The sequence below is a fragment of the Aureimonas sp. Leaf454 genome, assembly GCF_001424685.1.
In the GTDB taxonomy this organism is placed as follows: domain Bacteria; phylum Pseudomonadota; class Alphaproteobacteria; order Rhizobiales; family Rhizobiaceae; genus Plantimonas.
Window position 1 is genome coordinate 625360 of record NZ_LMQT01000001.1, and the last position, 113037, is coordinate 738396.

A 113037-nucleotide genomic window follows, 5' to 3' on the forward strand; every position below is an offset into this window, starting at 1 on the left:
TCGCGCACGAGGCAATCCTCCAGCCGGTTCGACGCGGCGCCGAGATCGAGCAGCGTCTCGGTCAGGCGGAGCGAGAACGGAGAGCGCGTGGCAAGGAGCGCGCATGTCTCGGCGCCGAAGGATTCGGAGGGATGGCCCGGCCCGATCTTTGCGAGCACGGCCGCGGCAGCGGCCGCGCCGCCGGCGGTGAAGGCGACGCGGATCGTCTCGGCCTGCGCGGCGAAGAGGCCGGGCGCGGGCTCGGTCGCGAAGGACGCGATGACGGAACGGACGTCGGCGTTCGAGGCGGGAACCGACAGCGCCGCGAGCGCGGCGGCGAGTTCGCCAAGCCGCGCTGCGGGAACCTGCGCGTCGGCAAGGCCCGCCGCGATGACATCGGCGGGCCCCACGGTGTTTCCGGTCAAGGCGAGGTAACGGCCGAGACCGCCGGGGGAACGCGGCAGGCGGAACGTCGCGCCGACATCGGGCAGGAAGCCGATCCCCACCTCGGGCATGGCGAAGCGCGTGCGCTCGGTGACGACACGGTGCGCGACATGCATCGAGAGACCCGCGCCGCCGCCCATCACGATCCCGTCCATCAGCGCGACGACCGGCTTGTCGGCATGGGCGAGGTCGGCGATGAACGCGTATTCCTCGCGCCAGAAGGCCTCGGCCTCGCCACTGGCGGACCGTCCGCTCGCATGGACCGCGCGGATGTCGCCTCCGGCGCAGAACCCGCGCGGTCCCGCCCCTTCGAGGGAGACGACACCCACGTCGGGATCGCCGAGAAACCCGTCGAAGGCCGCCTGGAGTTCCCGGATCATCCGAAGGTTCAAAGCGTTCAGCGCCTGCGGCCGGTCGAGGACGAGGCGTCCCAGCCCGCCTTCCCTGCGCCGGATTACCGTCTCGTCCGCGTTCATCCTGCCCCCCAGCGCCCGCTCCTCCTCCGGAGCCGCACCCTCGCAGTTCACCGAATGCGCAGGCTTCGTCAACCGTCGGAGGTCTGTCCGCTGTCACGGATGAGAAGCGATCCGACCGACCGAGGCGGCTTCCGTCCCGCATGCTTCGAACGGCGACGTGATCTGTCGTCAACCCTACGATCCCCCTTGCGCCCCCTCCAAATCCCCTGTAAATCGATTTTCAGTAAATCGATTTACAGCGTTGGGAGGCGCCGTCGACGTGAGCAAGGACCGCATCTCGATCAAGGACGTGTCCGCGCTCGCCGGGGTTTCCGCCGCGACCGTCTCGAACGTCTTCAGCGGTCGCAAGCCCGTCAACCGCGACCTGCAGGAGCGCGTCCGCAAGGCCGCCAGCCAGCTCGGATACCTGCCGGACCGCGCCGCCTCCCAACTCCGCTCCGGCCGCACCAACGTCGTCGCCGTGCTCGTTCCCGACCTCACCGACACGTTCTTCGCCACCATCGTCACGCGGTTCGAGGCCCTGGCGCAGGCCGACGGCTACGACGTCATCGTGGCGAGTTCGCGCGATACGCCGGCCATCGAGGCCTCCCGCCTCGAAGCACTGCTCGCCTTCCGTCCGGCGGGCATGATCGCGGTGCCCTGCTCCAACGAGGTTCCCGAAGCCCTGGCCGCCGAAGCCCAGCGCATGCCGGTCGTCCTCGTCGACCGCGTCGCCCTGCCCTGCACCGTCGCCGATACCGTGACCATCGACAACCGCGATGCCGGCGCGGTCGCGGCGCGTCACCTCGTCGAGCACGGCCATCGCGACATCGTCCTCGCCGCCTCGCGGATGAGCATGTCCCCGATCGAGGAGCGTGTGCAGTCGGCCGCCGACCACATCCTGCGCGAAACGGGGCGACATGCGACGATTCTCGAACTCGGCACCAATGTCGACGAAGGCACGGCCATCTTCGCGCGCTGGCTGGAGCGGCACGACGTGCCGGATGCCGTGCTCGCCTCGACCAACGTCACGACGCTGAGCGTCCTGTCCACCTTCGCCGCCTTCCGGATCGCCATTCCCGACCGCGTCTCGATGATCGCCTTCGACGACGATGCCTGGATGCGCGCCCGCAACACCGGACTGACGGCCATCCGCCAGCCGGTCGAGGAGATCGCCGAAGCCGCCTGGGACCGCCTGCGCCTGCGCATGCGGGAGGGAGTCTCGACGCCGCCGGTCTCCATCGTGATGAATGCCGGTCTCGTCGTGCGCTCCTCCGTCGGCCAGCGCATCCCCGAGACCGCCGCTCTTGCGCTTCGAGCGTCTCCGCGTCCCGCGCCGGCATCCGCCGCGGCGGACGAGCCGCTGCACTGACGAGATCCACCAGATTCGCCGACATGTCCGGGAGAACGAGACATGAGCGGACGAAGCCCGGCCCAACCCAGCGGCCGAACCAGAACCGAAACGGGAGGACTTCCAATGATCCGCACGAACGCCATCAGGACCGGACTCGCGACGCTCGCGATCTCCCTTCTCGCCGGCACCGCGGCGCACGCCCAGGCCGCCGACCTCGAGGGCACCGTCGCCTTCCTGATGCCCGATCAGGGCTCCACGCGCTACGAGCAGCACGACTTCCCCGGCTTCAAGGCCGAGATGGAGAAGCTCTGCCCCAAATGCACGGTGATCTACCAGAACGCCGATGCCGACGCCTCGCAGCAGCAGCAGCAGTTCAACTCGGTCATCTCGCAAGGGGCCAAGGTCGTCGTGCTCGATCCGGTCGATTCCACGGCGGCGGCCTCCCTGGTGAAGCTCGCGGAAAGCCAGGACGTCAAGGTGATCGCCTATGACCGACCGATCCCGACGACGCCGGCGGCCTATTACGTGTCCTTCGACAACATGGCGATCGGCAAGTCGATCACGGATTCGCTCGTCGCCCATCTCAAGGCCAAGGGCGTGCCGACCACCGAGGGCGGCGTTCTCCAGATCAACGGATCGCCGACCGACGCGGCCGCGGGCCTCATCCGCGACGGCATCCATGCCGGACTGAAGGACAGCGGCTACAAGACGCTCGCCGAATACGACACGCCGGAATGGGCGCCGCCGAAGGCGCAGGAATGGGCGAGCGGCCAGGTCACGCGCTTCGGCGCCGACATCAAGGGCGTCGTCGCGGCGAACGACGGCACGGCCGGCGGCGCGATCGCGGCCTTCAAGGCGGCCGGCATCGATCCCGTCCCGCCCGTGACGGGCAACGACGCCACGATCGCCGGCCTCCAGCTGGTCATTTCCGGCGACCAGTACAACACGATCTCCAAGCCGAGCGAGATCGTCGCCGCCGCCGCCGCCAAGGTCGCCGTCCAGCTCCTCGCCGGCCAGACCCCGGAGCCCAAGACCACGCTCTACGACACCCCGTCCGAGCTCTTCGTCCCGATGGTGATCACGGCCGAGAACCTCAAGGCCGAGATCATCGACAAGAAGATCGCGACCGCCGCCGAACTCTGCACCGGCCGCTACGCGGAGGGCTGCAAGACGCTCGGCATCGAGTGAGCCGAGAACCCCGGCGGTCCGAGGGCCGCCGGGGTTCCTCTTGCGGACGCGGCGACGGTCTCATGGCCCGCCGGCAGCGCCGCACCGCGTCCTCGCTGACCGAGCGTGCCCCCACCCGCGCCGACGCATTCCATCCCCTTCGAAAGGCCCGCCCGCCATGTCCCAGGCATCTCCTCCACGGCCGCCCCGCGGCGAGCTCGTGCTCGGCCTCAACGGCATCTCGAAGAATTTCGGCGCCGTTTCCGCGCTGACCGACATCGACCTGGAGCTTCACGCGGGCGAGGTCGTCGCCCTCGTCGGCGACAACGGCGCGGGCAAGTCGACGCTCGTGAAGGTTCTGGCCGGCGTCCACCAGCAAACGTCGGGAACCATGACCTTTCAGGGCCGGCCCGTCACGCTGACGAGCCCGGGCGCGGCGCTCGAGCTCGGCATCGCGACGGTCTTCCAGGACCTCGCCCTCTGCGAGAATCTCGACGTCGTCGCCAACATCTTCCTCGGCCAGGAGATCAGCCCCTATCATCTCGACGAGACCGCGATGGAGGTCCGCGCCTGGACGCTTCTCAACGAGCTCGCCGCGCGCATTCCGGACGTGCGCGACGTCGTCGCCTCCCTGTCCGGCGGACAGCGCCAGACGGTCGCCATCGCGCGCTCGCTGCTTCTCAATCCGAAGGTCATCATGCTCGACGAGCCGACCGCCGCGCTCGGCGTCGCACAGACGGCGGAGGTCCTGAACCTCATCGAGCGCGTGCGGGCCAAGGGCCTCGCCGTCCTGATGATCAGCCACAACATGGAGGACGTTCGCGCCGTCGCCGACCGCATCGTCGTCCTCAGGCTGGGACGCAACAACGGCGTCTTCACGCCGGACGCCTCCAACGAGGCGCTGATCGGCGCCATCACCGGCGCGACGGACAACGCGGTGTCGCGCCGCGCCGAACGGCGGCAGGCTGCGGCCGTCCTGCACAACGAAGGAGCAAGGGCATGAGCGACGGTTCCAAGGCTCCCGCCCTCCTCGACCGCAGCGATAGCCGCGTCGCGCACGCCTCGGGCGTCTCGGGCACGCTGAAGGCCTTCTTCGAGCGTGTGCGCTCGGGCGACGTCGGCTCGCTGCCCGTCGTCGTCGGCCTCATCCTCATCTGGACCGTCTTCACCGTCCTCAATCCGGTCTTCCTGTCGGCGAACAACCTCGTCAACCTGCTCTTCGACTGCTCGACCATCGGCGTCATCGCGCTCGGGATCGTCTGCGTCCTGATGCTCGGCGAGATCGACCTGTCCGTCGGCTCGATGAGCGGTGTCGGCTCCGCGCTGGTCGGCGTCCTCTGGGTGAACGAAGGCGTTCCGCTCGTCATCGCCATCGCCGGCGCCTTGCTGCTCGGCGCGATCGTCGGCTTCCTCTATGCGACGCTCCGCACGCGCCTCGGCATGCCGAGCTTCGTCTCGACCCTGTCCGGCCTCCTCGCGTTGCTCGGCCTCCAGCTCTACATGCTCGGCAACACCGGTTCGATCAACCTGCCTTACGGCTCCTTCGCGGTCGACTTCGGACAGCTGATGATCATGCCGGACGCGGTCTCGCTCGCGCTCGCCGTCGTTCCCGGGATCGTCGTCCTCGTCATGGGCCTGCGCACCCGGGCGCGGCGCCAGGCCGCCAACCTTTCCGCCGGCTCGCTTCCCGGCCTCGCGCTGAAGGCGGCGATCCTTACAGCGGGCCTCGTCGCGATCGTCCTCTACCTCAATTCCGGACGCGGCGTGCCGTGGATGTTCGGCCTCTTCGTCCTCCTCGTCATCGTCATGAACTACGCCTTCACGCGCACCCGTTGGGGTCGCTCCATGACCGCCGTCGGCGGCAATGCGGAAGCCGCGCGGCGCGCCGGCATCAACGTCGCCGGCATCTACGCCTCGGCCTTCGTGCTCTGCTCGATGTTCGCCGCGCTCGGCGGCGTCCTCTCCTCGGCCCGCCTCGCCTCCGCTAGCCAGCAGGCCGGCACGGGCGACGTGAACCTCAACGCCATCGCCGCCGCCGTCATTGGGGGCACCAGCCTCTTCGGCGGGCGCGGCAGCGCCTGGTCGGCGCTTCTCGGCATCATCGTGATCCAGTCGATCGCGAGCGGCCTGACGCTCCTGAACCTGTCGTCCTCGCTTCGCTACATGATCACCGGCGGCGTGCTCGCCATCGCCGTCATCGTGGACAGCTTGGCGCGCCAGTCCCGCGTCTCCCACGGCCGCGCCTGACCCGCGCCACCCTCCCCGCGCGGGATCCGCCCGCGCGCCCCTTTCCGCTGCGCCGATCCCGGGCGATCGCACCGGCGCGCATCGATCATCTCCGAGGAGACCGACCATGAAACAGGATCTGACGGGCAAGGTCGCCGCCATCACCGGCGGCGCCTCCGGCATCGGCCTCGCCTGCGCCAAGGCGCTGGTCGACGCGAAGGCCCGCGTCTTTCTCGTCGACCGGTCCGAAGAGCGGCTTGCCGCCGCCGCCGCCGAGCTCGGCGAACTCGCGACGCCCCTCGTCGTCGACGTGCTCGACCCCCAGAGCGTCGATCGCATGATGCCCGCCATCCTCCAATCGGCCGGCCGGCTCGACATCTTCCACGCCAATGCCGGGGCCTATGTCGGCGGCGAGGTCATCGAGGGCGATCCCAACGCCTGGGACCGGATGCTGAACCTCAACATCAACGCCGTCTTCCGTACGATTCATGCGGTCCTGCCGCACATGGCGGAGCGAAAGTCCGGCGACATCATCGTCACCAGCTCGATCGCAGGGCTCGTGCCCGTCGTCTGGGAGCCGATCTACACGTCCTCCAAATTCGCGATCCAGGCCTTCGTCCACACGCTGCGCCGTCAGGTCATCAAACACGGCATCCGCGTCGGGGCCGTCGCGCCGGGACCGGTCGTGACCGCCCTCATCGCCGATTGGCCGCAGGCCAAGCTCGACGACGCCAAGGCGAACGGCAGCCTGATGGAGGCCGAGGAGGTCGCCGACGCCGTGATCTTCATGCTGACGCGCCCGCCCGGCGTCACCATCCGCGACATGGTGATTCTCCCGACGAGCGTGGACCTGTAAGACCGACGCGAGACGCTCCCCGGCTTCGGCGGCGCCAGCCGCGTCGCCGAAGCCGCCGGCGGGCACCGACCAGAACGGGATATCCTTCATGAGCGACCATTTCATCGGCATCGACGTTGGCACCGGCAGCGCGCGGGCCGGGCTCTTCGACGCGGCGGGACGGCTCGCCGCCGCCGCCAAGCGCCCGATCCGGATGTGGCGCGAGGCGGGCGACATCGTCGAGCAGTCCTCCGAGGACATCTGGCAGGCGATCTCGGCCTGCGTTCGCGAGGTCGTGGAGACCGGCGGCGTCGCGTCCTCCGACATCCGCGGCCTCGGCTTCGACGCGACCTGCTCGCTGGTCGTGCTCGATCCCGACGGCCGGCCGCTCGCCGTCGGGCCGAGCGGCGATCCCGCCCGCAACGTCGTCGTCTGGATGGACCACCGCGCGATGGACCAGACCGCCCGGATCAACGCCACGGGCCACGGCGTCCTCGACTATGTCGGCGGCACGATCTCGCCGGAGATGGAAACGCCGAAACTGCTCTGGCTGAAGGAGAACCTGCCGGAGACCTTCGCGAAGGCCGGCCACTTCTTCGACCTCGCGGATTTCCTGACCTTTCGCGCGACCGGGGCGCTGGAACGCTCGGTCTGCACGGTCACCTGCAAATGGACCTATCTCGCCCACGAGAACCGCTGGGACCGCGGCTATTTCGAGACGATCGGCCTCGGCGACCTCGCCGCGAACGACTTCGCCCGCATCGGTTCGCGCATCGTCGATATCGCGACCCCGCTCGGACGAGGATTGACCGACGAGGCCGCGCGCGATCTCGGCCTGTCCCCCGGCATACCCGTCGGCGCCTCGCTGATCGACGCCCATGCCGGCGGCGTCGGAACGCTCGGCTCGGCGACGGCCTCGGGCGAGCCCGGCGATCCCGCCACCGAACTCGCGCTGATCATGGGCACCTCGCTCTGCTCGATGGCGCTGACGCGCGAGCCGGTCTTCGTCGACGGAGTCTGGGGCCCCTATTTCGGCGCGATGATGCCGGGCTACTGGCTTCTGGAAGGCGGGCAGTCCGCCTATGGCGCGGCGCTCGACCATCTCCTCGCCTCGCACCCGGCTCACGCCGCAACGCTCGCGGCGGCCTCGGGCGCGGGCGTCACCATCTTCGACCGCCTCGAGGCCAACGCCATCCGCATCGCCGGCTCGATCGAGGCCGCGGCCCGGCTGAGTGCGAACCTCCACGTCGTGCCCGAACTGCTCGGCAACCGCGCGCCGGAAGCCGACCCCCACGCGACGGGCGTCGTCGCGGGCCTGACGCTGGCGGCGGACGAGGACGACCTCACGCGCCTCTTCGTCGCGACGCTCTGCGGCCTCTGCTACGGCACGCGCCAGATCATCGAGGCCAACCGCGAGAAGGGCGTGTCCTTCGAGACGATCGTCGTGTCCGGCGGCGCCGCGCGCTCCGAACTCCTGCGCCGCATCCTCGCCGATGCGACGGGGCTGAAGGTCGTGCTGCCCCAGACGGCGGAGCCGGTTCTCCTCGGGGCGGCGATGCTGGGAGCCGTCGCCTCCGGCGCGCAGCCCAGCCTCGCCACGGCCGCCGCCGCCATGTGCCATCGCGGCGCGACGGTGGACCCGAACGGCGGGGAAGCGGGCTTCCACGCGGCGAAATACCGGGCCTTCCGGATCCTCCAGGAGAGCGAGCGGACGATCCGGGCGCTCTTCGCCGGGACCCTCTGACCGGCTTCAGTTCGTCGCAAGGCCATGCGAAGACCGTCGTCCGGCCGGCAACGCCGCCGACCGGACGAGAGGGCTTCTTCCGCCATGACGCCGACCATCACGCTCGATGCCCCCCTGTCCGCCGCCGGCATCGCCGCCGTCGCGGACGGCGCGGACCTCGTTCTGTCGGCAGCGGCCCGCGAGCGGATCGTCCGGGCGCGCTTCATCGTCGAGGCGCTGGTCGAGCAGGGCATCCGCGGCTACGGGATCAACACGGGCGTCGGCGCGCTTTCCGACATCGTGATCGATCGAGGCCTTCAGCGCGCGCTGTCGCGCAACATCGTCTTCAGCCATGCCTGCGGGATCGGCGCTCCGCTCGGCCGCCGCGAGACCCGCGCCGTCATGGCCGCGCAGATCGCCAATTTCGCCCATGGCGCATCCGGCGTGCGGATCGAGATCGTCGAGACGCTTCTCGCGCTGCTTTGCGCCGATCTCCTCCCGGTGATCCCGTCGCGCGGCTCCGTCGGCTACCTCACCCATGCCGCCGCGATCGCCCTCGTTCTTCTCGGCCACGGCGCGGTCCTGGCGAGAGACAAGCGGATGACGGGAACCGAGGCGCTGGCCGCCGTCGGGCGGACGGCGCTGGTGCTGGAGGCCAAGGAGGGTCTCAGCCTCGTCAACGGCACGCCCTGCGCGACCGGCCTCGGAGCCCTCGCCGTCTCGCGGGCGCGGCACCTCTTCGCCTGGGCGGATGTCGCGGCGGCGATGGCTTACGAGAATCTCGGCGCACAGGCGGACGCGTTTGCCGCCGAGACGCTGTCGCTGCGGCGTTCGCAAGGACTGGCCGATGTCGGCGCGACGCTGCGCGATCTCCTGTCGGGAAGTCCGCGTCTCGCCGAGACCACCGGACGACGAACGCAGGACCCGCTCAGCCTTCGCGCGATCCCGCAGATCCACGGCGCGGCGCGCGACGCGCTGACCGACGTCGCGGCGGTGGTCGAGCGCGAACTCGCCAGCGTCACCGACAATCCTGCCGTCGCCGGCACGCCCGAAGCGCCGAGGATCCTGTCGCAAGCCCATGCCGTCGCCGCCGCGCTCGGCCTTTCCCTGGATGCGCTCGGCGTCGCCGTCGCGCAGATGGCCGCGATCTCGGAACGGCGGATCGACCGGTTGGTGAACCCTCTGGTGAGCGGCCTTCCCGCCTTTCTCGCCGTGAGCGACGGCGTGGCCTCGGGCTACATGATCGCGCAATACACGGCCGCGGCGCTCGTCGCCGAGAACCGGGGCCTCGCCGCCCCCGCCAGCCTCGGCGGCGGCATCACCTCCGCGCTGCAGGAGGACATTCTGACCCATGCGACGCCCGCCGCGACGAAGGCGCTCGCTCTCCTCGACAATCTGCGGGACGTGCTGGCGATCGAGCTTCTCGCCGCGGCGCAAGCCTACGACCTCCAGCCGGAGGAGAGACGCGCCGCGCCGCGCATGCAGGCGGTCCGGCGGCGCATCCGGGCTCTCGCGCCGCTCTATGCCGACGACCGGCCGATGAACGAGGACATCGCGGCGGTCGCGGCCTTTCTGGAGGTGACAGAGGCCGGGGACGCGACGCGATCGGCGGGCGAACGGGACGCACCCTCCGCCTGATCGTCCGTTCGGCTTCCATCACGAGAGATGTGGCTTGCTGCACCGCAGGGCCTGTGCCAGTCCGATACCCGTGATCCCACCGGAAACCGGACGCGCCCGCGACCGCCTCTCCGGGCCGGACGAAAGGCGCGCGCGGCATGATCCTGTTCGACGACGTGACCAAGACCTATCCGGGCGGCGCACCCGCCGTGGAGGGCCTGACCCTCGCAGCGCCGACAGGCAGGCTGACGGTTCTGGTGGGTCCGTCCGGCTGCGGCAAGACGACGTCGCTGCGCATGGTCAACCGGCTGATCGCGCCGACCTCGGGTCGCATCCTTCTCGACGGCGAGCCGACCGAGGCGATGGACGTCGCGAAGCTGCGCCGCCGCATCGGCTACGTCATCCAGCATGCCGGCCTCTTTCCGCATCGGACCGTCGTTCAGAACATCGCGACCACCGCCCGGCTGAACGGAGTCGCCAAGGGGCCGGCCCTGAAGACCGCGCGCGAGCTCCTCGAACGCGTCGGGCTGACGCAGGTCTTCGCGGACCGCTATCCCTACCAGCTCTCCGGTGGACAGCAGCAGCGCGTCGGCGTCGCCCGCGCGCTCGCGGCGGATCCGAAGTTCATGCTGATGGACGAGCCCTTCAGCGCGGTCGACCCCGTCGTGCGCGGCCAGCTGCAGGACGAGTTCCTGCGGCTCCAGCGCGAGATCGGCAAGACGATCATCATGGTGACGCACGACATCGACGAGGCGCTGAAGCTCGGCGATCAGGTCGCGGTCCTGCGCACGGGCGGCAAGCTCGCCCAGCTCGCCACGCCCCGCGACCTCCTCGCCCGGCCCGCCGACGCCTTCGTCGCCGACTTCATCGGACGCGACCGCGGCTACCGCTTCCTCGGCTTCGCCGAATTCGACGACACGCTGCCGGTCGGACCCGAGCCGAGCGTGAGTCTCGGCGCGACGCCGGACGAGGCAAGGCGCAGCGCGACGGATCGCTGGATGCTGGCGACCGACGCGGCCCGGCGTCCGCTCGGCTGGTTCGACACGGCGGCGCTCCGGGCGCCCCTGCGCGAGGGCGACCTCAATCTCAGCGGCACGCTCGTCGCCACCGGCGGAACGCTGCGCCAGGTGCTGGATGCCGCGCTCAGCGCGCCGTCCGGACGCGGTGTGGTCGTCGATGCCGCCGGCGTCCTTCTCGGCACGGTCCGCCTGTCCGACGTGGTGACGGCGATCGAGTCGGCGCGCGGCGGGGCGCGCCCATGAAGCTCGACTGGCTGATCCGCGAATCCGGGCGCATCGCGGAGCTGTTCCTCTGGCATCTCGGCCTCACCCTCGCGCCCGTTCTCATCGGGCTCGCCCTTGCCCTCCCGCTCGGCTGGCTGGCGCAGCGCGCCGGGCTTTTCCGCTCGGCCTTCCTCGGCACGGCCGGACTTCTCTACACGATCCCCTCGCTGGCGCTCTTCGTCCTCCTGCCCGCCATCCTCGGCACGAAGATCCTGGATCCCGTCAACGTCGTCGTCGCTTTGACGGTCTACGCCCTGGCGCTGCTCGTGCGCACCGTCTGCGACGGGCTGGATTCCGTGCCGCCGGACGTGCGCCAGGCGGCGAGCGCGATGGGCTACCGCGCCCTGCCGCGCTTTCTCTTCGTCGAGCTGCCGCTGGCCGTCCCGGTGATCGCCGCCGGCCTTCGCGTCGCCGTTGTCTCCAATGTCAGCATCGTCTCCGTCGCCGCGCTCGTCGGCACGCCGCAGCTCGGCATGCTCTTCACGCAGGGGCTGCAGCTTCGCTTCCTCACGCCGATCGTCGCGGGCATCGTGCTGTGCGTCCTCCTCGCGATCCTGCTCGACGGGCTGGTTCTGGTCCTTGCCGGGCGCCTGACGCCCTGGCAGCCGAGGGGGCGCTGACGATGTTCGCCGCCACCGCCGCCTGGCTGACCGATCCCGCCCATTGGAGCGGGCAGGACGGGATCTTGACCCTCCTCCTGCAGCATCTCGCCTATAGCGGCGCGGCGCTCCTTGTCGCCGTCCTCATCGCCATGCCGATCGGCCTCTATGTCGGGCACACGCGGCGCGGCGTCGTTCTCGTCGCGGGCCTCGCCAACGCGCTCCGGGCGCTGCCGAGCCTCGGGCTGATCGTCCTCCTCGTGATCCTCTTCGGACCCGTCTTCGCCTCCGAACTCGCCTTCATCGTGCCGAGCCTCATCGTGCTCGTGCTCCTCGCCGTACCCTCCATCATGACGGCGACCTATGCCGGCATCGCCGCGGTGGACCCGGCGGCGGTCGATGCCGCGCGGGGCATGGGTCAACGTCCGCTCCAGATCCTCTTCGGCGTCGAGCTGCCCTGCGCCCTGCCGCTGATCTTCTCGGGCCTGCGCAGCGCGACGCTGCAGATCGTCTCGACCGCGACGATCGCGGCCTACGTCTCGCTCGGCGGCCTCGGCCGTCTCATCATCGACGGCCGGGCGCAGAACGACTATTTCCAGATGGCGGCCGGCGCCGTGCTCGTCGGCGCGCTCGCGCTCGTCGTCGACCTCCTGATCGGGCTCCTCTCGCGCTGGGTCGTCTCGCCCGGGATCACCCGCCGCGAAAGCCGTCGGCGCGCGTGAGACGCGCGGGAACGAACCCATAAGCTGGGGATGATGCCGGGCGGGCGGGCCGCCATCCGGTGGAATGGCTGTTCGACCGGTCGATCGTCCTCTAAAATGCGCTTTACGATGAAGAGCCCGAGCCCCGTCCAGAGCGACCTCTTCGAACGTCCCGAAACGGCGTCCGCTTCGCCGATGGAGGACGCGGGGCCTCGCCTCGCCTTTCCCTTGAAACGCCGGGACCGGACCGATCGGCCGGAGCCGTCCGCCGATCCGGAAGCCATGGCGGTCGCGCTCGAAGCCACCGGCCGCTACCGCGTCCTTCGCCAGCTCCAGCCGCGCCCGATCGCCGCCTGGCCGGAGGCAGGCGCACCGGGCGCCGGCATCGCCGTCATCCTCGACACCGAGACCACCGGTCTCGACGCCCGGCGCGACGAGGTGATCGAGCTCGGCATGGTCGCCGTCACCTACGATGCCCACGGCATCGGCGTCGTCGTCGACGTCTACAGCGAACTGCGCGAGCCGGGCGTGCCGATCTCGGCCGAGATCACGCGCATCACCGGCATCTCGCAGGACATGGTCGCGGGCCGGTCGATCGACCCGCAGGCCGTCGCCGCCTTCGTCGCGCGGGCCGACCTCGTCGTCGCCCACAACGCGACGTTCGACCGCCCGTTCTGCGAGCGGCTCGCGCCGGGGTTCGACACGTTGCGATGGGCCTGCTCGGTGGCAGAGGTGGACTGGACCGCGCGCGGATACGAGGGCGCCAAGCTCGGCTACCTCGTCGGCCAGTCCGGCTGGTTCCACCAGGGTCACCGCGCCGTGGACGACTGCCACGCGCTGCTGGAGGTCCTCGCGAGGCCGCGCCGGCCGTCCGAGACGCCGCCCTTCCTCGATCTTCTCGCCGCCGCCTCGCGACGGCGCTGCCGCATCTGGGCGGAGGGAAGCCCGTTCCACACGAAGGACCTTCTGAAGGCGCGGGGCTACCGCTGGAACGACGGGACCGACGGCCGTGCGAAATCCTGGTGGGTGGAGGTGGAGGAGGCCGCCTTCGAGACCGAGCTCGCCTTCCTGCGCACCGAGATCTTTCGTGCCGCGATCGACCCGCCGATCCGGTGGATGGACGCGACCGAGCGGTTCAGGATCGGCTGATCCCCGAGCTCCGAGCGCCCGGGGGAGATCCGGAGGCTGCCGTCGCCGTCCGCTCATCCCTTGATCGCCGACGAGCCGGCCGCGCCCTTGCGTCGAGCCGACCGGCACGATCCGGCCGGCGAAGGAGACGCGCGTCGTCGTCAGGGTCGCCGATCACGCCCCGTCGGATGCAAGGATCCGAAACATCGAGGTCGCCGGCGACCGTCGCGCCCTCGGCAGATCGCCGCCGAATTCGTCCGGAGCGCCGGGCGGGCCTCGACGCGGGCCCGGCCGGTCCGACGGATGGACGAAACGCGCGCAGGCGGCGATTTCCGGCGCGTCCCCCCGAATGCCGTTTCATCGCACCACGAAGCCGTGCGCGAACGGATCGCGATCGTCGATGAAGATCGTGTTGATGCCGGTCTGTCGCGCCCAGCCTGCGATCGACGGCACGATCGCGGGATGGTTGCCGACGGTCGCTGCCGCTTCCACGCGGCCCCGGAACAGCGATCCGATGATCGACTCGTGCACGAACTCGTCGCCGACGGACAGCCTGCCCTTGGCGGCGAGCTGCGCCATGCGGGCGGAGGTGCCGGTGCCGCAGGGGCTGCGGTCGATCGCCTTCTCGCCGTAGAAGACGGCATTGCGCGCATGAGCCTCGGGATGAACCGCCGCGCCCGTCCACTGGATGTGGCTGAGCCCGCGGATCTCCGGATGCTCGGGATGGACGAACTCGTATTTGGCGTTCAGGGCCGCCCGGAGCTTCGGCGACCAGCCGACCAGTTCGCCCGCCGTGTGGTCTGCCATGTCCCGGAACTTCGCCTGCGGCTCGACGATGGCGTAGAAATTGCCGCCATAGGCGACGTCGACGACGATCTCGCCGAGCCCCTCGATCTCCGCCGTCAGCCCTTCGGCATGGAGATAGCCCGGCACGTTGGTCAGGCGCACCTCCTCCACGAAGCGGCCCTCCTGGCGATAGGTGATGTCGACCTTGCCGGCCGGCGCGTCGATCGAAAGCCGGCCCGGCTCGCGCGGCGTCACGAGACCGTTCTCGATCGCCATGGTGATCGTTCCGATCGTGCCATGTCCGCACATGGGAAGGCAGCCGGACGTCTCGATGAAGAGGACGCCGACATCGCAGTCGGGCCGCGTGGAGGGATAGAGGATCGAGCCCGACATCATGTCGTGGCCGCGCGGCTCGAACATCAGCCCGGTGCGGATCCAGTCGAACTCGGCGAGGAAATGCGCCCGCTTCTCCAGCATGGTCGCCCCCTCCAGCCGCGGGCCGCCGCCGGAGACGAGACGCACGGGATTGCCGCAGGTGTGGCCGTCGAGACAGGAAAAGGTGTGGTTGGCCATCGGAGCGGACCTTGTCGGAGCGTGGGGATCAGAAGCGTCGGGACGAGAAGGGCGAGAGGTCGATCGAGGGTGGGCGACCGGTCAGGAGATCGGCGACGATGCGAGCGGTGCCGGCCGACTGCGTGAGGCCGAGATGCCCGTGGCCGAAGGCGTGGACGACGCGCGGGCTCGCCTTGGACGGGGCGATCACCGGCAGGCTGTCCGGCAGCGAGGGGCGAAATCCCATCCACGGGCGTCCGCCCTCGCTCTTCAGGCCGGGCAGAAAGGACTGCGCCTTCCTCATCATCGCCTCGGAACGGCGGAAGTTGGGCGGCAGGTCGAGTCCGCCCAGTTCCACCGCGCCCCCGACGCGAACGCCGTCGGCGAGCCGCGAGACGACGAAGCCATGTCCGCCGAAGGTGATCTGCAGGCGCAGGTCGAATGCGTCGGCCGGAAGGGTCGTGTTGTAGCCGCGCTCGGTCTCCAGCGGAATGCGCTCGCCGATCGTCCGGGCGAGGCGATGGGAGAAGGCGCCGGCCGCGATCACGGCATGGCCGGCGCGGCGCGGCCCGGCATCGGTCGCGACCTCGACGCCCTCCCCGACGAGGGAAAGACTTGAGACCGCCGCCCGCTCGATCGTCCCGCCGGTCGCCGTGAAGCGCTCGGCCAGCGCGAGGACGTAGTCCCGGGGATCGGCGATGGAATACCAGCCGGGCGTGAACGTGCCATGGGTGAAACGAGGCGACAGGCCCGGCTGGAGGGTCGCCATCTCCTCGGCGTCCATGTGCCGGAACGCGATGCCGTGCTCGCGGCGCGCCGTCCAGCCGGGCTCGGAGGCATCGAGCTCCGCCCGGCTCTCGTAGACCTGGAGATTGCCGTCCTTGCGCAGCATGGACAGCGTTCCCGTCGCATGGAGGAACGGTTCCAGCTCGGCCTTGGAGAGGTCCATGAGAGCCGTCTGCGCCCTCGTGGAATGCGCGACGCGGTCCGGTGCGCAGGCCCGCCAGAACCGCAGCATCCAGGGCGCGATCCGATGCGCGTAGCGGGGCGGCACGCTGAGCGGACCCAGCGGATCCAAGAGCCATTTCGGCGCCTTGCGCAGAATGCCCGGCGAGGCGAGAGGCAGGATGTCCGTGAAGGCGAAGGCCCCGGCATTGCCGGCCGATGCGCCCGCTGCGGGTCCTTCGCGGTCGAGCACGGCGACGACGAGACCCCGCGCCTGCGCGGCCAGGGCGACGGAAAGGCCGATGACGCCGGCGCCGATCACGAGGACATCCGGCGCTGCGCTCTTCTGCATGGTCTGCCTCATGGAATGCGATACGGGGAGGACGCCGAAGCCCGGCGAGACCGCGCCCGAAACGAGCCGGCTCGCCCTCTATATCCTACCGGGAAACCCTCGGTGCAATCGAAAATACAATGAGTATGCAGAAAGCGCCTTGCGGTCCCCGAGGGTTCCGGCAAGAGATGCCGTGACGGCCGGTCCCGGCGGGACGGCGCCGCTCCCTGCCGTGCGACAGACCTGACGGGACGTTCCATGACCGATGCGACCATTCTGACGATCGACGCCCTGAAGGAGCGCGTGGAGGCGATCTTCCGGCGCGCCGGCCTCAACGCGGTTCAAGCCGGCGCGCTGGCGGGGGTCATCACCGCCGGTGAGCGGGACGCCTGCAAGTCGCACGGGATCTTCCGGATCGAGGGAGCCCTGCGCACGGTGAAGGCGGGCAAGGTCCGGCCGGACGCGACCCCGGAGCTCGCGCCGCCGGACGGCTCGGCGATCGTCCGGGTCGACGCGCACGGCGGCTTCGCTAATCCCGCCTTCGCCCTCGGCCTGCCCGTTCTTGCCGAACGGGCGCATGCGCTCGGGCTTGCCGCGCTCGTCGTCAACGACTGCACGCATTTTTCCGCCCTCTGGCCGGAAGTGGAGGCGGTGACCGCCGAAGGGCTCGCGGCCATCGTGATGTGTCCGAGCTATGCGACGGTCGCGCCGGCGGGCGGCACGCGGCCCCTCCTCGGCACCAACCCCTTCGCCTTCGGCTGGCCGCGGCGGGACAGCGACCCCTACGTCTTCGACTTCGCGACCTCCGTCGCGGCCCGCGGCGAGATCGAACTGCACCGCCGCGCCGGCAAGCCCCTCCCCGAGGGCTGGGCGATCGATTCCGAGGGACGCCCGACGACCGAGCCGGAGGCCGCGCTGGCCGGCGCCATGCTGCCCTTCGGCGGCCACAAGGGCTCGGCGATCGGCACCATGATCGAGCTTCTCGCCGGCATCATGATCGGCGATCTCACGAGCCCGGAGGTGCTGGACCGGCTTGGCTCGACCCTGCTGGCGCCCATGCATGGCGAACTGATTCTCGCCTTCTCGCCGGAAGCCTTCGCGAAAGGCCGCCCGGGCGATCCCATCGCACGCGCTGAAACGCTGTTCGAGGCGATCCTCGGCCAGGGCGCCCGCCTGCCCTCGCAAAGACGCTTCGCCGCGCGGGCGAACGCCAGGGCGCAGGGTATCGCGATGAGCTCGCAGGAGATCGCGCAACTCGACCGGCTGCTCGCGGAGGGGCTGGACGCCGTGGCCTGGGACTGACGGGGGGACACGCCTCGAAGACGCGTCCCTCCGTCACGATGTCTCACGCGACGAAGGTCTGCACCGCTCCCGACAGCCGGCTCCACTCGGCGTACCAGGCGTTGAACAGCTTGAACTGCGCCTCGACATAGCCGCGCTGGCTTTCGCTGAGAGCGTCCGTCTCGTTGAAGTGCAGCCTGTATTCCGCGTCGCCCTTCAGGACCATCATGTGCTTGAAGTAGAGGACGAGATCGGGGCCTTCGTCGAAGGAGGACAGGACGGCCAGCGCCTCTTCCAGCTCCCGCGCGCGCAGGCGGGCGTCGGCGTTTCCGGTGGCGGCGGCCTGCGCCAGCTTGCAGAGATGAATCACCTCCTTCGGCAGGACGTTGCCGATGCCGGTGATCGCGCCGGTTGCCCCGCAATTCACGAAGCCGTGGACGACCGCCGTGTCGACGCCGATCATCAGGGACACGCCGTCGTCGCGGCTGGTGATGTTCTCGGCCGCGTAACGCAGATCCGAGGGCCCGCCGAACTCCTTGAATCCGACGAGGTTCGGATGCTCGGCGCGCAGCGCGAAGAAGAGATCGGCGCGCGTCGCAAAGCCGTAATAGGGGCTGTTGTAAATGACCGCCGGCAGCTCGGGGGCCGCCGACAGGACCGCCTTGAAATGGGCCCGCTGCGCGGAGATCGAGGGGCCGCGCGACAGGACGCGGGGGATGACCATCAGGCCCTTGGCGCCGACGGTCTGGGCATGGGCGGCATGGGCGGCGGCCGAAGCCGTGTTCACCGCGCCGGTGCCGACGATCACGGGAATGCCGGCCTTGGCGAGACGCTCGACCCCCTCCATGCGCTGCGCGTCGGTGAGAAGCGGCCAGTCGCCCATCGAGCCGCAATAGACCACGGCCGACATGCCGTCCGCGATCAGGCTCTTCCCCTTGCGCACGAGAGCCTCGAAGTCGGGCTGCCGGTCCGGCGTGCAGGGGGTCATCAGCGCGGGAATGACGCCGGAGAAAATCGAAGCCTTCATCGGGATGTCCTCATCTGCGGAACGTCGCGGGTGGACGGGAGAAACCCCGCCGGTTGGATCGTGAGATCCCCACCATAGGCTTTGTATTTTATTTGTCGACAAGAATTTGAAGCATCAGAGGTCGATGTCCAGCTGTCCGGTCCGGGCGAAGAGCTTCTGGATCTGCGCCACGATCTGGTCGGCGTGAGCCTTGGCGAGAGCGTCCGCGCCTGCGACGTCGCGGGCCGCGACGACCGCGATCATCTCCTCGTGCTCGTCTACGAAGCGCTGCGGCAGGCGGTCCTCGTAGGAGATGTAGTAGAGCCGGAGGATGCGCCGGCCTTCGTCGAGAAGGCGGTTGAAGAGCCCGATGAAATAGCCGTTGCGTCCGGCCTCGGCGATGGCGGAATGGAAGGCGGCGTTGGTCGCGATCATGGCCAGCGCGTCCTGTGCGCAAACGGCCGCCGCGAACGCGTCCTGCCGCGCCCGGATCACGTCGAGATCCTCGATCCGGTGATGCTGTGCGGCGAGCCGCGTCGTCACCCGGTACATGAGCACCAGCGCGTCGAAGAACGTGTGAAGGTTCACGAAGTCGATGTTCGACACCATCGTCGAACGGTTGGGCAAGGTGTCGACCAGCCCTTCGCCCGACAGGCGCACCAACGCCTCGCGGATCGGCGTGCGCGACATGCCGAACCGCTCCGAGAGCTGCACCTCGTCGATGGGACTGCCGGGGGCCAGCGCCAGATCGAGGATCTCGTTGCGCAGGAGATCGTAGACGATCTTGGCGCCGGAGCCGCGCTTGCGTTCGAGGGCGGCGGGCTCTGCGGGCTCGGTCATGGCGATCCTTCTGTCCTGTCCGGACGTACTGCGAACCGGCCGTCTCTTCAACGGAGAGCTTGGGCGTGCGTCAGCCGAGAAGCCGGTCGTCGAGATATCGGGCCGCAAGGTCGATCGTGCCGCGCGTAAAGGTCGGCCGAAGCGCGAGGGCGGTCGGCGTCTCCGCGTGGGAGGCGAGCCAGGCCGTCAGCTGCATCCGCCGCAGCATCACGAACGTCGCGAGGCGCCGCACCTGCGCCTGCGGAAACGGCGAAACGCGCGCGTATCCCTCGAGCCAGGCCGCCCGGAGCGCCGGTACGGTCGGCTCGTCCTCGATGAAGCTGACCGAGGCGGCGAAGTCGTAGCCGAACCAGGACAGGCCGCAATCGTCGAAATCGATGACGCCGAGGCGGTTCCCCGCCACGAGGAGATTGGCCGCGCGCATGTCGCCGTGGATCAGGCCGAACCGGTCCTCGCCGCAGCCGGCCTGCGCGCAATCGGCTTCGAGACGCCGATGCAGCCGCTCGAGCAGGAGACGGCCGGCGTCGTCCAGTCCCGGCGCCTGCCGCCAATCGCCCCAATAGGCCTTCACGCCGAGGATCGTGGCGAAGTCCCAGCGCTTTCGAACGAAACCGGGCGGGCGCTCCCAGCGACGGGCGTGGCCGTGGAGGCGCGCGGCGATCTCGCCGAGATGGCCGAACCAGCGCGGGCGATCGGCCTCCGACGTCGGCTCGATGCCGTCCATATGCTCGAAGGCGGCGGCGAGACGCCGCTCGCCCCTGTCCTCGAAGGCGAGGAGACGTGCGCCGTCGGTCGTGGGAACCGGGCGCGGCGTCTCGACGATCCCGTCGGCGCGGAGCGCCTCGATCCAGGCGAGCTCCGACCGGATTTCCGCCTCGGTGTGATAGCCCGGCCGGTAGACCCGGAGAACGAGGCGGCGTCCGGGCTGTTCCGCGAGAAAGGTGGCGTTCTCCGAGACGGTCAGGAGGCGCAGGGAATCGCGGCGGTCGAAGTCCCAATGCGGCAGGAGGCCTCGCAGCGCGGTCCCCATCCGATGCAGAACAGCATCCTCGTAGAGCATCGATCCCGACCGTCCCCCCCGCATCCGCGAAAGGCCATAGCGAAGAACGGTGCGTCGCGACACCTCCGCTCAGATCCCGTCGACGGGAAAGCGCTCGACGGAGGGCCGCCGTCGTCGTGGCGCCTGGCAGGGGATGAGCCTCGCCCCTCCTGCCTCTTTCCGCTCGCGCCAGCCGAAGCATCCCCCGAGACGGGACATCCGGCATCGGTCTTGACGGCGCGATCCCGTCGAACGGGCCGAGGATCTCCGCGATCTCGCCGGAGCCGCGCGCCGGCGTGGCGGACCGGAGAGGCCCCGCTGAGGGCCGCGATGGTTCCGTCCGGTGCCGCGGCGCTGTGTTCGATCCCGATCAGGACGGCCGGTCGAGGCTCCGCATCGGATCGCCTGCGGCGGCAGGTCCATCGCCGAAGCGCAGAGCCGCGCGGTGCAGGAGAGTCGCGCCGCCGATGGCGGGTCCGTCCGCCCCGAGCGCGGAGCGCGTGAGGCGGGGCATCGGATGATCCGGCATCAGGTGCCGGCGCATCGACCGCAGCGTCGCGGGCTCCGCGGCGTCGAGAAGCACGGCGAGCGGACCGCCGACGATGATCTCGGCCGGATCGAAGATCGCCGCGAGGAGCGCCAGAGCGCGGCCGAGATGATGCGACCAGTCATCGAGCGCGGCCAGGGCGGCTGGCCGACCTGCCATCAGGGCCTCGACGACGTCGTCGAGACGATCGCCCGTTCCGCCATGGAAGCGATGTCGCGCGAGCAGCGCCTCCCGGCCCACGAAGGATTCCAGCGAGCCCGGCAGCGCGGGACCGTCCACGAAGCCCCGTTCACCGATCGAGATGTGCCCGAACTCGCCGGCATAGCCGCCCGATCCGCGCTGCAGCCGCCCGTCCGCGACGACGGCGCCGCCGATCCCGGCATCCATGAAGAGATGGATCGTCTGCGCACCCGGCGCCGGCGCAGAGCCTTCGTGCTCGGCGAGCGCCGCGGCCTTGGCGTCGTTCTCGACGAGGATCGACTCGAGCTCTGGAAAGGCGGCGCGGAGCCTTGGCAGCAGCGGCTCGTTTCGCCAGCCCATAATGGGAAGGCGCGCCACCGTCCCGGCCTTGTCCACGATGCCCGGCACCGTCACGCAGAGCCCTCGCACGACGTGAGACGCCGACAGGCGCGCGATCGAGGCCGAGATCAGGCCGACCAGCCGATCGATGATCTCCGGAGGCGACAGATCCGAGGGGGTGAAGGCCTCGTGCCGCCGGTCCACGAGACCGGCTGCCAGATCGAGGGCGACGACGGTCATCCGACCGACGGCGAGATCGGCGCCGATGAAGGCCGAATGCGCCCCGCGCAGCCGCACGATCGTTCCCGGCCGCCCCGTTCGCCCCATCCGCCCGGCTTCGTCCTGTTCCCCGACCTCGACGACGAGACCGGCCTCGGCGAGTTCGGCGACGATGCTGCCCGCCGTGGCGCGCGTCAGCCCGAGTTCGCGAGCGAGATCGGCCCGGCTCATCGGGCCCTTCCGGAAGATCGCGCCGAGCGCGCGCGTCGCATTGATGTGCCGAACGGCCCTCGGCATGGACATCGGTCGTGCTCCTTGCAGGGAGAGGCTGTTCCAGCGGCGGACGACCGCCGCATCGGCTTCGCGGGTCTTGACCGAGCCGGCTCCGCCATGTTTGTTTAACATCCATACAAAGTAAAGCCCGGCACCGCCCGGCGCCGTCGAGGATTGCGTTCATGCCCAGGAAGGAAGACCGGCGCCTGCGCGTCGGCGTGCTCGGCGCCGGCCAGATCGCCCAGGCGGCGCATTTCGAAAGCTGCACCAAGGCGGCCAATGCCGACCTCTTCGCCATCTGCGACGTCGCCGCGGACCTTCGCGAGCGTATGGCGATCACCCATGGCGCGGAGAAGACGTTCGGCGATTACGACGCGATGCTGAGGGATCCCGAGGTGGAGGCCGTCATCATCGCCACCGCCGACGCCTTCCATGTGCCGGCTTCGATCCGGGCTCTGGAAGCGGGAAAGCATGTTCTCTGCGAGAAGCCGGTGGGGCTGACGGTCGAGGAGGCGCAGGCGCTGGCGGTTGTCGTGGCCAAATCCGGCAAGATCTTCCAGGTCGGCCACATGAAGCGCTACGATGCCGGCCTCCAGGCGGCCCGCCGCTTCATCGAGACGGAGATGGGCGACCTCGTCGCTTTGAAGGCCTGGTATTGCGATTCCACCCATCGCTACCCCATGACCGATGCCGTCCAGCCGCTCGTCGTCACCAGCGCCGGCGCCCGCAAGCCTACCGCCGATCCCAAGGCGGATCTCCGCCGCTACTACATGCTCGCCCATGGCTGTCACCTCATCGACACCGCCCGTTACTTCGCAGGCGACATCGTCTCGGTGGAGGCGCGCCTGTCCGAGCGCGCGGGCATGTGGTGCTGGTTCGTCGACGTCGAGTTCGCGAGCGGCACGCTCGGCCATCTCGATCTGACCGTCGCCGTCCGCATGGACTGGCATGAGGGCTTCCAGATCTACGGCGAGAACGGATCGGTCATCGGGAAGACCTACAATCCCTGGTATTACAAGTCCTCCGAGGTCGACATCTTCCGCGAGGCCGACGGCGCGACGACGCGCGTCCTCGGCGCCGACGGCCATTTCTACCGCCGCCAGCTCGAAGGCTTCGCCCGTTCCGCCCTCGACGGCGCCGCCATGACCGGGGCGACGGTCGAGGACGGCCTTGCCTCCGTGCGTGCCATGGTCGCCATCGCGCGCTCGGTGGAGACGGGGCGGCGCGTCGCGCTGGCCGATGCGACGGGAGGCGTATGATGCGCCTCGGCATCTTCGCCAAGACCTTCGTCGGCACCTCCCCCGCGGCCGTTCTCCGGGCGACGCGCGAGGCCGGCTTCTCGGCCGCGCAATACAACATGGCCTGCTCCGGCCTTGCCGCCATGCCGGACGCCATCGAGGCGCAAACGGCAGAGGACGTTGCGGCCACGGCAACCCGGATCGGTGTCGAGATCGCCGCGGTGTCCGGCACCTACAACATGATCCATCCCGATCCCGCCGTCCGCGCGGCCGGCCATGCAAGGCTGGAGACGCTCGCCGCCCGCTGCCGGACGATGGGAACCCGCCTCGTCACGCTCTGCACCGGCACGCGCGACCCCGACGACCAGTGGCGCGGGCACGCGGACAACCACGCGCCGGACGCCTGGCGCGATCTTCTCGAAGCGATGGAGATCGCGCTCACGACGGCGGAGCGCCACGACGTCGATCTCGGCATCGAGCCCGAGCTCGCCAATGTCGTCGACGGCGCTGCCAAGGCGCGGCGGCTGATCGACGATCTGGCGAGCCCGCGCCTGAAGATCGTGCTCGATCCCGCAAACCTCTTCGAGATCGCCTCCCTCGACGAGCAGCGCCGGCTCGTCTCCGAGGCCGTGGAACGTCTCGCTGACCGGATCGTCATGGGCCATGCCAAGGACCGGACGCCCGAGGGCGGCTTCACCACCGCGGGCCGCGGCGTTCTCGACTATCCGCACTATCTCGGCTGCCTCCGGGCGATCGGCTTCGACGGCGCGCTCGTCGCCCACGGCCTCTCCGCCGAGGAAGCGCCCGGCGTCGCCCGCTTTCTCGCGACCACCGCCGGCGCGGCGGGCTTCCGGCTCGAACCATGACGATGGTCGCCTCCCCCGACGGAACGCGCCTCCATCTCGACGATGCCGGGGGACAGGGCCTGCCCGTCGTCTTCCAGCATGGCCTCTGCGGCGATGCCGGCCAGACGCGGGAAGCCTTCCCGTCCGATCCCCGCTTTCGGCGCCTGACCCTCGAGATGCGCGGGCACGGCCTGTCCGAGCCGGGCGATCCCGAGCGCCTCTCCATTGCGACCTTCACCGGGGATCTCGCCCATGCGATCGAGGAGCAGGGCCTCGGCCCGCTCGTCGTCGGCGGCATTTCCATGGGAGCGGCCATCGCGCTCCGGCTGGCGGCGAAGCGGCCGGACCTCGTCAGCGGCCTCGTTCTCGTGCGCCCCGCCTGGATCGTCGCCGATGCGCCCACGAACATGGCCCCGAACGCGGAGGTCGGCGCGCTCCTTTCGGCGCACGAGCCGGACGATGCGCGCGCGATCTTCGACGCCGGCGAAACGGCCGCACGTCTGGCCGCGACCGCGCCCGACAATCTCGCCTCTCTGCGCGGCTTCTTCTCCCGCCGGCCGGTCGCGGTGACCTCCACGCTTCTCTCCCGGATTTCGGCGGATGGGCCCGGCGTCGACGAGACCGACCTCGCCCGTCTCGCCGTTCCCACCCTCGTCATTGGTCACGAGCGCGATGCGGTTCACCCGCTCGGCCATGCCGAAGCCCTCGCCAAGCTCATCCCCCACGCGCGCCTCGCGACCATCACCCCGAAGGCCACGGACAAGACGGCCTATCTCCGGGATGTCCATCGGGCGCTCGGCGCCTTCCTCGAAGGGTTCATCCCATGACCGCCCCCTCGCCCGCCTGGATCCAGTCCCTCCCCAAGGATCGCCTGATCGCGGAATATTCCGTCTGGTCCGCCGATCTCGTGCGCCTCGCCGACGACATGGCGCGCATCGAACCCCATGCCGACATCCTTCACGTCGACGTGGCGGACGGCCATTTCGCGCCCGCCCTCCTGTTCTTTCCCGATCTCGTCGCGGGTCTTCGCAAGGTCTCGACAAAGCGAATCCACGTCCACCTCATGGTCGCCGACGCCGTCGTCCTGCCCCAGATCGAGCAGTTCGCCGAGGCCGGCGCCGATCTCATCTCGCTCCACCTGGAGAACGAGGCCGTCGCCGACGCCGCGCTCGACCGGCTGGATGCCCTCGGCGTCGCCGCCGGGATGGTGCTGCGGGTCGAGACACCGGTTGCTGGCATCGCCCGCTTCCTCCCGCGCCTCTCGTTCCTGACGCTGCTGGGCACCGCGATCGGCGTGAAGGGCCAGGGGCTCGACCCCGCCGCCTGCGATCGCCTGCGCGAGGCCAAGAGCCTCATCGCGACAGGGGCCGGCGGCCGACGCGTCGTTCTCGCGGCCGACGGCGGCATTCGCGAGCACACGGTGCCGGAGCTTCGCAAGGCCGGCGCCGAGACGGTCGTCCTCGGTTCGCTCGCCTTCGGCGCACCGGATCTCGCCGAGCGCACGCGCTGGCTCCACGGGCTCTGACGGGCGGAAGCGAACGAGGATGCGCCCTCTCGCCATCGGCATCGATCTCGGCGGCACGCAGATCCGCGGGGCGCTGGTCGACGCGACCGGCGCGATCCTGGCGCGCACCACCCGGCTCACCCCCGCCCTCGACGGCGCCGATGCGGTCGTGGCGCGCATGGCGGAGGTCGCGCGCGAGATCGCGGCCGCGGCCGGCGGCGCTGACATCCTCGGCATCGGCCTCTCCGCGCCCGGCCCGCTCGATGCCGCGCGCGGCATCGCCCTGGCGACGCCGACCATTGCCGGTTTCACCGATTTTCCCGTCAGCGCACGGCTCGGCGCGGCGACCGGCCTTCCCGTGATTCTCGAGAACGACGGCATTGCGGCGGCGATCGGCGAGTGGCGCTTCGGCGCGGGCCGGGGTCTCGCCAACATGGTCTACGTCACGATCTCGACGGGCATCGGCGGCGGGATCGTGGTCGACGGGCGCATCCTCCACGGCCGCCGGGGCATGGCGGGCCATATCGGCCACATGACCATCGAGCGGGGCGGCGCGCTTTGCGCCTGCGGCAACCGCGGCTGCTTCGAAGCCTACGGCTCGGGCACCGCGTTCCTCGCGCGCGCGCGGGCACGGGTGGCCGACCGGACGGACACGATCCTCTCGCGCGGCGACGGACCGCCGAGCGGCGCGGACATCTTCGCGGCCGCCCGTTCCGGCGACGCGCTCGCCCGTGAACTCGTCGACGAGGAAGCGGAGATCATCGGGATCGGCTTCGCCAATCTTCTCCACCTCTACAGCCCCGATACGATCGTCGTCGGCGGCGGCATGTCGAACGCCTTCGCCGACCTCGCGCCGGGCCTTCTCGCCGCCATGCGGCGGGCGGCGCTCGCGCCGTTCGCGGACGTGCCCGTCGTCGTCGCGGCGCTGGGGGACAATTCGGGACTGGTGGGGGCCGGGGCGTTGGTTTTCGAGACGACAGCGGGCTGAGCCCCCCAGCACCACGGTCGGTGCTATCGAGGAGCCTGCAACGCGCGGCGCGGAGCCCCCTCCGCTCCCGGCCGAGCCGCCCCTTTACGCCGCCGGCGTGTACCCGCCCGCCGTCGGCGTCACCACCGTCACCGCCTCGCCCGCCCTCAGCACCGTCTGGTCGCAGCCCTGCAGGATCTCGACCCCACCGTCCAGGCGGCGCACGCGCGTCTCGCCGAGGCGACCCGGTCCGCCGCCTTCGAGGCCCTGCGGCGCGATCGTGCGATGTGACGACAGGATCGCGCAGGCCATCTCTTCGAGGAAGCGGATCGTGCGGTGCGTGCCGCCGCCGGCCGAATACGTGCCCGCACCGCCCGAGCCCGCGTCGATGTGGAAGTCTTCCAGGAGCACGGGATATCGCGTCTCCAGGATTTCCGGATCGGTCAGCCGCGAATTCGTCATGTGCACGTGGACCGCGTCCGTTCCGGCGAAGCCCGTGCCGTCGTTGAAGCGTCCGGCGGGAGAACCCGAGCAGAGCGTTTCGTAATACTGGTACGTCGCGTTGCCGAAGGTCAGATTGTTCATCGATCCCTGGCTCGCGGCCATGGCGCCGAGCGCGCCGAACAGCGCGTTCGTCACATGCTGGGAGGTCTCGACATTGCCGGCGACGACCGCGGCGGGATAGCGCGGCTTCAGCATGGATCCCTCGGGAACCACGATGCGGATCGGGCGCAGGCACCCCGCATTCATCGGGATCGAGCCTTCCACCATCACGCGGAAGACGTAGAGCACCGCCGCGCGCGTCACGGGCTCCGGCGCGTTGAAGTTGTTCGGCTGCTGGTCGGACGTCCCCGTGAAGTCGACGGTGGCCTCGCGCTTCTCGCGGTCGACGGTGAGCGCGACCCGGATCGTCGAGCCCTGGTCGGTCGGATAGGTGAATTCGGCGTCCGACAGGCGCTCGATCACGCGCCGGACGCTCTCCTCGGCATTGTCCTGGACATGGGCCATGTAGGCCTGCACGGTTTCCAGCCCGAATTCGGCGATCATCCGGCGCATCTCGTGAACGCCCTTTTCGTTCGCCGCGATCTGGGCGCGCAGATCCGCGATGTTCTGGGGCACGTTGCGCGCGGGGTACGGATGGTGGGTGAGGATCGCGGCGATCTTCGCCTCGTCGAAACGGCCGCGGTCGACGAGCTTCACATTGTCGAAGAGGACGCCCTCTTCGTCGACGGTCGTCGCGAGCGGCGTCATCGAGCCCGGCGCGATCCCGCCGATATCGGCATGGTGCCCGCGCGAGGCGACGTAGAAGAGGATCGCGGGCGAAGGGCCCTCCTCCTCGAAGACCGGCGTCACGACGGTGATGTCCGGCAGGTGCGTTCCGCCATTGTACGGCGCGTTCAGCGCGAAGACGTCGCCCGGCCGGATGGCCCCGGCATTCTGCGCGATCACGCTTTCGACGGAACGGTCCATCGAACCGAGATGGACCGGCATATGCGGCGCGTTGGCGACGAGCGCGCCGGTCGCGTCGAAGACGGCGCAGGAGAAGTCGAGACGTTCCTTGATGTTGACCGAGGAGGCCGTGTTCTGAAGCGTGACGCCCATCTGCTCGGCGATCGACATGAAAAGATTGTTGAAGACCTCCAGCAGAACCGGGTCGGCCTCCGTCCCGACCGCCTTCTCGCGGAGCGCGGCCTCGTTTCGCGTGAGGAGGACATGATCCCGCGACGTGACGGTAAAGCGCCAGCCGTCCTCGACGACGATGGTCTGGTGCTTCTCCACCAGCAGCGCCGGGCCGCTGGCGCCGTGTCCGGGCGCGAGATCCTCCCGCCGATAGACCGCGCCGTCCTGCCAGCGCCCGTTCGCGAAGATGCGGACCGTCCCTCCGGCCGGGGCATCGGCGGCCTCGGACGGGTGTTCGGCCTCGATGAGCGGCGTGCCCCCGCCGACCGCCTCGACCTCCAGCGCCTCGGCGATCAGGCGTCGGCCCTCGAAGCGGAAGCCGAACTGCTTTTGATGCTGCGCCTCGAAGTCGGACGCCATGGCGGGGCCCTCCGCGAGCGCGACGGGGAGCGCCGTGTCGGTGCCGTCGTATCGAAGATGGACGCGCGCTTCGATCGCGATGTCGTCCGGCCCGAGCCCCTGGGCGTTCATTTCCTGCGCGACGGCCGGGCCGAGCTCGTCCCGCAAGGCCGAGAGTGCTTCACCGGCTTCGTCGACAGGGAGCGCCACGGTGCGTTGGCGCGACGCGCGGATATCGGCAAGACCCATCCCATAGGCCGAGAGTACGCCGGAAAACGGGTGCATGAGGACCGTGGACATGCCGAGCGTGTCCGCGATCAGGCAGGCATGCTGCCCGCCCGCGCCGCCGAAGGAGGTCAGCGCATAGTCCGAGACGTCGTAGCCGCGCTGCACGGAAATCTTCTTCACCGCATTGGCCATGTTCTCGACCGCGATGCGCAGGAAACCCTCCGCCACCTCCTCCGGCGAGCGCCCGTCGCCGATCTCGGCGGCAAGCTCGGTGAAGGCGGCGCTGACGGCCTGCGCATCCAGCGGCTGGTCGCGGTTCGGACCGAAGATCGGCGGGAAGAGCTCCGGCTGCAGCTTGCCGACCATGACGTTTGCGTCCGTCACCGTCAGCGGTCCCCCGCGCCGATAGGCCTTGGGGCCGGGATTGGCGCCCGCCGAATCCGGACCGACGCGGAAGCGCCCGTCCTCGAAATGGAGGATCGATCCGCCGCCGGCCGCCACCGTGTGGATCGACATCATGGGCGTGCGCATCCGGACGCCCGCGACCTCCGTCTCGAAGGAGCGCTCCAGCGCACCGTCGTAATGCGAGACGTCCGTCGAGGTGCCGCCCATGTCGAAGCCGACGACGCGGGAAAAGCCCGCGATCTCCGACGTCTTCACCGCCCCGACGACGCCGCCGGCCGGTCCCGACAGGATCGCGTCCTTGCCTTGGAAGAGACGCGCCGTCGTGAGCCCGCCCGAGGATTGCATGAACATCAGACGCGGCGTGCCCTCGCCGCCGTCCGCGCCGAGCTCCTCGGCCACCTGTTCGACATAGCGGCGCAGGATCGGCGAGAGATAGGCGTCGACCACCGTCGTGTCGCCGCGCCCGACGAGCTTGATCAGCGGCGAGACCTCGTGGCTGACCGACACCTGGGGAAAGCCGATCTCGCGGGCAAGGGCCGCCACATCCGCCTCGTGCCGAGGATAGCGGTAGGCGTGCATGAAGACGATCGCCAAGGAACCGTAGCCCTCCGCGCGCCGGGCCGCGAGCTGTTCGCGCACGGCGGCGAGATCGGGCTCGACCTCCACGGCGCCGTCCGCCCGCACGCGCTCATCCACCTCGACGACGTCGGAGAAGAGAAGCTCCGGCTTGATCACCTTCTTGGCGAAGATATCGGCACGCGCCTGATATCCGATGGCGAGCGCATCGCGAAAGCCCCGCGTCGTCACCAGCAGCGTGCGCTCGCCCTTGCGCTCGAGAAGTGCGTTGGTCGCGACCGTCGTGCCCATCTTGACGCTGGCGATCAGCCCCGGCGCAATCGCCTCGCCGACCGTCAGGCCCAGCAGCTCCCGGATGCCCTGGACGGCAGCGTCGCGATAGCTTTCCGGATTTTCCGACAGGAGCTTGTGAGCGAGGAGCGAGCCGTCGGGCCGGCGCGCGACGATATCGGTGAACGTACCCCCGCGATCGATCCAGAAGTCCCAGCGACCCTTCTTCGCATCCGCACCTGTCGTCGCCATCGGATGTTCCTTCCACGTCTGCAGCGGCGACGAGAGCACTTCGTCGATAAAACGTCAACGATCTGTTGACACGAATGCGCGTCAAGGCGGCATAGTGCGGGACAAGGCCGGGACCGGGGACGCCGCACATCGCCCCATCGGCGCGCCGTGCCGCATCGATGTCCACCATCCCGGAAACGAGGAGGGGAACCGCATGACGACCGAGAAAGCCATCCCCGATCACCACCACCTCGACGCTCCCGGACTCGGGCCGATCGTCTCCTCGGGCCACCTCGCAAAAGGCGCGATGCCGGCGCTGTCGGAGGTCGAGTTCGGCCTGACCATGCTGAACCACGCCTTCTCCCGCTGGATCGTGCGCTGCATGGCGGCGGCGGGCGTGCCGGACCTGTCGCCGGTCGATGTCCTCGTCCTCCACAACATCGCCCATCGCGGCAAGCCGAAGCGTCAGGCCGACATCGGCCTCGTCCTCAACATCGAGGACACCCATGTCGTGACCTACGCGGTGAAGAAGCTCGAGCGCCTGAAGCTGGTAAAAAGCACCCGTCGCGGCAAGGAGAAGCTGGTCGCCGTTACGGCCGAGGGGGACGCCGCCTGCGAGCGCTATGCCGCCATCCGCGAGGAGCTTCTCGTCAAGTCCATGCTCGGGAGCGACGTCGCCGGCGAACGGCTGTCGGCGGTCGCGCAGCGCATTCGCCTTCTCTCCGGCCATTACGACCAGGCCTGCCGGGCCGCCGCCTCGCTCTGACCGCCACGCGGCTCGAGACGAAGGATCGCCGCTTTCCACGCCCGGACCCCGGCGGCCTTCGTGCGGTTCCGCCGCGATGGCGGGCCGGCGATCGCGCGCGCGGGGGTCGGCGGTCCGGATGGGGGATCGGCGGATGCCATCGGCGCCGAATGGGCGTAGAAGGCACCCATGTCGAAAGCCGGCCCTGCCCTCCTCCTTGCGCTCGTCCTCATCGCCTCCGCATCGAAGGCGGATCCGGTCGCCAGGACCGATCTCGTCTCGGTCGACGTGGGCAGCCGCCCCTGGTCTTCCGTCGGGCGCATCAACAACAGCGCCTATGGCCGATGCTCGGCGATCCTCGTTTCACCCGACACCGCGCTGACGGCCGCCCATTGCCTCTACAATGCCCGCAGCCGGCGCTTCCTGCAGCCGGCCTCGATCCATGTCCTCTTCGGTTTCGACCGAGGCCGCTACGGCTTTCACGCGACCGTCCGCGACATCGTCGTGCCCGAACGCTATCGTCCCGCGGACATCCTCGCCTCCGCGCCGCATGATTGGGCCGTCCTGCGTCTGGCCAAACCCGTGCCGGACGCCTTCGCGCCGCTCGCCCTGGCGGCCGGGCCTGCGTCACCCGGCACCGAGATCCAGGCGGCGGGTTTTGCGCAGGAGCGAAGCGAAATTCTCACGGCATCGACGCCCTGCCGGGTCGAGGGCGCGACCTTCGACGGGCTGCTCCTGGCCGACTGCCGCATCTCGCACGGCTTCTCCGGCGGCCCGCTCATCGACCTCCAGACGAAGGAGCTCGTCGCGATGGGCGTGGCCGTCGCCACCAACGCCGCGGGCGACGCAACGACCCTCGCCATCCCCGCCGCGCGCCTGAGAGAGGCGCTCGGCGGGGACTAGAAACGAGACCTCCGAGCGTCGGCCCTCAGCCGTAGGAGGAGACCGGCGTTCCCGCGAGAGCCGCGATGTTGAGGAGGCCGCGCACCGTGACGCCGGCCGTCACGATATGGGCGCGGTTGCCCATGCCCATCAGGATGGGCCCGACCTCCAGCCCGTCGGCCACCGAGCGCAGGATGTTGCGCGCCGCGCCCGCCGCATCGGCGTTGACGTAGACGAGCACGTTGGCCGGCCCGTTGAGCCGACCATCCGGGAAGAGCCGTTCGCGCAAGGCCGGATCGAGCGCGGCGTCCGTGTGCATCTCGCCCTCGTATTCGAAATCGGTGGCGCGTGCGTCGAGCACCGCCAACGCATCCCGCGCGAGACGACCCGGCCGCGAATCGAAGTTTCCGAACTGCGAGGAGGAGCAGAGCGCGACCTTCGGCTCGATGCCGAAGCGGCGCACGTGGCGCGCGGCGGCGATCATCGTGTCGGCGATCTGGTCCGGCGTCGGCTCGACGTTCACATGGGTGTCGCCGACGAAGAGCGGTCCCTTGTCGAGGAGGATCAGGGACAGCGCGCCGACCGGGTGCAGCGTCTCGGTCGAGAGGATCTGCCGGATATCGCTGAGATGGCGGAAATATTCGCCGATCGTGCCGCAGATCATCGAATCCGCCTCGCCCCGATGCACCATGACGGCGGCGATGGCCGTGGTGTTGGTGCGCAGGATGGTCTTGGCGAGATCGGGCGTCACGCCGTTGCGGCGCATCAGCTGGTGATAGCTCGTCCAATAGTCGCGGAAGCGGCTGTCGTTCTCCGGATTGACGAGCTCCACGTTGACGCCGGGGCGCAGCGTCAGGCCGTCGCGCTCGATGCGCGACTCCACGACGTCGGGGCGGCCGATCAGGATCGGGACGGCCATCCCCTCCTCCACCATCGCCTGCGCCGCACCGAGAACGCGCGGCTCCTCGCCTTCGGCAAAGACGATGCGCCGCTTGCCGAGACGCGCGGCCTCGAAGGCGGGACGCATCACGAGCGCGGACTTGTAGACCTGGCTCTGCAGCTTTTCCTTGTAGGCCGCGAGATCGAGTTGGCGCGTCGCGACGCCGCTTTCCATCGCGGCCTTGGCGACGGCAGGCGCGATGGTCGAGAGCAGCCGGGGATCGAAGGGCTTCGGGATCAGGTAGTCCGGCCCGAAGGTCAGCCGCTCGCCCTGATAGGCGAGACCGACCTCGGCCGAGGTCGTGGCGCGGGCGAGTTCGGCGATCGCCTCGACGCAGGCGACCTTCATCTCGTCGTTGATCTGCCGGGCCCCGACGTCGAGCGCTCCGCGGAAGATGAAGGGGAAGCAGAGGACGTTGTTGACCTGGTTCGGATAGTCCGAACGCCCGGTCGCGATCAGCGCGTCGGGACTGACCTCGCGGGCGAGCTCCGGCATGATCTCCGGCGTGGGGTTGGCGAGGGCGAAGATGATCGGCGCGGGCGCCATCTTCGCCACCATCTCCTGCGTCAGCAGCCCTGGCCCGGACACGCCGAGGAAGAGGTCCGCGCCCTCCATGGCCTCCAGCGTCGTGCGCATCTCCGTCTGCCGCGCGAACTCGCTCTTCTCCGGCGTCAGGTCGTTGCGGCGGTCGTGCACCACGCCCTTGGAGTCCAGCATCGTGATGTTTTCACGCTTGGCGCCCATCACGAGGAACATCTTGAGGCAGGCGATGCCGGCCGCGCCCGCGCCGAGCGCGACGATGCGGATGTCCTCGAAGCGCTTGCCCGCGACCTTCAAAGCGTTCGTCGCCGCCGCGGCCGCGACGATGGCGGTGCCGTGCTGGTCGTCGTGGAAGACCGGGATCGACATCCGCTCGCGGCAGATCTTCTCCACGAGGAAGCAGTCGGGCGCCTTGATGTCCTCGAGATTGATCGCGCCGAAGGTCGGCTCCAGGCGGCAGACGATGTCGGCGAGCTTTTCGGGATCGGGTTCGTTGATCTCGATGTCGAAGCAGTCGATGCCGGCGAACTTCTTGAAGAGGACCGCCTTGCCTTCCATCACGGGCTTCGACGCTTCCGCGCCGATGTTGCCGAGGCCGAGGACGGCCGTCCCGTTCGAGATCACCGCGACGAGATTGCCACGGGCGGTGTAGCGATAGGAATCGGACGGAGTCTTTTCGATCTCAAGACAGGCTTCGGCGACGCCCGGCGAATAGGCTCGCGAGAGGTCGCGTCCCGTCGCCATGGGCTTGGTCGCCCGGATCTCCAGCTTACCGGGCTTGGGAAACTCGTGATAGTCGAGCGCCGCCTGTCGATCGGCAGCCTTCTTGGTCTCGTCGATGGCCATTCTCGTGCCCCCCGTCCTTGTCCGGCCTTGATCCGGCCTTCGCGCGCCATATCGATCGCCCCCATCCTCCCGACAGTGGCAATCGCCGTCTTTCCGGTAGCAGGCTACCCGACTTCCGCATAGGGCGCAGCGAAAGCGTCGTCAGTCATGCAAATGCGGCGGAGCTCAAACCCATTGGCGGCTCCGCCGGAGAGAAGGATTGGAGAACAGGTCGACGAAAGCGTCAGTAGCGGCGGCCGGAATTGCGGCCGACGAGGGCGCCTGCCGTCCCGCCGGCGAGCCCGCCGACCACGGCGCCGCCCGTCCCGCCGACGGCATCGCCCACCACGGCGCCACCGGCACCGCCGATGAGAGCGCCGCCCACGGTGCGCTCCGTCGTCGTGCAGCCCGATGCCAGCATGACGACGGCGCCGAGGGCGATGGCGGACTTGGTGAAGGTTTGCATCGAGGCTCTCCCGGGAAAACTGATGAGGTTGGGTGGCCAACCCTCCAGCAAGTTCTTTCGTTCCCGAACGCCGTCCACGACCGTCGCCGGCGCGGCCACAGTTTTGACGTCCGGAGCGGCGGACACGGCGCTGTTCGTCCCGCTGCCGGGCGATGGCTTCGGTTCGTCGTCCTGCGGCCCGGGGATTCGTGCAGGCCGGCGGAGCGCGGCGGGACCGGCTTGGCCATGTCCGGCGCAGGAACACAGGCCGAAACTATGATGCAGAGCTTGCTTTTCCGCGCCCTTGCAGATGGATGTGGGAACCCAGCTTGACGCCGGCCTTCGCCTCGGACAGGATCGTGGTCAAATGGTCTGACCAATAAATTTGGCGGATCGGGAGGGGGAAACGGGGCGATGCCGATCACGGCCATTCATCCCAGACGCTTGTACCAGCAGGTCGCCGACCAGCTGCGGGCGCTGATCGAGGGCGGCGAATTCGCCGTCGGCGATCGGCTGCCGTCCGAACGCGACCTCGCGGAAAAGCTCGGCATCTCGCGGCCGACCGTTCGCGAGGCGCTGATCGCGCTGGAGGTTGAAGGCCGCATCCGCATCCGCGTCGGTTCCGGCATCTTCGTCGCCCCGCCGCGCCCGATCCGCGCGCTCGGATCGGACGCGATCGAGGGGCCGTTCGAACTGCTGCGGGCGCGGGCCTTCATCGAGGGCGCGCTGGTCCAGGAGGCGGCTTCCCTCGCAACGCCGGCCGACATCGACACGCTGGACGCGCTGCTGCTCCGGATGGAACGCGGAATCCACGTCTCGCAGGAGACCATCGGGGCCGACCGCGCGTTTCACTGCGCCATCGTCGGCATTCTCGGCAACGCCGTTCTCGTGCGCTTCGTGGGCGAACTCTTCGACCAGCGCATCAATCCGTATTTCGAGCGGCTCTCCAGCTATTTCGAGAACAACGACACCTGGGGCGAGGCGCTCGAGGAGCATCGAGCGGTGCGCAACGCGATCGCAGCCAAGGATGGCGAGGCGGCCAAGGCCGCGATGAACCATCACCTGCAGCAGTCGCAGCGACGCTTTTCCCTGAACTTCGGCGAGGGCCGCAGCGCCGAGGCGCCCGCGGCCTGATCCGACGACCCCATGCGGGCGCTGGGAGGCGTCCGTTTCAACGAGAACCCCCGGGAGGACCCCTCACCATGAAGACCCGTTTGATCGCCGCCCTCGGCCTTGCCGCGAGCATCGCCCTCGGCGCCCTGCCCGCCAGCGCGCAGACCACCTTGAAGTGGGCCCATGTTTACGAGACGTCGGAGCCGTTCCACACCGAGAGCGTCTGGGCCGCCGAGGAGATCGCCAAGCGCACCGAAGGCCGCTACAAGATCGACGTCTTCCCGGCCTCGCAGCTCGGCAAGGAAGCCGACCTCAACCAGGGTCTGACGCTCGGCACGGTCGACATCATCATCTCCGGCTCGAGCTTCCAGGCGCGAGAATATCCGCCGATCGGCGTCACCTACTACCCCTACATCTTCCGCAACGCCGACCATCTCATCGCCTACGCCAAGTCCGACGTCTTCAAGCGTCTGGCCGCCGGTTACGAGGAAGCTTCCGGCCACCACATCGCGGCGGTGAGCTATTACGGCGCGCGCCACGTGACCTCCAACAAGCCGGTCACGAGCTGCGCCGACATGGCGGGCCTGAAGATCCGCGTGCCGGACGTGCCGGCCTATCTCGCCATGCCGCGCGCCTGCGGCGCCAACACCGCGCCGATCGCCTTCGCGGAGGTCTATCTCGCGCTGCAGAACGGCACCGTCGAGGCGCAGGAGAACCCGCTGACCACGATCGAGGCGAAGAAGTTCTACGAGGTCCAGAAGAACATCGCGCTGACCGGCCACATCGTCGACCATCTCAACACCGTGATCTCCGGCACTCTCTGGGGCCAGCTCTCCGACGCGGACAAGGCGACCTTCACCGAGGTCATGCAGGAGGCGTCCGCCCGCACCGCCAAGATCATCGTCGAGCGCGAGAACGGCCTCGTCCAGACCTTCAAGGATCGCGGCGTCGCCGTCACCGAGGTCGATAAGGCCGACTTCGAGAAAAACGTCGTCGAAAAGACCCCGCTCGAGGGCCTCGGCTACGTGAAGGCGGACTACGACGAGATCCGCGCCGTCCAGTAAGCAACGCCGAGCGACCGGAGGGCGGCTCGCCCCTCCCGCGAGGTGAAGAGCCTTGCAGCCACCCGGCATCGACCCGGCCGCGCCATTTCGCCGGCCGGGTCCGACGACGCGCCATGGAGACAGGAACGAGATGTCGCAGACGCCCCACGCACCCGTGAGCGCCGAGGAACTGGCGCATGCCTTCGAGGACGCCGCGCCCGAGGTCAGCCTGAAACCCTATTCCGTCGAGGATTGGGTGACGCAGGCCGTGTTCTGGGGGATGGCGGTCTGCGTCTTCCTGCAGTTCTTCACCCGCTACGTCCTCAACAACAGCCTCGCCTGGACCGAGGAGATCGCGATCAACGGCCTCGTCGTTGTGGTGTTTCTCGGCTCGGTCATGTGCGTGCGCCAGTCCCGGCACATCCATGTCGACGTCCTCTACCACTACATCCCGCCGCGGGCCGGGCGCGTCCTCGCCCTCTTCGTCGACATCGTGCGGATCGGCTTCTTCCTCTACGCGGCCTACCTCTTCTGGCGCTATGCCGGGATCGTCCGGCGCGAGCGCATGGTGACGGTGGACCTGCCGCGCAACGTCGTCTTCTACGCGATCTTCGCCGCCTTCGCCCTGATGGCGCTGCGCTCGATCCAGGTCTTCGTCCAGAACCTCAAACGCGGCTACTCGGTGCTGGAACGTCCCGGCGACTTCGACGGCATCGGAGAATAACCATGGCCATCCTCATCGGCTCCTTCCTCGTCTTCATGCTGATCGGCATTCCGGTCGCCGTCTCCATGGCGGTGGCCTCGCTCCTCTACATCGCCGCCTACAACGTCGCCCCCGAGATCATCGTCGCCCAGCGCATGATCGCGGGCGTCGAGAGCTTCCCGCTCCTCGCCGTCCCCTTCTTCATCCTCGCCGGCAATCTCATGAACATCGCGGGCGTGACGGGGCGCATCTACACCTTTGCCATCGCCCTCGTCGGCTGGATGAAGGGCGGTCTCGCCCAGGTGAACATCATCGGATCCGTGATCTTCTCCGGCATGTCCGGCACCGCGCTCGCGGACGCCGCCGGCATCGGCACGATCGAGATCAAGGCGATGAAGGACCACGGCTATCCCGTCGAGGCCGCGGTCGGCGTCACGGCTGCCTCCGCGACGCTCGGGCCGATCTTCCCGCCGTCCCTCCCCTTCGTCATCTACGGCATGATGGCCAACGTCTCGATCGGCGCGCTGTTCATGGCCGGCATCGTGCCCGGCGTCGTCATGACGGTCCTGATGATGCTGACCGTCGCCTACTTCGCGCGGAAATACGGCTGGGGCTCAGACGCGCCCTTCGAGATCCGCAAGCTGATGGCGGCCTCGGTCGAGGTCCTCGTCGTCATGGCCTTCCCGCTCTCGGTCTATCTCATGGTCGAGCTCGGGATTTCGCTCAACATCGCGATATCCATCGCGCTCGTCGCCCTCATCGCGCTCGACTGGTACTTCGACTTCGCCGCCGTCATGGCGCTGATGACGCCGGTCATCCTCATCGGCGGCATGACCCTCGGCTGGTTCACGCCGACCGAAGCGGCCATGGCCGCCGTCATCTGGTCGCTCTTCCTCGGCCTCGTGCGCTACCGGTCGATGAGCTTCAAGTCCCTCGCCAAGGCCGGCTTCGACACGATCGAGACGACGGCCTCGGTGCTGTTCATCGTCACCGCGGCCTCGATCTTCGCGTGGCTCCTGACGGTCAGCCAGGCGGCTCAGGCGCTGTCGGACTTCATCCTGTCCATCACCGACAACAAATGGGTCTTCCTGATCCTCGTGAACATCCTCGTCCTCATCGTCGGATGCTTCCTCGACACGATCGCGGCGATCTCGATCCTCGTGCCGATCCTGTTGCCGATCGTCCTGAAGTTCGGCATCGACCCCGTGCAGTTCGGTCTCGTCATCACGCTGAACCTGATGATCGGCCTGCTTCATCCTCCGCTCGGCATGGTGCTCTTCGTGCTCTCGCGGGTCGCCAAGCTCTCGGTCGAGCGCACGACGATGGCGATCATTCCCTGGCTGGTGCCGCTCTTCGTCGCGCTCCTGATCATCACCTTCGTCCCCGCCGTCAGCCTCTGGCTGCCGACGCAGATGGGCCTGATCAGGCCGCCGCTCTGATCGGGGGGCGCGTCAGGAGCGGGCGGCGAACCAGCCTCTGATCCGGCCGAGCCAGTCCTGGACCCGATCGGGCAGGTCGAGGCCCGTCCACCATCCGGTCGCGGCCGGCGCGGCCGAGCGCGCGTCGACATGCGAGACCACCGACATGCCCGGCCGCAGCCGGTCCATGCCCGGCTGATCCGGATCGATCGCGATCCGCACCGGCAGGCGCTGGACCACCTTGGTGAAGTTGCCGCTGGCATTGTCGGCCCTCAGCACCGCGAATTCCGACCCGGTCGCGGGCGAGATGTCGACGACCTTGCCGGTGAAGCGGGCGCCGCCGAGCGCGTCGACCTCGAAGACGGCGGGCTGACCGGTGACGAGATGGTTCGTCTGCGTCTCCTTGTAGTTCGCCGTGACCCAGAGCTCGCGGGGCACGAGGAACAGGAGCTGGGAGCCGGCGGAGACGTATTGGCCGGGCCGGACGGATGCCTCGCTGACCTGCCCCTCGCGGGGCGCGCGCACGATCGTGTTGTCGAGATTGATCTGGGCGAGGTCGACCTGCGCCTGCGCCGTGCGGATCCCCGCCTCGAGCACGCGCTTGGAGACCTCCGTCGATCGCCGCGTCTGTTCGGCGATGTTGATGGCCGCGTTCGCCCGCGCGATGCCGGCCTCGGCCGTTCGCAGCGCCGACCGCGTCTGGTCGGTTTCCGACTTCGGCGCAAGGCCCTGCCGGCCGAGTTCGACGGAGCGATCCGACGCGGCCTGCGCCACCTGCAGCACCGCTTCGGCCTGGAACAGATCGGCGTTCCGTGCGCCGATCTCCGCCTCGTTCTGCGCGATGGTCTGGTCGGCGTTCGAGAGGTTCGCCCTCGCCTGGTCGAGCGAGGCTTCGGCCTGGTCGAGTTGCTGGCGATAGATCCGGTCGTCGATCTTCACGAGGGGATCGCCGGCCTTCACCTGTTGGAAATCGGTCACGAGCACGTCCGTCACGTAGCCGTTCACCTGCGGCGCCAGCACCGTGATCTGTCCGCGGACATAGCTGTTCTCGGTCGTGACGATCGGGCTGGCGAACGGACCGAGGCGCCACGCATAGAGAACGATCCCCGCACCGAGGATGGCGACGAGAAGCATGAGGACGACGGTCCGGAGCTTCGGCTTCAACTTCTTCGGCGGACCGGCATCAGCGGGGGACGTGGACGCCGCCGGAACCGGCGCGGCGGCCGGCGTCGTGGGAACCTCTGCCGGCGCGCGGGCGCGCGGCGGCTGGGCGTCCGTCGCCAGTGGCATCGTTTCGTCGGCGAGGCGCGCGGAGGCCGCCTCGGCATCGACGGCTCGGGCATCGGCTTCGGTCTCATCCAACACGCGGGGAAGATCGTCCATGAGGGTCAGCCCGCTCCCTTGGCGGCGGTTCGCGTCGCATGGCGCGCGGCGCGGGTTCGGATGACGGCGCGGATCAGCGACCAGACGAGAAGCACGACGGCCATGAGCGTGTTCAGGACGACAACGTCGTTGAACGAGCGAACGTTCGCCTCCCGCGTCGCGGTCTGCGACAGGAGTTGCAACCCGGCCGCGTTTCGGCGGACGGGATCGGTGATGAAGCGGGCATAGATCTGGTTCTGCGCCTGCAGCCGCTGCGCGACGACGGGGTCGGTCGGATCCACGCTTTCGACGATCTGCGCCGAGTATTCCTGCTCGCGATATTGCTGGAACGTGCCGAAGAGCGCCGGCCCGGCGAGCCCGCCGACGCTCTGGGTGATGGAGAAGAGGACGAAGAGCGTGATGACATGGTCGGTGCCGCGGCTCAACGCGACGCCGATGCCCAGAAACACGAGCGGGCCGATGAAGAGGCCGCTCGCGAAAGCCATGATGAACTGGCTGACATAGAGGTCGCTCGGCCGCGTGAGACTGGTGGCGTTCTGGTCCATGAGGCCGGCGACGACGATCAAAGCGACGGAGGCGACGAGCAGCCAGATGAAACGGTCCGGCCGGAACAGGGCGGCCGCCAGGAACGCGCCGCCGACCGTCCCCAGAAGCACCACGGCATAGAAGCCCTGCAGCTGGTCCGGCCCCATGCCGAGCGTGCGCAGGAGCCCCGCGGCGGCATAGGTCTGCTCGGACAGGAGCAGGCGCAGCCCGAGCGCGCCGAAGAGAAAGCGCAGGATCTCCGCGCTCGCCAGCCACCGCGTCTGGATCAGCGGCCGCGCGCGGTGATGCTCCACGAAGAAGGCGCAGAGGAAGAGGAGGAGCGCCGAGATCAGCGCCCAGGCCATCCAGGGCTGGTCCGGCCACCATTCCGTGCGTCCTTCCGCCAGGACGGCGGCGACCAGCGCGATGGCCGGCGCGAAGAAGAGGAAGGTGACGATGTCGAGCGGCTCGAAGACGCGGATGCGCATGCCCGGCGGCAGCTTCAGGATGACGATCGCCGCCATCGAGAGCAGCGCCATGCCCAGCTCGAACAGATAGAGGCCCCGCCAGTCGCCGATGTCGAGCAGCGGCGGAGAGAGGATCCAGGCGAGCGGCACGGCGAATTGCGTGAAGGCGAAGCCGACGCAGATCGCCGCTCCGACATGCCGCTTCGGCAGGGCCTGCATCATGTAGTAGAGGCCGAGCGAGGTCAGGGGAGCCGCGGCGAAGCCCGAGACCGCGCGCGCGATCAGCGCCGTCGAATAGTCGTTCGCCATCACGTGGAGGATGGTGACGAGGACATAGGCCGCGATGCCGAGTTCGGCGAAGCGCCGCACGCCGAACTGCTGGCGGAACTTCACCAGAATGAGGTTCGAGGAGACGTTGACCATGACATAGGCCGCCTGCAGCCACGCGCCCTCGACCGGCGTCAGGCCGAGCTGGCCCTGGATCTGCGGCAGGTTCGCCGCGATCAGCGCCGTGCCGAGGCCGCCGGTGATTCCGACGAGCACCGAGACGCCGGCATAGGCGAGGCGGATGGCGGGCCGGTGATAGGGCGTCGCCGGCGATCCCGGCAGCGTCGGCCTTTCCTCCGCCGTCCAGTTCGGCGGCGGCTCGATGTAGTGGAACTGGCTCATGGCGTTGCTCGACGTCCGGTGCGGCCGATGCGCCCGCAGGACGGTCGCGGGCGTAGCGCCGACGTCCTCCCGATGCCGCGGCACCGGGTCTAGTTGGGGCCACCCCCCGGCCTGTCAACTCCGGCTTCGCACGCGTCCGCCGCCCGGAGCCGCCCGTTCTCGCGGCGAAATGGCGACGGGATGTCGGCATTGCGGCATTCGCGTGTTGAGAAGTCGGCGGGCCGCTTGACTTTGGACGACACCCGTCTGTCATACGTCCCTGCTATGCGCCCGCAATCGGCACTGGAAAGGGGCTTTGAACGCCTCCCGTGCCGGTCCCGTACACCCGAGGAGAACATGTCATGACGTTGGGCCTGAAGCGGACCGTATCCGCCCTTTCCATGCTCGCGGTCGCGAGCGGCGCTGCCCAGGCCCAGGAGGGCGCCAAGCTTTCCATGGACGAGCTCGTGGCGGCGGCCAAGGCCGAAGGCCAGCTCACCACCATCGCCCTGCCCCACGACTGGTGCGGCTACGGCGCGGTGATCGAAGGCTTCAAGGCCAAGTACGGCCTCACCGTCAACGAGCTGAACCCCGATGCCGGCTCGGGCGACGAGATCGAGGCGATCAAGGCCAACAAGGACAACAAGGGTCCGCAGGCGCCCGACGTCATCGACGTCGGCCTCTCCTTCGGCCCGACCGCCAAGGCCGAAGGCCTGATCCAGCCCTACAAGGTCTCGACCTGGGACGAGATCCCCGCGGAGACAAAGGACGCGGACGGCTACTGGTACGGCGATTACTACGGCGTTCTCGCCTTCGAGGTGAACAAGGACATCGTGAAGGACATTCCCGCCGACTGGGCCGATCTCCTGAAGCCCGACTACGCCAATTCCGTCGCGCTCGCCGGCGATCCCCGCACGGCGAACCAGGCGATCCAGGGCGTCTACGCGGCGGGCCTCTCGCGCGCCGGCGGCGACGCGTCGAAGGCGGCGGAAGCCGGCCTCGAATTCTTCGGCGAGCTGAACAAGGCCGGCAATTTCGTGCCCGTCATCGGCAAGGCCGCCTCGGTGGCGCAAGGCGCGACGCCGATCCTCATCCGCTGGGACTACAACGCGCTCGCCGACCGCGACACGCTCGCCGGCAATCCCGAGATCGAGGTCGTCGTGCCGAAGACCGGCGTCGTCGCCGGCGTCTACGTCCAGGCGATCAGCGCCTATGCGCCGCATCCGAACGCCGCCAAGCTCTGGATGGAATATCTCTATTCCGACGAGGGACAGCTCGGCTGGCTGAAGGGTTACTGCCACCCGATCCGCTTCAACGCCATGTCGAAGGCCGGCAAGATCCCCGCCGACCTCCTCGCCAAGCTGCCGGAGGCTTCGGCCTACGAGAAGGCCGTCTTCCCGAGCCTCGATGAGCAGAACGCCTCGAAGGCCAAGATCACGGCCGACTGGGACAAGGTCGTCGGCGCCAACGTCCAGTAAGCCGAAATCTCGCGCGGGGCGGCCGAGAGGTCGCCCCGCCAAGCTTACCGGTCGTCGCAGCGCATCCGCCCGCCGACGCCCGACCCAGCCCGACAACGCCAGACAAGGCCCCGCCCGATGTCGCTCGAGGCAGACGCAGCACCCCGTCGGATCGGCTCGTCCTCCGCACTGGCGCCCAAGGCGTCCTCCCTCGCGTCGGGGCCGGCGGCGCCCCGTCCGCGCTCCCGGCAAAGCTTCGCCGTCCTCGGCATTCTTCCCTTCGCGATCTTCGCGACGCTCTTCCTGATCGCGCCGACGCTCTATCTGGTCCTCGGCGCCTTCCAGAATCCCGCCGGCGACTTCACGCTCGACAACGTCGTCGCGCTCTTCACCCCCTCGATCCTCTCGGCCTACTGGATCTCGATCCAGGTCTCCTTCGCGTCGGCGGCGCTCGGTGCCGTCTTCGGCTTCCTCCTCGCCTATGCCGTGGTGAAGGCCGGCCTTCCCGAGTGGATCCGGCCGACGCTGATGACCTTTTCCGGTGTCGCCTCCAATTTCGCGGGCGTGCCGCTCGCCTTCGCCTTCCTGGCGACGCTGGGGCGCCTCGGCCTCGTCACGACGATCCTGTCGGAGGTCTTCGGCGTCAACATCTACCGGTCCGGCTTCAACCTCCTGTCCTTCTGGGGCCTGACGCTGACCTATCTCTACTTTCAGATCCCGCTGATGGTGCTGATCATCGCGCCGGCGATCGACGGACTGAAGCGCGAATGGGCGGAGGCGTCGAACGTCCTCGGCGCGACGCGCTGGCAGTACTGGCGCATGGTCGCCCTGCCGGTGCTCGCCCCGAGCCTCCTCGGCTGCTTCCTCCTTCTCTTCGCCAATGCCTTCGGCGCGATCGCCACCGCCTACGCCCTGACCGGCTCCTCGCTGAACATCGTGCCGATCCTCCTCTATGCGCAGATCCGCGGCGACGTCCTGCACAACCCCAATCTCGGCTATGCCCTCGCCTTCGGCATGATCGTGATCACCGGCTGCTCCAACGGCCTCTACATCTGGCTGCGCGCGCGCGCCGAGAGGTGGCAGCGATGAAGAACGCCAAGCTCGGCCCCTGGCTCCTGGTGATCCTGGCTCTCGTCTATTTCCTGCTTCCGCTGGTGGCGACGTTCGAGTTCTCGATGCGGATGGTTCGCGGCGTCTACAGCTTCAAGGCCTACGAGACCGTCTTCGGCGACCCGAAGTTCCAGGAGACCTTCACCTTCTCGGTTCTCGCCGCGCTCGCGACCATCGCGATGGGCGCGCTGCTCGTGGTGCCCACCGCCTACTGGGTTCGGCTGCGGCTTCCCAAGCTCCGGCCGCTCGTCGAGTTCGTGACGCTCCTGCCGCTGGTGATCCCGGCGATCGTCATCGTCTTCGGCTATCTGCGAATGTACAATTCCTCGTCCTGGCTGCCCCTCACCGGCAACACGGCGGGGACCAACGTCCTCCTCGTCTGCGGCTACGTCACGCTGGCCCTGCCCTACATGTACCGCGCGGTGGACACCGGCCTCTCGGCCATCGACGTGCGCACGCTGACGGAGGCGGCCGAAAGCCTCGGGGCCAAGCGCCGCACCATCCTCTTCAGCGTGATCGTGCCGAACGTGCGCGCGGCGGTCCTGTCCGGCGCCTTCCTGACCTTCGCCATCGTCATCGGCGAGTTCGTCTTCGCCAGCCTGCTGAACCGGCCGGGCTTCGGTCCCTACCTGCAGAATGTCGGCGCGAACCGCGCCTACGAGCCGGCCGCCCTCGCGGTGCTCGCCTTCGCCATCACCTGGGGCTGCATGGGGCTCCTGCAGCTCTTCGGCGGCCGGGCGCCGGGGCAGAAACGATGATCCCGTCCGAATTCAAGAGGCCTGCGTCATGAGCTTTCTCGAGATGAAGGGCCTGAAGAAGACCTTCGGCGCGCAGACCGTCGTCCACGATTTCGATCTCTCGGTGGAGCGCGGCGAGTTCGTGACCTTCCTCGGTCCCTCCGGCTGCGGGAAGACGACGCTTCTGCGCATGGTGGCCGGCTTCGAGACGCCGACGGAGGGACGCATCCGGATCGATGGCCGCGACGTGACGGATCTCGCGCCGAACGCGCGCAAGATCGGCATGGTGTTCCAGGCCTATGCCCTCTTTCCCAACATGACGGTCGCCGACAACGTCGCCTTCGGCCTGAAGGTCGCGGGTCGCCCGAAGGCGGAGATCGCCGCCCGGGTCGAGGAGATGCTGTCGCTGATCAAGCTCGGCCATCTCGGCCCGCGCTATCCCTACCAGCTGTCGGGCGGCCAGCAGCAGCGCGTCGCGCTGGCCCGCGCGCTTGCGGTGAAGCCGCAGGTTCTGCTGCTCGACGAACCGCTGTCCGCGCTCGACGCCAAGATCCGCCTTTCCCTGCGCGGAGAGATCCGCGATCTCCAGCGCAAGCTCGGCATCACCGCGATCTTCGTCACGCACGATCAGGAGGAGGCGCTCTCCATGTCGGACCGGATCGTCGTCCTGAACGAGGGGCGGGCCGAACAGGTCGGCACGCCGTTCGAGATCTACAACCAGCCCCGCACGCGCTTCGCCGCCTCCTTCATCGGAACGCTCGGCCTGCTCGAGGGCGAGGTGTCCGGTCCCGGCCGCATGCGCGTCGACGGCCAGGAGATCGAGACGCCGGAGGTCGCCGCCGCGCAAGGCGCGAAGCTGACGCTGGCGCTGCGGCCCGAGGCCCTGTCGCTCCGGCCCTCCCCCGAGCAGACCAACCGACTGTCGGGTCGCGTCGAAGATGTCGACTTCCTCGGCTCGGTGGTGCGCATGCGCGTTTCGTTCGGGTCGAACCGCCTGCTGCTCGACGCCTTCAACAATCCCGCCGCGCCGCCGCCGACCCGCGGCGAGGCGGTCACGATTCACTTCGCGCCGGGGGACGGACGCCTGCTCGACGCCCCGATCGAGCCGGAGATGGCGGCGGCGTAGCGCCAACCGGCCATTTCCCCCGCTGCTCCGAAGTGGGCGGAGCCGCCCGGGACGAAAGGGCGGGCAACGCGGCGCTGCGTGATCGCAACCGTCCCGCTGAAGACGGAGGCCCGCGACGACCGCCTCAGACGTTGATCCAGTGATCGCCCTCGCCGTCCTTGATCACCGCGTCCACGCGCTTGGAGCCTTGACGGATCACGGCGCGCATGGCGACGCGGGCGGCATCGTCGTCCTGCACCTCGATCGCCTCCGCGATGGCCCGGTGGCGCGCGACCGATCGGGCGTGCATCGCCGTGTTCGGGATCGGCGAGGACACGAGGAAGGTGATTTCGAGCGCGACCTCGATCAGGGCGCTCATCGAGCGCATCAGCGGATTTCCCGAAGCCTCCGCCACCGCGACGTGGAACCGCAGATCCGCATCGACGAAGTCGCCGCCGGAGGACTGGGCGTTCTCCATCTTCGCGATCCACGAATAGAGCTCGACGACCTGGGCCTCGGTGCGGCGCCGCGCCGCCAGCGCCGCGGCCTCCGGCTCGAAGGCCATCCGCATCTCCGCCAGATTGGTCAGGAAGGTTTTGTCGATCCCCGTCTCGGCGTGCCAGTAGAGGATGTCGGGATCGAAATAGTTCCAGTGACGCCGCTCGAGCACGCGCGTGCCGACGCGCGCCCGGGCATGGATCATGCCCTTGGCGGACAGGGTCTTCATGGCCTCCCGCAAGACGGTGCGCGAGACCCCGTAGCGCGCGAGGAGTTCGCCGTCGCCCGGCAGGATCGAGAGCTCGGGAAACTCGCCGCTGACGATGCTGAGACCGAGACGGTGAAGAACGTTCTGATGCTGGGTGTTCGCACGGCGTTGCGCCAGGCGCAGGCGGTTCTGCGCCAGAGGCAATCGAATCGTCGCGGGCTCGAGCAAGAAGACCATTCCGGCGTTAGGTTGGCGGGATTCATATGATGAATGCTAGATGCGGCCATTGAGCGAGCCGAGACCAACGCGACGGTAGTCCAGCGCGAGCCCCTTCGTCCACTTGCCATTTCGCGCGGTGTGGCCCGGATCCAAGAATGCCGCAGCGGAGCCCGACATCGCCGGAGCTGCCGGGTGCTTAAACCCGCAGACGTCCGCATTTCGGCCGGCTTGGGGACGATCAGAGGCGGTTTTCGCCGAAAGACACGGCCTTCGCCGGGTCGGCGAGCAGCGGGTCCGGCCCGTCTGTCCCGCGCGCAGTGCAGCATCAAAAATCACACTTATAGACAATCATCACACTTTTCAGCTTTCGGGGCGCATGGTAGTTCATGCCTCGGGAGATCGGTCACGGACGAGGTGACGCGCCCATGGGAGGATGGAATATCATGACGAAGTCCAAGCACGTCGCAGCCGCGATCCTCGCGCTGTCGCTGACCACCGCCGCGCAGTCGCAGGAGATGACGGTCGGGTTCTCGCAGATCGGTTCGGAATCGGGATGGCGTGCCGCCGAGACCACCGTCACCAAGCAGGAGGCCGAGAAGCGCGGCGTCACGCTGAAGTTCTCCGACGCGCAGCAGAAGCAGGAAAACCAGATCAAGGCGATCCGCTCCTTCATCGCGCAGGATGTCGATGCGATCTTCATGGCGCCCGTCGTGGCCACCGGCTGGGACAGCGTCCTCAAGGAAGCCAAGGAAGCCGAGATCCCGGTCGTCCTTCTCGATCGCACGATCGAGACGAGCGACGACAGCCTCTACCTCACCGCCGTCGGCTCCGACACGGTTCACGAGGGCAAGGTCGCCGGCGACTGGCTGGTGAAGGATGTCGGCGACAAGCCCTGCAACGTGGTCGAACTCCAGGGCACGGTCGGCTCTTCGCCCGCCATCAACCGCAGGAAGGGCTTCGAAGACGCCCTGAAGGGCCACGACAACGTCAAGATCACGCGCAGCCAGACCGGCGACTTCGTCCGCGCCAAGGGCAAGGAGGTCATGGAGAGCTTCATCAAGGCCGAGGACGGCGGCAAGAACATCTGCGCCGTCTACGCGCACAACGACGACATGGCCGTCGGCGCGATCCAGGCCATCAAGGACGCCGGCCTGAAGCCGGGCACGGACATCAAGGTCGTCTCGATCGACGGCGTGCCGGACATCTTCAAGGCGCAGATCGCCGGCGAGTCCAATGCCAGCGTCGAACTCACGCCGAACATGGCAGGCCCCGCCTTCGAGGCGCTGGCCGCCTTCAAGGAGAAGGGCACCGTTCCGCCGAAGTTCATCCAAACGGAATCCAAACTCCTCTTGCCCGAGACGGCCGCGGCCGAATACGAAGCCAAGAAAGATCTCGGCTACTGATCCGACGCGGATCGAAGGACGGGGTGCCCTCCCGGCGCCCCGTCTTCCCCGACCCTCGCCCGCTGGATCAAGCGCTGGACAGCGCCCGTCTCGAAGGGCCTCGCGCCGAAGGCAGCTCCATGTCCCCGATCGACGAAGCGCCTGCCCGCCCGACGCCCGCCCTGGCCGGCGACGTCCTGACGGTGCGGGGCCTCACCAAGACGTTTCCGGGGGTGAAGGCCCTCGACGGCGTCGACTTCACCCTGCGCGCCGGCGAGGTCCATGCGCTGCTCGGCGAGAACGGTGCGGGCAAATCGACCCTCATCAAAACCGTGACGGGCGTTCTCCAACGCGACGGCGGCGAGGTGCTGCTGGGCTCGAACGAGATCCACCCCAAAAGCCCCGCCGAGGCCCTGAAGCTCGGGATCGGGACCGTCTATCAGGAGGTCAATCTCCTCCCCAATCTCTCGGTCGCCGAGAATCTCTTCATGGGCCGCCAGCCCGGTCGCCTCGGCTTCATCCGCAACGGCCCGATGAACCGCCGCGCCCGCGAGATCATGAAGGGCTACGGCGTCGACATCGACGTGCGCAAGAGCCTGTCCGACTTCTCGGTCGCGGTCCAGCAGCTCGTCGCCATCGCCCGTGCCGTCGATTTCTCCGCCAGCGTGCTCATCCTCGACGAACCGACGGCGAGCCTCGACGCCAGCGAGGTGCTCCATCTCTTCGAGATCGTCCGGTCCCTGAAGGCGCGGGGCATCGGCATCCTCTTCGTCACCCATTTCCTCGACCAGGTCTACGCGCTGGCCGATCGCATCACGATCCTGCGCAACGGCCGCCTGATCGGCACGAGCCCCGCCAGCGAACTGCCGCGCCTGAAGCTGGTCTCCCTGATGCTCGGCCGCGATCTCGCCGGCGCGACCCACGAGCGCCGCGAGGCGACCGCGCCCAAGCCGGACGCCTTCCTGTCCTTTCGCGGCTATGGACGGCGCGGGCAGATCCATCCCTTCGATCTCGACATCGGCCGGGGCGAGGTCGTCGGCGTCGCGGGCCTTCTCGGCTCCGGACGCAGCGAGACGGCCAAGCTGATCTTCGGCATCGACCGGGCCGATGGCGGGGAGGCGCTCCTGGACGGAAAGCGGGTGCGGATCGCCAGCCCGCGCGATGCGGTCGCGCTGAAGTTCGGTTTCCTGCCGGAGGAGCGCAAGACCGAGGGCATCGTCGGCGACCTCTCGGTGCGCGAGAACATCATCCTCGCCCTCCAGGCCCGCCGGGGTTGGCTGAAGCCGCTCGCCCGCGCCGAACAGGAGCGGATCGCGGCGCAGTTCATCCGGAGCCTCGACATCCGAACGCGCGACGCCGAGACGCCGATCCGGCTCCTCTCGGGCGGCAACCAGCAGAAGGCGCTGATCGCGCGCTGGCTGGCGACCGAACCGGAATTTCTCATCCTCGACGAGCCGACGCGCGGCATCGACATCGGCGCCCATGCCGAGATCGTGCGCCTCATTGAGGATCTGTGCCGGCAGGGCATGGCCCTCCTCGTCATCTCGTCCGAACTGGAGGAGATCACCGCCTATTCCCATCGGATCCGGGTGCTTCGCGACCGGTCCCATGTCGGCGATCTCACGGGCGAGGCGATCGGCGTCGAAACGATCATCCACACGATCGCGGCGGAGGCAAAGCCATGACGTCCGCGTCTCCGCCCGCCGCGCTCCCGCCGGCGCCGAGCCGGCGCGTCCTCGGCGGCATTGCCGCCTCGGCGCCGCAGCTGCTCGCGCTGGCGCTGATCTTTCTGGCCTGCTGGCTGGTCTCGCCGAGCTTCTTCTCCATTCGCCTGCAGGACGGGCGCATGTTCGGCTCGATCGTCGACGTCTTCTATCGCGTCGCGCCGATCGCGATCCTTTCCATCGGCATGTGTCTCGTCATCGCCTCGCGCGGCATCGACCTCTCCGTCGGCGCGATCATGGCGATCGTCGGCGCGACGGCGGGCGTGCTCGTGAACGAGGGCTTCGGCACCGTCACCTGCATTCTGGCGGCGCTCGGCGTCGGACTGACCTGCGGCCTCTGGAACGGCTTCCTCGTCGCGGTCCTGCGCATTCAGCCGATCGTCGCCACGCTGATCCTGATGGTCGCCGGCCGCGGCATCGCGCAGCTGATCACCGGCGGCCAGATCATCACCTTCGACGATCCCGGCCTGATCTTCCTGTCCGCCGGCACGCTTTTCACGCTGCCGCTTCCCATCGGCATCACGATCCTCGTCCTCGTCGCCACGACGCTCGTCGTGCGCCGCACCGCGCTCGGCCTCTTCCTGGAAGCGACCGGCGCCAATGCGCGCGCGAGCCATTATGCCGGCGTCGAGACGCGCCTCGTCACGATCGGCGCCTACGTGTTCTCCGGTCTCTGCGCGGCGATCGCCGGCCTTATCGTCGCCGGCGACATCCGGGGCGCAGACGCCAACAATGCCGGCCTCTGGCTGGAGCTCGACGCGATCCTCGCCGTCGTGCTCGGGGGCGGCTCGCTCCTCGGCGGACGCTTTAGTCTCGTGCGCAGCGTGCTCGGCGCGGTGATCATCCAGGCGATGAACACCGGAATTCTCCTCTCGGGCTTCCAGCCGGAGTTCAACCTCATCGTCCGGGCGGTGGTCGTCCTCTGCGTCCTCCTCGCCCAGTCCCCGAAGACCAAGGCCGCCCTCGGTTTCCTGAAGCCGGCGCGCGAAGGCGGAGCGACCCCATGACCTCGCGGCTTCTGCCCCTTGCGGCGACGATCGTCATCTTTCTTCTCGCCTACGCGCTCTGCGCGGCGCAGTATCCCGCGATCGCCTCGACGCGCGTCGTCGCCAACCTCATGACCGACAATGCCTTTCTCGGCATCGTGGCGGTCGGCATGACCTTCGTCATCATCTCCGGCGGCATCGATCTCTCGGTGGGCGCGGTGATCGCCTTCGTCGGTGTCTTCCTCGCCATCGCGATCGAGGCTTACGGCCTTCATCCCTACGCCGCCTTCGCCCTGGCGCTCCTCGTCTCGGCGCTGTTCGGCGCGGCCATGGGGGCGATCATCCACTATTTCGAAATCCCGGCCTTCATCATCACGCTGGCCGGCATGTTCCTCGCCCGCGGCGCGGCCTCGATCATCACCACCCAGTCCGTGCCGATCAACCATCCGCTCTATGCGCAGCTGAACGATCTGTTCCTGCAGCTGCCGGGCCGCGGCCGGCTGACGCTCGTGGCGATGATCATGCTCGCCGTCTTCGCCCTCGGCATCCTCATCGCTCATCGCACGCGGTTCGGTCGCAACGTCTACGCGCTCGGCGGCAACCCCGTCTCCGCGGAGCTGATGGGCCTTCCCGTCGCCCGGACGACGATCCTCATCTACACTCTGTCCAGCGTCTGCGCGGGGATCGCCGGCATCGTCTTCTCGCTCTACACCGCTGCCGGCTATTCGCTGGCGGCCGTCGGCGTCGAGCTCGACACGATCGCTGCCGTCGTCATCGGCGGCACCCTCCTGACGGGCGGCTCGGGTTTCGTCGCCGGCACCTTCATCGGCGTCCTGATCCAGGGCCTGATCCAGACCTACATCACCTTCGACGGCACGCTCTCCTCCTGGTGGACGAAGATCGTGATCGGCATCCTCCTCTTCGGCTTCATCGTCCTGCAGCGCCTCCTCCTGTCCGTCACGGAGCGCGGCCAGCCTCGCGCCGCGCACTGAGGAAGGCCAGGCACCGAGGGACCGGGCAAGAAGAAGACGCACAGCCGGAGGCCGATGGGTGAACGCGACCGGGCGCGGACGCCGTCACCCGCCCGACCGCTCCGCGACGTGATCGAGGAAGTTGCGGATCTCGCGCATGCGTCGGCGGGGGTCGAGCACCTCCTCGTCGAGGCCGAGTTGCCAGGACAGATCGCGGCGGTCCGGCGCGCGGTCCAGCGCGTCGATCCGCCCGGCATAGTCGGACACGTCCGTCTCGTTCGCCGCCAGTCCCTCTTCCACCAGATCGCCGGATTGCCGGCGCAGCGAGGCGGCGATTTCGGCGAGCGTCAGCTCGGGATGATACTGGACGCCCCAGAAGATGCCGTTGGCTCGCCGGATCTCGATCGCCTGGACCGGCGTCGTCTGGGTTCCCGCCAACACCGTCGCGCCGGGCGGCAGCCGGGTGATCTCCGAGGAGTGCATGGCGGGCGCGTCCCAGGCGGCGGGACGCCCCGAGAGAAGCGGATGTTCGCGGCCTGCCTCGGTCGCCGTGATGCGGCGCGCGAAGGCCGCCTCCATCCGCGGCTGGCGTCGCTTGCACACGCCGCCTGCCGCGACGGACGCGATCTGCAGCCCGGCGCAGGATCCAAAGGACGGCGTGCCGGATTCGTAGACCGCCTCCATGAAGCGCGCCGCTCGCCGCGTCTGCGGCGTCTCGTCCTGCATCTGCAAGGGCGAGCCGGGGAACACGATCGCATGGTAGCGCGCCAGATCCCAGACGTTGACCGGCTCGTCGCCTTCGACGCAGGAGATGATGTCGATCGCGGCATCGGGGCGAAGCGTGCGCAGCGTCTCGGCATAGGTTTCGGCCGACGACGCGCCGGCACCATCCCGGCGTGCGTCGCGCTCGTCCGGCGTTTCGCTTCCGGCAACGAGAATCTTCAAGGTGAATTGTCCTTTCGAGGGACGCGCATCGCCGCGGCTGCACGACGACGCACGTCCCTGTCCGACGTCAGAGACCGGTGCGGCGGGCGAGAAGATGGGCAATCCCCGCGGCCAGCAGGGTGGCGCCGCCGAGAACCGCGATGTCGCGCTGCCGGCTGGTGACGAAGGTGTGGCGGCTCGACAGAGTCCGGCTCTTGAACGGGCCGTCGATCACCGCCGAGCCCTTGGCCGGCGTGAAGAGGTTGCCCTCGATCCGGGGAATCGTCTCGTCCGACAGTTGGCCCTCCCAGCCCCCCTTCGCGACGTGGTCGCCGGCATTCGGCCAGATTCGCTGGAGGATGCTCGCCATGAAGGTCGTGCGGCCGACCCAGACGTCGCGGCGCGGATGTTCCGCGGCGAAGACGATGGCGTTGGCGGCGAGGCGCGGATCGTAGACCGGATCGGGCGCGATCTGCCGGCGTCCCGTCTTGTTGCGGGCCCATCCGGCGAACTGCGGCGTGTTCACCGCGGGCAGGAAGATGGTCGAGAGGGTGACCGGCACGCCCTCGAAATCGAGTTCGGCGCGCAGCGCGTTGGTCCAGCCGAGTGCGGCGGCCTTGGCCCCGGCATAGGCGGATTGCAGCGGGAACGGGCGGATGCCGAGAACCGAATTGACCTGGACGATCGAACCGCGCCGCCGCCGGCGCATGTGCTTCAGCGCCGCCAGCGTGCCGTAGACCTGCCCGTTATAGGTGACCTCGGTCACCCGCTTGAACTCCTCGGGCGTAATCTCGCCCGCCGGCGCGACGACGGTCGCCATCGCGTTGTTGACCCAGGCGTCGATCGGCCCGAGGTCGCGCTCGATCCGGTCGGCAGCCGCCTCGACGGCAGCGGGATCGGCCATGTCGGTCGCGATGCCGAGCGCCTGGACGCCGAGCTGGCGCAGGCGCTCCTCGGTCTGGCGCAAGCGTCCCTCGTCCCGCGCCAGGATCGCGACCTTCCAGCCTTTGCGCGCGAAGGCTTCCGCGCTGGCAAGGCCGATCCCGGCCGTTCCTCCGGTGATGACGACGGTTCTTTGCATAAGGCGTCCTTCCCATTCCTGTCGCGAGCTAGACGCCGTCGCTCGCAAATGGTTGCCACGATGCGGCGCGACGCAATGTCTCCGATGGAGGGTTTCCCGCGCCTCGCAAGGCCGACGCGGCACTGCCGGGACGGCACCCGAAGCGCTCGGCCGAACCCCGACGCGAGGTCCGGCCGATGCCTCGGTTCTTTGTCAGGGAAAGAGGATGACGAGGGCGACGGCGGCGATGCTGGCGAGCATGCCGAGTGCGGCCGTGGGAACGAAAAGGGATACGAAGGTCTCGATGCGCATGGTGGGCCCGGTCTGGAGTGACGACGTTCCCAGCCTAGACGCTCCGTGTTTCCACCCGGTTTCATACCGGTGTCGAACAAGTGCACAGGCGGCTGATCATCGTCACGTTTGCGCGTTCGAACCTTGTTCGGTTCGCGATCCGGCCGAGATGGCTTTGCCATGCGGATCGCCTGTGAGCGACCGTCGAACCCGAGGTCGAACCATGCGCCATCTTCTTTCCGCCGCCGCGATCCTTGTCGTCACCGCAACGCCGCTCCTGGCGGCCGACGGCACGCCGGCCCGCGTTCGGGGAACGATCGAAAGCCTGTCCGCCACGTCCCTCACCGTCACGTCGCGCGAAGGTCCGAGCCTCGCCATCGCGATCCCCGCGGATCTCGCCGTGCGCGGCGTGAAGGCGGCCGAGGCCGCCGACATCAAGACCGGCGACTTCGTCGGGGTCGCGTCCATTCCGACGGCGGCCGGTGGCGACGGGGCGCTGGAGGTCCTGATCTTTCCCGCCGCCATGAAGGGCACGGGCGAAGGCAGCTATCCCTGGGATCTTCAGGAGGGCTCGACCATGACCAACGCCACCGTCTCGAACGCGGTCGAGAGCGTCGACGGACGATCCCTCACCCTGACCTATCCGGAGGGCTCCAAGACCGTGGCGCTGCCCGAGGGGATCCCCGTCGTCACGTTTGACGACGCGAGCAGAGCGGATCTCGTGAAGGGCGCGACGGTCTTCGTTCCCGCGCAAAAGGCGGCGGACGGAACGCTGTCCACCGCCTTCGTCGTGGTGGGAAAGAACGGCGTCGTCCCGCCCATGTGAGACCCGATCGGGATCCTGAGATTCGATCGGGATCCCGGCGTCAGCCTCGGCCGGCGGCGGGGTCGACGACCTCGGTCTCGGGCCGGTCGCGGCCGTCGGCGACCTCCTCGTGCCACGCACCGTCGCGATCCTGGTAGGTGATGCCGTCGGTCTCGCCGGCCAGGGACTGGCGCGCGGCGGCATCCTTGGCGGCGGCGAGCGCCGAGTCGTGGTCGCGGAAGGTCTCGGAGAAGACGTCGCCGACCTTGTAGGCCCAGCCGCCATCGTGCTGGACGATCTCGTAGGTCAATCCGGTCATGTCGTCGTCTCCTCGAACGCGTTGCGTCGGCCCCGCGACGCTCGCAGGGCCCGCCTCCTCAACGGCCGCCGCTCCGCCTCGTTCCTCGCGGGGCCGAACCTCAGCCGCCTTTCACCAGCGACAGGAAGCGCTGTGTATCCGCGAGGTCGGGCACGACGAGGTCGGCTGCGGCGAAATCCTCGTCCGCGGTGTAGAGCGCCGGGGTCACGACGCAGCGCAGCCCCGCTTCCTTGGCGGCGGTCAGCCCGTTCCAGCTGTCCTCGAAGGCCAGGCAGGCGGAGGCCGGCAGATCCAGCGCGCGGAGGACGGCGAGATAGACGTCGGGCGCGGGCTTCTTGCGCGCCACGGCATCGCCGCAGACCATCGTCTCGAAGCGTTGGGGATCGATGCCGGCCGATCCGAGCAGCGCGTCCACATTCGCCCGCGTCGTCGTCGTCGCGACCGCGAGGCGGATGCCGGCCGCCTCCGCGGCGTCGATCAGGGCTTCGACGCCGGGCTTCAGGACGAGCCGCCCCTCCGCCACGCGATCGGCATAGATCGCCGTCTTCAGTGCATGAAGCCGTGCGACCCGCTCCTGCGCATCGGGAAGGACGATGCCGTCGCGATCGAGGAAATGGTGGAGCCGCTCCTTTCCGCCGGAGACGGCGAGCAGCGCCTTGTAGCGCGGCCGGTCCCATGTCCAGTCGAGCCCCGAATCCACGAAGGCCGCGTTGAACGCCTCACGGTGAAGCTCCTCGGTTTCGGCCAGCGTTCCGTCGACATCGAAGATGAGGGCGCTCAAGCCCCCGTCTCCGGTGCGAGGCTGCCGAGGGCGTCGGCGAGCGCGTCCAGTCGGTCGATCACGAGATCGGCGCCGAGCGCGTCCGTGCCGATCCGCGTATAGCCGCCGCGCACCGCCACGACCCGCATGCCGGCGGCCTTGGCGGCCTCGACGTCGTTTTCGCTGTCGCCGACGAACAGCGCCTCGCTCGGCTGGATGGACAGCGTCTCGCAGGCGAGGAACAGGAGATCGGGCGCCGGCTTCTTGGCCGGTCCCGCATCGCCGCCGACGACGACCGCCATCAGGTCGAGCACGCCGAAATGCTGGAGGATCTCCCGCGTTTCCGCATCCGGCTTGTTGGTGACGACGCCGATCGGCAGGCCGATCTCGTGGAAATGCCGCGTCGTGTCGCTCGCGCCGGCGTTCAGCGTGGTCAGTTCGGTCGCGCGGGGATTGTAGATCTTCAGGAACCGGTCGACGATCCTGTCGCGCGTCGGCGCGTCGAGATCGATGAGAAGCGCCTCGTGCGCCCGCTCGATGAGCTTGGGCACGCCGCGCCCGATCATGCCGATCACCGCTTCGAGCGTGAACGGGGGATGACCGAGGCTTTCCATGGTCTGGTTCAGCGATTCATGGATGTCGGGCGCGGAATCGATCAGCGTGCCGTCGAGATCGAACAGGATGGCGCGCGGCCAGGCGGGCCGGGTCATGGCGCGCGCTCCGTCGGGCGGGCGGCGGAGACGCCGACGCTCGGCCCGCATCGGGTGCGGTCGATCGATGGCCGAACGGCCGAACCGGGATCAAGGAGAAGGGAAGAAGAAAAGGGCATAGCCGCCATGTCGGTGTCTCGTCATCGTCCGGCGCCCGATGGAAGTCTGACAGGAAAAACCGGACACGTCGACACCAGGCCGTCGCTCACGTCTGCGGCGGCTCCAGAATCGCGAGCGTGATCCAGTGGGCGCTGAGGGCCGGCTTGACCGCGCCCTCGATCTCGATCGACGCGTCCCAGGCCGATTGCAGGGAGACCGCGCGCTCCGTCAGGCCCACCAGCCGGAACCGGCCGCGCACGCGCGCGCCGCTGCGCACCGTGTTGAGGAAGCGCACTTTGTCGAAGCCGTAATTGATGCCCATCGTCGTGCCGACGACTCCCGGCAGCGCGTCGAAGGCCAGCGTGGACAGGAGAGAAAGCGTCAGGAAGCCATGCGCGATCGTGCCGCCGAAGGGTGTCTCGGCTCGGGCGCGTTCGGGATCCACATGGATGAACTGATGGTCGCGCGTGGCGTCGGCGAACGTGTCGATCATCGCCTGGTCGACGAGAAGCCAATCGGAGACCCGCTCCTCGCCTTGGAGAAGCGCGCGATAGGCCTCGATGGAGATGAGCTTGGCCGCGACGACCTCCGCATCCGTTCGGCGGGCGTCCTGGGGCGTCGGTGGAAGTCCTGCCGTCGTCACGCTTGATCCTTCGTGGTGTTCGGCCAAAGCCGTTCGCGTGTCCATACGCTCTTCGACGCGGACACGAAACCATCTCGAGATCCATCACCCGACGGCAGACGACCGCAAGGGACGCTGCGCAGGCGCCCGCATCGCGTGTGACGATTGGAAATTTCATCTTAGGATATCACAAGCATGATCGTAGCCAGGACTTCGATCCCGGGGAAGGGTGCCGACATGAGAACGATCCGTCAGAAGATGATGCTCCTCGGGCTGCTCGTTCTCGTGATCGCCGGCGGCAGCGGCATGGTTGGTCTCTGGGTGGCCGATCACCTGTCGCAAGGCATCCTGTCGACGGAACGATCCGCCGCGATCCTGCAGCATCACATGCAGGCCGACATGATGCACGACGCGCTGCGGAGCGATGTCCTGGCGGCCATCCTCTCCACCGATTCCGCGACGGGCCTTGATCCCGCCGAGGTCGCGGGCAACCTCGCGGAACATGCCGCCGATTTCCGGAGCTCCATCGCGGCAAGCCGCGCGCTGGCCGCCGATGGCGCCATCGCCGGAGCCCTGGCGCAGCTGGAGGCGCCGCTCGCCGCCTACATCAAGGCGGCGGAAGATCTCGTGCGCACCGCCGATCGCGACGTGATCGCGGCGAAGGCGGGCCTTGCCGCCTTCCAGTCGGATTTCACGGTGCTCGAAGGCGCCATGGAGACGGCGTCCGACGCGATCGGCGAGGAGGCCAGCCGGACCGCCGCCGCCACGATCGACGGATCGCGGCTCGCCCGAAGCCTGATGATCGGCGCGATCGTGCTCGCCGTTCTCTTCGCCGGCGGGCTCGTCGTCTTCACCACCCGTTCGATCAGCGGCCCCGTGCGACGCCTCGCGGGCCAGATGAAGCAAATCGCCGACGGCGATTTCGACGTCCAGCTGAACGCGGCGGGGCGGTCCGACGAGGTCGGCGAAATCGCAAGGGCCGTCCGGGCCTTCCAGTCCCTCGTGGTCGGCCGCGCCGATCTCGCCATGCGCGAAGCGGCGGAGCGGCGGCGCGCCGAAGCCGACGCTCTCGCCCAGCAGACGGGCGAAGCCTCGGCCCAGGGACGCGAACAGGCGGCCGTCGTCGCAAGCCTCGCGGCCGGTCTCGAGGCGCTCGCGGCGGGCGATCTGCGCATCCGGCTCGACCAGGCCTTTCCCGCCCGGTTCGACCCGATCCGGGTGAAGTTCAACGAGAGCGTGGAAACGCTGCGGCAGACGCTGGGCGGCGTGGTCGCGTCCATCGGCGCGATCCGGACCGGCATCGGCGAGATCTCGACCGCGTCCAACGATCTGTCCCGACGGACGGAGCAGCAGGCGGCGAGCCTGGAGGAAACCGTCGTGGCGCTGACGGAGATTTCCAGCGCCGTCGGCCGAACCGCTGAGGGCGCGTCGCGGGCCCAGAAGACCGCGGCGAAGGCGCAGACGAATGCCGACCAGGGAGGCGTCATCGTCGGACGGGCGGTGGAGGCGATGGAACGGATCGAAACCTCCTCGGCCGAGATCGGCAAGATCATCGGCGTCATCGACGAGATCGCCTTCCAGACCAATCTTCTCGCATTGAACGCGGGAGTCGAGGCCGCGCGCGCCGGCGAGGCGGGCCGAGGCTTCGCGGTCGTCGCCCAGGAGGTGCGCGGGCTCGCCCAGCGCTCCGCCGAAGCCGCCAAGGAGATCAAGTCCCTGATCGCGACGTCGACGCAGCAGGTGGCGGAGGGCGTCGAACTCGTGACCCAGTCCGGTCGCTCGCTCGGCGAGATCGTCGCTCAGGTCGACGAGATGAGCGGCGTCGTGTGCGAAATCGCCAAGAGCGCCGCCGAACAGGCCGTCTCCTTGCGGGAAGTGTCCGCCGCGGCCGAACAGATGGACAAGGTCACGCAGCAGAATGCCGCGATGGTCGATCAGGCGACGGCCGCGGCAACGACCCTGGCTGCCAAAACCGACGCTCTGGCGAGCCTGACGGATCTCTTCACCTTCGACGCCGCCACGCGGTCGGCATCGGCGTCGCCGGCCCTCCTCTCGGCCCATCGGCCGAAAGCTCCGGCAGCCTCACGGCCGGTGCGGCAGATGCGCACGACCGGCACCGGCGGCGCCGCGCATGCCCCCTCGTCAGCGCCGTCATCGGAGGATTGGACGGAGTTCTGATCGCAGCGCCAGGCAGGGCGCAGCGCTCGGTCGATGCCCGCCCCTCCCCCGAACGTTCAGCCCTGCGTCGTGGTGCGCTCTTCGAGACGCGTCGATGGACGGCGAATGTCGGGCAGCGCGTCGACGACGAGCGGCGACAGGCCATCGGCCTCGCCCCGCGCGACGCGCTGGATCAGCTGGGTGCGCATGCGCGGCTCCCAGTATTTGTTGATGTGATCGGCGACGCCCTTCGCCCCGCCCCCCTCGCCGCCGCGACCTCCCGTCGGCGAAGACCCGAAGAAGGCGGCGATCTGGTTCGCCATGGTGATCAGGCGGTCGCTATGCTGCATCGCTGGTTGCCTTTGATGAACCGGTCGCCGCGGCGCCGCGCGCGCCCTCGATCCGGTCGATATGGGTGAAGACTTCGAATTCGGTCCCGCGCACGACCGCCACCAGCGTGATGCCGGCGGCCTCTGCCGTGCGGATCGCGAGCGCGCTCGGCGCGGACACCGCAGCGATCAACGGCGAGCCCATGACGGCCGCCTTCTGGATCAGTTCGACCGACACGCGGCTCGTGAGCGTGAGAAAGCCCGAACCCGGCGCGATCCCGCGCGCGGCGAGGTGGCCCGCGACCTTGTCCAGCGCGTTGTGCCGGCCGACATCCTCGCGAACCACGACGAGCCCTCCGTCGAACCGGTGGAAGGCCGCGGCATGCACCGCCCGCGTCTCGCGCCCGAGCGCCTGCTCGCGGGCCATGGCCTCGACCGCCACACCGATCGTCTGCGGCGACACGATGGCGTCCGTCGTGACGACCGGCAGTTCGGGCGCGGCGAGTTCGAGGCTCTCCACGCCGCAGAGCCCGCAGCCGACCGGACCCGTCATCTGACGGCGTCGCGCGACATAGGTCCGGCCGCGCTCGGGCACGAGGCGGATCTGGCAGTCGAGGCCGGCCTGCGTCTCGACGACGACCATTCGCTCGATTTCGGACGGTGCCCCGACGATGCGTTCGGCGAGGGCGATCCCGAGGCCGAGCTCCTCGACATGGGTCGGCGTCGCCATCATGACGGCATGCGTCGAGCCGTCGACCGAGATGGCGATCGCCACCTCCTCGGGGACGGCACGGGAGGACGCCGTGAAACCGCCACCGCGAAAGGCGAGCGAGGGCAGCCGGCGCGATCCGCCGCCGGCGCTTGGCCGAGCCTCGTCGTCGACGGCTTCCAAGGCCTTACTCCGCCGCGTCGAGCACCGCGATGCGCCGGCTTTCCTCGGTCAGCTCGCGATACTCCTCCTGCCATTCGGTGGGACCGTTCGACGGCGAGATCTGCACCGCCGTCACCTTGTATTCCGGGCAGTTGGTCGCCCAGTCGGAGAAGTCCGTCGTGATGACGTTCACCTGGGTCAAGGGGTGGTGGAACGTCGTGTAGACGACGCCCGGCGCGACCCGATCGGTGATCTTGGCCTTGATCGAGGTCGAGCCGGCGCGGCTTTCCAGCTTGATCCAGTCGCCGTCGCGGATGCCCCGGTTCTCGGCGTCGTGCGGATGGATCTCGATGAGATCCTGATCGTGCCAGACGACGTTCTGCGTGCGCCGCGTCTGGGCGCCCACATTGTACTGCGACAGGATGCGCCCGGTGGTCAGGAGAAGCGGGAACCGCGGTCCCGTCCGTTCGTCCGTCGCGACATATTCGGTGACGATGAAGCGGCCCTTCCCGCGCATGAACTCGCCGATATGCATCGTCGGCGTGCCCTCGGGATGGGCTTCGTTGCACGGCCATTGCACGGAGCCCAGACGCTCCAGGAGCTCGTAAGACACGTTCTGGAAGGTCGGCGTGACCTTGGCCACCTCGTCCATGATCTCGGACGGGTGCTGGTAGTCCATGTCCATGCCGATGGCCCGGGCGAGCATCTGCGTCACCTCCCAGTCGGCATAGCCGTTCTTGGGCTTCATCACCCGGCGAACGCGGTTGATGCGCCGCTCCGCATTGGTGAAGGTGCCGTCCTTCTCGAGGAACGAGCAGCCGGGCAGGAAGACGTTGGCGTAGTTCGCCGTCTCGTTGAGGAAGAGATCCTGAACGATGAGGAGTTCCAGCGCGTCGAGACCGGCGGAGACGTGGCGGGTGTCCGGGTCCGACTGGAGGATGTCCTCGCCCTGCACGTAGAGGCCCTTGAACGTGCCCTCGACCGCGGCATCGAACATGTTGGGAATGCGAAGGCCCGGCTCGTCGTCGATCTGGACGTTCCAGAGCGTCTCGAAGGTCTCGCGCACCTCGTCGCGCGACACGTGGCGATAGCCCGTGAATTCGTGCGGGAAGGAGCCCATGTCGCAGGCGCCCTGCACGTTGTTCTGCCCGCGGAGCGGGTTCACGCCGACGCCGCGCCGGCCGATATTGCCGGTCGCCATGGCGAGGTTCGCGATCGACATGACCGTCGTCGAACCCTGGCTGTGCTCGGTGACGCCGAGCCCGTAATAGATCGCACCGTTGCCGCCGGTGGCGAAGAGACGGGCCGCGGCCCGGACATCGGCAGCGGGAACGCCCGTGATCGCCTCGACCGCTTCCGGCGAACGGCTCTCGTCGGCGACGAAGGCGGCCCAGTCCTGGAAGTCGTCCCATTCGCAGCGCTCGCGCACGAAGGTCTCGTCGACGAGGCCTTCGGTCACGATCACATGGGCGAGCGCGGTCGTCATCGCGACATTGGTGCCGGGCTTCAGCGGCAGGTGGTAATCCGCCTCGACATGCGGCGTGCGGACGAGATCGATGCGGCGGGGATCGATGACGATCAGGCGCGCGCCCTCGCGCAGGCGCTTCTTCATGCGCGAGGCGAAGACGGGATGGCCGTCCGTCGGGTTCGCGCCGATGACGAGGATGACGTCGCTATCCTCGACGCTGTCGAAGTCCTGCGTGCCCGCCGAGGTGCCGAAGGTGGTGGACAGGCCGTAGCCGGTCGGCGAGTGGCAGACGCGCGCGCAGGTGTCGATGTTGTTGTTGCCGAAGCCGGCGCGCACCAGCTTCTGGACGAGGTAGACCTCCTCGTTCGTGCAGCGCGAGGAGGAGATCGCGCCGACCGAGCCGCGCCCGTATTTCGCCTGGATCCCCTTGATCTTGGCCGCCGCGAAGGCGATCGCCTCCTCGTAGGAGACCTCGCGCCATTCGTCCTTGTAGGTCTCGCGGATCATCGGCTTCAGGATGCGGTCCTTGTGCGTGGCATAGCCGACCGCAAAGCGCCCCTTCACGCAGGAATGGCCCCGGTTCGCCTTGCCGTCCTTGTAGGGCACCATGCGCACGAGCTCCTCGCCGCGCATTTCCGCCTTGAAGGAACAGCCGACGCCGCAATAGGCGCAGGTCGTGACCATCGAGTGCTCGGGCAGGCCGATCTCGATGACCGATTTCTCCTCGAGCGTCGCCGTCGGGCAGGCCTGCACGCAGGCGCCGCAGGACACGCATTCCGAGGAGAAGAAGTTGTCGGACATGACGCCCGCCGAGACTTCGGAGCCGAAGCCCCGGCCCGAGATCGTCAGCGCGAACGTGCCCTGCACCTCCTCGCAGGCCCGCACGCAGCGCGAACAGACGATGCACTTGGCGGGATCGAACTGGAAGTAGGGATTGGACTGGTCCTTCTCCTTCTTCAGATGGTTCTCGCCCTCGTAGCCGTAGCGCACGTCCCGCAGACCGACCGCGCCGGCCATGTCCTGCAGCTCGCAGTCGCCGTTCGCCGCGCAGGTCAGGCAGTCCAGCGGGTGGTCGGAGATGTACAGCTCCATCACGCCCTTGCGGATGCGCTTCAGCCGCTCGGTCTGCGTCGAGACCTTCATGCCGGGCATCACCGGCGTCGTGCAGGACGCGGGCGTGCCGTTGCGGCCCTCGATCTCCACGACGCAGACGCGGCACGAGCCGAAGCTGTCCAGCATGTCCGTCGCGCAGAGCTTCGGGACCTGGATGCCGGCATTCATGGCGGCGCGCATGATCGACGTGCCTTCCGGCACGGTCACGTCGAATCCGTCGATGGAAAGCGTGACCTCCTTCTCGGCCTTGGACTTCGGGGTGCCGTAGTCGGTTTCCTGGATCAGGCTCATCGGATGGCTCCGTTCCGGTGGAACTCAGAGAGGTGTTCGAGGGGGCGGCGCGATCCGCCGGGACGCGACGTCGGGTTCATCCCCATCACTCCGCCGCCTCGCGCAGGGGCTCGCGACCGTGGAAATCTTCCGGGAAGTGCGTGATCGCCGACATCACGGGATAGGGCGTGAAGCCCCCGAGTGCGCAGAGCGAGCCGAACTTCATCGTGTTGCAGAGATCTTCCACCAGCGTCAGCGCTTCCGCCGGACGGTCGCCGGCGATGATGCGGTCGACCGTCTCGCGTCCGCGCACCGCGCCGATCCGGCAGGGCGTGCACTTGCCGCAGGATTCCACGGCGCAGAACTCGAAGGCGAAGCGCGCCTGTTTCAGCATGTCGACCGTGTCGTCGAAGACGACGATGCCGGCATGGCCGATCAGCCCGTCCCGCGCGGCGAAGGCCTCGTAGTCGAAGGGCGTGTCGAAGAGCTCGCGCGGGAAGTAAGCGCCGAGCGGCCCGCCGACCTGCACCGCGCGGACCGGCCGGCCCGACGCCGTGCCGCCGCCGATGCCGTCGACGATCTCGCCGAGCGTCAGGCCGAAGGCCGTCTCGTAGAGACCGCCGTGCTTCGCATTGCCGGCGATCTGCAGCGGGATCGTGCCGCGCGACCGGCCCATGCCGAAATTCTTGTAGACCTCCGCCCCATCCGCCAGGATCGCTGGCACCGAGGAGAGCGTGATCACGTTGTTGATGACGGTCGGCTTGCCGAAGAGACCCTTGTGCGCGGGGAGCGGCGGCTTGGCGCGCACCTGTCCTCTGCGCCCTTCCAGGCTTTCCAGCAGCGAGGTCTCCTCGCCGCAGACATAGGCGCCGGCTCCGACCCGGATCTCCATGTCGAAGGCGCGGCCCGAGCCGAGAACCGAGGCGCCGAGAATGCCCGCCGCGCGGGCGCGCCGCACGGCCTCGTTCATGACGCGGATGGCGACCGGATATTCCGAGCGCAGATACACGAAGCCCTTGGTCGCCTTCGTCGCGAGGCCGGCGATCGCCATGCCCTCGATGAGGCAGAAGGGATCGCCCTCCATGATCATGCGATCGGCGAAGGTGCCGCTGTCGCCCTCGTCGGCATTGGCGACGATGTATTTGCGCTCGTTCTCGGTTTCGAGAACCGTCTTCCACTTGATGCCGGTCGGGAAACCCGCGCCCCCGCGCCCGCGCAGACCCGAGGTCGTGACCTCGGCGACGACCTCCTCCGGCTGCATCGCGGCGGCGCGCTCCAGCCCCTTCAGGCCGCCATGCGCCCGGTAGTCGTCGAGCGACAGCGGATCGGTGATGCCGCAGCGCTTGAAGGTCAGTCGTGTCTGGTTGGCGAGGAAGGGCATGTCCTCCGGCCGCCCCAGGCGCTTCTCGTGCGCCTTGCCGTCGAGAAAGCCTGCCTTGAAGAGGCTCGCCACCTCATCGGGCTCGATCGGCCCGTATGCGATGCGCCCGTCCGCCGTTTCGACCTCGATCATCGGCTCCAGCCACGCCATGCCGCGTGAGCCGTTGCGGACGATCTCCACGTCGAGCCCCCGGTGGGAGGCCGTCTGGCGGATGGCCTCTGCGATCTCGTCGGCGCCGCAGGCGACCGCGAAACTGTCGAGCGGAACGAAGATGCGGGTCACAGGCGGATCTCCTCGGCAAGCGCCTCGACCTTGGCGGGCGTCAGCCGGCCAACGATCCGGCCATGGTCGATCATGGCGGAAGGACCGGCCGCGCAGAGACCGAGGCAGTAGACGGCCTCCAGCGTCACGCGCCCATCCGGCGTCGTCTCGCCGAAGGCGATGCCGAGCGCGCGCTCGGCGGCATCCGCCACGGCATCCGACCCGCGGGACTGGCAGGCCTCGGCCCGGCAGACCTTCAGGACATGGCGGCCGTGCGGCTCGGCCTTGTAGTCGTGATAGAAGGACACGACGCCGTAGACCTCGGCGCGCGACAGGTTCAGCGCCGCGGAGATCTGGCGGACCGCGTCCTCGCCGACGAAACCGAACCGGCTCTGAAGCGCGTTCAGGATGGGCAGCAGCGGACCTTCGAGATCCCTGTGCTGCTCGATGATGTCGGCGGCCTCCTCGGCATCGAATGCCACATGCAAAGTCAAACTCGGCCTCCCCAGGCGGTAACACCGCCTTTCCGGCGGTCGTGCGTCGGCTCCGAGGCGATTTGGAACCGTTTCAAGGAGAAGGCACCCGTCTCATTCAAAAATCAATGCGCAACTCCCGTCCGACGATAGAGGATCTCTATCGTTCCAGCTCGGCTGAGGCCGCTTCCTTCCAGAAGGCGTCGATCAGCGGAGGGCGGGGATTCCGGCGGGCGCCGGCGAGCCCGATCGTGTAGCTGGCATCCGGCTCGGTGATCGGTATGGCCCGCATCGGCTCGCCGAGACCAAGGATTTCCGCCGATCGGAAGGGCATGATGGTCGCGAAGCGCCCGGTGCGCACATGGGCGATCAGCGCGATCATGGAGTTGGATTCCAGCACCGTGCGGAACGGCGTTCCGACGCGGCCGAGGAGACCGTTCAGGATCTTGCGGTTCTGCATCGTCGCCGAGAGAAGGCAGAGCGGAATGGAGGCCGCTTGCGCCCAAGTGACGCGCGCCTCCTCGGCGAAGGGATTGCCCGCCGTCGTCACGAGGCAATAGCGCTCCTCGTAGAGCGCGACCGTGTCGAGACGCGCCAGACGGTCGTCGTCGAGATAGGTGATCCCGAGATCGATCGCGAAATCCTCGAGGCCGGTCACGATCTCCGACGAGGTGCGCGACTGGATCTCGAAGGTGACGCCGGGATGCTTCTCGAAGAAGGGCGTGGTCAGGCGCGAGACGACGGCGAGCGCCGTCGGGATGGCCGCGATCCTCAGATGCCCGGACAGTCCGAGACGGACGGCGCGGATCTCGTCCTGCATGGTCCGCACGTCCCCGACGATCCGGCGCGCCCAGCCGAGCACCCGCGCGCCCTCCTCCGTCAGTCCCTGGAAGCGCGAGCCGCGATTGACGAGGGTCACGCCGAGACGCTCCTCCAGCTGGCGGATGCCGGCCGAGAGCGTCGGCTGCGTCACGCCGAGACGCTCGGCCGCCCGTCCGAAATGGCGTTCGGCGGCCAGCGCGATGAAGTAGTCGAGCTTGTCGATCATGGCGATGAGTCTAGCACGAACGGTGCTTTCACCATCCCGCCGATTGATTCCGATGGCGTCACCGGACTAGGACAACGCGGGCGGGAGACACCCCGGGGACGGACATGACCATGGAACTCGACAGCATAGAAGATGCGATCGCGGCGATCGCGGCGGGCGAACTCGTGGTCGTCGTGGACGACACCGATCGAGAGAACGAAGGCGACCTGATCATGGCCGCCTCCATGGCGACCCCGGAGAAGATGGCCTTCATGATCCGCCACACGAGCGGCATCATCTGCGTGCCGATGACGGCGGACCGGGCCGACAAGCTGAATCTCCCGCCGATGGTCGCCAACAACATCGATCCGATGCGCACGGCCTTCACCGTCTCGGTCGACTACAAGATCGGCATGACGACCGGCATCTCGGCCGAGGAGCGCACCAACACCGTGCGCGCCCTCGCCAACGGAAACTGCGCGGCCGGCGACTTCCTGAAACCCGGCCACATCTTTCCGCTGATCGCGCGAGCCGGCGGCGTCCTCACCCGCTCCGGCCACACCGAGGCGGGCTGCGATCTCGCCGAACTCGCCGGCCTCGAACCGGCCGGCGTTCTGGCGGAGGTCGTCAACGACGACGGCACGGTGAAGCGCCTCGCCGAACTCGTGCCCTTCGCCCGCGAGCACAAGCTGAAGATCATCTCGATCGAGGACCTCATCTCCTACCGCATCCGCCGCGAATCCTTCGTGACCTGCGTGCGCGAGGTCCCGATGGCGCTCGGGGGCGTCGAGGGCGTCGTGCGGATCTACGAGACCCCGTTCGACGACATGCAGCACGTCGTCGCCGTGTTCGGAGACGTCCGGGGACGCGAGCGGGTGCCGACGCGCATCCATCGCGAGCAGCCCGTGATCGATCTCCTCGATCGCGGCGCCGGCCGGAGCTGGGTCGAGATCGCGCTGGAGCGGCTGAAGGTCGAGGGCCACGGCGTCCTCATGCTGCTGCGCCAGCCCAATGTCGACGATTTCGAGGGCAAGGCGACGCCGCTCGCGGATGCCGCCGAAGAGGCGCCCCGCGACGGCGAGCGCCATGTCAGCGCGCAGAAGCGGATGCAGCGCTGGCGCGAGGTCGGCATCGGGGCCCAGATCCTGCGCGATCTCGGCGTTCGCTCCATCTCCGTCGTCGCCACGCAGGAGCGCTCCTATGTCGGACTCAGCGGGTTCGGCATCGAAGTCGCCGGCACGATCCTCGTCGAAGACTGAAGCCCCCACCGTTTGGACCCGCGCCCGCTCCGGCACGACGATCATCCGGCAGCGCCCGGCGCCCAGCCGGCGCTGCCGATCCTCTTCCTCCACGGCGCCGTGCAGACGCGCGCCGTCTGGGACGCGCAGGTGGCGGCGCTCGCCGGCACGCGGCGCATCGTCGTGCCGGACCTTCGCGCGCACGGGGCGACACCGCTCGGCAGCGAGACGCTGACGATCGGGCTGATGGCGCAGGACGTCGCGGCCCTGATGGCCGATCTCGGCCTCCGCCGCGCCGTCGTTTGCGGCGTGTCGCTCGGCGGCATGGTGGCGCTGGACCTCGCGGCCACGGCGCCGGACCGGGTCGCGGCCCTCGTTCTCGCCAACACGCCGCGGTCGCTGACCCCGCATCCCTGGCTCCGGCGCACCATCGCCGCGCTCGATCCGCAGCGGCTCCTCTATCCCGTCTTTCGCCTTCTCGGCCGCCGCCGGACCGCCCGGCTCGGCCTCGCGCTCGCCCGGCGGATCGTCGGGCCGCAATGGGTCGGACGAACGGCGCGCCACCACTTCATCGAAGGCTTCACGGCCATGCCCGACGCGGCGATCGTGGCGACCTACGGCGCGATCGTCGAGCATCGTCCGACCGATCCCGAACAGATCGCCTGCCCGACGCTCGTCGTCGAGGGCGACGACGATGCCGGATCGATCCGATCGGAAGCCCTCGTCCTCGCCCGCCGCCTGCGGCTGGCACGCCATGTCGTCCTCGACGCCGGACATGTCGCCACGCTGGACGATCCCGCCGCGTTCAACGACGCCCTCCTGGCCTTCCTCGACCAGATGTCGGCGCTGCCGCCGCGCCCTGAATAAGCGGGATCACTTAAGCGGACCTTCACTTCTCGCCGCCATCTTCCCCAAAGCAGTTCGCAGGGCGATACTTACGAAGGGGGTTCGTTCGACGGTGAAGACGACAACGGCCTCCACATTCGAAGGCTCACGGAGAACGCCTGCGCTCGTCGTGATGCTGGCGTTGACGATCTTCGTCGTCGTCGGCGTCAATATCGGCGCCTTCTCCGTCATGGCGACGCAGCGCCACGCGACGCTGGTGCATTCCGATCGCGACATCCGCAACCTCGCGGCCCTCCTGTCCAAGCAGACGGACCGATCCTTCCAGACCGTCGACATCGTCCATCGCAACATCATCGGCCGCCTCGCCGGCTTCGGACTGAACGATCGCTTCGCCCTGGAGATCGCCGGCAAGGAACGGTTCGTCCACGACATGCTCGTGCGCGACACGGCCGCGGTGAACTTCGTCACCTGGATCTCGCTCGTCGACGACAAAGGCCGGATCGTTTCGACTTCGCGGTCCTTCCCCGCGCCGAAATTCGATCTTTCCCAGCGCGACTACTTCAAGGCGCTCTCGAAGGATGACGGGCTCGAGACCTTCGTCAGCGAACCCATCCTCAACCGCGACGACGACCGCAGCAACATCTATGTCGCGCGCCGCATCTCCGATCCGCAGGGCCATTTCGTCGGCATCCTGATCGCGGGCATCGACACCGGCTACTTCCAGAAGCTCTATCGCGACATCGACGTCGAGGCCGTCGACAACATCCTCCTCATGCGGGACGACGGAAAGATCCTGTCCAGCCGCGAACCCGGGGATCTCGGCCGCATCGCCGACATCGCGGGCGCGCTGCGCTACCGCGAGAGCTTCATCCTGCGCGACCCCGGGACGGTCCGCACCTACGGGGAGATCGAGGACGACGACGGCACCGTGGTCGCACAGCTCGAAGCCTACCCGGCCATGGTCGTCGTGCGCAACAATCCGAGCGTCGTGCTCGAAACCTGGCGCGGCGAGCTGGTGCTCGTCGTCGTCATGGTTCTCGCCGTCGATCTCAGCGTTCTCGTCGCCGTCCTGCTCGGGCTGAACCTGATGCGGCAGGAGCGCAAGATGCGCGATGCCGAACGCCATTCCGCAAGACACGACATCCTGACCGGCCTTCCCAACCGCATCCACTTCCAGGAAACGCTCGACGGAGCGCTGGCGCGGGTGGAGACCGTCCGCTTCGGCCTCGTTCTCATCGATCTCGACAATTTCAAGGAGGTGAACGACGGCCAGGGCCATCAGGCCGGTGACGAACTGCTCAAGCTCGTGGCCGCGCGCCTGGGCGCGTGCATCGATGCCGGCGACGTTCTCGCCCGGCTGGGCGGCGACGAGTTCGCCATCATCAAGCGCGACATCGCGGGACGATGCGACCTCGAGCGCCTGGCCGAAGCTGCGCTGGCCGCCTTCAAGGCCCCCTTCCCCATCCGGGACCGGCAGGTGTCCGTCGGCGCCAGCATCGGCATCGCGCTCGGCAACACCGATAAGGATGCCGCGCTTCTGTTCGATCACGCCGACATGGCGCTCTACCAGGCCAAGGCGCTCGGCCGCGGCACGATCCGCTTCTTCTCGCCCGAGCTTCAGGCCGAGAAGGTGGAGCGCAAGACGCTCGCCCAGGACCTGGACGAGGCGGTCCGCGAGGAGAAGCTCGAACTCCATTTCCAGCCGGTCGTGGATCTGTCGACCTGCCGGCTGGCGGGATACGAGGCTCTCCTGCGCTGGAACGATCCCGTGCGCGGCGCCGTGCCGCCCGCCACCTTCATACCGATTGCGGAGGAGACCGGAGCGATCGGGCCGCTCGGGCGCTGGGTGCTTCGCGAGGCCTGCCGTCAGGCGGTCGCCTGGCCGAGCCATCTCACCGTCGCGGTCAACCTGTCGCCGGCCCAGATCCAGCTCTGCGACGTCGCCGGCGAAGTGGAATCGGCCCTCGCAGATTCGGGCCTGTCGCCGTCGCGGCTGGAGATCGAGATCACCGAAACCGTGCTTCTCGATCAGCCCGCCGCCGCCAAGACGCTGCACCGGCTCGTGGCTCTCGGCGTCTCGATCTCGCTCGACGATTTCGGTACGGGCTATTCCTCGCTGAGCTATCTGCGCAGCTTCCCGTTCCGGCGGATCAAGATCGACCGGTCCTTCGTGGCCGAGATGATTCACAACCGCGAGGCGGCGGCGATCGTGCAGACGGTGCGCGATCTCGCGGGCCGCCTCGGCACCGTGGTGACGGCCGAGGGCATCGAGACGCACGCCCAGCTTCGCATGCTGCAGGCCATGGGCTGCGACGCCGGTCAGGGCTACCTGATCAGCCGTCCGATGCCGGCCGCCGAGGTCGCGCGCTTCACCGAGACCTTTTCGGCGGGAAGCCCCTTCGCGCCCGGCCAAGAGGTTGAAGCGGCTCCGCGGTCGAACCGGCACGTCGCCTGACCGGGGCCGCCGCTCGCTCCGGCCTCAGCGCTCCGGATCCGCTTTCGGCACGCGTTCGAGATCCTGCAGCCAGACGGCGGCCGTTCCGTCCGAGGGCGCACGCCAGTCGCCGCGTGGGCTGAGGCTGCCGCCGGCCGAGACCTTCGGCCCGTTCGGCATGGCGGTGCGCTTGAACTGACTCGTCTGGAAGAACCGGACGAGGAACCGCTCCAGCCAGAGGCGGATCGTTGCGAGATCGTACTGGTTCCTCTTGGCCTCCGGAAAGTTCGCTGGCCAGTGTCCGGCCGCGACGTCGCGCCAGGCCTGCCAGGCGAGGAAGGCGACCTTGGCCGGCGGCGCGCCGTTGCGCATCGTGTGGAACAGGAAGAAATCGTTCAGCTCGTAGGGGCCGACCTTGGATTCCGTGCTCTGGATCGCGCCTTGCGCATCGGCCGGCACGAGCTCGGGCGAGATCTCGGTGGCGAGGATCGCGGTGAGCACCTCGCCGGTCGCCTCGTCGAACTGACGCGTCGCGACCGTCCAGCGGATGAGATACTGGATGAGCGTCTTCGGCACGCCGGCATTGACGCCGTAATGGCTCATCTGGTCGCCGACCCCATAGGTGCACCAGCCGAGCGCGAGTTCGGAGAGATCGCCCGTCCCGATGACGAAGCCGCGTCGCTGGTTGGCGAGACGGAAGAGATAGTCGGTGCGAAGGCCGGCCTGCACGTTCTCGAAGGTGATGTCGTAGACCGGCTCGCCCTCCGCGAAGGGATGGCCCATGTCGGCCAGCATCTGGCGCGCCGCGGGACGGATGTCGATCTCGTCCGCCTCGATGCCGAGCGCGCGCATCAGCGTCCAGGCGTTCGCCTTCGTCCCCTCCCCCGTGGCGAAGCCGGGCATGGTGAAGCCGAGGATCGTCGTCCGGGGCAGGCCGAGAATGTCGCAAGCCTTGGCGGCCACGATCAGGGCATGGGTCGAATCAAGGCCGCCGGAGACGCCGATCACCATGCGATCGCCCGACGTCGCCTCGAAGCGCCGCACGAGGCCGTGGACCTGGATGTTGAAGGCCTCGAAACAATCGGCGTCGAGGCGATCGGGATGGTTCGGCACATAGGGAAAGCGCCGGAGCGGACGGCGCAGGGTTTCCGGGGGATGGGCCGGCGCATGCTCGAAGCCGATGCGGCGGAACGTGGTCTCGGGATGGCCGGACAGCACCGCGGCATCGTTGAAGGTCGGCATGCGCAGGCGCTCCTGGTGGAGGCGCTGCGTGTCGACGTCGGCCGCGATCAGCTGCGGCTCGCGCTGGAAGCGCGGCGTCTGCGCGAGGCGGTCGCCGAGCTCGTAGATCATGCCCTGCCCGTCCCAGGAGAGATCGTTGGTGCTCTCGCCCGAGCCGGCCGCCGAATAGACATAGGCCGAGGAGGTGCGCATCGCCTGCGAGGCGCCGAGGACATGCCGGTCCTCGGACTTGCCCACCACGATCGGCGAGGCCGAGAGATTGCAGAGGATCAGCGCGCCCGCGAGCGCACCGAGCGTCGAGGGCGGCGTCGGCGCCCAGTAATCCTCGCAGATCTCCACATGGAACACGAAGCCCGGCAGCGTGCGGCAGGCGAAGAGGAGGTCCGTGCCGAAGGGCGCGTCGATGCCGGCGACCTCGATCGACAGTCCCGCCAACCCCGCGCCGGACGCGAACCAGCGCTTCTCGTAATATTCGCGGTAGTTCGGCAGGAAGGTCTTCGGCACGACGCCGAGGATCGCGCCGCCCTTCACCACGACCGCGCAGTTGTAGAGACGGCCCCGGCGCCGGAGCGGCGCACCGAGAACGAGGACGACGTCGCTGGATGCGCTCGCCGCGACGATCCCGGCGATGGCCGCTTCGACGCCGTCGAGCAGCGCCTCCTGGAGATGGAGATCGTCGATCGCGTAGGTGGACAGGTTGAGCTCGGGGAAAATCAGGAGATCGATGCCCTCCTCGGCGGCCCGCCGCTGCATGTCGAGCACGGCGTCGGCATTGGCGGAGGGATCGGCGATATGGGCTCGCGGCGTCGCCACGCCGACGCGCACGAAGCCATGCGTGTGGATCGAGGCGAAGGGCCTTTCGGCGGGATGTCGGGTCACGTGGGCGCTCCAGGGGACGATCGGACCAAGCGCGTGAGATGCCCCGGCATGGACCGCCGCGCAAGGCGAAACACCGAAGGCGCCTGCGCTGTCGCCGCCCGGAAGACGGGAATTCGCACCGGCCTTCACACGACGAGGTTGAATGTAGCCACCTACCGATTGGCTGGCCGAAATCGCATTTGTCCTGTCAAGGTTCATGTCGGAGGCGTCAAAAGCCGTGCTAGGAATCACCAACCGATTGATAGAGACGATGATGCCCGACGTTCGAGACGACCTGACTCCCGTTCCCAGACTGGCCGAGGCTCCCGTGTCGACCGGCATCGCGGGCCTCGATCACATCCTCGGCGCGGGTCTGACGCCGGACCGGCTCTATCTCGTCGAGGGAACGCCCGGCACGGGCAAGACCACGCTGTCGCTCCAGTTCCTCCTCGCCGGCGTGGCGGCGGGCGAAAGCGGTCTCTACATCACCCTTTCGGAAACGGCCGAGGAGCTTCGCGCCGTCGCCGCCACCCATGGCTGGTCGCTGGATGCGCTGTCGATCTTCGAGCTCGTCGGCGAGGACGGGCTCGATCCCGACAGCGAACAGTCGATCCTGCATCCGTCCGAAGTGGAACTCGGCGAGACCACCAAGGGCGTCATGCGCAAGGTCGAGGAGATGCGCCCGCGCCGCGTCGTCTTCGACAGCCTCTCCGAGATGCGGCTGCTGGCGCAGAACCCATTGCGCTACCGCCGGCAGATCCTCGCCTTGAAGCAGTTCTTCTCCAGCCGGCGCTGCACCGTGCTCATGCTCGACGACCGCACCTCCGACGGCAACGACCTGCAGCTTCACTCGATCGCCCACGGGGTCATCTCGCTGGAGCAGAATGCGCGGGAGTTCGGCCCGGAGCGACGGCGCCTGCGCGTGGTGAAGATGCGCGGCATCAAGTTCCGCGGCGGCTACCACGACTTCAACCTCGACACCGGCGGGCTCCTCGTGTTTCCCCGCCTCGTGGCGGCCGAACATCACAAGGCGTTCGACGGCGCCCATGCCTCGACTGGCAACGAAAAGCTCGACGCCCTGCTCGGCGGGGGCCTTGCGCCGGGAACCAACACGCTTCTGTCGGGTCCCTCCGGCGTCGGCAAGACGACGACCGCCGTCCGCTGCATGCTGGCGGCGTTGCAGCGCGGCGAGAAGGCGACCTACTACCTCTTCGACGAGGGTCTCGGAACGCTGATGTCGCGCTCGGCCATGCTCGGGATGGACATCCGGCCCTTCCTGGAGAGCGGGCAGCTCGCCCTCCACCAGATCGATCCGGCCGAACTCTCGCCGGGCGAGTTCACGAGCCGGGTCCGCCACGCCGTCGAGGCGGGCTCGCGCTTTCTCGTCGTGGACAGCCTGAACGCCTATCTGCACGCCATGCCCGGCGAGCAGTTCCTGCTGCTTCAGATGCACGAGATCCTGACCTATCTCAGCCAGCAGGGCGTCACGACGCTTCTGATCCTCGGACAGCATGGTCTCGTCGGCGACATGCGCTCGGATATCGATCTCAGCTATCTCAGCGACGCCATTCTCCTCTTCCGCTTCTTCGAGGCGCAAGGAAAGGTCCGCACGGCCATCGCCGCCGTGAAGAGCCGCACCAGCGCGCATGAGCGCGCGATCCGCGAGTTCCGCCTCGGTCCGGACGGGCTGACCGTCGGCGACTCGCTGAACGATTTCGAGGGGGTCCTGACGGGTCTTCCCTCCTACAAGGGCGGCATGGCCATGTTGAACGACGACGTCCTGGACGGCCGACCGGAGTGAGCGCATCGGACGAACGGATTCTCGTCCTCGCGCCGCGCGGGCGCGACGGCGACGTGGCGACGAGGGTTCTGGCGGCAGGCGGTCTCGAGGCGCTCGCCTGTCTTGATCTCGCCGCGCTCTGCGCCCGTCTCGACGAGGGCGCGGGCGGCGTTCTCCTCACCGAGGAGGCCCTGACGGTCGACGGACTCGACCGCTTCCTCGACTGGATCGACCGCCAGCCGATCTGGTCGGATCTGCCGGTGGTGGTCCTCGCATCCAAGCGCGTCGGCCCGCGTCCGGGCCGAGCCGCCGAGATCCTGGACCATCTCGGCAACGTCATCCTCCTGGAACGCCCGATCAACGCGGAAACGCTCCTCAGCGCGGCCCGCTCGGCGATCCGCGGGCGCCGGCGCCAATACCAGGCGCGCACCATGCTGGAGGCCGAGGAACGCGCCGCCACGGATCTGCGCCATCTCAACGAAACGCTGGAACAGCGCGTCGCCGAGCGCACCGCCGAGCGCGACCGCATGTGGCGGCTCTCCTCCGACCTCATGGACGTCTGCAACATCGAAGGCCGGCTCCTGGCGGTGAACCACGCCTGGACCGCCATGCTGGGCTGGACGGAGCCCGAGCTTCTCGCGCTCAACTTCCTCGACCTCGTCCATCCCGACGACATCGCTCCGACCCTTGCCGAAATGCGCAAGCTCGAAGACGGCGCGATGACGCTTCGCTTCGAGAACCGCTTCCGCTCCCGGGACGGCGCCTATCGCCAGATCTCCTGGACGGCTTCGCCCGAGGCCGGCAACTTCTATGCGATCGGCCGCGACATCACCGAGCAGCGCGCGACCGAGGACGCGCTCCGCCAGAGCCAGAAGATGGAGGCCATCGGCCAGCTCACCGGCGGCATCGCGCATGATTTCAACAACATGCTCGCCGGGGTCGTCGGATCGCTCGATCTGATGCGACGCCGCATCGCCGCCAACGAGATGGAGCGCGTGCCGCGCTATCTCGACGCCGCCATGACCTCGGCCCAACGGGCGGCCGGCCTCACCGCCCGTCTCCTCGCCTTCGGACGTCGCCAGTCGCTCGACCTCAAGGCGACCGACGTCAACGGCGTCGTCGCCGGGCTGGAGGAACTGATGCGCCGGACGCTCGGCGAGAACGTCCTCGTGGAGACGCGCCTTGCACCCGATCTCTGGCCGAGCCGCACCGACGCGAACCAGCTGGAGAGCGCGATGCTCAATCTCGCGATCAACGCGCGCGACGCGATGCCCGAGGGCGGCCGGCTGACCGTCGCGACGCGCAACCGGACGTTCGGCGCCACGGAGGCGCGGCAGCTGGAAGGCCTCGCCCCCGGCGACTACATCCAGATCGACGTCGCCGACACCGGGATCGGCATGTCCGCACAAACCCTGAAGAAGGTCTTCGAACCGTTTTTCACGACCAAGCCGGTCGGTCAGGGAACAGGCCTCGGCCTGTCCATGATCTACGGCTTCGCCAAGCAGTCGAACGGGCACGTGACGGTGAAGAGCAGAGAAGGCGAGGGAACGGTGATGAGCCTCGTCCTGCCCCGTTTCGCCGAACCGGCCGAGGCGATCGAGGATGGAGAGGACATGCAGGCACCCAAGGGCGACGGCGAGACGGTTCTCGTGGTCGAGGACGAGGCGCTCGTTCGCATGCTCGTCGTCGATGTGCTGGAGGATCTCGGCTATCGCGCGATCGAAGCCGCCAGCGCCGACGAGGCGATCCCCTATCTGAAGGGCGATGGCCGGATCGATCTCCTGATGACGGATGTCGGCCTGCCCGGCATGAACGGACGTCAGCTCGCCGAGGTCGCCCGGAGCGTCCGGCCGGAGCTGAAGATCCTGTTCGTCACCGGCTATGCCGAAAAGGCCGCCGTGCGCGGCGATTTCCTGGGCGACCGGATGGACATCGTGACGAAGCCCTTCGTCTTCGAGTCGCTGGCGACGAAGATCCGCGAGATGATCGAAGGCGACGCATCCGCCGCGTGAGACGACGCTGCCTGCGCGATGGCCGCGCCCCGTCGGTCAGGCCGGCGGGGTTTCGGGGCGTTCGGGCCACCGGGCGATCGCCTCGTGCCCGGCCGGCGTCAATCCGTAGATGCCGCGCTCGCGACGCTCGAACCAGCCGTAGACGTTGCGCTGGAGCATGGAAGCGGCCTTCGGCGCGATGTCGACGAGATCGCGAGGCCGAAGGGGTCCTTCGGCCAGACGCCGCGCGCAGGCGAGCGCGTCCTGCCGGTAGGCCGTCATGATGGGCGCCTTCGAGCCGCCCCCCGCGACGGGATCGCCGCGGCGTCGCCGATGCTCGTCGACGAGGCGCGAGCGACGGCGGGGATCGCGGCGCGGCGCGGGCGCCGCCGGGCTCAAGAGCAGGTGGACGGCGCCGTCTCCACCGACCGCGATGAGGCCGAAGCCGAGCCGTCGGCAGAGCTGCCGGAACCGTGCGTCGCTTTCTCGCCCCTTGCCCCGCCGCGACAGGCTGGCCGCGAGCCAGACCTCGTCGGCCGCCGCGGCCCGATCGACCGCCTGGAGGACGAGTTCGAGGTTGAAGGACAGCTTCAGTTCGCAGATCACGACGACCGGCGGCTCGTCCGGCGATAGGCCGAGAAGGTCGCAGCCGCCGATCTCTCCCTTCACCGCATAGCCGAGCCCTTCGAGGAATCGCTTGATCGGCAGATAGAGCGAGGTTTCCTGGGCTGCCAAGCTGAAGCCTTCTTCCGCCGGATCGTCGATCCCTCACACGCGGCACCGCACGACACGAAACCGGAGCGCAAAACGAAAAAGCGGCCCGAAAGGACCGCCGCGTGCTCTGTCTGGATCTGGTGATGACCAGACATCCGATGATCGAATGTCCGAAAAATTGGAGCGGGCGAAGGGATTCGAACCCTCGACCCCAACCTTGGCAAGGTAGGGCTCGACGAGCGCAAAGCCTTATGCCGCAGGGGTTCCAGGTCCATCACTTTCCCTCTGTGTCAGTTTTGTGCCCGTTCGGCGAAACGCTGGTCTCGTTCTGAGCATCGAACAGGTCTGCGGTGATCTGTCCAGCCTTCTCGCTTTTCGCGTAGGTCTCCAGGAACAGCCGCGACGACTTCCAGTCGCCCGCTTCCATCGCATCCTTCAGCGTCGCGCCCATCGCGAGCGCATTCGTCGCGAAGCTGTGCCGGCCCGCCTGATGCGGCGAAACGAACTCGATCCCTGCCCGCCGGCACACCGCGATCATCCGGTTGCGCACGCCGAACCGATCGGCGTAGCCGAACACGGGCTTCTCTGGATCGAGATCCAACGCGCCGATCCGGTCGGCCAGCTCGCGCGTGATGTGCTTGGGACGGAAGGTTCCGGTCTTCGTCTTGTTGAGGACGATCACCCGCTTGTCGAGGTCGAGGTCGGCCGGCTTCACCCGGCACGCTTCCGACACGCGCGTCCCCGTCTGGAACATCATCAGCACGATCGCGGACAGGTGCGGCAGACCGTCGGCGTCCGCCTGGGCGACGAAGGCGTCGATCCAGCTCCGCTCCACCGACACGCGGCGCGACGTCTCGACCTTGAAGTGCTTCACCCGGATCATCGGGCACCAGCCGAGATTGGCCGCGTGGTTGATGATGGCGCGGGTCGGCGTGATGACTTGGCGATTGCGGGTGGCAGCGTTGGCGTCGGGCTTGAGCTTGCGCGCCGCCGCCGTGATGTCGCCGGGCTTGATCTTCGACAGCTCCCAGTCGCCGAAGTGCCTGACGATCGGCTCGGAGTAGCGGTTCTCGCCGCCGCCCTCCACGTAGCTGATGAACGCTTCGGCGAAGGTGCGGATCGTGTCCTCGCCGTAGGTCTTCGCCTTGAAGAGGCGCGCCGCTAGTTGAGAGATGGCTTCCTTCGCTTCCCCGCGGTCGCGAGTGCCAAGGCTTTGGCGGATGCGACGTCCACCAACCGAACCGACCGCGTACCACCAGCCGTCACGCTTTTTCGGTGTGAGCCCTGCCAAGCCATCGACTCCCTGATCTGCTCGATGTGCTCGGGGTAGAGCACTTTCCTGTTCCCGCGCTTTTCATAGAACGGGTGCTTCTTGAGGATTTCGCTCATGCCCCGGCGGGACACGCCGAGAATGCGCGCAGCGCCTTCGATGTCGACGGGCTCCAGGCGCTCGGCCCATTTCGGCAGTGTCATCGCACGCCCCTCTCATACCTTGAAGGATCGCCGCCGTAGCGGTAGTTTTCGGACCAGGAAGCGTCGAGGGTCGATCTTCCCATCAAGTCGCCGCTCGGAGCGCTCCGGCTCTGAGCGGCGATTTCATTTTGCGGCCTCGTCATCGCCCGACCCGTCCCTTCCGAAATTCGTCCTGGTAGAGTTCGCGCGCCTCGTCCGGCGTGATCGTGCGGCCGTGCGCGCTGTGCTGCGCCGTCAGGAGCCGGGCGATCTCGGGCGGGTCCTTGTTCTCGTTCAGCATGAGCCGCAGCGCGACGGCGCCGAGGGTGTCGGCCGGGCGGGTCATGCCGCCACCTCGCCGGCCCGGCGGCCCGCCTCGTGTCCGGTCGGCCAGCGGTCCTTGCGCACGATCCGACCCAGCCGGATCGACGACTGGACGCCCGGCTCGCCGAAGGATGCTCGGACGTCGCCAAGCCACGCCTGCCATTCCGGCCGGCCCGGCGTGATGACGAAGTCGCCGTCCCGATCGATCGGCGGGGCGTCGTGGAAATCCTCGAAAAGACGATCCTTGAGGAACGAGACCATCTTCGGCAGGTCGCCGCGGGTTGCGCAGACACGGCGGTAGGTCTCGGCGCAGTCCTGAGCGACGAGTTGATCGGCCGGGGTCAGCTTCTCGAAGAGCTTCCGGACGTGATCGCGATTGTCCGGTCGGTTGGCGGTTGGCCACTCGTTCCAAAATTTGGAGAAGCTCTCCCCCCTCCCGGCGCGCTCGCGCGCCTCTGGAAGGATCTTGGAAGGATTAACTGGAAGGATAGTATGCACGTGGTGCAGGACCTTTGTGCTCTTTGGTGCAGGACCTTGCTGCACGTGGTGCAGGACCTTCCCCGTGTTTTCGGCCGTCGGAGCGTCGTCTTCGCCTTCGACGTAAGGTACTGCACGTGGTGCAGGACCTTCCCCACGTTCTGCGGCGTTTGAGAACAGGTCCTCGCTCTCGTTCTCCACAGGCATCGCTTCTTCAGTCGAAGCCGATTTTGTTCTGGATTTCCGAGGCTTGGGGGCCGGCTGCGCGATCTTTTCCACAAGGTCGGGCCACTTCGCGGCGTACTCATTGTTCGCCCAGCGCTGGCCCTTGAACCCGTGCTTCTTGAGCGAGAGCCATCCGAGCGCCTCGGCGAGCTTGATGTGCTTGAAGACGGCTCGCTCAGACAGCCCCGTTGAGGCAACGAGGGTCTCGATCGTCGGGTAGCAGGCTCCCCCGACGTCGTTCATGTAGCATGAGATCGTGAGGAGGACGTGGCGCGTCGTCGGCTCCAGCGTGGAGTCGAGGATCGCATGTCGCCAGCTCCAGGCCCGAGACGTCATTCCACGGCCCTCGGCACCTTCTCGATCGCGATCCGCAGCTCGTCGCTCTTGCGGATCGTGTCGCGGGTGATGAGGCCGCCGTGATGGGAGTTGTCGGCCTGGACAGAGCGCACGAGCGCCGCTGCTGCCGTGAGGAGGTCGCTCACAGCCAGCCCTCCACCCTCGGGGGCTCGATGCCCTCCAGCGAAGAGACCTCGATGACGAGGCCGGGCTTCTCGCCGTAGACCTTCAGGCCCGACCATTCCGCGATCCGCGCGTCGTCGGTCCAGACGATGCCGTTCATCGCGTCTTCGGGCAGCTTCTGGATATTGGTCGCGTCAGGCTTGGTGAACTTCCAGGCCCCGTGCGGCTCGGCGCGGCGCTTCTTCGTCGTGCTCGACGGCCAGGAGTAGACCGCGATGATGTGGAGGGAGATCGGCCCGTCGAAGAGCTTGCGCCCTTCCATCGCCTTCGCGGACAGGTCGCGAACGATGGACATGAAGTTCGCCTGCTTCTTCGGCGTGAACTGCCGGGCTCCCATCTTGCCGGCGCGCGCCCAAGGGACGACGTCGCCGGGTACTCTGATGATGACGACGTCGCCCCCGGCCATCAGGCTGCGGCCTTGGTCCGGCGCGGCGCGCGGCGTTGGTCGTCCTCGGCTTCCTCGCCCTCGTCCTCGGGCGACTCCAGCGGGATTTCCGGCTGGTCAGGATCGGCCTTTGCCCAAGCGCCCTGCATGAAGTCGGCAGGGTCGGCGAGGACGACGTAGGCGGAGGAGTTCTCATGCTCGGCGAGGAGCGTGACGTTCTCGCCGGTCATCGCCGCCTCGAACTTGCCCTTGATCCGGCCGTCCTTGACGTTGAGATCCTTCAACTGGATGCGCAGGCCGTCGAAGCCGCGGCGTGCAATCGTCTCGCAAGACTGGCGGACGACATCGCGGGCGGTCTGTTCGATCGCCGCGATCGTGTCTTGCTGTTCGCTCTGCCGCAGCTTCGCCCAGGGCGCCTGCATCGAGCGAATGTGGGTCAACAGGGTATCGCGAACGACCGCGTTCAGCTCGGCGGCCAGTTTGTCTTCTGCCTCGTCCATGTCGTGCTCCGGTTTGATCTATGCGGCCTCGGCCGCGTCATTCATCGGCGGGACGCCGATCCTTCTGGCTTCGCCGGGGGCTGACCGGGATGCGGAGGGTCCACATCGTCCAGTGCCAAAGCAGTTGCGCGAGGCTCCAGAGGAGCTTCATGGCGCAGCGCTTCCCGCAGCGCGCGGTAGTGGTCTGCTTGTGATTGGACGCACTGTGACTGGTCCTCGTAGGCTTGCTTGAGGGCCCGGTAGGCACCGCCGGCCACGCCGGTCATTTCCTTGGCCTTGTTCCAGAGCCGGTCGGCGTAGGAGACCTTCAGTCCGATCCGCCTCGCCAGCCGTGCTCGAGCTGCGCCAACGGTGTCGCCCCGGCCGCGGAACTCCGAGAGCGTCAGGTGTTCGAGCCATTCGATGGACTCGTGCAGCGCGGCGCGGTCGTGATTGACGGTGAGGCTCATTCTGGCGCCTGCGGAAAGAGATTTGGCGCGGACGGAAAGCTGCGAGGCGGACATGGCGGGGTCTCCAAAGCCAAGATCGGCAGATGGAGACGCAGGCTGCGCGACAGCTCGACTTCTTGGACGCGCTCGACGGCAATCGAGCGCAGCCGCAGGACGGCAATCCTGCGGGGCATTGGGGCGCCTATCTCGACGCCCGCATTTGCGGATGCCGCGCCAATCGGCGTCGGATGAATGGCGAGGCGCATGGCTATGCGGCCTCGCCCCTGGAGGCAAAGCTAGGTGACTGAGCCGCAGCAGCAGCAGCAAGGGTCCCGACGGTGACATCGGAAATCGCGCGCCGCTTCGCCGCCTCCTGCATCGTCAGCCAGTATCGACCGGCGACGCTGTCGCGCCGCCGCATCTGCTTGGCCGTCCCGTACTCCACGCCGATATCGGCAGCGAAGTCCGCGAGCGACGGCCATTTGTCTATCATCTCGGTGTGCGTCATAGCTGGCCCCGGTACGGTAAGTACCCACTATTGGGCGCACCAATTGTACCCGTCAAGGGGGTACAGAATGTATCATGGCAAATGACGCGATTGCAGATCGGCTGAAGGAAGCGAGAGCGAAGCGGGGTTTCACGTCCCCGCGAGAGGCTGCGCGCGAACTCGGCTGGAACGAGAACACCTACAAGAGCCACGAGAACGCGATCCGCGGCATTCCCCTCGATGAGTTGGGGAAATACGCGAAGGCGTTCAGGGTTAGCCCGGAATGGCTCGCCTTCGGGCGTAATGCGCTCGGCGTGCAAGGCGGGTCGATCGCACCGATCATGGGCTACATCGGCGCCGGAGCCGAGATAACGCCGGAGTTCGAACAGGTGCCGCCGGAAGGGCTGTTCGAGGTCGAACTACCTTTCCCGATGCCCGAGGACATGATCGGCTTCGAAATTCGCGGCGACAGCATGCTGCCACGCTACGACGAGGACGACGTGATTATCGTCTATCGCGAGCAGCGCCGCCCGCTGAGCGCCTTCCTCGGCGAAGAGGCCGCCGTTCGCACGACCGACGGGCGCCGCTTTCTAAAGCGGATCGAACGCGGATCGGAGCCTGGAACTGTCAACCTCGCGAGCTTCAACGCCAAGACAATCGAGGCCGTCAGGCTGGAGTGGATCGGCGAAATATGGGTGACGCTCCGCTCCGGGCAGCTCCGGCGGTTTGAGAAAAAGGAGCGCGTCGCGGCCATACAGAAAGGCAAGGTGCTCGCCAAGAATGAGCTGATCCTCGACCCCCAGGCCGGGACCGGGACCAGCCTCTTCCACACTCGGACCAGCAAGGTTGATGGCGGAGAGCGCTAGCCGAAACAGGTCGGCGATCGCAGCGATCGTTGTGGTCGCCACGTTCCTGGGAGCTTGGTTCTTTCGGTTCGAGGCAATCCCGAACGCGAGGGGCTACACGTTCTTGAAGGATCGCATCTTCGGGCAACACCGGGTCTGCTATCCCGAGGCGGGCAAGCTCCGGTGTGAGGGCCTGACGGAGTCCCCGTCCAAGGCTGGCATGTTCGACGACCTGATACCGAAGCCGTAGCAGGAAGCCTCCCCTATCCCGACAACCTAAAGCCCGCCTCGTGCGGGCTTTTTCGTACCCAGCGCTTAACCATGCGGAGAAAAATTCCGGCTGGGTACATTCTGTGTTGACTTGATGGGTACGTGATGTACCTTGGCTTCATCGCCAGCAGTTTGCTGATGGAGCCTCACATGATCCAGCTTTCCAAACACGAGCCCGGCGTGCCGATCACGGCGCCCGGCCTCTATGCGATCGACGACGCCGACTATCACGCGGACGCCTTGTGCGAGACGCCGTCGCTGTCTTCGACCATCGCCCGCCTGCTTCTTGATGCCTCGCCCAAGCACGCCTGGGCCGCGCACCCCCGCCTGAACCCCGACACCGAGGAGGAGAAGGCGTCCACCCTCGACGTCGGTTCGGCCATGCACGCCATGCTGCTCGGTCACGGGCGGGACATCGTCGCCCTCGATTTCCCGAAGTGGTCGACGAACGCCTCGAAGGAGGCGCGGGACAGCGCACGGGAGGCCGGCAAGATCCCGCTGCTGAAGAAGGACTTCGAAGCCGCCCAGCGTCTGGTCGCCATCGCTCGCGTCGAGGTCGATCGCTTCCCCGAGCTGGCCGGCCTGTTCGATGCCGGCGCGATCTTCGAGCAAACCGCCATCTGGCGGGAAGGCGTCCTCTGGTGCCGGGCGAAGCTCGACATCCTGCGGGTCTTCCCCGAGTTCATCGCCATCGTCGACTTCAAGAGCACCGATCGCAGCGCTGCGCCCGATGTCATCGGCCGGCAGGTCTTCAACATGGGGTATGACGTCCAGCTCGCCTTCTACCGGCGCGGGCTCCGGCGCGTGCTCGGGCCGCGCTGCCCGCCGATCCGCTGCTTCCTGATGAGCCAGGAGCGCGCCGGCCCTGGCGCACTGTCGATCGTGGAGCCCGACGAGGCGGTTCTGACGCTCGCCGACAAGAAGGTCTCCGCCGCGCTGAAGCTCTGGCAGACCTGTCTCGAACGCGACGAGTGGCCTTCTTACCCGCCGTTCATCGCCTCCGTGTCGCTCCCGCCCTGGGTCGAAAACCGCTGGCTGGAACGCGAGGTCAACGACGACGCGCTGGCCGGCGCCGGCTGGGCGTTCGCGATGCCCCTCCCCGATGACGATCGCTCCGCCGATCCCCGCCTCCTCGCCGCCGGCTGAACCTCATCGCGGGTTCGGACCACGGACCCGCGCCTTCCCCGCAGCAATCAGATCACGGCGCATCCGCCGCCCGATGGAGACCTACGATGATCAGCACCAGAAACGACATCGCAACGACCCAGGCCCCTGCAGACGCATTTCGGGTCAAAGCTGCGGGGCTCATGACGTCTGCCGCGCACATGACGTTGCATGAGCTGGTCGACGAGTACGTCCGCCTCTGTGAGGTCGTGGAAGCGAACTCCGCAGTCGATCCCGAGAACACGTATCGCAAGGCGCTGAACGCGGCCGGGAAGGTCGCATACCGCGAGCGTCAGATGATCAACGTCGCCGCTCGCTCCCGCTTCGGCCTGACCTTTGAGCCGTTCGATCGCGACGAAGACGGCGACGGCATCTTCTGAGCCAGATCCACCCCTTCCGCGGGTTCGGATCACCGGCCCGCTCCCCAACCTGGGAGACCTTCCATGCACATGCTTCCTTCCGATTTCACGAACTACGAGCCGGCCATCACCACACGCGAGGCGAACCGTCGCCTGATGCAGGTCCTCGCCGCGGCCATCTGCGTCGGCTTCGCCATGGGCGTCGCCTTCAGCCTGTGCTGGGCGCGCATGTCGGGGGCGCTCTGATGGCCGAGTCCTTCGTGAAGCTCCCCGAGAGCAATCTCACCGTGACCGCCGTCAAGCTCTGCCGCGCGGCCGAGGATGCCAGCGAGGTCGCCCGCGAGCTGTCGGCTGCGCTGTATGCCGGCGCGGCCGTCGCCGAGGAGAAGGTCGAGGAGTGCCAGCGCCTCCTGATCAACATCGGGCATTCGCTCGGACTGATCTTCGAGCGGGTCAAGCCCTTCAGCGGCGAGATCGCGGCCCAGCGGATGACGCTGGAAATGGACGCGCGGGCTCGCCAGCACTTCGCCGAGCGGCTGATGCGCGCCAACTCGGCGGATGCCTACAAGCTCCGCGCGGAAACGGCCGAGGAGACGGTTCGGAACCTGACCGAGCAGCTTGAGCGCGTCCGCTGCGAGGGCACGCCGCTCCAGTTGGTGGCCGCAGAATGAGCCTTCGCGACAAACTGCCCGCAGACGAAATCATGCGCGAGATGGCGAAGCTCGCGCTGGAGCAGGCGACCGCATCGCTTGCGACCAAAGCCCGGGAGTTCGCCAAGACACTCCCCCCTCAAGTTACAGGCGCCGAAGCGCTTTTGGCCTTTGCCGCCGCCATCGACGGCACCAACCACCGTCAATTCGGGTCGGGGGAGAAGCCGTCGTGACCCGGTCCTTCAAACTCTCGACCGATGCCATGTTCAGCCTCGCCGAAGGGGGGGAAGCTGAGTTCGTGGTGCTGATCTCCTACGACTTCACCCCGGCCGAGGCGGCAACGCGCGAGGAGCCGGGGCACGGCGACAGCGTCGAGATCACGGCCATCTCCATCAGCGCGCCGAACCTTCTCCCGGTCCCGGTGCCGGACTGGTTCGAGGCCATCCTGACCGCCGACGGGAGCTTCGAAGCCATGCTGCTCGCCGACGCCTTCGAGCGCATCGAGGTCGAACGGGAAGACGCCGCCGAGCGCCGATACGCCGACCGCGAGGTGGCATTCTGATGCCCTCCCGCCTCCCGATCTCCTCCTACGATCCCGACGAGGACGACCGCGCGCATTCCGCCGACGTCATCGAACTCGTCGCCATCGGCATCAACGCCGTCGTCGTTCGCGCGCAGAGCCGCACCGACGCCTTTCGCCGCTGGCGCCGATCCTCTGACCGGACCCGAGCCGAACGCTTGGCCGAGGCGGAAGGCGGGCTGCGGTTCGCCTGTCTCAACCACTGATCCCCACCCCGAACGGAGCATTCGGACCATGAGCGCAGCCACGAAACAGACGCCCGACGACAAGACCGAGGTGCCGGAGGTCGACCAGGAGGCGGCGACGCAGCTCACCCTCGCCCGCGTCACCAACAACCCCGTCTCCGTCTTCACCTCGCCGGAAAGTCTGGAGGTCGTTTACGCCTCGATCGAGAAGGAGATCGCGGACTTCGTGCCCGATCTCTCCACCGTGACGTCGCGCAAGAAAATCGCGGCGTTGAGCGCGAAGGTCACGAAAACCAAGACCGCGATCGACGCCGCAGGCAAAGACCTGAACTCCGCGCTGCGCGAGCAGATCAACGGTGTCGATGCGATCCGGCGCTCGATGCGCGATCGGCTCGACGATCTGTCAGACCTTGCCCGCCAGCCGCTCACCGATTGGGAGAAGGCCGAGGCCGATCGCAAGGCGCGCATCGAGCGCGACCTTGAAGACCTTCGCGGCGCCGGCACGATCTTCAACGACGACACGCTCGCCGAACTGGAGGAGCGGCTCGCCAAGCTGAAGGCCACAGAGATCAACGCCGAGACCTTCGGCGATTTCGCAACCGATGCCGACGGCCGGCGGAAGATCGCGATCGAGGCCATCGAGAACGCGATCGAGCGCATCCACAGGGCGGCGGCCGAGGCGGCCGAACTGGAGGCGTCGCGGCAAGAGCTGGCAAAGCTGCGCGAACTTCAGGCCGAACGCGAGAAGCGCGATGCCGAGCGGGCGGAAGCCGAGCGCATCGAGCGCGAGGAAGCCGCTCGGATCGCTCGGGAGAAGGCCGACCAGGAGGCCCGCGCACGGGCCGAGGAGGAACGGGCGGAGCGCGAGCGCGAGCGGCGCGAGCGGGATGCGGCCGAGGCGGAGGAGCGGATGAAGGCCGCGGCCATCGCGGCCGAGAAGCGCGCCCGCGAGGAAGCGGCGGCGGAGGCCGAGCGCGAGAAGCGCGAGACTGAGGCGCGCCACGCTGCCGAGCTGAAGCGCATCCGGGACGAGGCCGAGGCCGAGCGCCGGGATCGCGAAGCCGCCGAGGCGAGGAAGGCCGCCGAGATCGAGGCCGAACGCAAGGCCGAGGAAAAGCGGCAGGCCGACCAGAAGCACCGCGCCAAGGTGATGGCCGACGTACATCTCGCGATCTGCGCCGCCGTGCCGGAGCTGGACGAGCAGGCCGTTATGCGGCTCGTCCAGGCCATTGCCGCGGGCAAGATCGCGCGCACCGCGATCCAGTTCTAGGCCCCGACATGGACGGCGGCCTCATGTTCTTCGAACCGGAAGTGCGGGTTGGCCCGCTCTTCTACGATCGTCGCCCCCACCAGTGCTGCTGGCCGATGTGGGGCGACAGCCGGAACATCGACACCAAGCGGGTGTGCGGCGCCGGCGTCCAGGTGGGCTCGAAGGTCCCCTACTGCCCCGACCACTTGGAGCGGCAGCGCGGGCCGGGCTCAAAATCCGAACGCAGCGCGCCGCGCGTGCTCCTGAAACTCACCGAAGGAGGGAAAGCCTGATGGCTCGCAAACAGCATGACGATCATTGCCGTGTGCGATTGGGCGGCCGGGAATGGCACATCAGAGAGGTGGCCTTCCCGAAGCTTGCGCTCTCCTGCCCCGAGGGGTGCCACACGCTTATCTTGGAGTGCGGGAATGTCACGGAGGTGGAGGCTTATTGCAACGCGGCCGCGATGGACTTGGCGGCCTTCATTGCGCGTGAAGAGCGCGGGGGTCTCCCCGTCGTCGTTGGATCGGGAGTGCGGCACTGATGGCTGACTGGATCAAACAGGGCGGCGCGGCTTTCCCGATCGCGCACAGCACAGAGCCCGGCGCACCGGTTGCCGAACACGGCATGACGCTTCGCCAGTATTACGCCGGGCAGGCATTGGCCGGCCTCTGCGCCAACCCCGGCGGGCCGTTCCAGAAGAACGACATGAACGGATGGGGCCTCACCAACTGCACTGAAACCCGTGTGGCGCTCGCTTGCCTCGACCTCGCAGACGCCTTGCTGGCTGAGGAGGGTTCCTGATGGGCATTTCCTTCCGGCCGGCCAAGCGCTCCGGCGTCAAGCTCATGCTGGCTCTCGCCGGGCCCAGCGGATGCGGCAAGACCTATTCCGCGCTCCTCCTCGCGAAGGGCATCCAGCAAGTCGACGGCGGCGAAATCTTCGTCATCGACACCGAGAACCGCCGCTCGGAGCACTATGCCGACAGCTTCCGGTTCCTGATCGGCGAGATGCACGCGCCGTTCAATCCGCAGAGCTACCTCGACGCCGTTGAGGCGGCCGTCGCCGCGGGCGGCAAGATCATCGTGATCGACTCCGGTAGTCACATGCACGAGGGCGAAGGCGGCATCCTCGATATGCACGACGCCTTGCTGACGAAGTGGTGCGGCGACGACGAGAGGAAGCGCGAGAAGAACAACATGCGCGCCTGGATCGAGCCAAAGGGCGAGCTGAACAGGGTGGTGAACCGCCTCCTTCAGATCGACGCGCATTTCGTTTTCTGCTTCCGCGCCCAGGAGAAGGTGAAGCCGATCGGCGGCAAGCCGACGAGCATCGGCATCCAGCCGATCGCGTCCGATCGCCTGACCTATGAGATGACGATGCGCCTCGTCTTGCCGGGCGAGCACAAGGGCGTCCCCGACCTCGACGCGCCCGCGACCAAGCTGCCCGAGCCGCTGATCCCCATGATGCTGCCCGGCGCCAAGATCAGCGTCGGCTTTGGCCGGATGCTGGCAGAATGGGCGCGCGGCGATGTCGCCGTGGCGCCCGAGCCCGCAGCCGCCAGTGAACCCGATCCCGATCAGGCGCAGCCGTCCTCCCCGGATGCGCCTGCCAGCGAGGCCCCGTCCGAACCCTCCCAAGAGGACGGGGCCTCGCGCCTTCTCGACAGCTACCATCGCGAGTTGGCCGGCGCGCAGGATCGCGATGATCTTGCTGCCCGGCACGAGGGAAGCGAACATCGCGGCCAGTTCGGGGAGCGAGATCGCGAGATCGCGAGGGAAATCCTTAAGCTCCACACTCGCCGGGTCAAAGGCGACATAGGGCGGGTGGCATTCAAGGAGCAGATCGACGAGCTGCTGGCAGGAGTGCCGGCATGAGCGCCTCGCCCGCGATCTCGCGAGACATGACGCCCGCAGCTCGGCAGGCGGCCGAGCTGGCGTTGATCCCGACCTTGCTGCTTCGCGTGGCAGACGGCTTTCCGCCGGCCACGCGGAGCACATCGAAAGTCCGCGCCACGATCGCCCACCTGCGGGCCGCCACAGCCGCGGCATGGGTCGGACTTGGCTCAAGCGATCTGATGGACGCCTCGCTCTGCCTCTCTTGGCAGGTCGATGACATGGCGCGGGGCGCGCGGTTCACAGACCGGCTTGGCCTTGTCGCCTATCACCTCGCCAAGGTTCTGACGGAGGCCGAGGTGATCGTCATCGGCGAGGGCTCGCCCCTTGATCGAGCGCTCCACGTCATGCTGCCGGCGCTGGAGCCGGCGGCGCAGAACGACGCGCTCGATGAGGCCGCTCAGAAGCAGGCCGTGCGCGCGTTGCGCACCGCCCAACGCGCCGGCTTGTTCCCCGACCTCTCGATCAAGGTGGCATCGACATGAGCCCGGAGACACCGATGCCGAACGCCGTGACCCCGCAGACCACCGGCACGATCGCGGGTGACGAGGCGAAGACAGCACTGTACCAAGCCGGGCACTACTTTCAGAGCCCAAACAGCTATTCGAAGGACGAGACCGCATACGTCATTGACTGTCTCGTGACCGCTCTCAAAGCCAACAAAGCCACCACCGCCGCAACCCCGCCCGCCGCTGACGTGACGGGAGAGGCGGGGGAGATCAAGCGGCTGAAACAGCTTATCGCCAAGATCGACGACCAGCTGAATGAGTTTGGCGAGGCAGCGCTACCCATTGTCGGCGAGACGATCGGCATGTGGCGTCACGGACAGAAGCTTGCGGCCACGGAGGGGCGTGACGAGCCGAAGCCTACGCCGGGCACGCCCAAGACGCGGAAGTACGTCATCATCAGGAAGCCTACTCCAGCGGAGGCCGAAGCTGCCCCTGCAACCCCGCCCGCTGCTGATGTGCCGGACGAGGTGCGGGAGCTTGTTCAGCGCGTGCTGCAAGAGCGGTTGGCCGCTGAAGACACTGACAGCCTACCTTCGTATGCCACGAGGATGGAGCAGGCCATTATGGCCGATCGTGCCACCCGCCCGGCCGCTTCGGGTGATGGGGGTGGTGAGGTCGAGAGGCTGACGCAGGAGCTTGCGGAGGAAACGGCGCTGCGGTGCGGTGCCATCGACCGCATGAGAGCCGCCGAAGCCGCCCTCGCCAGCATGACGGCGGAGCGGGATCGGTTGCGGGAGGCGCTGGAGGGGCTGCATGAAGCGGTGACAAACATGGAGCTTGGCGAGGTCGATATGCGCCTAGCGATCAAGGACGCCCGCGCCGCCCTCGCCACCCCGCAAGCGGACGCGGGAGATCGGACATGAAGGTCATCCTCCGCGCCATCACGCAGCCCGTGGACGACTGCGCGCCTGACACGCAGGCATTGCTTGCCTACTTCGCTCGGGTCTCCTCCACGGCCAACCGTGACAACCACGCGACGGGCGCAAAGCTCGTTCGCCGGATCATCGAGAACGGAGAATGGTCACCGCTCGAAATGATCTCGCTCGTGTTTGAGTTCGAGACCACGCGCGACATCGCCCGGCAGATGCTGCGGCACGACATTCGACCACAGGAGTTCTCACAGCGATATGCCGAGGTAACGGCTCCGGCTGTGTTCCGCGAAGCCCGAATGCAGGACCCGAAGGACCGGCAGAACAGCTTGCCATGCGAAGATGCCGAGTTGGCCACGTGGTGGCACGACGCGCAGGCCGAGGTCGATGCGCTCACCCGATCCAAGTACGAAGAGGCGTTGCGTCGCGGCATCGCCAAAGAGGTCGCCCGCGTCGTTCTCCCCGAAGGCATGACACCCTCGACGTTGTTCTTCCAAGCTCCGTTCCGCAACTGGTTCCACTACGTCCAGACACGCACGAAGCCCTCAACGCAAAAAGAGCATCGCGAGGTCGCCGAGGCAGTCGCCGCGATCCTACGAGAGCAGTTCCCCGATCTCGCCGATCTGATCGGAGATCGGAAATGACGAGCCCCAACCTTGCCGGCCTGATCGATAGGCTTTCCTCGCTGTGCGGCCCGGATGCCGAAGTTCTGCCCGATGGCGTTCGGATCGATCGCTTCGTTCATGTTGGCATCGAGATCATCGCCGCCCTTCGTGGCGTATCCGACGAGCCGGGGGCGGGGGTGGAGAGCGAAAGGCTTCCGACGCTCTCTGAGGCGGCTCAAGCTGCGCAAGTTTTCCTGCGCTGCAACGGCCATGACTTAGACATCTGGACAGGCGGCGAGTGGCCTGATGACGTCTACGATGCCGCGTGCCGAGCGATCGTGAAGACCGCCGTCAAATCCGCCCCCGACCCCGCCATGCCGGACACGCAATCGCGGGAGGGAGATCGGACATGAGCCGCGCCCGGCGCCAGAAGAAGTGGATCGAGCTGGAACGGCTCCGAGAGGCCATCCGCAACGCGCAGGAGGGGCTCGGCATCACGCTCCTGCCCGACGACATCCGCCTCGCCGGCAATACGGTGCCGGATATCGACCTGCCGAAGACCATCCAATGAGCTTCGTCCTGAAAAAGGACGGCGCCGAGATCGCTCGCCACTCGACGCGCCTCGCGTGCGTGGTCGAGGCCATCGAGCGCAAGCTCGCCGTCCGCTGGCGACGCGGCATGTGCTTGGTCGGCGACGTCCACATCGAAGAAGATCGCAGCCGCGAGGTTCGCCCGCTTTCCGAGGCGCCTCGCAAACAGGAGAGACGTGCATGACGCAGGACGGTCGAATTGAACGCCTTGAACGACAGCGCCAGGACCTCAAGGAGAAGATCGTCGCCGAGAGCGGCCGGCGCTACCCCGACCAGTTGGCGATCCGGCGCATGAAGCTGATGAAATGCCAGCTCAAGGACCAGGTTGCCTTGCTGCGCAGGAGGATATCCGCCAGCGCGGCGGCCTAGCAGATACGAAAAAGGGCTCGCGCCGGATGCCCGGCGCGACCTATTCGAGGTGACATGGACGGGGCGCCGTCAGGGGTAGAACTCCGAAACCGTCGTCCAGAATGGATGGCAACGGTGAAAAGCCTGGACATAGCTCCGGGTTCGCACGTCCCCCTCCGGGATCGTGATCCTCCAGGGTCCGGCTCGTTGGAGCCCCACCCGTCGGTTTGGACTCGACGTGTCGTCAGGATTGCGGATCGGCACCATCGAGACACGCTCGAACACGCCGGCCTCTGATCCATAGTACCAAGCGATCCCGAGATATTCGCAGGCCCGGAGCTTCGAGAATGCCGTGCGAACGATGCTCGTTTCGCCGGTCAACGCTTCCACGCTGGTGATCTTCATCTTGCCCAGCGCGGGGAAAAACCGCGTCTCCAGCGCCGGGCCGACCATGAAGAAGCAGTAGAGCACGGACAGCATCGTCACCGTGCCGAGCATGGCCTTCAGCGGCGTGGCCCACTTATACGGATGGTGGGACATGGAAGCCTCCTTTCATCATCATGCCCACGCCCGTCGTGATGATGGCACCGAAGAAGGCGATGAGCGCCCACCTTCCGATGCCGCGCAGGTCTTTCAGGTTCTCCTCAATCCGGTTGAGGCGTCCGTTCAGGTTCTCGTCCCTCACGACGTCGACCGCCTTTTCGGTTTTCAGGGCAGCGACTTCGATCGTGAGGACCGACAGCGAGGAAGCGAGGCTCGTATGATCCTTGCGGAGCATGGCGAGGCTGTCATCGGGCGAGATCATTCAATGCGGGCCTCCCTTGCGCTTCCAGCGCGCGAGCTGCGCGCGTCAGTGCTTCGTGTCGATCCCGGCAGGCGCCGAGAGCCTTGCGATCCTGCCCCCAAAGCCGAGCTGTCTCGGTCCAGGTCAGGTCGCCTTCGGGTAAATCAGCCGCCTCTTGGCAGGGCTGCGTCAGGCTTTGCGGCAGGCGGGCGAGCTGGGGCGCGACCGACACCTTGGAGGGCGTCACGCACCCCCCGAGGAATAGCAGGGCCACAAGCGGCAGAACCGCGAGACGGTGAAGGGGTAGGCGCACGGGCCAGCTCCTGTTCGAGGGCTTGTTCAAGGGCGGTCATCTGGGAGGCGCGCGCCGCGTCCCGTTCGAGGTAGACGCGTTCGGCGTCGGCAATCTCGGCCTCGGCCTTCTGCCGGTCGCGCTCGGCTTTCGCCTTCGCCTCGGCGACCGCGTCCTTCCAGCGGGCATCCGCTCGCTCGGTCGCCACGCGCTCGGCGTCGGGAATGATGACCCAGGCGTCGTAGCCGCGGACGATGACGCCGCCGACCAGGAGCCCGAGGACGAGGCAGAGGATGCCGGCCATGACGGCTTTCAGGTCCCCGAACATCAGAGCCCCGACACGCAGAGTTCGGCTTCTCCGATGCGCTGGGAGTCGCCCATCTCGCGCCGTTTCACCAAGCCGTTGACCACCTGACCGCCAGCCCGGTTGAACGCCGTCTGCGCGATGCAGGCGTCCCGATACCGTCTCGCCGTCACCATCTTCGCGGCCGTCGATCGGCACGCCGCACCGACCCCGAAATTGTAGGCGCCGGAAAGGAGCGAGGCTTGCACGCTGATCGGCGCGGTCGAGAGCCCCGGGACGCACTTCAGCAGCGGCGCGAAATAGTCGCGCTCGACCCTGACCGCGAGCATCCGTTCGCACTCGGCCTTGGTCTTCGTCATCCCGGCCGTGATGCCCTTCGTCTCGCCGTAGCAGATGTCCCAAATCTTCGCGTAGCGGTCCCAATGTGAGGTCAGGACCAGCCCCTCCCACGGCTTGATGAGGTGATCGACGGCGAGCGCGACAGCCGGCGGCGAGCTGGGGAACAGCGAGGTTGCGGCGATCAGCATGGCCGCGATGACGCTGGCGATCGCCGAGCGTGCGCGGTTGCTGGGCGCGATCTTGTTCACGGGCATCAGTCGTCTCCTGCGGGCTGGGTCTTGGGTTGAGCGAGGATGCGCGCGACAAACGCGCCCGCAGTCGTGAGGCCGGACAGGGCGGCAAAGACGCCGCGCGGCATCTCGAGGAAGCCGTCGATCAAGGGCAGCGCGACCTCGGCGCCGGACAGGATCGCGGCGAGGATCATCAGGCGGACGGACCACGCATAGCGCAGCACCCTCCGCCAGTTGGCGATGAGCATGGTAGGGTCTCCGGGTGCGGGCGGTGGAAGGACGCGGGGATGGTTCGCCTGATGCTGGACGCAGAGCTGTCGACGACGGTGGTCGCCGCCGGCTCTTTGCTGACGCTGGCCTTTGGCCTGGTGCTCGGGCACCGCGGCCATTTCTGGCTGTGGTTTCACGCGCCCGGCATCGAGCGGCATCTGCCGACGGATGCGGGCGCGCTTCTCGGCCTCGCCTCGGCGATGGCGGTTTTAGCGGCCTGACGTCTTCTTCTGGAGGTCGGTCGCCTCTTCCTTGAGACGGCCCATCTTCTCCATGTACGTCGCCATGCCGGCATCGAAGGCCGACTGCGAAATCAGCCCGCGCTCACGCTGCCGGGCCAGCCGGCGAGCCTCCGCGCGCAGCTCCGTCTCGACCTTCTTCAGGTCGCGATACTGCCACTGGATGCCGGACTCGACGTCCTGCGGCTTGAGCTTGATGCCGACCGACGAGGCGAGCGCGGACGGCAGATCGTAGGGCCGCCCCTGCGCGTCCGTCGCGCCCGTCGCCGCGTTCTGGAGCTTGGTGTAATACCAGGAGCCCGGTATCCAGGCCGCGGACGGGAGCCAGCTCTTCCAGAGATAGTCGCCGATCTTCGCCGCCTTCTCGCCGAAGGTGTCGGTCTCGTCGTTCGTGATCTCCTCGCCCGTGAACGACTGCTTGTTCAGGGCAAGCTCGAAGCCAAGCAGGAGCGGGCCGCCGAACTGGAGCGGCGCAGGGAGCGGGATCGCGCTTGATCCCTGGTTGGTGTCGACGATGTCGCCTGCCGGCATCCAGCGGCGCACGTCGAGGAAGACCGGCAGGCCGTCCTCGTTGCGCCAGGGCATCCGCATCATGCGCGGCACGCCGAGCCACGTCTTGCCCTGCTCCTCGTCGCGCAGGCTCGCGCGCTCCTTCTCCTCGTCGCCGTCGTCGTCCCAGGCATAGGCGAGAGCGTTCACCGCGTAGGCGATGGCGAAATACTTCGCGAGCTTCCACGGCCGCGTGGCGATCATCTTCGCCACCATGGGCGCCGCCCGATAGGTGTAGGAGACGAACGGCAAGACCGAGTTGCGGGCCGCGTTCACCCAGGGCGCGCGGATATCGTAATCGAGGAAGGTCTCGCGGGCGACGGCGGCCGCCTGCTTCGGGCTATCCCCCGCCTCGCGCCGGCGCATGTAGGTCGCCATGCGGAAGACCTCGTCCTCGATGCGGTAGGCGTCGATCATCTTCGCGTCGGCCGCCTTGGCGAAGCTCCACACCTGATCGGCAAGCTTCCCGAGGAGCCCGGCCCGCGCGAGGAACGAGTTCTCCGCGCCGTCCTGTTCGCTCTTGGCCAGCTCGTCGAGGATCGGCTGAAGGACGTTCTTGCGGACCTCCTGGGACATCATGTCCATGCCGAACGCGCCGTTCTCCACGGCCTCGTCATAGTCGGCTGTGCCCTTGGCGTAGGCCCGAATGCCGGCGATCAGATCGCGCCCGCGCACGTCGGCCATGTCCATGAACATCAGGTTCGACATGACGTTGTTCATGTGCGTGACCGGCGAGCGGGCGGTCTTGTTCAGCTTCCACTGAGACAGGAGCATCCGCCAGACGCCCGGCTGGTTCATCACCTCGATCTCGTTGAGGTCGCGCCAGATTTCCGCGCGGACGAACTGGCCGGACAGCTCGCCCCAGCGTTTCTTACCGCCGGTGTTCGGAATGGCCGTGTCCGGCACCTTCACCCACTGAAGCTCGGGGTCGATCGCCAGCCGCTTCACGTCGGCCGCGTTCTTCCACGAGGCGCCGATCGGCTCGTCCTTCGTCGCCCATTCGGAGTTGGCGGCGATGTCCTTGTAGAAGCGGCCGGTCGCCAGATCGTGCGCCATCAGCATGTAGGTCTTGCCGATGGTGTACCGGGCGTCGAGGATTTCGCCCATCTTGCCGCGCTCGGCCTTGGTGTAATCGCGCCAGAGGATGACCTTGTCGCCCTTGGATCCGCGCACCTCCCAGGTCCCTTGCGAGACGTAGCCGGAATAGGCGGAGGGCACCGACTGCCGGCTCGGAATGTAGACCCGGTGAACGGTCTTCTCCTTGCCGTCCACCATCGCCCGCTTGTCGAGCACGGTGTAGGTCTCGCCCTTGATCGGCATGAACTTGCCGACCACCAGCCGGTTCGCCTCGACGGCCGCGATCTGCGCCTTACCGGCGTTGATCTCGGCGTCAATCCGGTCGAGGAGGCGGCGGGCCTGCTCGGCCTTCTTGCGTAGCCGGCCCAGCGCGACGCCTTGCTCTCGCATCTGCCCCTTCTGGTACGGACGAGCTCCACCCTTCTGCTCGCGAGCGGCATCCGCGATATCCATGCGCCGGGCAAGGTTCACCGCGCTCTCGCTCTGGCTTTCCTCCAGGCGAGCCGCCGCCACCTTGCGGCGGTTGGTCAGGCGCTCGATGCGCTCGGCCACCTCGGCCGCCTTCTTCTCCTCGCGGCGCTGCTTCACGACCTCGGCGAGGTTCTTCGTCGCCGCCTCGCGCGGCACCTCGAAGAACAGGCCCCGGCCCTTGAGCTGGTCGCCGAGGATCTTCCTCCGGCTGTTCCCCATGATCTTCCCGACCATCTTCTGAAGGCCGTTTTGGTCCTGCTCGTGCTTGAGGTAGACGCGGTGGAGGTAGGAGCCGCGGTTGCGCTCATAGCTCTCGGCGCTGAGAAGACCGAGCTGCACCGCTTCCTGGCCCAGCTCGTCGATCGCGATGCGGATCGGCTCGGCGATCTTCTGCATGGCGGCGTCGTTGACCGCTTCGCCCGTGAGGATCGCCTGGAGCACCTTGGCCTCCTCGACGCTCATGTCTTGCTCGGCCAGCGTCTTCAGGATCTCGGCGCCCTTGAACATGACGGCGCGCTCGTCGAGAGCCCGCGCCCGGTCCCGCGCGACATAGGAGGGATCGAGGCCGTAGCGGTCGATCAGGCCGGCGCGCGCCGTCTCCAACATGCCGTTCATCCAGGACATGCGGCCGTCCGGCGCGAACTTCGCCGTGCTGATCGCCTTGGCCACGGCGTCGAAGGCGCGCTCGCCGCCCTTCCACTTCCGGTCGCTCGTCAGGTTCACGCCGGGGAGGAGCCCGAACGTGGCGGCCAGCGCGCGGTCGATCGGCTGGCCCTTGGCGATGAAGCCTGCCGTCCGCCTCTGCGGCTCGGCCTCGGCGATGTCGGTGTCGGCCTCCGGGTTGAGGCTGAACTGGATGCGATCGTCGTTCGGATCGAAAGCGCCGTTGTTGCCGGTCGCGGACTTCACCTGACCGGCGTCGAAGACGATGATCTCGTCCATGCCTTCGTTGACGATGCCGTCGTAGCCTTCAGCTTGCATCTCGGCCATGCGTGCCGGCGTGATGTAGGCCGACTCCCCGTCGCGCCGATCAAGCCGCGATCCGGTCAGCTTGGCCTTCGCCTTCTCGATGAAGCCCGGTCCCTTGATGACAAAGGGGTTCTCGACGCGAAGGAAGACGGGGATCGTTTGCGCCCCGTCCGAGCTGCCCGGCTTTCCGAGCGAATAATTCGATGCCACGCGGGCGCTCGGGGAGAAGTAGGCGCCGACTGAGCCGTTCGGGTTCTCGATGCGGAACGCCTCGACGTCCGCTCGCGTGCCGTGGAAGACGCGCAGCGGGCGCCCCTTCCCGTCCACGATCTTGCTCTTGCCGAACCAGCGGTCGAAGGCCGCGCCCTTCGGCGCGACGGAAAGGCTCGGATCGGCCTTCTTGAAGGTGCCGTCAGGATTGCGACGCGCCATCTCGCCGGAGCGCGCCCGGTCAAAGACGTCCTCGAACGTCTGGTAGCCGCGACCGTTCAGGTAGTTCCGCACACGCCGGGACATCGCTCGAATGCGATCCCACGCGGCGCGAATGCGGCCCTTGATGCGAAGCGGCGCGGCTTGGCCCCGCTCCATGCGTTCGGAGTAGATCGCGAAGGCTTCAGCCTCCAGCTCGCTTTGCGACATGCGCGCCGCTTGCTCCTGCCTCCCTTCCGATGCCGCCACGACGGCGCGCAGCGCGTTGGTTTCAGCGGCGAGCAGCGCCTTCTCCTGGTCCGTCAGGAACATCGTCTGCACGCGATGGAAAGACTCGTGGAAGGCAAGGCGCCGACCGTCGCCGCTGGCGTTGAGCGCCACCGCGATGACGTCCTGCATCGAGTGATAGAAGCCGGCGATCGAGACGAACTCGCCTTCCTTGCCCTCGCGCCCCCATGCCTTGAAGCCCTTCGCCGTGCTCGGAATGCGGATGGCCTCGTGGAACTCGACGTCCGACAGGCCGGAAACCCTCTGAACGATCTCGACGACGGCCTTCTGTTCCGCCGCGGTCAGGCGCGGCTCCGGGGAAGCCTCGATGGCGCTCCAGCCATCCAGCATCTCGGAGAGCTGTGCTTCGTCGGTGTCGGCCTTCTGCGCCGCGGCAGGCTTGGCCTTCGGACGGAGCTTCACCATGAGCGCTTCGTGCTTGGCCTTGGCCTCCGCGTATTCGGCTTCCTTCGGCCACGCCGGAGTACCGCGCGCCTCAAGCTGCGCGATCTCCTTCTCCTGCCGCTCCACCGTCGCCTCTGCCGCCTCGGCGTTGGCCCCGGAAGCGTTCAGCGCGTTGCGCAGCTTCATCACGACGCCGAGCGCTTTGTCATCCTCGCCAAGCGGCGCCTCGTGCTCGATCTTGCTCTCGATCCAGATGATCGGCGTGTCGAAGGGGACGGAGAAGCGCAGCGGCACGCCGAAGAGCGAGCCGATGACGCCCTCCTTTTCGCCCGCCTCCACGCGCTTGGCGACGTCCTTCGCCATGGCGTCGGCCGCCTCGCCCATCTTGTCGAAGGACTTCTTCCCGATCTTGGCGGCAAACGTCTTCGTGTCGATCTTGGCATCCGCGCGGTAGAGCGGGACGTCGCGGCGCAGGCGCTCGTTGAGCGTGCGCAGCTTGTCGATCGCGTCCGCCGAGCGCGTGATCTCGCGCATGTGCTCGCGCCGCTGGTTCTCCAGCGTGCGAACCGTCTTGCGAAGGTTCATCTCCTCCAGGATTTCAGGGTTGCCGGAGGCCGCCGCCTTCATCTCGGCCGCGTTCGCCGCCTCGCCGCCGACGTCCTCGATCTCGCGGCCGCCGGCGCCCTTGCGGACTTGCTCGATGAAGCGGGCCTTGGCCTCGATCGTCTGCCACATGCGCGCGTCGAGCGTGCGCTCGGTAGCGTAGCGGTTGATCTCGATCTCGAAGCCTTCGGGGTCCGCCTCGTACAGCTCGTTGCCCTGCCGGATGATCCGGCCCTCGCGCTGTTCCAGGTCGGACGGGCGCCATGGCGCGTCCATGTGGTGCAGAGCGACGAGGCGGTTCTGCACGTTCATGCCGGCGCCCATCTTGGCCGTCGAGCCGAAGAGCACGCGCACCCGGCCGGAGCGGACGCGGCCGAACAGCTCGTCCTTTTGCAGCTCGGTGCCGGCGTCGTGGATGAAGGCGATCTCGGCCTCGGGGATGCCGCGCGAAATCAGCTTCTGCTTCAGGTCGTCGTAGACCGAGAAGTCGCTGGACAGCGCGTCGATCTCGTCGGGCGAGAGCTTGTCCAGCTCGGCCTGCGCAGCCTCCGCCTTCTCCTCGTCCCGGCCCTCGGCCGCTTCGATCAGAGCGCGGATGCGGGCCTGTTCCTTGCCCTTGGCCGCCTTCGGGGTGGAGAGGTCGATGAAGACGAGCTGCGCGCCCTTCTCGGCGTTCCACTTGTCGTAGATCGCCTTGATCCGGTCGGCGGCGTTGTTGATCTTCGAGGCGGGATTGTCGCCATAGCCGCCATCCACGAGACGCATGTCGAGCGCGGCCTTGCGCGCGTCGCCCATGATCTTGAGCATGTTGTCGGCGCCCTTCTCGGGGCGCTTCGGCATGTTCTCCGTGCGCCAGACGAGCGAGCCCTTCGGGTAGTTCTCGGTGTCGTTGCCGTCCGCATCCTTCGCCGGCACGCCGATGAAGGACGCCTGATCCGGGCTACGCGGAACGATGATGTTCTGCGGCTTGCCGCCCTTGATCTTCGGGATCGGGAGCTTCTTGCCCTGGCTCTTAAGCTGGCGGTTGATGTCGTCGCGGTTGATGACGTCGGCGAACGTCCCGTAGCGCTGCATCAGCTCCGGCATGTTCACGAACTTCGCGAACCGGGCGGTCAGCTTGTATTTGCCGGACGGGCTGATCTCCCAATCCGTGACCACCTCGCCGAACTGGCGAGCCCAGGCGTCGAAGTGGACGACGCCGCGCTCTCGCATGTCGGCATGGTCGAGATAGCGGCCGACCGTATACATCTCGGCCATGGTGTTCGAGATCGGCGTGCCGGTCGCATGGACGACGTTGCGCCCGCCGTTCCGACGCAGCAGGAACTGCGTCTTCATGAACATATCCATGGCCTTCTGCGACCCGGTCGGGTTCCCCAGGCCCATGACGCCGCGCTGCTTCGTGATGAAGGCGAGGTTCTTGAACTCGTGCGCCTCGTCGACGAAGAGCGCATCGACGCCCAGCTCGCCGAAGGTCAGGTTGTCGTCCTTGGCGCCGCTCTCGGACAGCCTCTTCAGCTTCTCCTTCAGCGCCTCACGCTGCTTCTCCGCCTGCTTGACGGTGCGATCGTCGCCCTTCTCGCCGGCAGACGACGCCTTCATTTCGCGAATAGCGTCGTCGATGTCCGCCATTTGCTCTTCGAAGAACTCCTTCTGGAAGTCGGCATCGAGCGCGACCTTCGAGAACGAGGAGTGCGCGACAATCACCGCGTCCCAATCGCCGGACGAGACGCGGGCGAAGAGGCGCTTGCGGTTGCCGGCCTCGAAATCCTTCTTGGTCGCGGCGAGCACCCGGGCGCCTGGGTAAAGGCGCAGGAAGTCCTCCGCCCACTGCCCGACCAGATGGTTCGGGACGACCAGCATCGGCTTTCGGGCAAACCCGGTGCGGCGCAGCTCCATCGCCGCGGCGACGATCGTGAACGTCTTGCCGGCGCCGACGACGTGATCGAGGAGCGTCGTTCCGCCCTGGACGATGCGCCAGACGGCGTTCGCCTGATGCGGGCGGAGCTTCAGGATATCGTCGCCGACCTTGCCGGGGAACGTGAGGTGCGAGCCGTCGTACTCGCGCGGGATCGTGGTGTTGAACTGATCGTTGTAGAGCGCGGCAAGGTCGCGGCGGCGCGCGTCGTCGGACCATATCCAGCGGCGCCATTCGTCCGCGATCCGGCGCGACTTCTCGGTGGCGGCCTCGCTCTTCTCCTGGTTCAGGACGCGGGTGTCCCGGTCGATCTGGTCGAAGATTTGGACGGCGCGCTGTTCGAGCGCTGCGCGAAGCGTGCTCGCGACGTCGGCGTCCTTGGTGCCGTACTGGACTTGCGCGGCCTCGGTGACGCGACCGAGCTGCACGCTCCACTGGCCGGAGAGGCGGGAATAGATGGCCGTCGCGCCGCCCGCTCCCGTGATGTGGTTGATGAAGTCGGCGACGTACTTGCCCGGCACCCAATGGGCGCCCGGCTTCACGTCGATGTCGGCGGCCTCGATGTCAGTCGGCTGCACCGCTTCCAGCGCCGAGACGTTGCCGGCCAGCGACGGGTCGCGCTTGGCGGCCTCGCGGGCTGCGGCGAGCTTCGCCTTCACGTTCCCCGACAGGTAATCCTCGCGGGTGACGAGCGAGCCGTCGGGCGTCTTGAAGAGGAGGCCCGACAGCTCGTCGAAAAGCGAGGCTTCCGAGCGGTTGGTCAGGCGGGACATGAAGTCCATGTCGACGCGGCCCGAAACGGAGAGCGCGGCGGTGAGCGCGTCCTTGGCGTTGGCGGCCGACGTCGGGGGCGAATAGGGCGACTGCGTGCGCTTGGAGAAAATCGCAGCCTTCTTCGCGCTCGGCTTGCGCGGCGTCTCGCCGGTCTTCTTGGCCGCGTCGGGGGTTATGCCCTTGTCGAAATTATCCTCCAACGCGGCGAGCTGCGGCCACGTCGGGTCCTCGCCGAAGACGCGGCGGTTGGAGTCCATCGAGATCGGGCCGTTCGCCTTCACGAAGGCATCGTAAGCCCGGTTCAGCTCGGCTCGCGCCTCGTCGAGGAACCGGCCGTTGGCGGTGTCGGATAGCTGGAGCCCGCGCAGCTCCGTGAGGGCGTCGCGGATCTGGATCAGGCCCTTGGCCCGTTCGAGCGCCTTGCCGGTGAGCCCGGCGGACTCCACGCGGGCCTCCGTGCCGAAGTTCTCGCCGCGCACGGCGACGTCGCCCTTCTCGTCGAGGAACATCGAGCCGACCTTGACGGTCTTGTCGACCTGGGCGGCGCGCGAGCGCTCGACCGCCTCGTTCGTCCAGTCGCCCATCACGTCGCGCGGCAGCTTGGAGATCGCCGCGTCGAGAGCGGCTTCCATGTCGACGCCCTCCTTCGCGATAAGCGCCGTCGTCCCGGCCCGGTACATCGAGCCCGAGCGCTGGAAGGTGCCGAGCATCATGTCGGGGTTGCGCACGAAATACTCGTTCAGCGGCATGTCCTCGCCGCCGAGCGGGTCCGGCACATAGGCCGTGTCCGTCCAGCTCTCGCCGGTCGTCGCCTCGCCGTCCTTCAGCTTGCGCAGGAAGACGATATCGGTGGTGACTTCGGTCCCGGCGTTCTTCGCGAAGGCGTCGTTCGGCAGGCGGATCGCGCCCAGGAACTCGGCCTTGCCGGCGATGTAGCGGCGAGCCTTGTCCTTCACGACGGCGTCGAGGAACGAGTTCGAGACGACCATCGCCAGAACGCCGTCCGGCCGCAGGAGGTCGACCGACTTGGCGAAGAACATATTGTGGATGGAGAAGTTGTTCAGGTGCGCCCGCTTGGGGTCGAACAGCTTCTGCGAACCGAAGGGCGGATTGCCGATCGCCAGATCGAAATAGCCGTCGGGCGCGGTGAAATCCTGGAAGCCCTGATGGTGGACGTCGGACGCGCCATAGAGCGCCTTGGCGATGGCCGCGGTCGTGTCGTCATATTCCACGGCCGTGAAGCGGGCGTCCACGCCGTCGGGACGCAGACCGAGGAAGTTGCCGACACCGACGGACGGTTCGAGCACGCGGCCCTTCTTGAAGCCAAGGCGCTGTGCCGCGCGCCAGACGGCGGAGACAATCTGCGGGCTGGTGTAGTGGGCGTCCTGGGTCGAGCGCTTGGCCGCGGCGAGCGCATCCTTGGACAGGATCGCCTCGAGCTTCTTGGCGCGGGGCTCCCAGCCTTCGGCATAGGTGCCGTCCGGCCGCTTGAACGCCTGCGGGATGCCGCCCCAGCCGACATAGCGCGACAGCTCGCGCTTCTGCTCGTCGGTGGGAACGCTGCCGGCCAGCTCCTCGATGAGTTCGATGGCGCGCAGGTTGTTGTCGAACTTCGTCTTCTGCCCGCCGGCGCCGATCTCCTCGGGCGCGGTTATGCGGAAGTCAGATCGTCCTCGTCCTCGTCCAGCGCCAGCGTCCCGAACGCCAGCTTCGTCAGATCGGGGTCGGTCGGCCGATCCATCTCGTCCGCTTCCGGTTCCGGCGTCGGGAGAAGGTGCTCGCGTGCCACTTCCCACGCTTCCGCCTCGGTCATTCCGAGGCTGGTCTGCTCGGCCATTATCCGGTGCGTCTCGTTCACGCGCCGGTCGAGCCAGATCGCCAGCTTCCCGCTCTCCTTCAGCTCGCGGTGCAGGGTCGGCAGGAACTCTCGCAGGTGCTCCCTGGCCATCGTCTTCCAGCGGGACTGTGCGGCCATTGGTGCCTTCTTCCTTCGCGGGTGCCGGCTTCGACGCCGGAGCGCCGCGCAGGGCGGTCTTCTCAAGAAGGCTGGCGAAGTCCTCCGCGTTGAGGTCTTCGCCGCCCCACTGGTTCATGGACCGCGAGCCGAACTTATCGGCCGGGGTGGTCGAACGATACAGGATCCGCAGGCGGCCGCTATGGCTGATCTGCGCGTAGATGCCGGAGCCGCTTTCGGGGTGGGCGAGGGTCAGGGAGACTTCGCCGGACACCGCCGGGCCGGCTTCGTTCACGCTGACAGCGCGATCGGGCTTGCCCTTCTTGTCGACGTGCGGGGCGAAGCCCTTGGCCTGGAGCCGCTTGGCGACATCCTGCATGAAGTTCTTGGCATCGAGGAGGAAGGCATCCTTCACGCCGCCGCGCAGGCCGCTGTCGGTGGGCGTGTTGGCGCCGCCCTCGATCTCCGTCCAGCCGTCGATATCCTCGACGCCCCAATCCTCGCGCAGCGTGCGCGGGGGCTTCTCGTCTTTGGTCTTTGGTTTGGTCGGATTGGTTTCCGAATTGGTTTCCGCGGCAACCGGATCGGGGGCTTTCGCAACAGGTGCAGGTTCTGCACTGGTTGCCGCCTTCGGCTTGGCCGCCGGGAGGTCGAGCAAGTCGGTCTGGTCAACGCCAGAGCCGAACATGCCGACGTCCATGTCCTTCTGCTGGGCCTTCGCCTTCAGCGCGGCGTCTGCCTTGCGCTGGGCCTGGGCGCCCTGCCCGATCGCCTCGGCGCCGGGGATGACAAGCTGCGGCTTGCCGTCGGCGCCGGCCTCTACCTGTTGCGCATCGCCTGCGCGGACCGGAGTCGTGCGCTCGCCGCCGCGATCTGGCTCAACTCCGTCAGCTCGGCCGCTCGCTCGGGGTTCTCCGTCGCCTGCTTCTTGAACGACCGGGCCGCCTGCCCCCACTGCTTCGGCGTCAGCTTCGGCTTCCCAGCCGGCGTCTCCTGCGAAGAATGGGATGCCGATGTCTGCGTCGGCTGTGGCTGCTTCATTGGGCTGCGCCTTTTCCTGGATGGTCCGCTCTGCGGCCGCCACCATCGCGTCCTCGGGGTCGAGCCCCTGCGCAATGAAGTCCTCGGCAATCTGCCTCAACTCGGGGCTGTCGGGGAAGCCATAGACGTCGATCATGCGATCAACTTCTGCAGCCGGGTCGGAAACAGGCTGTGAGCGGGCGCGGCGGGGCCCGGAGCGGGGCGCGTCCTCGTCCGGCTGCGGCTGGGCCGCGCGCTCGCGCTCGAACTCGTCCGCGGTGCGGATCGGGTCGCCGGCCATCTCGCGCCGGAGCGCTTCGAGGATCTCGCTCTCGGGAATGTAGCCGTTACCGTCATCCGGCCCGTTCGCGAAAAGCTCGTGCTCCTCGCGCACGAAGTTGTCGGCCGCGCCCATGCCGCCTCGCCGGAAGAGGCCCGGCGCTGTCCGCGACGTGATGCCCATGGAGCGGAGTTCGCCCGCGAGCGTGGAGCTGGGGTCGATGCCGCCGGCTCGGCGTAGCATGGAGGTGACGGGCTTCTTGGGAAGCGGCTTCGTCGGGGCCTCGCCGAAGGGCTTGGTCGTGTCGCCGTTCGCCAGCCAATCCTTCAGGCCGTCGACGGTCGTCTCGTGGATATCCTGGAGGCGAGCGCCGCCCTTGCCGTCTGAGAAGGCGGCCTCGTAGATCGAGGCGACGTCCGTCTCGTCGTTGACGCCGCCGAACACCTTCACCTCGTCGAAGGCGCCCGTCTCGGCATCCTTCTGATCGACGACGAAGACGGTATCGGAGGCGGGATCGTCGCCCATGTAGAGGTCGATCGGATCGCCGTCGGCACCCTTGGTGCCTTTGATGTCGCCATAGTGGGCGGGCATCTCGACTTCCCAGGTGGAGCCGTCCGGTCCCTTGCCGCTGCGGGTGCCGCCCTTCGGCGTTTCCACGCTGATCGAGAGGCCGTTCCAGTCGCCGTGGCCCTTCGCGTAGTTGCCGGCCTTGGCCTGCCCCTCAGACGGGGCCGCGATGCGCGGCGCGATGTCGTCGAGGTCGGAAGCGTTGAAGATCGTGACGGGCGCGTTGCGCGAGCCGTCGTCAAAGGGGCGAAGGCCGGTCGAGCGCGACGCGGCCGGGGCCGTCGATCGGGCGCGGGGTGGAGCGGTCCGTGCGGTCGATTCCCGGCTACCGGCACCGAAGCTCTGGAGGATCGGGCCGAGTTTGGAGCGGAGGCGGTTGGCGCGCTCCGTGTCGCCCTTGGCATCCAGCTCGTCGATCTTCACGCCGAGCCGGCGCGCGATGGCGCGGTTCACGCCGGGCGCCGAGGCGTAGGCGGTGGCTTCCTCCGGGGAGAGGCGATCGAGGAAGGAGGGGCGCGCGTCGGCGGACTGAAGCCCATCCTCCTCGACGTCCTGCCGGATGCGGTCCTCGATCTCGCTCATGTCGAAGTCGGGTTCTTCGACGGGCGCGGCGAGCGCGGCGCGCGGATCCAGGCCGGAGCGAACCGGCACGCCTTCGGCGGCGCGCTGGATATCCTGCTCGAAGAACACATCGGCGAGGCGCGCGTCGCGCTCGTCCGTCATGGCCGGGCGCGACGAGAAGGGCGAACGCTCGCCATCCATGATCGCCTTGCCGTCGTCGATGAGGTCGTTCGGGATCGGCGACGCGCGGTCCTCGTCCGTCAGGCGGGTGCTGTCGAGACGCTCGCGATCGGCCGGAACCGGCACAACGGTTTCCGGCTCGACCTCGTCGAGGACGTCTTCAGCTCGGCCCACGCCTTCGGGCAGCAGGTCGTCGGTGCCGGCCTTCCTGCGGGTCAGAACCTCGCCGGTGGCGGTGCCCGCGCGGACGGCGCCGCCGAAGCCCGCGCCACCAACAGCGCCGGCCAGCATTTGCTCGCCAGCTTCGGCGGGGTCGAAGCCCTTCACGGTCCCGAGGTTCGAGCCCGTATATTCGATGCCCTCCTGCGCGGCTTCGGTGCCGGCTTCGATGAGCGCAGCCTTGCCGGCGGCCTTCGGCACCTGCTTCAGCGATTGGGTGGCGACTTCGCCGAGCCCGAACATCTTGTCGACGCCCAGGCGTTCGAGCATCGCGGACGCGGCGGCGGCCGGGAGCGTGGCAAGGAGATCGCCGAACGTGGCGTTCTCGATGCCGTTGTTCTCGGCGCGCTGGTCGGCCAGTTCACCGGTGCGGGCATAGACGTAGCCGGGCAGGTTCGCGACTGCGAAGGCCATGTCGGGCGCGGAAACGATGCCCTGTTCAAGCGCGAAGGGGATGAAGCTGGCGACCGGGGATTGCTTGAAATCGTCCCAGCTCGTGCCCTCGCGATAGCCGAGGTCAGCGTTCTTCGCCGCCTCGCTCCCACGCCGGACATCGCCGAGAAAGCCGGACTTCGTGTCGAGCCCGACCTTGTCGAGCAGCGCGAGCGTTGAGTCGTTCATGCCGGCGACGACGTCGAGCGCACGTTCGCCGACACCGCGGGCGAGGTTGCTCAGATAGCCCGGCTCTTCGCCTGGCGCATATGGCTCCTTGATCGGCTTCGGCTTCACGCCGGACGTCGCCGCGGTCGGGGGAATGAGATCGTCGAAGAAGCCAGCCCCGGTCGTGGACGGGCGCGCGCCCTTTTGAGCCGGCGCGCTCTGTCCCGGGATCAGGTCGTCGAACATTCCCATCAGAGGCCCGCCTTGTCAGGGTCGATCCCGGCGTCCTGAAGACGCTTGCGAACCATTTCGGGGGGAGCCCCGAGCTTAATCGCCTTGCGGGCTTCGTCGATCGCTTGCGCGTCGGACATGCCTTCGGGCCGCGCGGTCGCCGCCGTCGTCGTCTTGGAGCTGTCGGCGTCGGCCTCCGTCTCGCCGATGCCGAGACCCTTCAGGATGCGGTCGCGATTGCGCGTGCGCGACTCCTCGACTGCCTTCGGATCCGGCGCCCCGATGCTGTCGCCGAGCTCGGTCTTGACGGCCGTCTCGACCATCTTCTCGATTTCCATCGGCGTGGCGTCGCTGCCGCGCGTCTGGCGGACGTATTTCCAGGCTTCCTCTGGCGTCTTCACGATGCCCTTGGTGATGAGCCATTCGGCCGTGCGGACGTCGGCAGGCGTGTCGCTGGTCTTGGATAGCGCCTTCACCGGCTTGCCCGCCTCGTCCGTCACCCGGCGGGTCTTGTCGCCGCTGCGCACGAGAAGCTCGCCGCCCTCGCCGGTGATCGTCTCCTCCTGGCCCATGCGAGTCAGATCGGCTCGCGACGTGCGATCCAGCTCGCCTTCCTTGGCGCGGAAGTCACGATCGGCCTGCGACTCCGACAGGCGCGCATTGCGATCGAGCTGGCCTTCCTTCGAGCGGAACTCGCGATCCGTGGCTTCACGGGAGAGGAGGCGGGAGTTCTCCAGCTCGGCAATCGCCGCCTCGCGCTTGGCCTTGGCTTCAGCGACGATGCCTGCGCCCGCGCCCTTGGCAACACCGGCGGCGAGAAACCCGAGAAGACCGGCCATTATTTCGCTCCCTGCGGCATGAGGCCCGTGCGCTTGGGCGCAGGCTTCTTCGGCGCGGCTTCCTCCTCGCCTACAGGCGCGGCGCGGTTGGCGCCGTCGCGCTCGGCGAGTTGGCGGAAGTAGCCTTCCAGCTCACCTGCCTCGTCCATCTGCTGAAGCGTGTTGAGGTCGGCCTGCGCGGACTCGCGGTCGATGCTGCCGTCGCCCTCCATCTCCATTCGGAAATGGTCGAGGGCTCGGAAGTAGGCGCCCTCAAGCGCGTCCTCGTCCTGGCTGTAATCGAAGACGTTGGCGACGCGGGACAGCTCGGCGAGGTCTTCGAAGACCTCCTTGGCCGCGGCGAAGAGCACGTCGCCCGGCAGCTCCTGCCCGGCTTCCTTCGCCAAGCGCATGACGCGGATCGTCACCTGTGCGGACAGGCGGGCGAGCCCTTCCTGCGGGTCGCCCTCCCCGCCGAGCATGTCGACGGCTTTCGGCAGGAACGCCTTGTCGTAGACCAGCATGAACGCCTTGGCGACGAACCGACTGTAAAGCTCTTGCTCCTCGGGAGACGCCTTCTGTTCGTCAGCGGACAGACGGCGAGGCTCTTGCGCAGCGGCCGGTGCGGCAGCATCATCGCGGACCGGCGCGGCAACCTGTTCAGGTTCCATCGGTTCACTCCTCGGAAAGCACGCTCGAGCGGAGACAGAGCAATGCTGAAGTTCTTGGTGGTCGGGATTGGTGTGCTCGCGGCTGGACCGGCCTGGGCAGGCTGCGCCAACTACACCGACGGGTCGGTGTCATCGCCGGCGCCGCGGGCGGAAGTCTGCTTCAAAGGGAAGTGCGAGCAGACGACGCTGAACTTCTCGTGCAGCAACGCCTACAGCAGCCAAGTGGGCTTCGCGAACGGGTGGGAGCTTTCGTACCGCATGGATGACGGCTCGGGCAGCGCGGGCTTGCCCGCCGGCGTCGAGGATGAGACGGCCGTCAGCAGAAACGGCAAGAAGGTATCCGACACCGCCACGTTGGTTTGCCGGCCGGTCGACGAAGCCGGCTGCGACGGCTTCCCGCTCTAATCAGAGCGCGTAGGCCACTGAGTTGGCGCCAGACGATCCCCACTTCTGCTCGGGCGTGGGGCGCGGCGTCGGGTCACTGAAACCGAGATACTTTGCCGCGAAAGACGATGTCGAAGCCTGGGCCGCTGGAGCGGGAGCCTCTTCCTCGTTCTTCGCCGTCGGCGGGATCGACGATGGCGGGGCCGTCCCCTCACCTTGCGATCCGCGCGATGCGTTTCCGCCGCGCAGGCTCGCGGCGAGATCGAAGGTGTTCTTGTCCCGGAGATTAAGCGCCATGTCGCCAACGGTTGGCAGGCCGAGCAGCGGAGCCGCCAAGCCATAGAGCCCGGCCGCGGTGCCGATGCCGGGGACCATGCCGATCCCGACGTCGATCGCGCCGGCCAGAACCTTGTCGGGAAGCGTGCGCTCCTTCTTCGCCGCGGCGGGCGCGGGCTGTGAAGCGGGGCTCAGATACTTCTCGCCGAACCGGTTTGTAGCGGGCGCCGCTACAGCGACGTCCATGCCCATCGCCTTGCCGGGAATGGGCGTGCCGTCCGCTGCAAAGCCGACGTTGGCGGTGTAGCCCTGCTGGGTCGCGGGCGACACGGCGAGAGCGGCGTTGTTCGGGTCGATGCCGTACCGATCGGCATAGTCTGCGACAGCCTGCGGGTCGACGCCTCGACGGGTCGCCGCGGCGCGGACGGCGTCGGTGATCTTCCCGGCACCAGGGCGCGCCGTCGGGGACGGGACGTTCTTCGGGGCCGCAGTGACGCGATCCGTTCGACCCGGCGCCATGGCGCTGACAGGACCCGGCGCGGTGCCGTCGAGCCGAGCATCGCCGACGGCGCCAGAGTTCACGAGGTTTCGCGCGGCCGCCAGCGTTTCGCCGTAGCCGACCGTCGCCTTGTTGAGGCCGTCGCCGGCGTAGTAGCTGCGGCCGTCCTCAACGGCGAGCCCGGCCCATTCCTGAGCGAGGGTTCGCGCATAGGTTTCCGGCGTCAGCCCCTTCCGGCTGCGAGCCGCCTGGGTGGCACGCTTATCATCGGCGAGGGTCCGGGCGAGCTGGTCCTGCGTCGCTTTCGTGAACCTCGTCTTGTTGATGTCCATGCCCGCTTGAGCCGCCACTTCGGGCAGCGTGTCGCGCATGATCTGGTAGGCGCCGACGGCCGTCGAGAGGTGCCCGTCCCTGAGCATCCCCTTCTGGTACGACATGACCTCGGCGATCGTCATGTTCTCCAGGTCGGCGTGGGTCGGGGTCTTCTTGCCCTTCTTCGGGCCGACGAGGCCGTTGTATGCGTCGGGCTTCCCGGTCTTCGGGTTCGGCGCCTTCTGCGCCTCGGCCTTGCGGACTGATGCGAGCGCGCCATCCCATGCGCCCAGCCGGTCGTCGCTGATCTTGTTCGCAGCGCGGACAGCCGGCGCGAAGTCGGCGCCGTAGTTGCCGGGGAGCTGCTGGGTCTTCAGCGCGGACGCGAGCCCCGTAGGTCCCTTCGCTGCCGGCACGTTCTCTCCGAACCGGGAGGTCGCAGGAGGTGTCGTGCCCGGCAAGCCGGTGTTCGTGCCGCCATTCGCGTAGACGCCGCCAACGGATGACGTCCGCCCGACTGTGCCCTTCGGCGCCTTGCCGAAGCTGCTGTCGGTGGAGCCGTCCGCATACACGCCGCCTGAAGCGTTGACGCGACCGACAGTCGGCGTGGAGGTGAGGCCGGCGGCGAGGCCGGTGCCGACCCGTCCGGTCTTTCCTGCGGCCGCGGGAGCGGTCGCCGCGGGGGAGGCGCCGGGAAGCCCGCTGTTGGTCCCGCCGTTGGCATAGACGCCGCCGGTGGAAGACTGGCGACCGACGGTGCCGCTGGTGACGCGCTCGCCCCGATCAGCCGTGATGCTGCGCGTGACGGAGCTCGGCGCCGGCCCGGTGCGCAGGCTGCTGGCCGCGGGGGTCATCGCAGAGCCGCCGAAGCGAGACGCATCGGGGCCAGAACGCAGGCTGCTCGCCGATGGCGTCGGAGCGCTGCCGCCGAAACGCGCGGAGTCGGGGGCGCTCGATACCCGCCCGGTCTTGCCGGCAGCGGTCGTCGTGCTCTTGGACGCCGTTGGCCCGGTGCTGGATCGCGAGGCCGACCCCATGGAGGAGGACGGGGCGCTGGTGTTCGCCGGAGCCGATCGGGAGGCCGTGCTTGTCGACGCCGACTTACTGGCCGCGCCTGTGCTCGATCGCGAGCTTGGCCCCATCGAGGACGAAGACGAGGGCGCGCTGCGGCTGGCGGATGACGCGCTGGACGCGGACGCGGACTTGCTCGACGAGCTGGTCGACGACGCGCTGGCGCTGCGATCGGAGCCGATGCCGCCCGAGGACGTCGACTTGCTCGCGCTCGATGTCGACGAGGACTTGCTGGAGGAGGAAGAGCTGGCGCCCTTGCTCGACGAAGAGGACGATCCGCCCTTCGATCCGCTTGCGGCCATGGGGAACCCTC

General features: G+C 68.1%; 105 protein-coding genes (2 of these 105 cut by a window edge). 60 read left to right on the top strand and 45 right to left on the bottom strand.

The features are described 5' to 3' along the window. Positions 1–971, bottom strand: the 5' portion of a protein-coding gene (locus ASG43_RS02765; RefSeq protein ID WP_156386366.1) for a 3-hydroxyisobutyryl-CoA hydrolase. It extends 205 nt beyond the left edge of the window; 971 of the gene's 1176 nt are visible here — the first part of the coding sequence; its start codon is at positions 969–971; its stop codon lies beyond the left edge, outside the window. Between the two features lie 187 nt (positions 972–1158). Between ASG43_RS02765 and ASG43_RS02770 the strand changes: the two genes are divergently transcribed. The 11 genes from ASG43_RS02770 (at position 1159) to ASG43_RS02820 (ending at position 13532) form a co-directional block, all read left to right on the top strand. After that, on the top strand, positions 1159–2250 hold the full coding sequence (locus ASG43_RS02770) for a LacI family DNA-binding transcriptional regulator (RefSeq protein ID WP_156386368.1): 1092 nt from the start codon (positions 1159–1161) through the stop codon (positions 2248–2250). A 105-nt stretch (positions 2251–2355) separates the two neighbouring features. Further along, positions 2356–3420: a sugar ABC transporter substrate-binding protein gene (locus tag ASG43_RS02775; RefSeq protein ID WP_056499886.1), complete on the top strand. Its 1065-nt coding sequence runs from the start codon at positions 2356–2358 to the stop codon at positions 3418–3420. A 157-nt stretch (positions 3421–3577) separates the two neighbouring features. Further along, on the top strand, positions 3578–4402 hold the full coding sequence (locus ASG43_RS02780) for an ATP-binding cassette domain-containing protein (RefSeq protein WP_056499888.1): 825 nt from the start codon (positions 3578–3580) through the stop codon (positions 4400–4402). Beyond that, positions 4399–5646: an ABC transporter permease gene (locus tag ASG43_RS02785; RefSeq protein ID WP_056499889.1), complete on the top strand. Its 1248-nt coding sequence runs from the start codon at positions 4399–4401 to the stop codon at positions 5644–5646. Before ASG43_RS02780 ends, ASG43_RS02785 begins: the two co-directional genes overlap by 4 nt. 106 nt (positions 5647–5752) lie before the next feature. Continuing rightward, complete coding sequence (locus ASG43_RS02790) at positions 5753–6481, top strand: SDR family oxidoreductase (RefSeq protein WP_056499891.1); 729 nt, start codon at positions 5753–5755, stop codon at positions 6479–6481. A gap of 88 nt (positions 6482–6569) precedes the next feature. Next, the gene (locus ASG43_RS02795) at positions 6570–8204 is read left to right on the top strand and encodes an FGGY-family carbohydrate kinase (protein WP_056499893.1); all 1635 of its coding nucleotides are present in this window, start codon (positions 6570–6572) and stop codon (positions 8202–8204) included. An 84-nt stretch (positions 8205–8288) separates the two neighbouring features. Further along, positions 8289–9821: a histidine ammonia-lyase gene (gene hutH / locus ASG43_RS02800; RefSeq protein ID WP_056499894.1), complete on the top strand. Its 1533-nt coding sequence runs from the start codon at positions 8289–8291 to the stop codon at positions 9819–9821. Between the two features lie 137 nt (positions 9822–9958). Next, entirely contained in the window at positions 9959–11062 is a 1104-nt protein-coding gene (locus tag ASG43_RS02805) for an ATP-binding cassette domain-containing protein (protein ID WP_056499896.1), read from the top strand. Continuing rightward, on the top strand, positions 11059–11703 hold the full coding sequence (locus tag ASG43_RS02810; RefSeq protein ID WP_056499897.1) for an ABC transporter permease subunit: 645 nt from the start codon (positions 11059–11061) through the stop codon (positions 11701–11703). The genes ASG43_RS02805 and ASG43_RS02810 overlap by 4 nt, the downstream gene beginning before the upstream one ends. A gap of 2 nt (positions 11704–11705) precedes the next feature. Continuing rightward, positions 11706–12404, top strand: coding sequence for an ABC transporter permease (locus ASG43_RS02815; protein ID WP_056499899.1), 699 nt, complete (start codon positions 11706–11708; stop codon positions 12402–12404). A gap of 174 nt (positions 12405–12578) precedes the next feature. Beyond that, positions 12579–13532: a 3'-5' exonuclease gene (locus tag ASG43_RS02820; protein ID WP_056501021.1), complete on the top strand. Its 954-nt coding sequence runs from the start codon at positions 12579–12581 to the stop codon at positions 13530–13532. A gap of 336 nt (positions 13533–13868) precedes the next feature. On the opposite strand, the gene ASG43_RS02825 is transcribed toward ASG43_RS02820, so the two are convergent. Both ASG43_RS02825 and ASG43_RS02830 read right to left on the bottom strand, forming a co-directional pair. Next, positions 13869–14870 (bottom strand): 4-hydroxyproline epimerase, encoded by a 1002-nt coding sequence (locus ASG43_RS02825; RefSeq protein WP_056499906.1) that lies wholly within the window; start codon positions 14868–14870, stop codon positions 13869–13871. Positions 14871–14898: 28 nt separating this feature from the next. Further along, on the bottom strand, positions 14899–16146 hold the full coding sequence (locus ASG43_RS02830) for an FAD-binding oxidoreductase (protein ID WP_056499912.1): 1248 nt from the start codon (positions 16144–16146) through the stop codon (positions 14899–14901). A gap of 237 nt (positions 16147–16383) precedes the next feature. On the opposite strand from ASG43_RS02830, the gene ASG43_RS02835 reads away from it, so the two are divergent. Continuing rightward, positions 16384–17427 carry an Ldh family oxidoreductase gene (locus tag ASG43_RS02835; RefSeq protein WP_056499913.1) on the top strand — a complete coding sequence of 348 codons (1044 nt, stop codon included), beginning with the start codon at positions 16384–16386 and terminating at the stop codon, positions 17425–17427. A gap of 43 nt (positions 17428–17470) precedes the next feature. Here ASG43_RS02835 and ASG43_RS02840 read toward each other — a convergent pair whose 3' ends face one another. The 4 genes from ASG43_RS02840 to ASG43_RS02855 form a co-directional block, all read right to left on the bottom strand. After that, the gene (locus ASG43_RS02840) at positions 17471–18433 is read right to left on the bottom strand and encodes a dihydrodipicolinate synthase family protein (RefSeq protein ID WP_056499915.1); all 963 of its coding nucleotides are present in this window, start codon (positions 18431–18433) and stop codon (positions 17471–17473) included. Between the two features lie 114 nt (positions 18434–18547). Continuing rightward, positions 18548–19252: a GntR family transcriptional regulator gene (locus ASG43_RS02845; protein WP_056499917.1), complete on the bottom strand. Its 705-nt coding sequence runs from the start codon at positions 19250–19252 to the stop codon at positions 18548–18550. Positions 19253–19322: 70 nt separating this feature from the next. After that, a complete protein-coding gene (locus ASG43_RS02850; protein WP_056499919.1) occupies positions 19323–20312 on the bottom strand; it encodes a phosphotransferase in 990 nt (329 codons plus the stop codon). Between the two features lie 349 nt (positions 20313–20661). Beyond that, entirely contained in the window at positions 20662–21879 is a 1218-nt protein-coding gene (locus ASG43_RS02855; protein WP_162244661.1) for an ROK family transcriptional regulator, read from the bottom strand. A gap of 152 nt (positions 21880–22031) precedes the next feature. Between ASG43_RS02855 and ASG43_RS02860 the strand changes: the two genes are divergently transcribed. The 5 genes from ASG43_RS02860 to ASG43_RS02880 are packed head-to-tail and all read left to right on the top strand — an operon-like array spanning position 22032 to position 26424. Beyond that, positions 22032–23108 carry a Gfo/Idh/MocA family oxidoreductase gene (locus ASG43_RS02860; protein WP_056499922.1) on the top strand — a complete coding sequence of 359 codons (1077 nt, stop codon included), beginning with the start codon at positions 22032–22034 and terminating at the stop codon, positions 23106–23108. Beyond that, positions 23108–23953: a sugar phosphate isomerase/epimerase gene (locus tag ASG43_RS02865; protein ID WP_056501024.1), complete on the top strand. Its 846-nt coding sequence runs from the start codon at positions 23108–23110 to the stop codon at positions 23951–23953. The genes ASG43_RS02860 and ASG43_RS02865 overlap by 1 nt, the downstream gene beginning before the upstream one ends. Beyond that, on the top strand, positions 23950–24759 hold the full coding sequence (locus ASG43_RS02870) for an alpha/beta hydrolase (protein ID WP_056499924.1): 810 nt from the start codon (positions 23950–23952) through the stop codon (positions 24757–24759). The genes ASG43_RS02865 and ASG43_RS02870 overlap by 4 nt, the downstream gene beginning before the upstream one ends. Beyond that, positions 24756–25457, top strand: coding sequence for a ribulose-phosphate 3-epimerase (locus tag ASG43_RS02875; protein ID WP_056499926.1), 702 nt, complete (start codon positions 24756–24758; stop codon positions 25455–25457). The genes ASG43_RS02870 and ASG43_RS02875 overlap by 4 nt, the downstream gene beginning before the upstream one ends. Positions 25458–25476: 19 nt before the next feature. Beyond that, on the top strand, positions 25477–26424 hold the full coding sequence (locus ASG43_RS02880) for an ROK family protein (RefSeq protein ID WP_056499928.1): 948 nt from the start codon (positions 25477–25479) through the stop codon (positions 26422–26424). 84 nt (positions 26425–26508) lie between these two features. On the opposite strand, the gene ASG43_RS02885 is transcribed toward ASG43_RS02880, so the two are convergent. Continuing rightward, complete coding sequence (locus ASG43_RS02885; RefSeq protein ID WP_056499930.1) at positions 26509–30153, bottom strand: hydantoinase B/oxoprolinase family protein; 3645 nt, start codon at positions 30151–30153, stop codon at positions 26509–26511. 193 nt (positions 30154–30346) lie between these two features. On the opposite strand from ASG43_RS02885, the gene ASG43_RS02890 reads away from it, so the two are divergent. Next, complete coding sequence (locus ASG43_RS02890) at positions 30347–30898, top strand: winged helix DNA-binding protein (protein WP_056501027.1); 552 nt, start codon at positions 30347–30349, stop codon at positions 30896–30898. 168 nt (positions 30899–31066) lie between these two features. Further along, complete coding sequence (locus tag ASG43_RS02900; RefSeq protein ID WP_056499935.1) at positions 31067–31780, top strand: trypsin-like peptidase domain-containing protein; 714 nt, start codon at positions 31067–31069, stop codon at positions 31778–31780. A gap of 25 nt (positions 31781–31805) precedes the next feature. Here the strand turns inward: ASG43_RS02900 and ASG43_RS02905 are convergent, their stop codons facing one another. Both ASG43_RS02905 and ASG43_RS02910 read right to left on the bottom strand, forming a co-directional pair. Further along, on the bottom strand, positions 31806–34085 hold the full coding sequence (locus ASG43_RS02905; protein ID WP_056499937.1) for an NADP-dependent malic enzyme: 2280 nt from the start codon (positions 34083–34085) through the stop codon (positions 31806–31808). A 223-nt stretch (positions 34086–34308) separates the two neighbouring features. Then, positions 34309–34530 (bottom strand): YMGG-like glycine zipper-containing protein, encoded by a 222-nt coding sequence (locus tag ASG43_RS02910; protein WP_056501029.1) that lies wholly within the window; start codon positions 34528–34530, stop codon positions 34309–34311. A 393-nt stretch (positions 34531–34923) separates the two neighbouring features. On the opposite strand from ASG43_RS02910, the gene ASG43_RS02915 reads away from it, so the two are divergent. The 4 genes from ASG43_RS02915 to ASG43_RS02930 all read left to right on the top strand — a co-directional run bounded on the left by ASG43_RS02915 (position 34924) and on the right by ASG43_RS02930 (position 38807). Next, positions 34924–35643 carry a FadR/GntR family transcriptional regulator gene (locus ASG43_RS02915; protein ID WP_056499938.1) on the top strand — a complete coding sequence of 240 codons (720 nt, stop codon included), beginning with the start codon at positions 34924–34926 and terminating at the stop codon, positions 35641–35643. A 68-nt stretch (positions 35644–35711) separates the two neighbouring features. Next, positions 35712–36686, top strand: a complete 975-nt coding sequence (locus ASG43_RS02920; RefSeq protein WP_056499940.1) for a sialic acid TRAP transporter substrate-binding protein SiaP — start codon at positions 35712–35714, stop codon at positions 36684–36686. Between the two features lie 130 nt (positions 36687–36816). Beyond that, positions 36817–37389: a TRAP transporter small permease gene (locus ASG43_RS02925; protein WP_056499942.1), complete on the top strand. Its 573-nt coding sequence runs from the start codon at positions 36817–36819 to the stop codon at positions 37387–37389. Positions 37390–37391: 2 nt separating this feature from the next. Beyond that, a complete protein-coding gene (locus tag ASG43_RS02930) occupies positions 37392–38807 on the top strand; it encodes a TRAP transporter large permease (RefSeq protein WP_056499945.1) in 1416 nt (471 codons plus the stop codon). Positions 38808–38819: 12 nt separating this feature from the next. On the opposite strand, the gene ASG43_RS02935 is transcribed toward ASG43_RS02930, so the two are convergent. Together ASG43_RS02935 and ASG43_RS02940 are read right to left on the bottom strand one after the other, a co-directional pair. Then, positions 38820–40169, bottom strand: coding sequence for an HlyD family secretion protein (locus ASG43_RS02935; RefSeq protein WP_244487954.1), 1350 nt, complete (start codon positions 40167–40169; stop codon positions 38820–38822). 5 nt (positions 40170–40174) lie between these two features. Continuing rightward, positions 40175–41830: an MFS transporter gene (locus ASG43_RS02940; protein ID WP_056499946.1), complete on the bottom strand. Its 1656-nt coding sequence runs from the start codon at positions 41828–41830 to the stop codon at positions 40175–40177. A gap of 380 nt (positions 41831–42210) precedes the next feature. Between ASG43_RS02940 and ASG43_RS02945 the strand changes: the two genes are divergently transcribed. The 4 genes from ASG43_RS02945 (at position 42211) to ASG43_RS02960 (ending at position 46239) form a co-directional block, all read left to right on the top strand. After that, the gene (locus tag ASG43_RS02945) at positions 42211–43287 is read left to right on the top strand and encodes an ABC transporter substrate-binding protein (RefSeq protein WP_244487974.1); all 1077 of its coding nucleotides are present in this window, start codon (positions 42211–42213) and stop codon (positions 43285–43287) included. 117 nt (positions 43288–43404) lie between these two features. After that, a complete protein-coding gene (locus tag ASG43_RS02950) occupies positions 43405–44355 on the top strand; it encodes an ABC transporter permease subunit (RefSeq protein ID WP_082490555.1) in 951 nt (316 codons plus the stop codon). Beyond that, complete coding sequence (locus ASG43_RS02955; protein WP_056499950.1) at positions 44352–45134, top strand: ABC transporter permease; 783 nt, start codon at positions 44352–44354, stop codon at positions 45132–45134. The genes ASG43_RS02950 and ASG43_RS02955 overlap by 4 nt, the downstream gene beginning before the upstream one ends. Before the next feature lie 28 nt (positions 45135–45162). Beyond that, positions 45163–46239 carry an ABC transporter ATP-binding protein gene (locus tag ASG43_RS02960; RefSeq protein WP_056499952.1) on the top strand — a complete coding sequence of 359 codons (1077 nt, stop codon included), beginning with the start codon at positions 45163–45165 and terminating at the stop codon, positions 46237–46239. Positions 46240–46363: 124 nt separating this feature from the next. Here the strand turns inward: ASG43_RS02960 and ASG43_RS02965 are convergent, their stop codons facing one another. Continuing rightward, the gene (locus ASG43_RS02965; protein ID WP_056501035.1) at positions 46364–47122 is read right to left on the bottom strand and encodes a FadR/GntR family transcriptional regulator; all 759 of its coding nucleotides are present in this window, start codon (positions 47120–47122) and stop codon (positions 46364–46366) included. A 464-nt stretch (positions 47123–47586) separates the two neighbouring features. On the opposite strand from ASG43_RS02965, the gene ytfQ reads away from it, so the two are divergent. The 4 genes from ytfQ (at position 47587) to yjfF (ending at position 52227) form a co-directional block, all read left to right on the top strand. After that, positions 47587–48546: a galactofuranose ABC transporter, galactofuranose-binding protein YtfQ gene (ytfQ, locus tag ASG43_RS02970; protein ID WP_056499954.1), complete on the top strand. Its 960-nt coding sequence runs from the start codon at positions 47587–47589 to the stop codon at positions 48544–48546. 119 nt (positions 48547–48665) lie between these two features. Further along, positions 48666–50210 (top strand): sugar ABC transporter ATP-binding protein, encoded by a 1545-nt coding sequence (locus tag ASG43_RS02975; RefSeq protein WP_082490557.1) that lies wholly within the window; start codon positions 48666–48668, stop codon positions 50208–50210. Further along, a complete protein-coding gene (locus tag ASG43_RS02980; RefSeq protein WP_082490558.1) occupies positions 50207–51256 on the top strand; it encodes an ABC transporter permease in 1050 nt (349 codons plus the stop codon). Before ASG43_RS02975 ends, ASG43_RS02980 begins: the two co-directional genes overlap by 4 nt. Next, positions 51253–52227: a galactofuranose ABC transporter, permease protein YjfF gene (gene yjfF, locus ASG43_RS02985; RefSeq protein WP_056499955.1), complete on the top strand. Its 975-nt coding sequence runs from the start codon at positions 51253–51255 to the stop codon at positions 52225–52227. The genes ASG43_RS02980 and yjfF overlap by 4 nt, the downstream gene beginning before the upstream one ends. 84 nt (positions 52228–52311) lie before the next feature. Here the strand turns inward: yjfF and ASG43_RS02990 are convergent, their stop codons facing one another. Both ASG43_RS02990 and ASG43_RS02995 read right to left on the bottom strand, forming a co-directional pair. Further along, the gene (locus tag ASG43_RS02990) at positions 52312–53151 is read right to left on the bottom strand and encodes a type 1 glutamine amidotransferase (protein ID WP_056499957.1); all 840 of its coding nucleotides are present in this window, start codon (positions 53149–53151) and stop codon (positions 52312–52314) included. Between the two features lie 67 nt (positions 53152–53218). Beyond that, positions 53219–54211 carry an SDR family oxidoreductase gene (locus ASG43_RS02995; RefSeq protein ID WP_056499958.1) on the bottom strand — a complete coding sequence of 331 codons (993 nt, stop codon included), beginning with the start codon at positions 54209–54211 and terminating at the stop codon, positions 53219–53221. A 493-nt stretch (positions 54212–54704) separates the two neighbouring features. On the opposite strand from ASG43_RS02995, the gene ASG43_RS03000 reads away from it, so the two are divergent. After that, positions 54705–55307 carry a hypothetical protein gene (locus ASG43_RS03000; RefSeq protein WP_056499961.1) on the top strand — a complete coding sequence of 201 codons (603 nt, stop codon included), beginning with the start codon at positions 54705–54707 and terminating at the stop codon, positions 55305–55307. Positions 55308–55347: 40 nt separating this feature from the next. On the opposite strand, the gene ASG43_RS03005 is transcribed toward ASG43_RS03000, so the two are convergent. From ASG43_RS03005 to ASG43_RS03020, 4 genes are all read right to left on the bottom strand, one after another. Beyond that, complete coding sequence (locus tag ASG43_RS03005; RefSeq protein ID WP_056499963.1) at positions 55348–55605, bottom strand: DUF2188 domain-containing protein; 258 nt, start codon at positions 55603–55605, stop codon at positions 55348–55350. A gap of 100 nt (positions 55606–55705) precedes the next feature. Then, positions 55706–56386 (bottom strand): HAD-IA family hydrolase, encoded by a 681-nt coding sequence (locus ASG43_RS03010; RefSeq protein ID WP_056499965.1) that lies wholly within the window; start codon positions 56384–56386, stop codon positions 55706–55708. Then, positions 56383–57075, bottom strand: coding sequence for a phosphoglycolate phosphatase (gene gph, locus ASG43_RS03015; RefSeq protein WP_056501042.1), 693 nt, complete (start codon positions 57073–57075; stop codon positions 56383–56385). Before gph ends, ASG43_RS03010 begins: the two co-directional genes overlap by 4 nt. Positions 57076–57280: 205 nt before the next feature. Continuing rightward, the gene (locus tag ASG43_RS03020; RefSeq protein WP_056501047.1) at positions 57281–57742 is read right to left on the bottom strand and encodes a MaoC family dehydratase; all 462 of its coding nucleotides are present in this window, start codon (positions 57740–57742) and stop codon (positions 57281–57283) included. A 291-nt stretch (positions 57743–58033) separates the two neighbouring features. Between ASG43_RS03020 and ASG43_RS03025 the strand changes: the two genes are divergently transcribed. Next, positions 58034–59974, top strand: coding sequence for a HAMP domain-containing methyl-accepting chemotaxis protein (locus tag ASG43_RS03025; RefSeq protein ID WP_056499967.1), 1941 nt, complete (start codon positions 58034–58036; stop codon positions 59972–59974). Between the two features lie 56 nt (positions 59975–60030). Here the strand turns inward: ASG43_RS03025 and ASG43_RS03030 are convergent, their stop codons facing one another. The 6 genes from ASG43_RS03030 to ASG43_RS03055 all read right to left on the bottom strand — a co-directional run bounded on the left by ASG43_RS03030 (position 60031) and on the right by ASG43_RS03055 (position 67167). Beyond that, positions 60031–60303: a formate dehydrogenase subunit delta gene (locus ASG43_RS03030; protein ID WP_056499969.1), complete on the bottom strand. Its 273-nt coding sequence runs from the start codon at positions 60301–60303 to the stop codon at positions 60031–60033. Beyond that, a complete protein-coding gene (gene fdhD, locus ASG43_RS03035; RefSeq protein ID WP_056499970.1) occupies positions 60293–61174 on the bottom strand; it encodes a formate dehydrogenase accessory sulfurtransferase FdhD in 882 nt (293 codons plus the stop codon). Before fdhD ends, ASG43_RS03030 begins: the two co-directional genes overlap by 11 nt. A gap of 4 nt (positions 61175–61178) precedes the next feature. Beyond that, positions 61179–64025, bottom strand: a complete 2847-nt coding sequence (gene fdhF, locus ASG43_RS03040) for a formate dehydrogenase subunit alpha (protein ID WP_056499973.1) — start codon at positions 64023–64025, stop codon at positions 61179–61181. A gap of 85 nt (positions 64026–64110) precedes the next feature. Continuing rightward, complete coding sequence (locus tag ASG43_RS03045) at positions 64111–65667, bottom strand: NADH-quinone oxidoreductase subunit NuoF (RefSeq protein WP_056499975.1); 1557 nt, start codon at positions 65665–65667, stop codon at positions 64111–64113. Then, the gene (locus ASG43_RS03050; protein ID WP_056499977.1) at positions 65664–66140 is read right to left on the bottom strand and encodes a formate dehydrogenase subunit gamma; all 477 of its coding nucleotides are present in this window, start codon (positions 66138–66140) and stop codon (positions 65664–65666) included. The genes ASG43_RS03045 and ASG43_RS03050 overlap by 4 nt, the downstream gene beginning before the upstream one ends. Before the next feature lie 139 nt (positions 66141–66279). After that, complete coding sequence (locus ASG43_RS03055) at positions 66280–67167, bottom strand: LysR family transcriptional regulator (protein WP_056499979.1); 888 nt, start codon at positions 67165–67167, stop codon at positions 66280–66282. 110 nt (positions 67168–67277) lie between these two features. Between ASG43_RS03055 and ribB the strand changes: the two genes are divergently transcribed. The 3 genes from ribB to ASG43_RS03070 all read left to right on the top strand — a co-directional run bounded on the left by ribB (position 67278) and on the right by ASG43_RS03070 (position 71685). Beyond that, on the top strand, positions 67278–68405 hold the full coding sequence (gene ribB, locus ASG43_RS03060) for a 3,4-dihydroxy-2-butanone-4-phosphate synthase (protein ID WP_156386372.1): 1128 nt from the start codon (positions 67278–67280) through the stop codon (positions 68403–68405). Positions 68406–68417: 12 nt separating this feature from the next. Continuing rightward, positions 68418–69251, top strand: coding sequence for an alpha/beta fold hydrolase (locus ASG43_RS03065; RefSeq protein ID WP_056499984.1), 834 nt, complete (start codon positions 68418–68420; stop codon positions 69249–69251). A gap of 91 nt (positions 69252–69342) precedes the next feature. Next, positions 69343–71685 carry an EAL domain-containing protein gene (locus ASG43_RS03070; protein WP_162244662.1) on the top strand — a complete coding sequence of 781 codons (2343 nt, stop codon included), beginning with the start codon at positions 69343–69345 and terminating at the stop codon, positions 71683–71685. Positions 71686–71709: 24 nt separating this feature from the next. Here ASG43_RS03070 and ASG43_RS03075 read toward each other — a convergent pair whose 3' ends face one another. Next, complete coding sequence (locus tag ASG43_RS03075; protein WP_056499988.1) at positions 71710–73785, bottom strand: NAD(+) synthase; 2076 nt, start codon at positions 73783–73785, stop codon at positions 71710–71712. A gap of 253 nt (positions 73786–74038) precedes the next feature. Between ASG43_RS03075 and ASG43_RS03080 the strand changes: the two genes are divergently transcribed. Continuing rightward, positions 74039–75565, top strand: a complete 1527-nt coding sequence (locus ASG43_RS03080) for an ATPase domain-containing protein (RefSeq protein ID WP_056501048.1) — start codon at positions 74039–74041, stop codon at positions 75563–75565. Further along, positions 75562–77556 (top strand): PAS domain-containing sensor histidine kinase, encoded by a 1995-nt coding sequence (locus ASG43_RS03085; protein ID WP_056499990.1) that lies wholly within the window; start codon positions 75562–75564, stop codon positions 77554–77556. Before ASG43_RS03080 ends, ASG43_RS03085 begins: the two co-directional genes overlap by 4 nt. Before the next feature lie 36 nt (positions 77557–77592). On the opposite strand, the gene ASG43_RS03090 is transcribed toward ASG43_RS03085, so the two are convergent. The 10 genes from ASG43_RS03090 to ASG43_RS03130 all read right to left on the bottom strand — a co-directional run bounded on the left by ASG43_RS03090 (position 77593) and on the right by ASG43_RS03130 (position 83067). Next, positions 77593–78270 carry a DUF2161 family putative PD-(D/E)XK-type phosphodiesterase gene (locus ASG43_RS03090; RefSeq protein WP_348271058.1) on the bottom strand — a complete coding sequence of 226 codons (678 nt, stop codon included), beginning with the start codon at positions 78268–78270 and terminating at the stop codon, positions 77593–77595. A 253-nt stretch (positions 78271–78523) separates the two neighbouring features. Beyond that, entirely contained in the window at positions 78524–79540 is a 1017-nt protein-coding gene (locus ASG43_RS03095) for a tyrosine-type recombinase/integrase (RefSeq protein WP_156386376.1), read from the bottom strand. A 321-nt stretch (positions 79541–79861) separates the two neighbouring features. Then, a complete protein-coding gene (locus tag ASG43_RS03105; protein ID WP_056499998.1) occupies positions 79862–80047 on the bottom strand; it encodes a hypothetical protein in 186 nt (61 codons plus the stop codon). Beyond that, positions 80044–81063: a helix-turn-helix domain-containing protein gene (locus ASG43_RS03110; protein ID WP_056500000.1), complete on the bottom strand. Its 1020-nt coding sequence runs from the start codon at positions 81061–81063 to the stop codon at positions 80044–80046. The genes ASG43_RS03105 and ASG43_RS03110 overlap by 4 nt, the downstream gene beginning before the upstream one ends. Then, entirely contained in the window at positions 81060–81209 is a 150-nt protein-coding gene (locus ASG43_RS22505) for a hypothetical protein (protein ID WP_156386378.1), read from the bottom strand. Before ASG43_RS22505 ends, ASG43_RS03110 begins: the two co-directional genes overlap by 4 nt. After that, a complete protein-coding gene (locus ASG43_RS03115; protein WP_056500002.1) occupies positions 81206–81652 on the bottom strand; it encodes a RusA family crossover junction endodeoxyribonuclease in 447 nt (148 codons plus the stop codon). Before ASG43_RS03115 ends, ASG43_RS22505 begins: the two co-directional genes overlap by 4 nt. Next, positions 81652–82131, bottom strand: a complete 480-nt coding sequence (locus ASG43_RS03120) for a hypothetical protein (protein ID WP_056500008.1) — start codon at positions 82129–82131, stop codon at positions 81652–81654. The genes ASG43_RS03115 and ASG43_RS03120 overlap by 1 nt, the downstream gene beginning before the upstream one ends. Positions 82132–82172: 41 nt before the next feature. Continuing rightward, positions 82173–82580: a hypothetical protein gene (locus ASG43_RS03125; protein WP_156386379.1), complete on the bottom strand. Its 408-nt coding sequence runs from the start codon at positions 82578–82580 to the stop codon at positions 82173–82175. Further along, positions 82577–82825 (bottom strand): hypothetical protein, encoded by a 249-nt coding sequence (locus ASG43_RS22510; protein ID WP_156386381.1) that lies wholly within the window; start codon positions 82823–82825, stop codon positions 82577–82579. Before ASG43_RS22510 ends, ASG43_RS03125 begins: the two co-directional genes overlap by 4 nt. A gap of 2 nt (positions 82826–82827) precedes the next feature. Then, complete coding sequence (locus ASG43_RS03130) at positions 82828–83067, bottom strand: hypothetical protein (RefSeq protein ID WP_156386382.1); 240 nt, start codon at positions 83065–83067, stop codon at positions 82828–82830. A 74-nt stretch (positions 83068–83141) separates the two neighbouring features. Here ASG43_RS03130 and ASG43_RS03135 point away from each other — a divergent pair, with 74 nt between their 5' ends. From ASG43_RS03135 to ASG43_RS03225, 19 genes are all read left to right on the top strand, one after another. Next, a complete protein-coding gene (locus tag ASG43_RS03135) occupies positions 83142–83912 on the top strand; it encodes an XRE family transcriptional regulator (protein WP_056500015.1) in 771 nt (256 codons plus the stop codon). Between the two features lie 399 nt (positions 83913–84311). Then, positions 84312–85307 (top strand): PD-(D/E)XK nuclease-like domain-containing protein, encoded by a 996-nt coding sequence (locus tag ASG43_RS03145; RefSeq protein WP_162244663.1) that lies wholly within the window; start codon positions 84312–84314, stop codon positions 85305–85307. Between the two features lie 86 nt (positions 85308–85393). Then, positions 85394–85705 (top strand): hypothetical protein, encoded by a 312-nt coding sequence (locus ASG43_RS03150; RefSeq protein WP_156386384.1) that lies wholly within the window; start codon positions 85394–85396, stop codon positions 85703–85705. A 63-nt stretch (positions 85706–85768) separates the two neighbouring features. Continuing rightward, a complete protein-coding gene (locus tag ASG43_RS22515) occupies positions 85769–85930 on the top strand; it encodes a hypothetical protein (RefSeq protein ID WP_156386385.1) in 162 nt (53 codons plus the stop codon). Next, complete coding sequence (locus tag ASG43_RS03155; RefSeq protein WP_056500022.1) at positions 85930–86355, top strand: hypothetical protein; 426 nt, start codon at positions 85930–85932, stop codon at positions 86353–86355. The genes ASG43_RS22515 and ASG43_RS03155 overlap by 1 nt, the downstream gene beginning before the upstream one ends. Then, a complete protein-coding gene (locus ASG43_RS03160) occupies positions 86352–86567 on the top strand; it encodes a hypothetical protein (protein WP_056500024.1) in 216 nt (71 codons plus the stop codon). Before ASG43_RS03155 ends, ASG43_RS03160 begins: the two co-directional genes overlap by 4 nt. Then, on the top strand, positions 86564–86896 hold the full coding sequence (locus ASG43_RS03165) for a hypothetical protein (protein WP_056500026.1): 333 nt from the start codon (positions 86564–86566) through the stop codon (positions 86894–86896). The genes ASG43_RS03160 and ASG43_RS03165 overlap by 4 nt, the downstream gene beginning before the upstream one ends. Further along, complete coding sequence (locus ASG43_RS03170) at positions 86896–87120, top strand: hypothetical protein (protein WP_056500029.1); 225 nt, start codon at positions 86896–86898, stop codon at positions 87118–87120. The genes ASG43_RS03165 and ASG43_RS03170 overlap by 1 nt, the downstream gene beginning before the upstream one ends. A gap of 28 nt (positions 87121–87148) precedes the next feature. Further along, a complete protein-coding gene (locus ASG43_RS03175) occupies positions 87149–88369 on the top strand; it encodes a hypothetical protein (protein ID WP_056500031.1) in 1221 nt (406 codons plus the stop codon). A gap of 8 nt (positions 88370–88377) precedes the next feature. Further along, the gene (locus tag ASG43_RS03180) at positions 88378–88641 is read left to right on the top strand and encodes a hypothetical protein (protein ID WP_056500033.1); all 264 of its coding nucleotides are present in this window, start codon (positions 88378–88380) and stop codon (positions 88639–88641) included. A 250-nt stretch (positions 88642–88891) separates the two neighbouring features. Then, a complete protein-coding gene (locus ASG43_RS03190; protein ID WP_056500036.1) occupies positions 88892–89152 on the top strand; it encodes a hypothetical protein in 261 nt (86 codons plus the stop codon). Beyond that, on the top strand, positions 89152–90225 hold the full coding sequence (locus ASG43_RS03195) for an AAA family ATPase (RefSeq protein ID WP_056500038.1): 1074 nt from the start codon (positions 89152–89154) through the stop codon (positions 90223–90225). Before ASG43_RS03190 ends, ASG43_RS03195 begins: the two co-directional genes overlap by 1 nt. Further along, entirely contained in the window at positions 90222–90728 is a 507-nt protein-coding gene (locus tag ASG43_RS03200; protein ID WP_056500040.1) for a hypothetical protein, read from the top strand. Before ASG43_RS03195 ends, ASG43_RS03200 begins: the two co-directional genes overlap by 4 nt. Then, entirely contained in the window at positions 90725–91615 is an 891-nt protein-coding gene (locus tag ASG43_RS03205; protein WP_056500042.1) for a hypothetical protein, read from the top strand. The genes ASG43_RS03200 and ASG43_RS03205 overlap by 4 nt, the downstream gene beginning before the upstream one ends. After that, a complete protein-coding gene (gene thyX, locus ASG43_RS03210) occupies positions 91612–92265 on the top strand; it encodes an FAD-dependent thymidylate synthase (RefSeq protein WP_056500043.1) in 654 nt (217 codons plus the stop codon). The genes ASG43_RS03205 and thyX overlap by 4 nt, the downstream gene beginning before the upstream one ends. Further along, positions 92262–92639 carry a hypothetical protein gene (locus tag ASG43_RS03215; protein WP_056500044.1) on the top strand — a complete coding sequence of 126 codons (378 nt, stop codon included), beginning with the start codon at positions 92262–92264 and terminating at the stop codon, positions 92637–92639. The genes thyX and ASG43_RS03215 overlap by 4 nt, the downstream gene beginning before the upstream one ends. Then, entirely contained in the window at positions 92636–92797 is a 162-nt protein-coding gene (locus tag ASG43_RS22520) for a hypothetical protein (protein WP_156386387.1), read from the top strand. Before ASG43_RS03215 ends, ASG43_RS22520 begins: the two co-directional genes overlap by 4 nt. After that, positions 92794–93000, top strand: coding sequence for a hypothetical protein (locus tag ASG43_RS03220; protein WP_056500046.1), 207 nt, complete (start codon positions 92794–92796; stop codon positions 92998–93000). Before ASG43_RS22520 ends, ASG43_RS03220 begins: the two co-directional genes overlap by 4 nt. Beyond that, positions 92997–93185, top strand: a complete 189-nt coding sequence (locus ASG43_RS03225) for a YdcH family protein (RefSeq protein WP_056500048.1) — start codon at positions 92997–92999, stop codon at positions 93183–93185. Before ASG43_RS03220 ends, ASG43_RS03225 begins: the two co-directional genes overlap by 4 nt. A gap of 69 nt (positions 93186–93254) precedes the next feature. Here ASG43_RS03225 and ASG43_RS03230 read toward each other — a convergent pair whose 3' ends face one another. From ASG43_RS03230 to ASG43_RS03250, 5 genes are all read right to left on the bottom strand, one after another. After that, entirely contained in the window at positions 93255–93704 is a 450-nt protein-coding gene (locus ASG43_RS03230) for a hypothetical protein (protein WP_156386389.1), read from the bottom strand. Then, a complete protein-coding gene (locus ASG43_RS03235) occupies positions 93685–93942 on the bottom strand; it encodes a hypothetical protein (protein ID WP_156386391.1) in 258 nt (85 codons plus the stop codon). Before ASG43_RS03235 ends, ASG43_RS03230 begins: the two co-directional genes overlap by 20 nt. Before the next feature lie 170 nt (positions 93943–94112). Continuing rightward, positions 94113–94568: a hypothetical protein gene (locus tag ASG43_RS03240; RefSeq protein ID WP_056500054.1), complete on the bottom strand. Its 456-nt coding sequence runs from the start codon at positions 94566–94568 to the stop codon at positions 94113–94115. Then, positions 94568–95137, bottom strand: coding sequence for a lysozyme (locus ASG43_RS03245; RefSeq protein WP_056500056.1), 570 nt, complete (start codon positions 95135–95137; stop codon positions 94568–94570). Before ASG43_RS03245 ends, ASG43_RS03240 begins: the two co-directional genes overlap by 1 nt. Next, the gene (locus tag ASG43_RS03250) at positions 95137–95361 is read right to left on the bottom strand and encodes a hypothetical protein (protein ID WP_056500058.1); all 225 of its coding nucleotides are present in this window, start codon (positions 95359–95361) and stop codon (positions 95137–95139) included. Before ASG43_RS03250 ends, ASG43_RS03245 begins: the two co-directional genes overlap by 1 nt. A 39-nt stretch (positions 95362–95400) precedes the next feature. Here ASG43_RS03250 and ASG43_RS03255 point away from each other — a divergent pair, with 39 nt between their 5' ends. Continuing rightward, positions 95401–95604 carry a hypothetical protein gene (locus ASG43_RS03255; RefSeq protein WP_056500059.1) on the top strand — a complete coding sequence of 68 codons (204 nt, stop codon included), beginning with the start codon at positions 95401–95403 and terminating at the stop codon, positions 95602–95604. Here the strand turns inward: ASG43_RS03255 and ASG43_RS03260 are convergent. The 3 genes from ASG43_RS03260 to ASG43_RS03270 are packed head-to-tail and all read right to left on the bottom strand — an operon-like array spanning position 95593 to position 110182. After that, positions 95593–108714 (bottom strand): DEAD/DEAH box helicase family protein, encoded by a 13122-nt coding sequence (locus ASG43_RS03260; protein WP_056500061.1) that lies wholly within the window; start codon positions 108712–108714, stop codon positions 95593–95595. The two genes, ASG43_RS03255 and ASG43_RS03260, sit on opposite strands and share 12 nt — an antisense overlap. Next, complete coding sequence (locus ASG43_RS03265) at positions 108714–109532, bottom strand: hypothetical protein (protein WP_056500063.1); 819 nt, start codon at positions 109530–109532, stop codon at positions 108714–108716. The genes ASG43_RS03260 and ASG43_RS03265 overlap by 1 nt, the downstream gene beginning before the upstream one ends. Then, the gene (locus ASG43_RS03270; protein ID WP_056500065.1) at positions 109532–110182 is read right to left on the bottom strand and encodes a hypothetical protein; all 651 of its coding nucleotides are present in this window, start codon (positions 110180–110182) and stop codon (positions 109532–109534) included. The genes ASG43_RS03265 and ASG43_RS03270 overlap by 1 nt, the downstream gene beginning before the upstream one ends. Before the next feature lie 42 nt (positions 110183–110224). On the opposite strand from ASG43_RS03270, the gene ASG43_RS03275 reads away from it, so the two are divergent. Next, the gene (locus ASG43_RS03275; RefSeq protein ID WP_056500067.1) at positions 110225–110587 is read left to right on the top strand and encodes a hypothetical protein; all 363 of its coding nucleotides are present in this window, start codon (positions 110225–110227) and stop codon (positions 110585–110587) included. Here ASG43_RS03275 and ASG43_RS03280 read toward each other — a convergent pair whose 3' ends face one another. Then, positions 110588–112690: a hypothetical protein gene (locus tag ASG43_RS03280; protein ID WP_156386393.1), complete on the bottom strand. Its 2103-nt coding sequence runs from the start codon at positions 112688–112690 to the stop codon at positions 110588–110590. It abuts the gene before it with no gap. Here ASG43_RS03280 and ASG43_RS22525 point away from each other — a divergent pair. Further along, positions 112689–113037, top strand: the 5' portion of a protein-coding gene (locus ASG43_RS22525) for a hypothetical protein (RefSeq protein ID WP_156386394.1). Its footprint extends 5 nt past the window's final position; only the first 349 of its 354 coding nucleotides appear in the window; it begins with the start codon at positions 112689–112691; the stop codon falls past the right edge of the window. The two genes, ASG43_RS03280 and ASG43_RS22525, sit on opposite strands and share 2 nt — an antisense overlap.

Coding starts and splice junctions, on each gene's coding strand:
- ASG43_RS03180 (WP_056500033.1), top strand. CDS start 88,378: ATGGACGGCGGCCTCATGTTCTTCGAACCGGAAGTGCGGGTTGGCCCG.
- ASG43_RS02885 (WP_056499930.1), bottom strand. CDS start 30,153: ATGGCGACGACAGGTGCGGATGCGAAGAAGGGTCGCTGGGACTTCTGG.
- ASG43_RS02830 (WP_056499912.1), bottom strand. CDS start 16,146: ATGCAGAAGAGCGCAGCGCCGGATGTCCTCGTGATCGGCGCCGGCGTC.
- ASG43_RS22520 (WP_156386387.1), top strand. CDS start 92,636: ATGAGCCGCGCCCGGCGCCAGAAGAAGTGGATCGAGCTGGAACGGCTC.
- ASG43_RS02980 (WP_082490558.1), top strand. CDS start 50,207: ATGACGTCCGCGTCTCCGCCCGCCGCGCTCCCGCCGGCGCCGAGCCGG.
- ASG43_RS03080 (WP_056501048.1), top strand. CDS start 74,039: ATGCCCGACGTTCGAGACGACCTGACTCCCGTTCCCAGACTGGCCGAG.
- ASG43_RS03110 (WP_056500000.1), bottom strand. CDS start 81,063: ATGACGTCTCGGGCCTGGAGCTGGCGACATGCGATCCTCGACTCCACG.
- ASG43_RS02775 (WP_056499886.1), top strand. CDS start 2,356: ATGATCCGCACGAACGCCATCAGGACCGGACTCGCGACGCTCGCGATC.
- ASG43_RS03260 (WP_056500061.1), bottom strand. CDS start 108,714: ATGGGAATGTTCGACGACCTGATCCCGGGACAGAGCGCGCCGGCTCAA.
- ASG43_RS03115 (WP_056500002.1), bottom strand. CDS start 81,652: ATGGCCGGGGGCGACGTCGTCATCATCAGAGTACCCGGCGACGTCGTC.
- ASG43_RS03270 (WP_056500065.1), bottom strand. CDS start 110,182: ATGGAACCTGAACAGGTTGCCGCGCCGGTCCGCGATGATGCTGCCGCA.
- hutH (WP_056499894.1), top strand. CDS start 8,289: ATGACGCCGACCATCACGCTCGATGCCCCCCTGTCCGCCGCCGGCATC.
- ASG43_RS03155 (WP_056500022.1), top strand. CDS start 85,930: ATGGCCGAGTCCTTCGTGAAGCTCCCCGAGAGCAATCTCACCGTGACC.
- ASG43_RS03215 (WP_056500044.1), top strand. CDS start 92,262: ATGACGAGCCCCAACCTTGCCGGCCTGATCGATAGGCTTTCCTCGCTG.
- ASG43_RS02910 (WP_056501029.1), bottom strand. CDS start 34,530: ATGCAAACCTTCACCAAGTCCGCCATCGCCCTCGGCGCCGTCGTCATG.
- ASG43_RS02920 (WP_056499940.1), top strand. CDS start 35,712: ATGAAGACCCGTTTGATCGCCGCCCTCGGCCTTGCCGCGAGCATCGCC.
- ASG43_RS02860 (WP_056499922.1), top strand. CDS start 22,032: ATGCCCAGGAAGGAAGACCGGCGCCTGCGCGTCGGCGTGCTCGGCGCC.
- ASG43_RS03205 (WP_056500042.1), top strand. CDS start 90,725: ATGAGCCCGGAGACACCGATGCCGAACGCCGTGACCCCGCAGACCACC.
- ASG43_RS03225 (WP_056500048.1), top strand. CDS start 92,997: ATGACGCAGGACGGTCGAATTGAACGCCTTGAACGACAGCGCCAGGAC.
- ASG43_RS02850 (WP_056499919.1), bottom strand. CDS start 20,312: ATGCTCTACGAGGATGCTGTTCTGCATCGGATGGGGACCGCGCTGCGA.
- fdhF (WP_056499973.1), bottom strand. CDS start 64,025: ATGAGCCTGATCCAGGAAACCGACTACGGCACCCCGAAGTCCAAGGCC.
- ASG43_RS03025 (WP_056499967.1), top strand. CDS start 58,034: ATGAGAACGATCCGTCAGAAGATGATGCTCCTCGGGCTGCTCGTTCTC.
- ASG43_RS22515 (WP_156386385.1), top strand. CDS start 85,769: ATGCACATGCTTCCTTCCGATTTCACGAACTACGAGCCGGCCATCACC.
- gph (WP_056501042.1), bottom strand. CDS start 57,075: ATGACCCGGCCCGCCTGGCCGCGCGCCATCCTGTTCGATCTCGACGGC.
- ASG43_RS03130 (WP_156386382.1), bottom strand. CDS start 83,067: ATGACGCACACCGAGATGATAGACAAATGGCCGTCGCTCGCGGACTTC.
- ASG43_RS03240 (WP_056500054.1), bottom strand. CDS start 94,568: ATGTTCGGGGACCTGAAAGCCGTCATGGCCGGCATCCTCTGCCTCGTC.
- ASG43_RS02810 (WP_056499897.1), top strand. CDS start 11,059: ATGAAGCTCGACTGGCTGATCCGCGAATCCGGGCGCATCGCGGAGCTG.
- ASG43_RS03175 (WP_056500031.1), top strand. CDS start 87,149: ATGAGCGCAGCCACGAAACAGACGCCCGACGACAAGACCGAGGTGCCG.
- ASG43_RS03220 (WP_056500046.1), top strand. CDS start 92,794: ATGAGCTTCGTCCTGAAAAAGGACGGCGCCGAGATCGCTCGCCACTCG.
- ytfQ (WP_056499954.1), top strand. CDS start 47,587: ATGACGAAGTCCAAGCACGTCGCAGCCGCGATCCTCGCGCTGTCGCTG.
- yjfF (WP_056499955.1), top strand. CDS start 51,253: ATGACCTCGCGGCTTCTGCCCCTTGCGGCGACGATCGTCATCTTTCTT.
- ASG43_RS03160 (WP_056500024.1), top strand. CDS start 86,352: ATGAGCCTTCGCGACAAACTGCCCGCAGACGAAATCATGCGCGAGATG.
- ASG43_RS03000 (WP_056499961.1), top strand. CDS start 54,705: ATGCGCCATCTTCTTTCCGCCGCCGCGATCCTTGTCGTCACCGCAACG.
- ASG43_RS03125 (WP_156386379.1), bottom strand. CDS start 82,580: ATGAGCCTCACCGTCAATCACGACCGCGCCGCGCTGCACGAGTCCATC.
- ASG43_RS02945 (WP_244487974.1), top strand. CDS start 42,211: ATGCTCGCGGTCGCGAGCGGCGCTGCCCAGGCCCAGGAGGGCGCCAAG.
- ASG43_RS03280 (WP_156386393.1), bottom strand. CDS start 112,690: ATGGGGTCGGCCTCGCGATCCAGCACCGGGCCAACGGCGTCCAAGAGC.
- ASG43_RS02995 (WP_056499958.1), bottom strand. CDS start 54,211: ATGCAAAGAACCGTCGTCATCACCGGAGGAACGGCCGGGATCGGCCTT.
- ASG43_RS02790 (WP_056499891.1), top strand. CDS start 5,753: ATGAAACAGGATCTGACGGGCAAGGTCGCCGCCATCACCGGCGGCGCC.
- ribB (WP_156386372.1), top strand. CDS start 67,278: ATGGAACTCGACAGCATAGAAGATGCGATCGCGGCGATCGCGGCGGGC.
- ASG43_RS02865 (WP_056501024.1), top strand. CDS start 23,108: ATGCGCCTCGGCATCTTCGCCAAGACCTTCGTCGGCACCTCCCCCGCG.
- ASG43_RS02890 (WP_056501027.1), top strand. CDS start 30,347: ATGACGACCGAGAAAGCCATCCCCGATCACCACCACCTCGACGCTCCC.
- ASG43_RS03135 (WP_056500015.1), top strand. CDS start 83,142: ATGGCAAATGACGCGATTGCAGATCGGCTGAAGGAAGCGAGAGCGAAG.
- ASG43_RS02905 (WP_056499937.1), bottom strand. CDS start 34,085: ATGGCCATCGACGAGACCAAGAAGGCTGCCGATCGACAGGCGGCGCTC.
- ASG43_RS02925 (WP_056499942.1), top strand. CDS start 36,817: ATGTCGCAGACGCCCCACGCACCCGTGAGCGCCGAGGAACTGGCGCAT.
- ASG43_RS02785 (WP_056499889.1), top strand. CDS start 4,399: ATGAGCGACGGTTCCAAGGCTCCCGCCCTCCTCGACCGCAGCGATAGC.
- ASG43_RS02940 (WP_056499946.1), bottom strand. CDS start 41,830: ATGAGCCAGTTCCACTACATCGAGCCGCCGCCGAACTGGACGGCGGAG.
- ASG43_RS02855 (WP_162244661.1), bottom strand. CDS start 21,879: ATGTCCATGCCGAGGGCCGTTCGGCACATCAATGCGACGCGCGCGCTC.
- ASG43_RS02835 (WP_056499913.1), top strand. CDS start 16,384: ATGACCGATGCGACCATTCTGACGATCGACGCCCTGAAGGAGCGCGTG.
- ASG43_RS03250 (WP_056500058.1), bottom strand. CDS start 95,361: ATGCTCATCGCCAACTGGCGGAGGGTGCTGCGCTATGCGTGGTCCGTC.
- ASG43_RS02880 (WP_056499928.1), top strand. CDS start 25,477: ATGCGCCCTCTCGCCATCGGCATCGATCTCGGCGGCACGCAGATCCGC.
- ASG43_RS02825 (WP_056499906.1), bottom strand. CDS start 14,870: ATGGCCAACCACACCTTTTCCTGTCTCGACGGCCACACCTGCGGCAAT.
- ASG43_RS03030 (WP_056499969.1), bottom strand. CDS start 60,303: ATGCAGCATAGCGACCGCCTGATCACCATGGCGAACCAGATCGCCGCC.
- ASG43_RS03145 (WP_162244663.1), top strand. CDS start 84,312: ATGATCCAGCTTTCCAAACACGAGCCCGGCGTGCCGATCACGGCGCCC.
- ASG43_RS02960 (WP_056499952.1), top strand. CDS start 45,163: ATGAGCTTTCTCGAGATGAAGGGCCTGAAGAAGACCTTCGGCGCGCAG.
- ASG43_RS02935 (WP_244487954.1), bottom strand. CDS start 40,169: ATGGACGATCTTCCCCGCGTGTTGGATGAGACCGAAGCCGATGCCCGA.
- ASG43_RS02950 (WP_082490555.1), top strand. CDS start 43,405: ATGTCGCTCGAGGCAGACGCAGCACCCCGTCGGATCGGCTCGTCCTCC.
- ASG43_RS03120 (WP_056500008.1), bottom strand. CDS start 82,131: ATGGACGAGGCAGAAGACAAACTGGCCGCCGAGCTGAACGCGGTCGTT.
- ASG43_RS03255 (WP_056500059.1), top strand. CDS start 95,401: ATGGTTCGCCTGATGCTGGACGCAGAGCTGTCGACGACGGTGGTCGCC.
- ASG43_RS02900 (WP_056499935.1), top strand. CDS start 31,067: ATGTCGAAAGCCGGCCCTGCCCTCCTCCTTGCGCTCGTCCTCATCGCC.
- ASG43_RS03150 (WP_156386384.1), top strand. CDS start 85,394: ATGATCAGCACCAGAAACGACATCGCAACGACCCAGGCCCCTGCAGAC.
- ASG43_RS03190 (WP_056500036.1), top strand. CDS start 88,892: ATGGCTGACTGGATCAAACAGGGCGGCGCGGCTTTCCCGATCGCGCAC.
- ASG43_RS02805 (WP_056499896.1), top strand. CDS start 9,959: ATGATCCTGTTCGACGACGTGACCAAGACCTATCCGGGCGGCGCACCC.
- ASG43_RS02875 (WP_056499926.1), top strand. CDS start 24,756: ATGACCGCCCCCTCGCCCGCCTGGATCCAGTCCCTCCCCAAGGATCGC.
- ASG43_RS02845 (WP_056499917.1), bottom strand. CDS start 19,252: ATGACCGAGCCCGCAGAGCCCGCCGCCCTCGAACGCAAGCGCGGCTCC.
- ASG43_RS02915 (WP_056499938.1), top strand. CDS start 34,924: ATGCCGATCACGGCCATTCATCCCAGACGCTTGTACCAGCAGGTCGCC.
- ASG43_RS02780 (WP_056499888.1), top strand. CDS start 3,578: ATGTCCCAGGCATCTCCTCCACGGCCGCCCCGCGGCGAGCTCGTGCTC.
- ASG43_RS03170 (WP_056500029.1), top strand. CDS start 86,896: ATGCCCTCCCGCCTCCCGATCTCCTCCTACGATCCCGACGAGGACGAC.
- ASG43_RS03200 (WP_056500040.1), top strand. CDS start 90,222: ATGAGCGCCTCGCCCGCGATCTCGCGAGACATGACGCCCGCAGCTCGG.
- ASG43_RS03245 (WP_056500056.1), bottom strand. CDS start 95,137: ATGCCCGTGAACAAGATCGCGCCCAGCAACCGCGCACGCTCGGCGATC.
- ASG43_RS02975 (WP_082490557.1), top strand. CDS start 48,666: ATGTCCCCGATCGACGAAGCGCCTGCCCGCCCGACGCCCGCCCTGGCC.
- ASG43_RS03265 (WP_056500063.1), bottom strand. CDS start 109,532: ATGGCCGGTCTTCTCGGGTTTCTCGCCGCCGGTGTTGCCAAGGGCGCG.
- ASG43_RS02930 (WP_056499945.1), top strand. CDS start 37,392: ATGGCCATCCTCATCGGCTCCTTCCTCGTCTTCATGCTGATCGGCATT.
- ASG43_RS03275 (WP_056500067.1), top strand. CDS start 110,225: ATGCTGAAGTTCTTGGTGGTCGGGATTGGTGTGCTCGCGGCTGGACCG.
- thyX (WP_056500043.1), top strand. CDS start 91,612: ATGAAGGTCATCCTCCGCGCCATCACGCAGCCCGTGGACGACTGCGCG.
- ASG43_RS02795 (WP_056499893.1), top strand. CDS start 6,570: ATGAGCGACCATTTCATCGGCATCGACGTTGGCACCGGCAGCGCGCGG.
- ASG43_RS03105 (WP_056499998.1), bottom strand. CDS start 80,047: ATGACCCGCCCGGCCGACACCCTCGGCGCCGTCGCGCTGCGGCTCATG.
- ASG43_RS03005 (WP_056499963.1), bottom strand. CDS start 55,605: ATGACCGGATTGACCTACGAGATCGTCCAGCACGATGGCGGCTGGGCC.
- ASG43_RS02840 (WP_056499915.1), bottom strand. CDS start 18,433: ATGAAGGCTTCGATTTTCTCCGGCGTCATTCCCGCGCTGATGACCCCC.
- ASG43_RS02955 (WP_056499950.1), top strand. CDS start 44,352: ATGAAGAACGCCAAGCTCGGCCCCTGGCTCCTGGTGATCCTGGCTCTC.
- ASG43_RS02820 (WP_056501021.1), top strand. CDS start 12,579: ATGGAGGACGCGGGGCCTCGCCTCGCCTTTCCCTTGAAACGCCGGGAC.
- ASG43_RS22510 (WP_156386381.1), bottom strand. CDS start 82,825: ATGCGCCTCGCCATTCATCCGACGCCGATTGGCGCGGCATCCGCAAAT.
- ASG43_RS02870 (WP_056499924.1), top strand. CDS start 23,950: ATGACGATGGTCGCCTCCCCCGACGGAACGCGCCTCCATCTCGACGAT.
- ASG43_RS03235 (WP_156386391.1), bottom strand. CDS start 93,942: ATGCTCCGCAAGGATCATACGAGCCTCGCTTCCTCGCTGTCGGTCCTC.
- ASG43_RS03055 (WP_056499979.1), bottom strand. CDS start 67,167: ATGATCGACAAGCTCGACTACTTCATCGCGCTGGCCGCCGAACGCCAT.
- ASG43_RS02815 (WP_056499899.1), top strand. CDS start 11,706: ATGTTCGCCGCCACCGCCGCCTGGCTGACCGATCCCGCCCATTGGAGC.
- ASG43_RS03230 (WP_156386389.1), bottom strand. CDS start 93,704: ATGTCCCACCATCCGTATAAGTGGGCCACGCCGCTGAAGGCCATGCTC.
- ASG43_RS03195 (WP_056500038.1), top strand. CDS start 89,152: ATGGGCATTTCCTTCCGGCCGGCCAAGCGCTCCGGCGTCAAGCTCATG.